Annotated in this window: 94 protein-coding genes, 1 tRNA gene and 1 pseudogene (1 of these 96 only partly in view); 44 read left to right on the plus strand and 52 right to left on the minus strand. The window is 67.6% G+C overall.

What is annotated here, in order from left to right:
• Both EV147_RS26125 and EV147_RS16365 read left to right on the plus strand, forming a co-directional pair.
• Positions 1-10 carry the end of a hypothetical protein gene (locus EV147_RS26125; RefSeq protein ID WP_198680273.1) on the plus strand. 128 nt of this gene lie to the left of the window's left edge, so 10 of the gene's 138 nt are visible here — the last part of the coding sequence; the start codon falls outside the window, past its left edge; the stop codon is at positions 8-10.
• A 179-nt stretch (positions 11-189) separates the two neighbouring features.
• The gene (locus EV147_RS16365; RefSeq protein ID WP_130392283.1) at positions 190-501 is read left to right on the plus strand and encodes a hypothetical protein; all 312 of its coding nucleotides are present in this window, start codon (positions 190-192) and stop codon (positions 499-501) included.
• A gap of 49 nt (positions 502-550) precedes the next feature.
• Here EV147_RS16365 and EV147_RS16370 read toward each other — a convergent pair whose 3' ends face one another.
• Positions 551-1,600, minus strand: coding sequence for a phytoene/squalene synthase family protein (locus EV147_RS16370; RefSeq protein WP_130392284.1), 1,050 nt, complete (start codon positions 1,598-1,600; stop codon positions 551-553).
• Between the two features lie 73 nt (positions 1,601-1,673).
• Complete coding sequence (locus EV147_RS16375; protein ID WP_130392285.1) at positions 1,674-2,375, minus strand: DUF899 family protein; 702 nt, start codon at positions 2,373-2,375, stop codon at positions 1,674-1,676.
• Positions 2,376-2,580: 205 nt separating this feature from the next.
• Here EV147_RS16375 and EV147_RS16380 point away from each other — a divergent pair, with 205 nt between their 5' ends.
• The 5 genes from EV147_RS16380 (at position 2,581) to EV147_RS16400 (ending at position 8,263) form a co-directional block, all read left to right on the plus strand.
• Positions 2,581-2,814 carry a CDP-diacylglycerol pyrophosphatase gene (locus EV147_RS16380; RefSeq protein ID WP_130392286.1) on the plus strand — a complete coding sequence of 78 codons (234 nt, stop codon included), beginning with the start codon at positions 2,581-2,583 and terminating at the stop codon, positions 2,812-2,814.
• 30 nt (positions 2,815-2,844) lie between these two features.
• Positions 2,845-3,627 carry a CDP-diacylglycerol diphosphatase gene (locus tag EV147_RS16385; RefSeq protein WP_130392287.1) on the plus strand — a complete coding sequence of 261 codons (783 nt, stop codon included), beginning with the start codon at positions 2,845-2,847 and terminating at the stop codon, positions 3,625-3,627.
• A gap of 145 nt (positions 3,628-3,772) precedes the next feature.
• Positions 3,773-5,041 (plus strand): MFS transporter, encoded by a 1,269-nt coding sequence (locus EV147_RS16390; RefSeq protein WP_130392288.1) that lies wholly within the window; start codon positions 3,773-3,775, stop codon positions 5,039-5,041.
• Positions 5,042-5,352: 311 nt separating this feature from the next.
• Positions 5,353-6,450 (plus strand): hypothetical protein, encoded by a 1,098-nt coding sequence (locus tag EV147_RS16395; protein ID WP_130392289.1) that lies wholly within the window; start codon positions 5,353-5,355, stop codon positions 6,448-6,450.
• 271 nt (positions 6,451-6,721) lie between these two features.
• A complete protein-coding gene (locus EV147_RS16400) occupies positions 6,722-8,263 on the plus strand; it encodes a methyl-accepting chemotaxis protein (RefSeq protein WP_130392290.1) in 1,542 nt (513 codons plus the stop codon).
• Positions 8,264-8,323: 60 nt separating this feature from the next.
• Here the strand turns inward: EV147_RS16400 and cyoD are convergent, their stop codons facing one another.
• The 4 genes from cyoD to cyoA form a co-directional block, all read right to left on the minus strand.
• Complete coding sequence (gene cyoD / locus EV147_RS16405) at positions 8,324-8,767, minus strand: cytochrome o ubiquinol oxidase subunit IV (RefSeq protein WP_130392291.1); 444 nt, start codon at positions 8,765-8,767, stop codon at positions 8,324-8,326.
• On the minus strand, positions 8,764-9,450 hold the full coding sequence (gene cyoC, locus EV147_RS16410) for a cytochrome o ubiquinol oxidase subunit III (RefSeq protein ID WP_198680274.1): 687 nt from the start codon (positions 9,448-9,450) through the stop codon (positions 8,764-8,766). The genes cyoD and cyoC overlap by 4 nt, the downstream gene beginning before the upstream one ends.
• On the minus strand, positions 9,443-11,449 hold the full coding sequence (gene cyoB / locus EV147_RS16415) for a cytochrome o ubiquinol oxidase subunit I (RefSeq protein ID WP_130392292.1): 2,007 nt from the start codon (positions 11,447-11,449) through the stop codon (positions 9,443-9,445). Before cyoB ends, cyoC begins: the two co-directional genes overlap by 8 nt.
• A 124-nt stretch (positions 11,450-11,573) precedes the next feature.
• Positions 11,574-12,623, minus strand: coding sequence for a ubiquinol oxidase subunit II (cyoA, locus tag EV147_RS16420; protein ID WP_130392293.1), 1,050 nt, complete (start codon positions 12,621-12,623; stop codon positions 11,574-11,576).
• 148 nt (positions 12,624-12,771) lie between these two features.
• Between cyoA and EV147_RS16425 the strand changes: the two genes are divergently transcribed.
• The gene (locus EV147_RS16425) at positions 12,772-14,091 is read left to right on the plus strand and encodes an MFS transporter (protein ID WP_130392294.1); all 1,320 of its coding nucleotides are present in this window, start codon (positions 12,772-12,774) and stop codon (positions 14,089-14,091) included.
• Positions 14,092-14,147: 56 nt separating this feature from the next.
• Here EV147_RS16425 and EV147_RS16430 read toward each other — a convergent pair whose 3' ends face one another.
• Complete coding sequence (locus EV147_RS16430; RefSeq protein WP_130392295.1) at positions 14,148-15,596, minus strand: HDOD domain-containing protein; 1,449 nt, start codon at positions 15,594-15,596, stop codon at positions 14,148-14,150.
• Positions 15,596-17,365 carry a putative bifunctional diguanylate cyclase/phosphodiesterase gene (locus EV147_RS16435; RefSeq protein ID WP_130392296.1) on the minus strand — a complete coding sequence of 590 codons (1,770 nt, stop codon included), beginning with the start codon at positions 17,363-17,365 and terminating at the stop codon, positions 15,596-15,598. Before EV147_RS16435 ends, EV147_RS16430 begins: the two co-directional genes overlap by 1 nt.
• Before the next feature lie 545 nt (positions 17,366-17,910).
• On the opposite strand from EV147_RS16435, the pseudogene ilvA reads away from it, so the two are divergent.
• Positions 17,911-18,894 (plus strand): annotated as a pseudogene (gene ilvA, locus EV147_RS16440) (threonine ammonia-lyase, biosynthetic); the annotation flags it as partial.
• Between the two features lie 83 nt (positions 18,895-18,977).
• Here ilvA and EV147_RS16445 read toward each other — a convergent pair.
• Positions 18,978-20,453 (minus strand): MFS transporter, encoded by a 1,476-nt coding sequence (locus EV147_RS16445; protein ID WP_130392298.1) that lies wholly within the window; start codon positions 20,451-20,453, stop codon positions 18,978-18,980.
• Between the two features lie 233 nt (positions 20,454-20,686).
• On the opposite strand from EV147_RS16445, the gene EV147_RS16450 reads away from it, so the two are divergent.
• Positions 20,687-21,445 carry an SDR family oxidoreductase gene (locus EV147_RS16450; protein ID WP_130392299.1) on the plus strand — a complete coding sequence of 253 codons (759 nt, stop codon included), beginning with the start codon at positions 20,687-20,689 and terminating at the stop codon, positions 21,443-21,445.
• A 64-nt stretch (positions 21,446-21,509) separates the two neighbouring features.
• On the opposite strand, the gene EV147_RS16455 is transcribed toward EV147_RS16450, so the two are convergent.
• The 3 genes from EV147_RS16455 to EV147_RS16465 all read right to left on the minus strand — a co-directional run bounded on the left by EV147_RS16455 (position 21,510) and on the right by EV147_RS16465 (position 24,978).
• The gene (locus EV147_RS16455) at positions 21,510-21,986 is read right to left on the minus strand and encodes an ankyrin repeat domain-containing protein (RefSeq protein WP_130392522.1); all 477 of its coding nucleotides are present in this window, start codon (positions 21,984-21,986) and stop codon (positions 21,510-21,512) included.
• A 94-nt stretch (positions 21,987-22,080) separates the two neighbouring features.
• Entirely contained in the window at positions 22,081-23,526 is a 1,446-nt protein-coding gene (locus EV147_RS16460) for a catalase (protein ID WP_130392300.1), read from the minus strand.
• 279 nt (positions 23,527-23,805) lie between these two features.
• Complete coding sequence (locus EV147_RS16465; RefSeq protein ID WP_235844776.1) at positions 23,806-24,978, minus strand: GGDEF domain-containing protein; 1,173 nt, start codon at positions 24,976-24,978, stop codon at positions 23,806-23,808.
• Between the two features lie 370 nt (positions 24,979-25,348).
• Between EV147_RS16465 and EV147_RS16470 the strand changes: the two genes are divergently transcribed.
• The 3 genes from EV147_RS16470 (at position 25,349) to EV147_RS16480 (ending at position 30,235) form a co-directional block, all read left to right on the plus strand.
• Complete coding sequence (locus EV147_RS16470; protein ID WP_235844777.1) at positions 25,349-29,038, plus strand: autotransporter outer membrane beta-barrel domain-containing protein; 3,690 nt, start codon at positions 25,349-25,351, stop codon at positions 29,036-29,038.
• A 92-nt stretch (positions 29,039-29,130) separates the two neighbouring features.
• The gene (locus EV147_RS16475; protein WP_130392301.1) at positions 29,131-29,442 is read left to right on the plus strand and encodes a hypothetical protein; all 312 of its coding nucleotides are present in this window, start codon (positions 29,131-29,133) and stop codon (positions 29,440-29,442) included.
• A gap of 109 nt (positions 29,443-29,551) precedes the next feature.
• On the plus strand, positions 29,552-30,235 hold the full coding sequence (locus EV147_RS16480; protein ID WP_268907444.1) for an alpha/beta hydrolase: 684 nt from the start codon (positions 29,552-29,554) through the stop codon (positions 30,233-30,235).
• A 24-nt stretch (positions 30,236-30,259) separates the two neighbouring features.
• On the opposite strand, the gene EV147_RS16485 is transcribed toward EV147_RS16480, so the two are convergent.
• Both EV147_RS16485 and EV147_RS16490 read right to left on the minus strand, forming a co-directional pair.
• Positions 30,260-31,084 (minus strand): MipA/OmpV family protein, encoded by an 825-nt coding sequence (locus EV147_RS16485; protein WP_130392525.1) that lies wholly within the window; start codon positions 31,082-31,084, stop codon positions 30,260-30,262.
• A 303-nt stretch (positions 31,085-31,387) separates the two neighbouring features.
• Positions 31,388-31,852, minus strand: coding sequence for an ion channel (locus EV147_RS16490; protein ID WP_130392303.1), 465 nt, complete (start codon positions 31,850-31,852; stop codon positions 31,388-31,390).
• A 190-nt stretch (positions 31,853-32,042) separates the two neighbouring features.
• Here EV147_RS16490 and EV147_RS16495 point away from each other — a divergent pair, with 190 nt between their 5' ends.
• The 6 genes from EV147_RS16495 (at position 32,043) to EV147_RS16520 (ending at position 47,871) form a co-directional block, all read left to right on the plus strand.
• The gene (locus tag EV147_RS16495; RefSeq protein WP_235844778.1) at positions 32,043-36,332 is read left to right on the plus strand and encodes a response regulator; all 4,290 of its coding nucleotides are present in this window, start codon (positions 32,043-32,045) and stop codon (positions 36,330-36,332) included.
• Positions 36,333-36,494: 162 nt separating this feature from the next.
• Entirely contained in the window at positions 36,495-44,450 is a 7,956-nt protein-coding gene (locus EV147_RS16500; protein ID WP_130392304.1) for a two-partner secretion domain-containing protein, read from the plus strand.
• A 29-nt stretch (positions 44,451-44,479) separates the two neighbouring features.
• Positions 44,480-44,779: a hypothetical protein gene (locus EV147_RS16505; RefSeq protein WP_130392305.1), complete on the plus strand. Its 300-nt coding sequence runs from the start codon at positions 44,480-44,482 to the stop codon at positions 44,777-44,779.
• A 100-nt stretch (positions 44,780-44,879) separates the two neighbouring features.
• A complete protein-coding gene (locus EV147_RS16510; RefSeq protein ID WP_130392306.1) occupies positions 44,880-45,353 on the plus strand; it encodes a hypothetical protein in 474 nt (157 codons plus the stop codon).
• Between the two features lie 46 nt (positions 45,354-45,399).
• Positions 45,400-45,933, plus strand: coding sequence for a hypothetical protein (locus EV147_RS16515; protein WP_130392307.1), 534 nt, complete (start codon positions 45,400-45,402; stop codon positions 45,931-45,933).
• A 165-nt stretch (positions 45,934-46,098) separates the two neighbouring features.
• Positions 46,099-47,871: a ShlB/FhaC/HecB family hemolysin secretion/activation protein gene (locus EV147_RS16520; protein WP_130392308.1), complete on the plus strand. Its 1,773-nt coding sequence runs from the start codon at positions 46,099-46,101 to the stop codon at positions 47,869-47,871.
• Between the two features lie 279 nt (positions 47,872-48,150).
• Here the strand turns inward: EV147_RS16520 and EV147_RS16525 are convergent, their stop codons facing one another.
• Both EV147_RS16525 and EV147_RS16530 read right to left on the minus strand, forming a co-directional pair.
• On the minus strand, positions 48,151-48,564 hold the full coding sequence (locus tag EV147_RS16525; RefSeq protein ID WP_130392309.1) for a hypothetical protein: 414 nt from the start codon (positions 48,562-48,564) through the stop codon (positions 48,151-48,153).
• A gap of 408 nt (positions 48,565-48,972) precedes the next feature.
• Positions 48,973-49,689 carry a CerR family C-terminal domain-containing protein gene (locus tag EV147_RS16530; RefSeq protein WP_130392310.1) on the minus strand — a complete coding sequence of 239 codons (717 nt, stop codon included), beginning with the start codon at positions 49,687-49,689 and terminating at the stop codon, positions 48,973-48,975.
• A gap of 130 nt (positions 49,690-49,819) precedes the next feature.
• Between EV147_RS16530 and EV147_RS16535 the strand changes: the two genes are divergently transcribed.
• Genes EV147_RS16535 through EV147_RS16545 form a run of 3 tightly spaced genes read left to right on the plus strand, consistent with a single transcriptional unit; the run spans position 49,820 to position 54,028 of the window.
• Positions 49,820-50,986 (plus strand): HlyD family secretion protein, encoded by a 1,167-nt coding sequence (locus EV147_RS16535; protein WP_130392311.1) that lies wholly within the window; start codon positions 49,820-49,822, stop codon positions 50,984-50,986.
• Positions 50,979-52,580: an MDR family MFS transporter gene (locus tag EV147_RS16540; protein WP_130392312.1), complete on the plus strand. Its 1,602-nt coding sequence runs from the start codon at positions 50,979-50,981 to the stop codon at positions 52,578-52,580. The genes EV147_RS16535 and EV147_RS16540 overlap by 8 nt, the downstream gene beginning before the upstream one ends.
• 2 nt (positions 52,581-52,582) lie before the next feature.
• Positions 52,583-54,028 (plus strand): efflux transporter outer membrane subunit, encoded by a 1,446-nt coding sequence (locus tag EV147_RS16545; RefSeq protein WP_130392313.1) that lies wholly within the window; start codon positions 52,583-52,585, stop codon positions 54,026-54,028.
• A gap of 74 nt (positions 54,029-54,102) precedes the next feature.
• On the opposite strand, the gene EV147_RS16550 is transcribed toward EV147_RS16545, so the two are convergent.
• A complete protein-coding gene (locus EV147_RS16550) occupies positions 54,103-55,518 on the minus strand; it encodes a DUF1254 domain-containing protein (protein ID WP_130392314.1) in 1,416 nt (471 codons plus the stop codon).
• Positions 55,519-55,909: 391 nt separating this feature from the next.
• On the opposite strand from EV147_RS16550, the gene EV147_RS16555 reads away from it, so the two are divergent.
• Complete coding sequence (locus EV147_RS16555) at positions 55,910-57,472, plus strand: phospholipase D family protein (RefSeq protein WP_130392527.1); 1,563 nt, start codon at positions 55,910-55,912, stop codon at positions 57,470-57,472.
• Here the strand turns inward: EV147_RS16555 and EV147_RS16560 are convergent.
• Positions 57,469-57,855, minus strand: coding sequence for a hypothetical protein (locus tag EV147_RS16560; RefSeq protein ID WP_130392315.1), 387 nt, complete (start codon positions 57,853-57,855; stop codon positions 57,469-57,471). The two genes, EV147_RS16555 and EV147_RS16560, sit on opposite strands and share 4 nt — an antisense overlap.
• A gap of 193 nt (positions 57,856-58,048) precedes the next feature.
• Between EV147_RS16560 and EV147_RS16565 the strand changes: the two genes are divergently transcribed.
• The gene (locus EV147_RS16565) at positions 58,049-58,315 is read left to right on the plus strand and encodes a DUF2917 domain-containing protein (RefSeq protein WP_157994696.1); all 267 of its coding nucleotides are present in this window, start codon (positions 58,049-58,051) and stop codon (positions 58,313-58,315) included.
• On the opposite strand, the gene EV147_RS16570 is transcribed toward EV147_RS16565, so the two are convergent.
• Positions 58,272-59,213, minus strand: coding sequence for a LysR substrate-binding domain-containing protein (locus EV147_RS16570; RefSeq protein WP_130392317.1), 942 nt, complete (start codon positions 59,211-59,213; stop codon positions 58,272-58,274). The two genes, EV147_RS16565 and EV147_RS16570, sit on opposite strands and share 44 nt — an antisense overlap.
• Positions 59,214-59,380: 167 nt before the next feature.
• Between EV147_RS16570 and EV147_RS16575 the strand changes: the two genes are divergently transcribed.
• From EV147_RS16575 to EV147_RS16590, 4 genes are all read left to right on the plus strand, one after another.
• On the plus strand, positions 59,381-60,646 hold the full coding sequence (locus EV147_RS16575) for an MFS transporter (RefSeq protein WP_130392318.1): 1,266 nt from the start codon (positions 59,381-59,383) through the stop codon (positions 60,644-60,646).
• Between the two features lie 94 nt (positions 60,647-60,740).
• Complete coding sequence (locus EV147_RS16580; protein WP_130392319.1) at positions 60,741-61,268, plus strand: hypothetical protein; 528 nt, start codon at positions 60,741-60,743, stop codon at positions 61,266-61,268.
• A gap of 124 nt (positions 61,269-61,392) precedes the next feature.
• A complete protein-coding gene (locus EV147_RS16585; RefSeq protein ID WP_130392320.1) occupies positions 61,393-62,970 on the plus strand; it encodes a diguanylate cyclase domain-containing protein in 1,578 nt (525 codons plus the stop codon).
• Between the two features lie 90 nt (positions 62,971-63,060).
• A tRNA-Leu gene (locus EV147_RS16590) sits at positions 63,061-63,147 on the plus strand.
• Between the two features lie 224 nt (positions 63,148-63,371).
• Here the strand turns inward: EV147_RS16590 and EV147_RS16595 are convergent.
• Positions 63,372-63,932: a cytochrome b/b6 domain-containing protein gene (locus EV147_RS16595; protein WP_130392321.1), complete on the minus strand. Its 561-nt coding sequence runs from the start codon at positions 63,930-63,932 to the stop codon at positions 63,372-63,374.
• Positions 63,933-63,935: 3 nt separating this feature from the next.
• Positions 63,936-64,202, minus strand: a complete 267-nt coding sequence (locus EV147_RS16600) for a PepSY domain-containing protein (protein ID WP_130392322.1) — start codon at positions 64,200-64,202, stop codon at positions 63,936-63,938.
• A 256-nt stretch (positions 64,203-64,458) separates the two neighbouring features.
• Here EV147_RS16600 and EV147_RS16605 point away from each other — a divergent pair, with 256 nt between their 5' ends.
• Complete coding sequence (locus tag EV147_RS16605; RefSeq protein WP_235844780.1) at positions 64,459-65,451, plus strand: LysR family transcriptional regulator; 993 nt, start codon at positions 64,459-64,461, stop codon at positions 65,449-65,451.
• A gap of 17 nt (positions 65,452-65,468) precedes the next feature.
• Here the strand turns inward: EV147_RS16605 and EV147_RS16610 are convergent, their stop codons facing one another.
• From EV147_RS16610 to EV147_RS16620, 3 genes are all read right to left on the minus strand, one after another.
• Positions 65,469-65,975: a DUF6630 family protein gene (locus tag EV147_RS16610; RefSeq protein ID WP_130392323.1), complete on the minus strand. Its 507-nt coding sequence runs from the start codon at positions 65,973-65,975 to the stop codon at positions 65,469-65,471.
• Between the two features lie 38 nt (positions 65,976-66,013).
• A complete protein-coding gene (locus tag EV147_RS16615; RefSeq protein WP_130392324.1) occupies positions 66,014-66,709 on the minus strand; it encodes an ArsR/SmtB family transcription factor in 696 nt (231 codons plus the stop codon).
• Positions 66,710-66,841: 132 nt separating this feature from the next.
• Positions 66,842-67,750 carry a manganese catalase family protein gene (locus EV147_RS16620; RefSeq protein ID WP_130392325.1) on the minus strand — a complete coding sequence of 303 codons (909 nt, stop codon included), beginning with the start codon at positions 67,748-67,750 and terminating at the stop codon, positions 66,842-66,844.
• 216 nt (positions 67,751-67,966) lie between these two features.
• Here EV147_RS16620 and EV147_RS16625 point away from each other — a divergent pair, with 216 nt between their 5' ends.
• On the plus strand, positions 67,967-70,069 hold the full coding sequence (locus tag EV147_RS16625; RefSeq protein ID WP_157994697.1) for an FUSC family protein: 2,103 nt from the start codon (positions 67,967-67,969) through the stop codon (positions 70,067-70,069).
• A gap of 24 nt (positions 70,070-70,093) precedes the next feature.
• Here the strand turns inward: EV147_RS16625 and EV147_RS16630 are convergent, their stop codons facing one another.
• Positions 70,094-70,771, minus strand: a complete 678-nt coding sequence (locus tag EV147_RS16630; RefSeq protein WP_130392327.1) for a type 1 glutamine amidotransferase domain-containing protein — start codon at positions 70,769-70,771, stop codon at positions 70,094-70,096.
• A gap of 25 nt (positions 70,772-70,796) precedes the next feature.
• Positions 70,797-71,132 (minus strand): hypothetical protein, encoded by a 336-nt coding sequence (locus EV147_RS16635; protein WP_235844781.1) that lies wholly within the window; start codon positions 71,130-71,132, stop codon positions 70,797-70,799.
• A 340-nt stretch (positions 71,133-71,472) separates the two neighbouring features.
• On the opposite strand from EV147_RS16635, the gene EV147_RS16640 reads away from it, so the two are divergent.
• The 3 genes from EV147_RS16640 to EV147_RS26265 all read left to right on the plus strand — a co-directional run bounded on the left by EV147_RS16640 (position 71,473) and on the right by EV147_RS26265 (position 74,577).
• Entirely contained in the window at positions 71,473-73,185 is a 1,713-nt protein-coding gene (locus tag EV147_RS16640; protein ID WP_130392328.1) for an FAD-dependent oxidoreductase, read from the plus strand.
• Between the two features lie 137 nt (positions 73,186-73,322).
• The gene (locus EV147_RS16645) at positions 73,323-74,333 is read left to right on the plus strand and encodes an aldo/keto reductase (RefSeq protein WP_130392329.1); all 1,011 of its coding nucleotides are present in this window, start codon (positions 73,323-73,325) and stop codon (positions 74,331-74,333) included.
• A 28-nt stretch (positions 74,334-74,361) separates the two neighbouring features.
• Positions 74,362-74,577 (plus strand): hypothetical protein, encoded by a 216-nt coding sequence (locus tag EV147_RS26265; protein ID WP_235844804.1) that lies wholly within the window; start codon positions 74,362-74,364, stop codon positions 74,575-74,577.
• Between the two features lie 18 nt (positions 74,578-74,595).
• Here EV147_RS26265 and EV147_RS16655 read toward each other — a convergent pair whose 3' ends face one another.
• From EV147_RS16655 to EV147_RS16690, 8 genes are all read right to left on the minus strand, one after another.
• The gene (locus tag EV147_RS16655) at positions 74,596-74,799 is read right to left on the minus strand and encodes a cold-shock protein (protein WP_130392330.1); all 204 of its coding nucleotides are present in this window, start codon (positions 74,797-74,799) and stop codon (positions 74,596-74,598) included.
• A gap of 269 nt (positions 74,800-75,068) precedes the next feature.
• Positions 75,069-76,010 (minus strand): Bug family tripartite tricarboxylate transporter substrate binding protein, encoded by a 942-nt coding sequence (locus EV147_RS16660; RefSeq protein ID WP_130392529.1) that lies wholly within the window; start codon positions 76,008-76,010, stop codon positions 75,069-75,071.
• 166 nt (positions 76,011-76,176) lie between these two features.
• Positions 76,177-77,010 carry a GntR family transcriptional regulator gene (locus EV147_RS16665; protein ID WP_198680275.1) on the minus strand — a complete coding sequence of 278 codons (834 nt, stop codon included), beginning with the start codon at positions 77,008-77,010 and terminating at the stop codon, positions 76,177-76,179.
• Between the two features lie 62 nt (positions 77,011-77,072).
• The gene (locus tag EV147_RS16670) at positions 77,073-78,293 is read right to left on the minus strand and encodes an MFS transporter (RefSeq protein WP_130392332.1); all 1,221 of its coding nucleotides are present in this window, start codon (positions 78,291-78,293) and stop codon (positions 77,073-77,075) included.
• A complete protein-coding gene (locus EV147_RS16675; protein WP_407923257.1) occupies positions 78,290-79,081 on the minus strand; it encodes an isocitrate lyase/PEP mutase family protein in 792 nt (263 codons plus the stop codon). Before EV147_RS16675 ends, EV147_RS16670 begins: the two co-directional genes overlap by 4 nt.
• Before the next feature lie 83 nt (positions 79,082-79,164).
• The gene (locus tag EV147_RS16680) at positions 79,165-80,295 is read right to left on the minus strand and encodes a TauD/TfdA family dioxygenase (protein WP_130392334.1); all 1,131 of its coding nucleotides are present in this window, start codon (positions 80,293-80,295) and stop codon (positions 79,165-79,167) included.
• Positions 80,296-80,314: 19 nt separating this feature from the next.
• Positions 80,315-81,280: a tripartite tricarboxylate transporter substrate binding protein gene (locus tag EV147_RS16685; RefSeq protein ID WP_130392335.1), complete on the minus strand. Its 966-nt coding sequence runs from the start codon at positions 81,278-81,280 to the stop codon at positions 80,315-80,317.
• A 280-nt stretch (positions 81,281-81,560) separates the two neighbouring features.
• Positions 81,561-83,735, minus strand: coding sequence for a beta-propeller fold lactonase family protein (locus EV147_RS16690; protein WP_130392336.1), 2,175 nt, complete (start codon positions 83,733-83,735; stop codon positions 81,561-81,563).
• A 249-nt stretch (positions 83,736-83,984) separates the two neighbouring features.
• Here EV147_RS16690 and EV147_RS16695 point away from each other — a divergent pair, with 249 nt between their 5' ends.
• Complete coding sequence (locus EV147_RS16695; protein ID WP_130392337.1) at positions 83,985-84,224, plus strand: hypothetical protein; 240 nt, start codon at positions 83,985-83,987, stop codon at positions 84,222-84,224.
• Positions 84,225-84,442: 218 nt separating this feature from the next.
• Entirely contained in the window at positions 84,443-85,174 is a 732-nt protein-coding gene (locus tag EV147_RS16700; RefSeq protein ID WP_407923247.1) for a response regulator transcription factor, read from the plus strand.
• 17 nt (positions 85,175-85,191) lie between these two features.
• On the opposite strand, the gene EV147_RS16705 is transcribed toward EV147_RS16700, so the two are convergent.
• The 3 genes from EV147_RS16705 to EV147_RS16715 are packed head-to-tail and all read right to left on the minus strand — an operon-like array spanning position 85,192 to position 89,230.
• A complete protein-coding gene (locus EV147_RS16705) occupies positions 85,192-87,480 on the minus strand; it encodes a xanthine dehydrogenase family protein molybdopterin-binding subunit (protein WP_235844782.1) in 2,289 nt (762 codons plus the stop codon).
• Complete coding sequence (locus EV147_RS16710) at positions 87,477-87,947, minus strand: (2Fe-2S)-binding protein (protein ID WP_130392338.1); 471 nt, start codon at positions 87,945-87,947, stop codon at positions 87,477-87,479. The genes EV147_RS16705 and EV147_RS16710 overlap by 4 nt, the downstream gene beginning before the upstream one ends.
• A complete protein-coding gene (locus tag EV147_RS16715) occupies positions 87,944-89,230 on the minus strand; it encodes a c-type cytochrome (protein ID WP_130392339.1) in 1,287 nt (428 codons plus the stop codon). Before EV147_RS16715 ends, EV147_RS16710 begins: the two co-directional genes overlap by 4 nt.
• Before the next feature lie 256 nt (positions 89,231-89,486).
• On the opposite strand from EV147_RS16715, the gene EV147_RS16720 reads away from it, so the two are divergent.
• Entirely contained in the window at positions 89,487-90,716 is a 1,230-nt protein-coding gene (locus EV147_RS16720; RefSeq protein ID WP_130392340.1) for an MFS transporter, read from the plus strand.
• A gap of 39 nt (positions 90,717-90,755) precedes the next feature.
• Here EV147_RS16720 and EV147_RS16725 read toward each other — a convergent pair whose 3' ends face one another.
• The 8 genes from EV147_RS16725 to EV147_RS16760 form a co-directional block, all read right to left on the minus strand.
• Entirely contained in the window at positions 90,756-91,136 is a 381-nt protein-coding gene (locus EV147_RS16725) for a response regulator (protein WP_198680276.1), read from the minus strand.
• Between the two features lie 243 nt (positions 91,137-91,379).
• Positions 91,380-92,477, minus strand: coding sequence for a porin (locus tag EV147_RS16730; protein ID WP_130392341.1), 1,098 nt, complete (start codon positions 92,475-92,477; stop codon positions 91,380-91,382).
• Complete coding sequence (locus EV147_RS16735) at positions 92,464-92,739, minus strand: XapX domain-containing protein (protein WP_130392342.1); 276 nt, start codon at positions 92,737-92,739, stop codon at positions 92,464-92,466. Before EV147_RS16735 ends, EV147_RS16730 begins: the two co-directional genes overlap by 14 nt.
• Before the next feature lie 26 nt (positions 92,740-92,765).
• Complete coding sequence (locus tag EV147_RS16740; RefSeq protein ID WP_130392343.1) at positions 92,766-94,379, minus strand: MFS transporter; 1,614 nt, start codon at positions 94,377-94,379, stop codon at positions 92,766-92,768.
• Positions 94,376-94,810 carry a DoxX family protein gene (locus tag EV147_RS16745; protein WP_130392344.1) on the minus strand — a complete coding sequence of 145 codons (435 nt, stop codon included), beginning with the start codon at positions 94,808-94,810 and terminating at the stop codon, positions 94,376-94,378. The genes EV147_RS16740 and EV147_RS16745 overlap by 4 nt, the downstream gene beginning before the upstream one ends.
• A 197-nt stretch (positions 94,811-95,007) precedes the next feature.
• Entirely contained in the window at positions 95,008-96,951 is a 1,944-nt protein-coding gene (locus EV147_RS16750; RefSeq protein WP_130392345.1) for an amidohydrolase, read from the minus strand.
• 12 nt (positions 96,952-96,963) lie between these two features.
• Entirely contained in the window at positions 96,964-97,785 is an 822-nt protein-coding gene (locus EV147_RS16755) for an alpha/beta fold hydrolase (RefSeq protein ID WP_130392533.1), read from the minus strand.
• 232 nt (positions 97,786-98,017) lie between these two features.
• On the minus strand, positions 98,018-98,704 hold the full coding sequence (locus EV147_RS16760; protein ID WP_130392346.1) for a hydrolase: 687 nt from the start codon (positions 98,702-98,704) through the stop codon (positions 98,018-98,020).
• 519 nt (positions 98,705-99,223) lie between these two features.
• On the opposite strand from EV147_RS16760, the gene EV147_RS16765 reads away from it, so the two are divergent.
• Positions 99,224-99,883 carry a response regulator transcription factor gene (locus EV147_RS16765; RefSeq protein WP_130392534.1) on the plus strand — a complete coding sequence of 220 codons (660 nt, stop codon included), beginning with the start codon at positions 99,224-99,226 and terminating at the stop codon, positions 99,881-99,883.
• 27 nt (positions 99,884-99,910) lie between these two features.
• Here EV147_RS16765 and EV147_RS16770 read toward each other — a convergent pair whose 3' ends face one another.
• Positions 99,911-101,164, minus strand: coding sequence for an Hsp70 family protein (locus EV147_RS16770; RefSeq protein ID WP_130392347.1), 1,254 nt, complete (start codon positions 101,162-101,164; stop codon positions 99,911-99,913).
• A gap of 429 nt (positions 101,165-101,593) precedes the next feature.
• Between EV147_RS16770 and panE the strand changes: the two genes are divergently transcribed.
• Positions 101,594-102,517 (plus strand): 2-dehydropantoate 2-reductase, encoded by a 924-nt coding sequence (panE, locus tag EV147_RS16775; protein ID WP_130392348.1) that lies wholly within the window; start codon positions 101,594-101,596, stop codon positions 102,515-102,517.
• Here the strand turns inward: panE and EV147_RS16780 are convergent.
• The 3 genes from EV147_RS16780 to EV147_RS26270 all read right to left on the minus strand — a co-directional run bounded on the left by EV147_RS16780 (position 102,514) and on the right by EV147_RS26270 (position 106,965).
• Positions 102,514-104,541, minus strand: a complete 2,028-nt coding sequence (locus EV147_RS16780) for a putative bifunctional diguanylate cyclase/phosphodiesterase (RefSeq protein WP_198680278.1) — start codon at positions 104,539-104,541, stop codon at positions 102,514-102,516. The two genes, panE and EV147_RS16780, sit on opposite strands and share 4 nt — an antisense overlap.
• A gap of 336 nt (positions 104,542-104,877) precedes the next feature.
• A complete protein-coding gene (locus EV147_RS16785; protein WP_130392350.1) occupies positions 104,878-106,473 on the minus strand; it encodes an EAL domain-containing protein in 1,596 nt (531 codons plus the stop codon).
• A 108-nt stretch (positions 106,474-106,581) separates the two neighbouring features.
• Positions 106,582-106,965 (minus strand): hypothetical protein, encoded by a 384-nt coding sequence (locus EV147_RS26270; protein ID WP_235844783.1) that lies wholly within the window; start codon positions 106,963-106,965, stop codon positions 106,582-106,584.
• 277 nt (positions 106,966-107,242) lie between these two features.
• Between EV147_RS26270 and EV147_RS16795 the strand changes: the two genes are divergently transcribed.
• From EV147_RS16795 to EV147_RS16805, 3 genes are all read left to right on the plus strand, one after another.
• On the plus strand, positions 107,243-107,599 hold the full coding sequence (locus EV147_RS16795) for an antibiotic biosynthesis monooxygenase family protein (protein WP_130392351.1): 357 nt from the start codon (positions 107,243-107,245) through the stop codon (positions 107,597-107,599).
• 18 nt (positions 107,600-107,617) lie between these two features.
• Positions 107,618-108,373 carry a sulfite exporter TauE/SafE family protein gene (locus tag EV147_RS16800; protein WP_130392352.1) on the plus strand — a complete coding sequence of 252 codons (756 nt, stop codon included), beginning with the start codon at positions 107,618-107,620 and terminating at the stop codon, positions 108,371-108,373.
• Positions 108,374-108,468: 95 nt separating this feature from the next.
• Complete coding sequence (locus tag EV147_RS16805) at positions 108,469-109,587, plus strand: extracellular catalytic domain type 1 short-chain-length polyhydroxyalkanoate depolymerase (protein WP_130392353.1); 1,119 nt, start codon at positions 108,469-108,471, stop codon at positions 109,585-109,587.
• A gap of 3 nt (positions 109,588-109,590) precedes the next feature.
• On the opposite strand, the gene EV147_RS16810 is transcribed toward EV147_RS16805, so the two are convergent.
• Entirely contained in the window at positions 109,591-109,890 is a 300-nt protein-coding gene (locus tag EV147_RS16810; protein WP_130392354.1) for a 2Fe-2S iron-sulfur cluster-binding protein, read from the minus strand.
• A gap of 10 nt (positions 109,891-109,900) precedes the next feature.
• Positions 109,901-110,506 (minus strand): IMPACT family protein, encoded by a 606-nt coding sequence (locus tag EV147_RS16815; protein WP_130392355.1) that lies wholly within the window; start codon positions 110,504-110,506, stop codon positions 109,901-109,903.
• 164 nt (positions 110,507-110,670) lie between these two features.
• Between EV147_RS16815 and EV147_RS16820 the strand changes: the two genes are divergently transcribed.
• The 3 genes from EV147_RS16820 to EV147_RS16830 all read left to right on the plus strand — a co-directional run bounded on the left by EV147_RS16820 (position 110,671) and on the right by EV147_RS16830 (position 113,638).
• The gene (locus EV147_RS16820) at positions 110,671-111,294 is read left to right on the plus strand and encodes a DUF938 domain-containing protein (protein ID WP_130392356.1); all 624 of its coding nucleotides are present in this window, start codon (positions 110,671-110,673) and stop codon (positions 111,292-111,294) included.
• Between the two features lie 179 nt (positions 111,295-111,473).
• Positions 111,474-112,451: a tripartite tricarboxylate transporter substrate-binding protein gene (locus EV147_RS16825; RefSeq protein ID WP_235844784.1), complete on the plus strand. Its 978-nt coding sequence runs from the start codon at positions 111,474-111,476 to the stop codon at positions 112,449-112,451.
• A gap of 224 nt (positions 112,452-112,675) precedes the next feature.
• Entirely contained in the window at positions 112,676-113,638 is a 963-nt protein-coding gene (locus EV147_RS16830) for a Bug family tripartite tricarboxylate transporter substrate binding protein (RefSeq protein WP_130392358.1), read from the plus strand.
• Between the two features lie 14 nt (positions 113,639-113,652).
• Here the strand turns inward: EV147_RS16830 and EV147_RS16835 are convergent, their stop codons facing one another.
• Positions 113,653-114,579 carry a LysR family transcriptional regulator gene (locus tag EV147_RS16835; protein ID WP_130392359.1) on the minus strand — a complete coding sequence of 309 codons (927 nt, stop codon included), beginning with the start codon at positions 114,577-114,579 and terminating at the stop codon, positions 113,653-113,655.
• Positions 114,580-114,608 lie beyond the last annotated feature (29 nt).

Consider the following 114,608-nt stretch of genomic DNA (forward strand, 5'->3'; position numbering starts at 1 on the left):
GCGTCCCTGACCCTCCGGCATTCCAGCTTTCCCGTGTTCCTTTCGAATTCGCACGGTGTTGCATGCCGCACCTGCGCGCCGGTATGGCGATTCGGGGAACGAACGCCTACGCTTACGAATGGTTCGCGTGCGTTTTCCCTGCCAGGACACCGTGCGCGTGGTTATCAATTGTTTGCACGGAGGCTTCCCATGAAGGCGTTCACGATGGCATTGGCGGTGGCAGTGTTTGTTCCGGGACTGGCATTCGCGGCCGGCCCGGCCAACCCCGCCGACCGCTACGACTACAACATGCGCACCACCAACAAGGACGGCTATGTGCCCGACCCGGCGCGCGTGTCGAACAAGGACGGCTACACCCCCGACACCGCCCGCGCCGGCGACAAGTTCGACCCCTACACCCAGGGCGCGAACCAGGGCACCGCATCGGCGCTGACCGACACCAAGAACACGAAGAAGAAGTCCACGCAGAAATCGCAGAAGAAGGCGCCGGCTGCGCAGTGAGTGGATGCAGCAGGTGATCCGGGGCCGCCTTGCGCGGCCCTTTTTCGTTTCAGCCCAGCCGCTTCTCCACCCGCCCGATCAGCCCCTCGATCCAGCCCCGCAGCATCCCGTCCCACATCACCAGTCCCGCGCTGCGTCCCAGGATGCGGTAGACCTGCTGGCGATCCACCTTGCTCGCGCGCGCCGGGTTGAGCCAGGCGTCGTTTTCGGCCAGCAGTGCCAGCGTTTCGAGGCCGATCAGGATGGGCCAGAGACAGGCCAGCCGCAGGCGGATGGCGGTGCGGGGCAGGGCGAAGGTGTAGGCGGCGGCTTCGCGGAAATGGTCCAGGGCGATGCGCATCAGTTCGTCGCGCAGCGGCACGGCGCGGACCGAGTTCGCGGGATCGAGCAGTGCCTGCGGCGTGAGCCCGTGGCGGTCGAGGCAATCGACGGGCAGGTAGCAGCGGCCGATGCGCAGGTCCTTGCCGCAGTCGCGCAACACATTGACCAGTTGCAGCGCCTTGCCGAAGCGCACGCCCCGGCGCAGCATCGTGTCGAGCGGGGCCTGCATCGCGCCCGGTACGTGGGCGTCGGTCATCGTGGTCCAGAACTCGCCGACGCAGCCGGCCACGAGGTAGGTATAGCGGTCGAGATCGGCTAGGGTGGCCAATGCGACGACGTCGCCCGAGCGTTCGTCGGGGAAGGTCCGCAGGTCGAACTCCATGCCTTCGGTCAGCGTGGTGACGATGCCCTGCACCGCGCTGCGGTCGCGCGGCGCCAACTGAGCCAGCACGTCGAGCGCGGGCCCGATCGATTCCAGCAGTACTTTTTCGTTGGAGTCGGTCTGTTGGCCGGCCACTTCCACGGCCAGGCGCCGTGCCAGCGTGCCGCCGTCATCGCTGCCATTGACACGCTGGCGCAGCGCCAGCAGCAGTTCCAGCCGGCGGGCGGGCGGAATCAGCGCGGTATCGGCGATCGTATCGGCGGCGCGGGCCAGCAGATAGCCCAGGCCGACAGGGTCGCGCATGCCCGCCGGCAGGATGCGCAGCGTCAGGTAGAACGAGCGGGACACTCCCTTGAGCAACGGGCCCAGCAGGTGGGCCCGGTTTGGCGTCGGCATGGCGTGGTGATGGCGTCGAGGAACGGCGCATTGTAGCGGCATGCCGTGCCGGCGGCGTCACCGGGCGCCGGGCTCAGTCATAGGAGAGCTTCGGATACCAGTCGGCGCCCCGGCCTTCGGGCGTGGTGTCGAGCAGCGTCCAGAGCGGATCGGGGTCGGGCGCGCCACGCGGGTCCTGGCCAGGGTCCGACATGTCGAAAGACAGTTCCGCGCTGTAGAAGAGCCGGATCTTGCCGTCGCGCCGGCTGAACACGTTGTAGGCCGGCATGTCCTCGTCCTCGGGGCTGACGTAGTCGCGGGTGTACTCGCCGTCGGTGTCGGCGTAGACCTTGAGCTGCGTCCAGCCACGCGCCGCCTTGGCGGCCTTGAGCCGTTCGATCGGCGAGCGCGCCACCATGGCCAGCGCCACGCGCTGCTCGATGTCGGGCACCTTGCCTTCCCAGCCGGCCATCAGCGAGGTGCACATCGGGCACGGCTTCTCGCGCTGCGGACCGAACATGTAGCTGTAGACCACGAGCGTGTCCTTGTCGCCGAACAGGTCCGCCAGCGTGGCCGGGCCCTGCTCGCCGGTAAAGCGGTAGGTCTTGCTGACTTCTCCGCCCGGAGGCAGCCCGCGCCGCATGGCCGCCACGCGTTCGATATGGCGGCGCAGCTCGATTTCCTCGGCCAGCAGCGCGTTGCGGGCCTGGCGGTAGGCCGGCGATTCGTTCGGAAAGTGGATGCGGTTGCGGCCGGCAAGCTCGGTCGCCGGGGTGAGCGTGGACGATTGCGTCATCGGCTGGCCTCCTGGAAGGGCAAAGCGTGGCGTGCGCGCCACGTTGGGAGAAACCCGATCCGTCCGGAGAGCCCGGCCCGGCGCGGGTATCTGACCAGCATAGGCAAATAGGTGTCCACATGCGCGGGGCGGCATGTGACAGTCATTCCCATGTCACGCGCGGGAATGCATAATCTCTTGCATCTGGGCTTCAAGGAATGACCTGATGCGCGTGACGATTCGTACCTCGACGATTCCAGGAACCCTTGACCGCGGCCCATTGCACCGGGCGGCCGTCTACCTCAATACCGAGGATGAGGTTCCGCCGCTGATGATCAGTGCATGGAGTCAACGTGAACCGGAAGTCTTCCTTGCCGCCCAGCGTTGGGCGCGCAGCCACGACTACATGGTTTCGAATCCCCGCAACGGCACCTACTACGGCGGACGCACGGCGCGCTGAGGCGCCCGAAGCAACTGGAGATCTGCCGAAGTGAGACGTTTGCTGTTGTGTTGCCTGGCGCTGGCTGCGTCGGGGCATGCCTTTGCCGATGCCGGCCTGCTGGAGCGCCTGGTCGGCGCCTTCTCCCGCGATTCGCTCTGGAAGCATGTGCAGGAACGGTGTCTTGTTCCGGCCGCTCCGACCCATTCCGATTGCGTCATCGTCGACCGTCCGCGCGGCTTCGTGCTGTACAAGGACGCGATCGGCGCGTCCCATTACCTCGTGATCCCCGACCTGCCCGTAGGTGGCGTGGAAGACCCGCGCGTCTGGCAGGATGGTACGCAGGGCGGCCGCCACAGCGCCTGGGTGTTCGGCTGGCAGGCGCGCGAGATCGTCGGCAAGGCGGTGGGCCGCCCGCTGCCCGATACGCTGCTCGGCCTGGCGATCAATGCGCGGGCGTCGCGCAGCCAGGACCAGTTGCATATCCACCTCGACTGCATCAGCGAGCGGGCCCGCGACTTCCTGGCCGCCAGCGACATCGGCCCGCAATGGCGCGACCTGCGCTTCAACGGCAAGCCGGTGCGCGCGATGCTGGTGCCGGCCGTGCAGCCCGCGCTGACGGTTGACCCGTTCGAACTGGTCCGGCAGGCGGCGGGCGGCAGCCCCGTGGCGGATCGTGGCGTGTTCGTGGGCTATGTCGCGCCGCCCGGCGGCGTGGCCGGGTTTGTCGTGGTCGACGAACCGGTGGACAAGGCCGACGGCGCGAACGGCCATGCCAGCGATTTTCTCGATCGTGGCTGCAAGCTGGGGCGGGCGTTGCCGGCGGACGGCTGAGCGGCCGGGCGCGTCTCGCCAGGTGGAACAAAGGTCGGTCACCGCGCGGTGATCGACCTTTTTCTCGTGGAAGCCACGGTGGCGCGGGCCGTGCCCGGCGCCGCGCCGCGTAGAATATGGCGCGAGCCCTCCGAGACGTATTCCCATGCATACCCCGGCGCCAGAACCGGAACATCCGTCGCAGCATCCCCCCGTCCTTCCCGATGAGAGCACCGTGGCACGTGGCATCACGCTGCTGACGTTCGCCTTCATCCTGAGCCAGTTCTACCGCAGTTGCCTGGCGGTGATCGCACCCGAGATCCAGCATGACTTTGCGTTGTCGCCGGCCGGCTTTGGCGCGATGTCGTCCTGCTTCTTCCTGGCGTTCGCGTTGGCGCAGATCCCGGTTGGCATCGCGTTCGACCGCTATGGCGTGGGCCGGCCCACCGCATGGCTGCTCGCCATCGGCGGCTTCTCGGCCGTGGGCTTTGTCCTGGCGCCGAACTGGGCCGTGGCGATGCTCGCGCAAATGGGGCTCGGGCTGGCCTGCGCGCCGGTCTTCATGGGGCTGCTCCACTACGCGTCGGAAAACCTCTCCGAACGGCAGTACATGCGCGTGGTCAGCCGCTCCAACGCGTTGGGCATGATTGGCGCGCTGTGCGCCACGGCGCCGCTGGGCTGGATTTCGCAGCATGCGGGCTGGCGCCCGGCGCTGGCGGTGTCTGCGCTCGGCATGGTGGGCGCCTGCTACGGCGTCTGGCGCCATGTGCGCGACACCGGCCACGCCGACGCCCGACGCGCGCCGATGGGCGCCATGCTGGCCGAGAGCGGCAAGCTGCTGGCGTTCTGGCCGCTCTGGACGCTGATTCCGATGTGCGTGGCGATGGCAGCCGGTACGGGCTTTCGCAATGCCTGGAGCGGCCCGTATCTGGCCGACGTGTTCGGCATGCAGGCCGGCGCGCGGGGCGTGGCGTTGACGCTGCTGAGCCTGACGGGTTTCCTGACCGCGTTCCTGTTGCCGGTGCTGGTACGGCGGGGCACGCTCAAGTCGACGGTCCTCGGCTGGGCGGGGCTTTCGATGCTGGGCGGAATCGCGCTGACGGTCTGGCCGGATGCCGGCGTGGTGTCCGGCGTGGCGCTGATGGCGCTGCTGTCCACCATCGGCATGCTGCATCCGCTGGTGATGGCGCAGGGCCGCGCACTGATTCCGGCGCCAGCGCGCGGCCGGGGGCTGGGCGTGCTGAACACGTTCGTGTTCCTCGGTTCCGCGCTGACGTCCTGGGGGTTCGGACTGATCGCCAACGCAGGCCACGACTGGGGCTGGGCCGATGCAAGGATCTACGCCGCCATCTTCCTGTCGGCAGTGCTTTCGGTGGCGCTGTCACTGGTGATCTACTGGTTCAGCCCGACCTCGGCCCCCGCTGCCAGGAGCTAATCCATCGGGCGCATACGATTCCCCTCCAATGGTGGAGTCATTCGGCGTGGCATTGGAATATGCCAATGCCACTTCAGAACAAATATGTCGTCGCGTTACGTAACGCCGTAACGCTGAATTGGCGGAATAACGATATCCAACCCCAGCAATGGCGAAAAGGCGATGTCCCGGAACGCCGCTTCCATGGCGGCTTTCCGCAAATAATCCGAAAGATTAAGTTTCACTGGCACACCGATTGCTGAAGCAGGCCCGCGCCCAAATCCCGCGCGATAAAAATTCCATCAAGCCTGCTTCTGGAGGAAATACGAGCCATGAAAAAAATAATCCCCGTGTCGCTTTCGCTGTCGGTGTTGTCTGCGTTGCTGCTTGCCGCCTGCGGTGGCGGCGGCGGCGAAGGACCCACCCAATCGGTGGCAGAGGCCAATGCCAGCGGCACGGTGACCATGACCATCCCGCTCAAGAGCGTGGACAGGACACGCACGCCGGCTGCTGCGGACGCGGGCACGACGAAGAAGCCGACGTTCATCGATGGCGACAGCAATGGGTTGCTGAAGGTGTTTTTCGATGGGCAGGAGGTGTTCTCGTTCCGTACCACGGGTGAGCCGGCCGTGACAGGGGGGCCGAGCGGGACGGCGACAATGGACAACGGCGGAACGTTCAACTATTCCACGACGATCAGCCTCGTCAACAACCAGCCCGTTGCCAAGGTGGTGGGCACCTACAAGACGACGCCGGGGAATCATACGATTGGCGCAGTGCAGGTCAACGGACCCTGCACGGTGGCGCATTGCATTGCCGACAACGAGGGCTACGTGCTGTCGCAGGGACAGGCCACGGTACGGCTGCAACCGGGCGATAACGGCGCCGCCACGATGTACATGCGCGGCGTGATGCAGTCCGTCTATATCTGCAACGACAACTGCAATGGACAGACAGGTCCGATCCAGTCGGACGGTCTGTATCACCTCTACGTTGTCGTGGCTGACGAGAATGGCACGGCGATCCCGTATCAGGAGTCGAGCCCCGGCCATCCTGTGCCGTACGACAACGGCGCATATCAAATCGTGGAGGTTCCGACCAATACGCCTAAGCTGCTGGAAATCACGGATCCCGAAGGCGACCGGATTACCGAGAACACCTGGTTCTCGTCTCCTGGCCTGTTTCGCAAGTTCGGCACCGAGGGTTACGGTATCGGCGTAAGGCTGCGATGCGTTGGCGTGGGCACGACCAGGCTGATCGCGCGCCTGGGTGCGCAGGGCGGTACGCCGGTCGTCAAGGTGGACAAGGCGATGGAGGCGCGCCACTACCCCACCGCCAACATGGAGCTGGGCCCGGTCGGTGCCAACCAGCAGTTCGGCAACCAGTTGACGGTCAACTGCGAGGCCAGTGGCGCGGTAACCGTCCTGTAATGGCGTCGTAGTTTCGACGAAGTCACGCCAGCGGCGGGCTGCTCCCATCACGGGCGGTCCGCCGCTTCCACATTACAAATAGCTTTCAGTCTGCCGTTGCCTCCGCAATAAGCGTTTTCCCTGATTTCTGGCTCAAGTTTCGGCTACGTCGAACCGTTAGGTCATCCAATGTCTGTCCTTCCGTACATTGCGGTGCGGAGGACGCAGGAGGAGCGGCCGTGTGCAACGGGTGACCACGGCCTGCCACGAACCAATCAATCAGGTAGAAGACATGAAGAATCTTGGTATTGGTGTACGCCTTGGCATCGGCTTTGGCGTGGTGTTGCTGTTGAGCACGTTGATGACGGTGCTCGGGGTGTACCGGTTGCAGGAGGTTGCCGGCCGCACGCACGAGATGATGCAGGAGCCGCTGGCCAAGGAACGGCTGGTCAGCGACTGGTATCGGCTGATGTATGCCAGCGTGCGCCGTACCACGGCCGTGGCCCGCAGCAGCGATCCGACGCTCGGGGCGTTCTTCGCCAAGGAGACGGCCTACTCGGTCAAGGCCATCGCCGAATTGCGCGACAAGATCGAGCCGACCCTGAAGACCGACGAAGAGAAGGCGGCCTTCAAGAAAATCCAGGTGGTGCGCAATCCGTACAACGACTCGCGCGACAAGATCACCAAGCTCAAGGCCGAGGGCCTGACCGACGAGGCCAACAAGGTTCTGGACAACGAGTTCGTGCCGGCCGGCGACGCCTACCTGGGCGAGATCCAGAAGCTGCTCGACATCCAGCGCGCATCGATCGACAAGACCGCGGGCGAGATCAATGGCATCTACGAGAGCGCCCGCAACGGCCTGATCACGCTGGGTGTGATTGCGCTGGCCATTGGCGTGGTGTTTGCCTGGTGGCTGACCGTGGGCATCACGCGCCCGCTGCACCGTGCCGTGGCCTTCGCGCGTACCGTGGCGGCCGGCGACCTGAGTACCCGCATCCACGTGGACAGCACCGACGAGACCGGCCAGCTGCTCGAGGCGCTGCGCGAGATGAACGACAACATCCTGGGAATCGTCAAGGAAGTGCGTAACGGCACCGAGGCGATTGCCACGGGCACGAGCCAGATCGCGGCCGGCAACACCGACCTCTCGCAGCGCACCGAGGAACAGGCTTCGTCGCTGCAGGAAACCGCGTCGAGCATGGAGGAACTGACCAGCATCGTGCGCCAGAACGCCGACAGCGCCAAGCAGGCCAGCTCGCTGGCCGTCAATGCGTCGGAAGTGGCGACCCAGGGTGGCGAGGTGGTGGGCCAGGTGGTCAACACGATGGACGAGATCAACACCTCGTCGCGCAAGGTGGTCGACATCATCTCGGTGATCGAGGGTATCGCCTTCCAGACCAACATCCTGGCGCTGAACGCCGCCGTGGAAGCGGCCCGTGCCGGCGAGCAGGGGCGCGGCTTTGCCGTGGTGGCGGGCGAGGTGCGCAGCCTGGCGCAGCGCTCGGCCACGGCCGCCAAGGAGATCAAGTCGCTGATCGGCGACTCCGCCGACCGCGTCGAGCGCGGCTCGCAACTGGTGGCGCAGGCCGGCGAGACGATGGAGCAGATCGTCAGCGCCGTAAAGCGCGTGACCGACATCATGGGCGAGATCAGCGCGGCGTCGGCCGAGCAGAGCGCCGGCATCGAGCAGGTGAACCAGGCGGTGACGCAGATGGATACCGTCACGCAGCAGAACGCCGCGCTGGTAGAGCAGGCCGCCGCGGCGGCCGGTTCGCTCGAGGAACAGGCCCAGCGTCTCAAGGAAGCCGTGGCGACGTTCCGCCTGGCCGCCTGAGCGCAGCCAGCCTTGCAGTACCGCACCGCCAGGGCCTGGCCCCGGCGGTGCCGGCCCAATCTACTTGGTGCGCGGCGGCACGATCGTGCCGCCCGACTGGGCCGCGTCCTGGTTGTGCTGCATGTGCGGCATCATGTTGCTGTTCAGGTGGAACATCACCCAGAGCGACCCGGACAACGTAATCACCACCAGGGTCAGCGTGAACATCAGCGACAGCATGTTCCAGCCGCCCTCGGACTTGGCGTTCATGTGCAGGAAGTAGATCATGTGCACGACGATCTGCACCGCGCCAATCAGCAGGATCACGATCGCCGTGGTCTGCGACTTGTCGAAGACATCCCCCATCACGAGCCAGAACGGCACCGCCGTCAGGAATACCGACAGCACGAAGCCCGTCAGGTAGCCGCCCAGCGTGGCGTGCGGCCCCATTTCCTCGTCATGGTGATCGTGGCCGTGTCCGTGATCGTGCCCGTGGCCATCCAGGGCGTGGTCTTGCGCGCTCATGGCAGCGTTCCCATCAGGTAGACAAAGGTAAAGACGCCGATCCAGACGACGTCCAGGAAGTGCCAGAACATCGACAGGCACATCAGGCGGCGCTTGTTGGCGGTGATCAGGCCATGCCTGCCCACCTGCAGCATCAGCACGATCAGCCACAGCATGCCAAACGTGACGTGCAGCCCGTGGGTGCCCACCAGCGCGAAGAACGAGGTCAGGAACGCGCTGCGCGTGGGGCCGGCACCCTCGTGGATCAGATGCATGAACTCGTACATTTCCACGGCCAGGAACGCGGCGCCGAACACGCCGGTGATGGCCAGCCAGATCTGCGTGCCGGCCACGCGGTTCTGCTGCATCTGCAGCATCGCAAAGCCGTACGTGATCGACGAGAGCAGCAGGAACGCGGTGTTCATCGCCACCAGCGGCAGCTCGAACAGCTCGGCACCGGTGGGCCCGCCCGCATACTCGCGGCCCAGCACGCCGTAGGCGGCGAACAGGCACGCGAAGATCAGGCAGTCGCTCATCAGGTAGATCCAGAACCCGAGCAGCGTGCCGTTCTGCGGATGGTGTTCCTCCGTCAGGTAGAACTGGTAGCCGCCCGGCGGAACGTCGTCGGCCGCGGCGGTGCCTGGAGGCACGGGCGCGTGGGCCGGCGTGCCGTTGGGGTGCAGGGGGAGCGTTGTATCAACCATGGCCGGTCATCAGTTGTTGGGTGCGCAGGGCTTCGGTCCGGACCACGTCGTCGGTCGGAATGTAGTAGTCGCGCTTGTAGTTGAAGGTATGGATGATTGCGGCGATGACGATGGACGCGAACGAGGCAATCACCAGCCACCAGATGTGCCAGATCAGCGCGAAGCCCATCAGCGTGGACAGCCCCGCCAGCACGATCCCGGCCGCCGTGTTCTTCGGCATGTGGATCGGGATGAACCCGTCCAGCGGGCGCCGGTAGCCAAGCTGCTTCATCTGCCACCAGGCGTCGGTGTCATGCACCACGGGCGTGAACGCGAAGTTGTACTGCGGCGGCGGCGACGACGTGGACCATTCCAGCGTGCGGCCATCCCACGGGTCGCCGGTCACGTCGCGCAGCTGGTCGCGGCGCCGGAAGCTGACCACCAGCTGGATGATGAAGCAGGCAATGCCCAGCGCGATCAGGAAGGCGCCGAACGCGGCGATCTGGAACCAGATCTGCAGCGACGGATCGTCGAAATGGTTCATCCGGCGCGTGACGCCGAGCAGGCCCAGCCAGTACAGCGGCATGAACGCGAAGTAGAAGCCCACGAGCCAGAACCAGAACGAGGCCTTGCCCCACGAGTTCACGAGCCGGTAGCCGAACGCCTTCGGGAACCAGTACGAGATGGCCGCCATCAGCCCGAACAGCACGCCGCCGATGATCACGTTGTGGAAGTGGGCGATCAGGAACAGGCTGTTGTGCAGCGAGAAGTCCGCCGGCGGTACCGCCAGCAGCACGCCCGTCATGCCGCCGATCACGAAGGTGACCATGAAGCCCACGGTCCACAGCATCGGTGGCTCGTAGCGGATCTTGCCGTGGTACATCGTGAACAGCCAGTTGAATATCTTGGCCCCGGTCGGGATCGATATGATCATCGTCGTGATCCCGAAGAACGAGTTCACGCTGGCGCCGGACCCCATCGTGAAGAAGTGGTGCAGCCACACCAGGTACGACAGCACCGTGATCACCACCGTGGCGTACACCATCGACGCGTAGCCGAACAGCCGCTTGCGCGAGTAGGTGGCCGTGACCTCGGAGAACACGCCGAACACGGGCAGCACGAGGATGTAGACCTCGGGGTGGCCCCAGATCCAGATCAGGTTCACGTAGAGCATGGCGCTGCCGCCCTGGTCCGCCGTGAAGAAGTTGGTGCCGACGTAGCGGTCCAGCGACAGCAGCGCCAGTGCGGCCGTCAGCACCGGGAACGCGGCCACGATCAGCACGTTGGAGCACAGCGCCGTCCAGGTGAAGATTGGCATGCGCATCAGCGTCATGCCTGGCGCGCGCATCTTGACGATGGTCACCAGCAGGTTGATCCCTGATAGCAGTGTCCCCACGCCCGCCACCTGCAGCGCCCATATGTAGTAGTCGACCCCCACGTCCGGACTGTGCAGGATGCCCGACAACGGTGGATACGCCAGCCAGCCGGTGCGCGCGAACTCGCCGACGAACAGCGACATCATCACCAGGATGGCGCCGCCCGTGGTCATCCAGAAGCTGAAGTTGTTGAGGAACGGGAAGGCCACGTCGCGCGCGCCGATCTGCAGTGGCACGACGAAGTTCATCAGCCCGGTAATCAGCGGCATGGCCACGAAGAAGATCATGATCACGCCATGCGCCGTGAAGATCTGGTCGTAGTGGTGCGGGGGCAGGTAGCCGAGGTTGTCGCCGAAGGCCACGGCCTGCTGGATCCGCATCATGATGGCGTCGGCAAAGCCGCGCAGCAGCATCACGATGCCAAGGATCACGTACATGATCCCGATCTTCTTGTGGTCGATGCTCGTGAACCACTCGCGCCAGAGGTAGCCCCAGACGCGGTAGTACGTCAGCAGCCCCAACAGCGCGATGCCGCCCAGCGCCACCACCGCGAAGGTGGCGATCAGGATCGGTTCATGCAGCGGGATGGAATCCCACGTGAGGCGGCCAAAAATGAAGTTGGCGAGTTCGGAACGCTCGGGCATGTTTGTCACCTGGGCCTGTCTTGACCAATTCTGGCCGATGAGTGATAGGGAAAACGGATGTCAGCCTGGCTCGGACGGAGGGCGCCGGCGGCTGGCGGTTGCGGGCCGCCGCCGGGGGGCTCCGTCAGCGCAGCAATCGCCCGCCGCTTGCCGGGGTATCCGGCGCGAACGCCGGCGACACGGCCACCGTGTTGCTCGCGGTGCAGATTTCGGCGGATGGGTCGAACTTGCCGCGGCTGCGGTCCAGCGCCATGGTGTCGGCCATGCAGGCGCCGCCGTCCACGCACCGGTTCAGGATCTGCTGGTAGAGGTCGGGCGCCACGCTGGCGTAGCGCCGCACGGGCTCGCGTTCGCTGGGCTTGGCCAGTTGCTGGTAGTTGTCTTTCGACAGCGGAGTGCCCGAGGCCTTGACCTGCTCGACCCACTTGTCGAAATCACCCTCGGCCAGGCCGTGGAACTTGAAGTACATGTGCGAGAAGCCCGCGCCGCTGTAGTTGGCGGACAGGCCCTCGTAAACGCCCGGCTTGTTGATCACCGCGTGGAGCTTGCTCTCCATGCCGGGCATGGCGTAGACCATGCCGGCCAGCGAGGGCACGAAGAACGCGTTCATGACCGACGTGGCCGTGATCTTGAAGGCGATCGGCCGATCCACCGGCGCCGCCAGTTCGTTGACGGTGGCAATGCCCTGCTCGGGATAGAGGAACAGCCACTTCCAGTCCATCGCCACCACCTCCACGACCAGCGGTTTGGCTTCGGCTGGCACCGGCCGTTTCTCGTCGATCCGCGTGATCGGGCGGTAGGGGTCAAGTTGGTGAGTACTGACCCACGTCACGGCGCCCAGCGCGATGATGATCAGCAGCGGCGCGGCCCAGATGGCCAGTTCCAGGACGGTGGAATGGTCCCACTCGGGGTTGTAGGGGGCGTCCTTGTTGCTCTCGCGATACTTCCACGCAAACAGCAGCGTCATGGCGATGACCGGGACGATGATGAGCAGCATCAGCAACGTGGCGATGATGATCAGGTCACGGTTACGCACGGCGAGATCGCCTGACGGTGACAGCAGCACGGCATTGCTGCACCCCGCGAGAGTCAGGAACAAGGCGATTGCTACACTTTTCAGAAGCAATCTATTCGTCACACCAAATGTTGGCACTGCAGCATCGAAGCGTGGCATGGTTCTCGGAAGTGGCGTTTGAGTAACGTCGCTCGCGCTGCGACGTAGCAATCTTTCGATTTCCAATGGCAGTTTAGGCGCTATTCTTGTTACTGCGGGACTTTAAGTGCAGTACGACATTCCTTCCGCTCTCGATGGAGACCCCACGATGGCCAGTTTGACCCACCAGCATCGCGCGTCGCCGACTGCACCTCCGGCGCCCGGCCACCACGAGGTGGCACCTGCCGAAATCGCCACAGGCGTGGTGATCGGGAGGGCCTCGGAGTATTTCGATTTCTTCGTCTACGGCATTGCCTCGGTACTGGTTTTCCCGAGCGTGTTCTTTCCGTTCGCCAGCGAACTGGGCGCGCTGCTGTTCAGCTTCGCCATCTTCTCGTTCGCGTTTATCGGACGCCCGTTTGGCACGGCGCTGTTCATGCGCATCCAGCGGCGCTGGGGGCGTGGCGTAAAACTGACAGCCTCGCTGTTCTTGCTCGGCACGGCCACGGTGGGCATCGCCTTCCTGCCCGCCTACGCGTCGATCGGCAGCGCGGCGATCTATCTTCTGGCGTTTTTCCGATTCGCGCAGGGCATCGCGTTCGGGGGCTCGTGGGATGGGCTGCCGTCGCTGCTGGCGCTCAACGCGCCCCAGGACAAGCGCGGCTGGTACGCGATGCTGGGCCAGCTTGGCGCGCCGGTGGGCTTCATCATCGCCGGCGGGCTGTTCCTGTTCCTCCATGCGAGCCTCACGCCGGCCGAGTTCATCGACTGGGGCTGGCGCTACCCGTTCTTCGTGGCGTTCGCCATCAACGTCGTGGCGCTGTTCGCGCGGCTGCGGCTGGTGGTCACGCACGAGTACACCCGGCTGCTCGAAGAGGATGAACTGGAGCCGATCAGCACGCTGCAGATGGTCAACGCCCAGGGGTTCAACATCTTCCTTGGCGCCTTTGCCGCGCTGGCCAGCTACGCGCTGTTCCACCTCGTCACGGTGTTTCCGCTGGGCTGGGTGATCCTGCACAAGACGCAGGACATCACCGATGTGCTGGCGATCCAGATCGTGGGCGGCTTCATCGCGGTGATCGGTACCGTCATCTCGGGCTGGATCGCCGACCGCATCGGCCGGCGCACCACGCTGGCGGTCATGGCCGTGCTGATCGGCATCTTCAGCCTGGCCACGCCGTGGCTGCTCGGCGGCGGGCCGACCGGGCAGGACATCTTCATCCTGGTGGGCTTCGGGCTGCTGGGGCTGTCGTACGGGCAGGCGGCTGGCGTGGTGACCTCGAACTTCGCCACCAAGTACCGCTACACCGGCGCCGCGCTGACCACGGACTTCGGCTGGCTGTTCGGCGCCGCCTTCGCGCCGCTCGTGGCGCTGGGACTCTCGTCGTTGTTCGGGCTGGCGGCGGTGAGCCTGTACCTGCTGTCAGGCGTGCTGGGCACGCTGGTGGCGCTGCGGGTCAACCGCGCGCTGGGCACGCCGGACGAATAAGGCGGGAAGCAACACGCGGCAAGCAGCGGGCCGGCCCCGGGCGGCCGGCCTTGCCGTCAGCGTGGACGCGCGACGCCGCGGTCTGGCGCGGCGCGCATGACGCCGGCGGCAATTTCCTGCATCAGCGCGTCGATGGCGTCGATCTCGGCATCGCCGAGCGCGGCCGGCATCCGCGCCGAGCCCCAGTCACCATAGATCAGCGCGATACAGCGGTTGCGCATCTTCACCGGCGCCAGCAGCACCGAACGGGCGTCGGGCAGTGCATCGCGGTACCAGCGCGGCATGCGCGGCGCCACGTCGGGCTCGAAGGTGTCCTCGATCAGCAGCGGACGCGCCGACAGCCCGGCAAAGTGGAACACGTCGGGCACGAACCCTTCCTCGAATGACAGGGCCGGCAGCGCCTCGCGCATGCCGTCGCCGAAGCCCAGCCGCGCATGGAAACGCCGCGTGGCCGGATTCAGCATCATCAGGAAGCAGCGCGAGAAATCCAGCGCGCGCATGCTCGTCTCCAGCACCATCGGCGCGAGTTGTGACACCGACAGCCCCGCGCCTTCGCGGCGCACCTCTTCCAGCCCCTGGCGCAGCCGTTCCAGCACGTTCACGGGCCGCCCGCCGTTTGCGGCAGCGCCATCGGCGGGTGCCGCCGTCTCCGATTCGATGATCGTGCTGTTGAGGCTCTCGGCCTGGCTCACGGCCACGCTGACATCGCCCGGATTCAGCCCGAGCATCTTGGCGTGCGAGTTCAGCAGCGCCTCGACCGACGCCTGCGTGCCCTCGCGCACCATCGTCACGGCGGCCTCGGACGAGACATGCGCGATGGCGGCCAGCCAGTCGGCATGGGTCTCCAGGCGGCTGTCCGCAGCCAGCGTGCGCGGCTTCATGGCGTTGGCGATCAGGCCCGGCAGGCGCCATTTCTGGGCGGCCGCCTCGGCGATATCCTCGAGCGAGACACCCAGCACCTCCAGCGCGGCCTCGTTCTCGGTCATCGGATGCGCGGCGCACATGGCCTCGATGCGCTCCCACTCCTCGGGGAAGTAGAACACCAGCAGCAGCCGGCTCATGTGGTACATCAGCGTGCAGACGACGGCTTCCTCGCCCTCGTTGATGCCGCGTGCCTGGCTCAGGGCGCGCGTGATCTCGCCGGCCACCAGCACGCGCTGCAGCGCCTTGGCCGCCTGCGGGCGCTTGGGCGCCACGCCGTGGAAGTAGTCGAGCAGCTGGATGCCGAGCGTCAGGTGGCTGATGGCCTCGACGCCGAGCACCAGGATGGCGCGCGAGACCGTGGTGACCTCGCCGCCGAACGAGCGGTACATGGCCGAGTTGGCCAGCCGGATCACCTTCTGCGACAGGCTGAAATCCGACAGCACGCTGGTGGCCATCTCGCCCACGCTGAGATCGGCGTTGAGCGTCTTGAAGATGTTGTCGACGCAGTACTGCAGCGTGGGGAAATCCCCCTGCTGTGCCATGCGCGCCCAGAGCGTCTCGAAGAAGGCGGACTTGGACATCAGGACGCCACCCGCTGCGTGAAGACCTCGCCCTGGCCCATGACCAGCTTGCCGTCGAGCACCGCCGACTCGAAATCGGCCGGGCTCAGCGCGCGCGCATAGCGCCAGCCCTGTACCAGATCGCAGCCCTGGGCGGCCAGCAGGTTGCCCTGGGCCTCGGTCTCGACGCCCTCGGCAATGGCCACCAGGCCCAGCTCGCGCGCCAGCGACAGCACCGCCGAAACGATGGTGCGCGCGTGCGGGGAATCGATCATGTCGGCCACGAAGCTGCGGTCCACCTTGAGCGCGGACAGCGGGAAGCGGCGCAGGTACGACAGGCTGGAATAGCCGGTGCCGAAATCGTCCACCGCGAAGCGGATGCCCAGCGCGCGCAGCGACAGCAGCAGTTGCTCGGCCGCCTTGGGGTCGGTCATCAGCACGCTTTCGGTGATTTCCAGCACCAGGCGGTCGGCGCCGATGCCGGCGTCCTGGATGGCGGCGCGCACGCTGTCGTAGAAGTTCGGATGCAGGAACTGCACGGCCGAGACGTTGACCGACATGTGGCCCACGTGGATGCCCTGCGCATCCCAGGCCGCCAGTTGCGCGCAGGCGCAGCGCAGCGCCCAGGCGCCCAGATGCTTGATCAGCCCGTTCTTCTCGGCCACGGGGATGAAGATGTCGGGGCGGATCTCCTTGCCGGCATGCTCCCAGCGCATCAGCGCCTCCACGGCGCAGATCTTGCCCGTGCCGGGCCAGACGATCGGCTGGTAGTGCAGCAGGAATTCGCCGTTCTGCACGGCCTCGAACATGCTCTGCTCGATGCGGAACTGCTCGTCGAGCCGGCGGTCGAGTTCGGGCGTGTAGACACAATAGCGGTTCTTGCCCAGCGCCTTGGCCTCGTACATCGCCAGGTCGGCGCGGCGCAGCCATTGCGACTCGCTCTGCGGCGCGCCGGCCGAATGGGCCAGCCCGATGCTGGTGGTGATGCGCACATGGCAGCCACCCAGCAGGAACGGCTGGCGGATGACGTGGATCACGCGTTCCAGGATGCGTACGGCGTCGGCCTCGGTGGGCATGCCGTCGAGCAGCAGCACGAATTCGTCGCCGCCCAGGCGGGCCACGCTCTGCCGCGTGCGCACGGTGTCCTGCAGCCGGGCGCCCACTTCCTTGAGCAGCGCGTCGCCGAACTCGTGGCCCAGCGAATCGTTGACGTTCTTGAAGCCGTCCAGGTCCATCAGGGCCAGCGCAAAGCCCTGGCCGGCCCGGCCGGACGCGCATTCCTCGATCCGCTTGCGGATATAGGCGCGGTTGCCCACGCCGGTCAGCGGATCCAGGAAGGCACGCTCGGACAGTTCGCGCTGCGACTCCATCCAGTCGCTGATGTCGTAGCCGAACAGCAGCAGCGCCGTGCTGCCATCGGCGGCGGCATGGTGGCTGGCGCGCAGGTCGATCCAATCGGGGCCGCCGATGCCGCCGGCCATGCGCACGCGCTCGCGGCGCGCGGCACGGTCATGGGCGCAGCCGTGCAGCATCTGGGCCACGCGCTCGCGCGATTCCAGCGCCACGAGGTCCAGCAGCGAGGCGCGGCGCAGATAGTCGAGCGGATAGACCAGCAGGTCAGCCGTGGTCTCCGTGGCATCGAGAATGCGTCCCTGGACGTCCACCCACATGGCCAGCGCGCCGGAAGCTTCCAGCAACGCCCAGGCCTCGTCCCCGGCAGGGGTGGCAGCGGGCAGCCGGCGGTCGGCAGGCTCGGGTGCCAGGGCAACATCGTATGCAAGCGCGGTCATGTACTTTTTATGCCCGAAGTCCTGTGGACGCAGGAAGGATATCGGATGGAGTTTTCTGAAACTGAATTACCCGTGCGGCCTGACGCAGAACCAGTCCAAGGCTAACCCGTGCCCGGAACATGACCACTGGCCCTGCAGGCCGTCTGGCGCGACAGCGCCGATTCTAATACGACCTGCCATCCGCCTGAAGGCCGCGCGCCACAACGGATTGCGGGAAGCGGCGCGGATACGACACGCGGCCGCGCCGCCACGGTGCAAGACTGCGCCGGGATTGACACAGTGTGGTGAAATCCGTGACACTCGCTGCCATGACCTCTTTCGGCCTGCGCGCCTTCGCCATCGCGATTATTCGCACCATTCCTCGAATGGTGGGTTAGCGCGCGTCCGGAACAGACAAACAAACCCGCCCAGCCAGGCGGGTTTTTTGTTGCCGCCTCCTGGGTCCAACGCCCAAGCCAGGAGTGCCCATGCCGTCGACCGCCCCCGTTTCCCTTCCGTCCCGCGCCGCCACGCCGCCCGCGCTGTTGCATGCCGATGCCGGCGCGATCGATGCCGATGACTACCTGCGGCGCATCCTGACCGCCCGCGTCTATGACGTGGCCCGCGAGACCGCGCTGGAGCCGGCCGCGAGCCTGTCGGCCCGGCTGGGCCATACCGTCCTGCTCAAGCGCGAGGACCACCAGCCGGTGTTCTCGTTCAAGGTGCGCGGCGCCTACAACAAGATGGCCAACCTGCCGCCCGATGCGCTGGCGCGCGGCGTGATCACGGCATCGGCCGGCAACCATGCCCAGGGCGTGGCGCTGGCCGCCGCCCGGCTTGGCGTGCGCGCAATCATCGTGGTGCCCCAGACCGCCCCGCAGGTCAAGGTGGACGCCGTGCGCACCCATGGCGGCGCGATGGTGGAGGTGGTGCTGGCCGGCGAGTCGTATTCCGATGCCTACGACCACGCGATGGCGCTGCAACGTGAGCGAGCGCTAACCTTCATCCCGGCGTTCGACGATCCCGACGTGATCGCCGGGCAGGGCACGGTGGGCATGGAGATCCTGCGCCAGCACCGGGGCGCGCTCGACGCCGTGTTCGTGCCCATCGGCGGCGGCAGCCTGGCGGCCGGCGTGGCGTCGTACATCAAGGCCGTGCGGCCCGAGGTGAAGGTCATCGGCGTGCAGACCGACGATTCGTGCGCGATGGCCCGCTCGCTGGCGGCCGGTGAGCGCGTGACGCTGGAAACAGTGGGTTTGTTCTCGGATGGCACGGCCGTCAAGCGCGTGGGCGCCGAGACATTCCGCCTGTGCCGGCATCTGCTGGACGGTGTGCTGACGGTGGACACCGACGCGCTCTGCGCCGCCATCAGGGACGTATTCCAGGACACCCGCAGCCTGGTGGAGCCGGCCGGCGCACTGGCCGTGGCGGGGCTGAAGCAGTATGCGGAGGGGTTGCCCGCAGGCGCGGCGCAAGCGCTGGTGGCGATCACGTCGGGCGCCAACATGAACTTCGACCGGCTGAGGATCGTGGCGGAGCGGGCGGAGATGGTGGGTTGAAGCTGGTTCACCCCGGTTTGCGCCCCTCTCCCCCAAGCCCTCTCCCACTGCATGGGAGAGGGGAGCAAGAACCTTCAGACCTTGCTTGTCACGAAATCCTCCGCATCCACATCGTAGTTCGCCGGTTCCCAGCGGATGGCCAGCAGCGCCAGCAGCCCGGCCAGCGGGGCCAGGGCGATGACCCAGAAGACCTTGGTCGACAGCGCGGCGGCCAGCACCGGGAACAGGAACAGCGAGGCCGTGGAGCTGGCGCGCATCAGCGTCTGGTTGAAGCCCACGCCCACGCCGCGCAGCGAGGTGGGGTAGCTCAGCGAGGCGTAGGTCATGGTGTGCGCGCCCGGACCGAAGCCCTGGCCCAGCAGGAACAGCGCCAGGAACGAGATGGCGATCGCCACCTCGGCGGTGCCGGCCGGCTTGCCGATCACGGCCAGGCCGACGAGGGCTGCCAGCTGGAACGCGTAGCCGGTGACGGTCAGCTTCCACGCGCCGGTCTTGGGCACCAGGTGCACGCCGATCAGGCCGCCCACGAATGCGAACAGCAGGTTCAGCGCCAGCGAGATCAGGATCGTGTTCAGCATGGTCTGCGCCAGGAAGCTGGCGATGATGACCGGCAGGCCGAACGCCACCGCGTTATAGGCAAACGACGATGCGATCGACATGATCGTGGCCAGCGTGGTACGGCGCGCGTACACGCCCTTGAGCAGCAGGCCGTAATTTCGCCAGGAAGCGGGGCGCTTCTGGGGCTCGACCACGGCGTCGGGCGCCACGGTGGCGTCGATGCCGTAGGACTTGCGCAAGATCCTGGCCGCGCCTTCGAGGTCGCCCTGGTTGGCGGCCCAGATCGGCGATTCGCTCATGTAGCGGCTGCGCACGGCGATGATGACCAGCGCGGGCACCGCGCCAAAGCCCAGGATGATGCGCCACAGCAGGCCGCTCTGCGATGCCGGCAGGATGGCGTAGCAGCCGAGCACGAGCAGGTACGAGACGCAGATCGCCGCGTACCACGTGGGGCACCACATGGCCACCCGCGCGGCCTTGTTGCCGTGTCCCTTCAGTTTCGAGAATTCGGCCAGGAAGGCCATGGCCACGGGCAGGTCGATGCCGACGCCCAGGCCCATCACGAAGCGGGCGCCGGCCAGCACGTATTCGTTCGGGGCCAGCGCGCAGGCGATGGCGGCCACCACGAAGCAGAGCATGTCGGCCATGAACACGCGGTAGCGGCCGATGCGGTCGGTCAGGTAGCCGCCCAGGAAGGCACCGACGATCGCGCCGAACGTGATGGCCGAGGCCACCATGCCCGTGCCGGCCGGCGTCAGGTTGAATTCGCGGGTGACGTCCTTGAGGCCGAAGGCGAGCGCGCCCAGGTCATAGGCATCGAGGAAGATGCCGCCGAGCGCGATGGCAACCACCACGCGCGCATTGCTGACGGCGGCGCCGCCCTCATTGACGAGGCGGGTGACATCGGCGGCGGAACGGATGACCGCCTTCGACGGGGCGGCCTGGCTGGCGGCCGTGGCGCCGGCGGGCGACAGGGCGAGATCGACTGACATTTTTAGTAGTTCTGAGGGCGTGGATGGAATGGGCGAGAGCCTCCCTGCCCTCGCCCGGTCAGCGGCGCATCGTACGACAACCACCCCGCCCGGCCAAATGCATTGTTGTTATATCTTTAGAACTGCACACCACGCGCGGTATTGACCCGCCTCACGCTGCAAGCTTTCTGAAAGCTGGCGTGCAATGCCGTGATGTACGATGACCGCCACCCCAATCCGAGGAGACAGCGGGCATGACAACGCAGAACAAGGTGGCACTGGTCACGGGCGCGGCCCGGGGCATTGGCAAGGCTGTGGCGCAGGCGATGCTGGCGGACGGCTATCAGGTGGTGCTGGCCGGCCGGACGGCCGCGACGCTGGAGGCGCTGGCCGCCGACGCCAGCGCGGCAGGCCAGACGGCGCTGGCCGTGCAGTGCGATGTGAGCGACCCGGCCTCGGTGGATGCGCTCTACGCGAAGATCCGCGAGCGCTTCGGCCGGCTCGATGTGCTGTTCAACAATGCCGGGGTCAACGCCCCGGCGATGCCGATCGACGAACTGTCGGTGGAGCAGTGGAAGGCCGTGCTCGACGTCAACCTGACCGGCGCCTTCCTGTGCGCGCGCGGCGCCTTTGCGCTGATGCGGTCGCAGGACCCGCAGGGCGGCCGCATCATCAACAACGGCTCGATCTCGGCGCACGCGCCCCGGCCCAACACCGTGCCCTACACCGCCACCAAGCACGCCATTACCGGCCTGACGAAGAGTCTTTCGCTGGACGGACGCGCCTACGACATCGCCTGCGGCCAGATCGACATCGGCAACGCGGGCACCGACATGGCCAACCGCATGGCGCGCGGCGTACCGCAGGCCAACGGCGAGATCCGCCCGGAGCCGCTGATGGATGTGGCGCACATCGCCAGTTCGGTGCTGCACATGGCCAACTTGCCGCTGTCGGCCAATGTCCAGTTCATGACGGTGATGGCCACGAAGATGCCGTTTGTGGGGCGAGGGTGAGGGGTAGGTTTGCTCCCCTCTCCCGCGTTGCGGGAGAGGGGAGCAAAACGCGAGGCCGAGAAGCCTAGCGCCGCCCCGCCATGAACGCCGCGGCATCCGCCGCAGTCATCCCGCGTTCATCCTTCGCGTCCGGGTCTGCCCCGTGCGCCTTGAGCAGTTCCACGATCTCGGCCCGTTGGAACATCGCGGCCGTCATCAGCGCGGTGCGGCCGTCGGGCGAGGCGCCTTCCACGTCCGCGCCGTGTTCCAGCAGGATCTCGATGACTTCCTTGTAGCCCTTGTAGGCCGCGCCGGCGATCGGCGTCTGGCCCATGGCATTGCGGATGTCGGGCGAGGCGCCTGCGGCCAGCAGCGTGCGCAGCGCCTCGGTCTGGCCGTGGTAGGCGGCCAGCATGACCAGCGTGTCGCCCTTCTCGTTGCGCAGGTTGGGCGGCATGCCGCGTTCGATCAGTGCCGCCAGGGCCGGCGCGTCGCCGCCGCGTGCCAGGTCGAATACCTGGCCCAGCGCGGCGATCATGCGGGCCTCGTCCTCGGCGGTCATCGTGGGAGTCTGGGGCGTTTCCATATTGTCTTGTCCTGCCGGGAGGCCCCCGCAGCGGGGGCCTCCCTGGCCATTTGCTTCGGCTTGCGCCCGATTACTTCGCTTCGATCTTCTCGATGGCGGCGGCCACGCCTGCGCCGTAGGCCGGATCGGCCTTCGTGCAGTGGTCGATGTGGCGCTGCTGGATATGCCGCGACACGCCCTTGATGGCGCGTGCCGTGTTGTCGAACAGCACCTGCTGCTGGGCCGGCGACATCAGGCGGAACAGCGCGCCCGGCTGCGAGAAGTAGTCATCGTCCACCCGGTGGTTCCAGTGGTCGGCAGCGCCTTCGAGCGTCAGCGGCGGCTCGCGGAAGTCCGGCTGCTCGGCCCACTCGCCCTTGGTGTTCGGCTCGTAGGCGATGGTGCTGCCGCCATTGCTGTCGGTGCGGCCGCGGCCGTCGCGGTGGTAGCTGTTGACGTACTTCGCGGCCTTCGGCGCGTTGACCGGGATCAGGTGGTGGTTCACGCCCAGGCGGTAGCGCGCGGCGTCACCGTACGAGAACAGCCGGCCCTGGAGCATCTTGTCTGGCGAAAATCCTACGCCCGGCACGATGGTCGAGGGCGCGAACGACGACTGCTCGACTTCGGCGAAGTGGTTGTCGGCATTGCGGTTCAGTTCCAGCACGCCCACTTCGATCAGCGGGTAGTCCTTGTGCGGCCAGACCTTGGTCAGGTCGAACGGGTTGTACCGGTACTTGCCGGCCTCGGCCTCGGGCATGATCTGCACGCAGAGCTTCCAGCGCGGGAATTCCTTGCGCTCGATGGCGTCGTACAGGTCGCGCATATGGACTTCGCGGTCCTGGCCGGTCACTTCGGCGGCCTCGGCGTCGGTCAGGTTCTGGATGCCCTGCTGGGTCACGAAGTGGAACTTGACCCAGTAGCGCTCCATGTTCTTGTTGATGAAGCTGTAGGTGTGGCTGCCGAAGCCGTGCATATGGCGCCACGAGCGTGGAATACCGCGGTCGCTCATGACGATGGTTACCTGGTGCAGCGCCTCGGGCAGGCCGGTCCAGAAATCCCAGTTGTTCTCGCCGCTGCGCATGCCGGTGCGCGGGTCGCGCTTCACGGCGTGGTTCAGGTCGGGGAACTTGAGCGGGTCGCGCAGGAAGAAGACCGGGGTGTTGTTGCCCACCAGGTCCCAGTTGCCTTCCTCGGTATAGAACTTGATGGCGAAGCCGCGAATGTCGCGTTCGGCGTCAGCGGCGCCACGCTCGCCGGCCACCGACGAGAAGCGCATGAACAGCTCCGTCTTCTTGCCGATTTCCGAGAACAGGTTGGCGCGCGTGTATTTGGTGATGTCGTGCGTGACCGTGAAGGTGCCGTAGGCGCCCGAGCCCTTGGCGTGCATGCGGCGCTCGGGGATGACCTCGCGGTCGAAGTGGGCCAGTTTTTCCAGGAACCAGACATCCTGCAGCAGCGCGGGACCACGCGGGCCAGCGGTCTGGATGTTCTGATTGTCGACGACAGGCGCGCCGAAAGCGGTCGTGAGCTTATTCATGGATGGTTCCTTCTTGTTGGCGCAGCCTCGGGGGCCGCGCCTGGACGTTTGTGGGTCTGGCAATTTGCAGGGATTGCCGGCCGGCTACGGGTGGCTCCCGATCGCCTCACGATGCCGATTCACTGACTTGACGACAGGAGTCCGGCCAACTATCGCAGATGAAATGCGACAAGTCATATCGTATTGATCAATGGCCGTCATAGGCCATCAGACTTTTTGGTTATCGAAGTAAATGTTTTCGAGTTCGCACGGCGTCGTGCAACCGGGCAGGCACGCCGTTCAGTCGTCGGCGGTGGCGAACTGGAATTGCCCCTTGCCCTGCGCCTTGGCGCGGTACAGCGCCTGGTCGGCCAGGTGGAGGATGTCGTCGGCGGTCAGGCCGGCGGGACGCACGTGGGCGATACCGATGCTGACCCCGAGCCGGGCCTGATGCCCGGTGGTTAGTACATAGGGCGTACTGACCTCGCGCAGCAGGTCGCCGGCCAGCGCCTGCACGCTTTGCTCGCTTTCGTTGCGTAGCACAATGACGAATTCGTCGCCCCCGATCCGGTAGACCAGCCCCCGGCCCGGCACGGCGCCGCGCAGGCGCTCGCCCACGCGGATCAGCAGTTCGTCGCCGCTGCCGTGGCCGTAGGAGTCGTTGATCGGCTTGAAACCGTCCAGATCCATATAGAGCAGCGTCAGAAACCGACCCGCCGCCATGCGCTGGGCGCTGGCCTCGCGGATGTCTGACAGCAGGCTGGCGCGGTTCAGCAGGCCGGTCAGCGAGTCATGGCGGGCGCGGTGCGCGTTCTCGCGCTCCGAGCGCATGGTGGCCACCACCATCGCATTCATCCGGAATGACGCGCTTGTCATGCTGAAGACATAGAGCGGCAACTGCAGCAGCGTCAGCAGGAACAACGGTTCGTGGGCCTGCAGCGCGCCGACGCAGATAGGGCCCAGCGTCAGCAGGATCATGGTTGCCGTCATGCGCGGCGCGCCGTAATTGCGGAAACAGATGCCGCCACACATGGCCGCGGCGGACAGGCAGGCCATGGCTGCGCTGAGCCAGTCGCCGCCGGTCACGCTGAGATAGGCGCCAACGCCGACGCTGGCCGCCCAGGCCAGGGTCAGCACGATATGCCAGTCAGTCGGCGTGGGACGCTGCTCGCGCGCCGCGCGGCGGGCCGAGAACAACACCACGATACGCAGCACGCAGATGGCGGCTTCGAAGCCCAGCCAGACCATGAACTCGGGCCGGCGCAGGTGGAGCGTGATCACGGTAGCCACCATCAGCGTGTTCAGGATGCCGCCGAAGAAGATCGACAGCGTGCCGAACAGGCTACCCACCAGGGCCGCGCGGATCTCGGCGGGCACGTCGCGGCCCGGCTCCGCCAGCCAGCGCGTGTAGCGCCAGCGCGGCGCGCTGTAGGCCAGGCCCTGCAGGAACATGGGGGAGTAGCGATGACTCATCGACACGCATTCTGCCAGAGCCACGTTACGCCGCGTGCACCGGAAAGGGGGGTGTTTGCCCGGACGCGTCGGCGCCGCCAGGCACACCGCCAAGGCGCGGGAATCTGTCTGGCGATTATCTGCGGTATTTGGGATTCGATAAACAAAGTGCGGTTTGGATAATCCTGCCCGTTGATATAGAAATAACGGTATCACCATTCCGTTTCCGCTTCATCGCCGATTAAACCGGCGGGGCGTGATTATTTTCATTCCGATTATCTGATTATCCCGAGGCCGGCGGCCGGAAAATCCCATGACAAGCAGACCACCGAAATGCCGGAGTACGGGCCCGCGTGCGTGGCGGCGCAGCCGGATATATGGAGCGGTGCTGATGATGTGCTCGCCGGCGGCGCCTGCGGCGACAGTGATTGCATCGTCCTCCACGCAGCAGACTTTCTCGAACGACACGGCCTATACGGTGCCGGCCGGCACCACGGTGGCATCGGAGAAAGGCGACGGGGTGCGGATCGAGGGGGTGGAGGGCGCCACGCTCACCAACGCGGGCACGCTGAACTCGTCGGGTGATAGTTCGGGGGCCGGCGTGCGGTTCATGGTTAAGGGCACCTTTGTGAACCAGGCGGGCGGCATGGTGGATGGCAAGACATTTGGCGTCACGATGGAGGGCCAGGGTGCCGACAGCACCGTCGTCAATTACGGCGATATCAGCGTGCGGGCCAGCCACGCGATTCATTTCGGCAGCGGTGCATCGGGCCGGATCGAAAACTACGGCACGCTGAACCAGGGCCCCGAGGGCAGCGTGACCAGCAGCGCCGACGGCATTTATCTTGATACCGTGGGTGTGGTGTTCATTATCAATCACGAAAACGCCTTGATTGGCTCGGGCACCGGGCATCCCACCTATGGGCAGGGCATCCGGCTGGTGGCGGGTGTCACCGCCATCGAGAACCTGGGCACGATCTACGGGTATCAGGGCGGCATCCAGAGCACCACGGGCAGCGCCATCAGCATCGTCAATGGGCCAACCGGCGTGATAGAGGGCGAACAACGCGCCGGCATCGAGCTGTTGCGCAACGGGCTGGTCACGAACCGGGGCCGCATCATCGGCCACGAGGCGCCGGCCATCCTGCTGGCCGGGGGCAACAATACGGTGGTGCTGGAGGGGGGATCCTCGCTGGACGGCGCCGGCAACGTGGCAATCGCGAGCGAGGGGCCGGGCAACGCCATCGCGCTGGCCGGCAGCGGTAGCGAGGATGGCGATTTCACGGCGACCGAAGGCAACGGCTTTGCCTCGTTGACCGCGCAATCGGACAGCGACTGGCGGCTGGCGGGCAACGTGGCGCTGGGCGGCGCCGGCGCCGACGCGCTGCATGTGCTCGGCAACCTGACGCTGGCCGGCACGGCGAGCCAGGACGGGGCCGGCGGCACCACCATCGGCAGTGGCGGGCAACTGACGCTCGGCGAGGGTGGGGCGTCCGGCATGGTGACGGGCAGCATCCGGAACGATGGCGCGCTGGTGTTCCGGCGCACCGACCGCGTGGTGATGCCATCGGCGCTGAGCGGCGCCGGTCTGCTGCGGCAGGCCGGCCCCGGGACGGTGGTCCTGGGCGGGGAGGGATCGGCGCAGGGCAACGTGGCGGTCGAGGCGGGCGTGCTGAGCTTCGAGCGCACGGGCAACTTTGCGGTGGGCAACGATGTCATTACTGCGGCGGGCGGCACGCTGGCGGTGGGCCGGCAGGCCGCGCTGCAGGTGGGAAACCGGTTCAGCGTGGCGGGTGGGTTCGATGTGGTGGCGCGCGCCGACATGGCATCGGTGACGGCGGCCACGGCCGTGATCGAACCGGAAGCGCGCTTCAACCTGGTTGGCTTTTCGGCTTCGTCAGAGGCCTCGGTGCACGAGCTGGCCTCGACGGCGATGACAGTGATCCACGCCAGCACGCCGGACGGGCTTTCCGGCACCTTCGGCAGTATCTATATAGGCGGCCATACCGAGGAGCCCGATTACCTGACCGTCACGTCCACCTACGGGCCGCAGAAATTCGTGGTTGGCGTGGGTCTGGTCTGGTATGCCGCGCACAGCACCGATCCCGACACGGCGAACGGCCTGTTCACGCTCGACAACGCCCGCGGTGCGTTCGATATCGACGCGCGGCTGGTGGACCAGCCGGCCAACGCCGCCACGGGCTGGGACGGGCGGACGCTGACCAAGGCCGGCCCCGGCACGCTGCGGTTGTCGAAGCCGAACGGCTATACCGGTGCCACGCTGGTCAACGCCGGCACGCTGCAGACCGGCGCCGCCAACGTGATCGCGTCGAGCCCGCAACTGGTGATCGCCGAGGGCGCCGCGTTCGATCTCGACGGTTTCGACCAGCAGGTCAACCAGCTGACGGGCGCGGGCACCGTGGCGCTGGGCGGCGGCACGCTGACTGCCAGCCACACCGTCGATGGCTCGTATGCCGGCGTCATCACGGGCAGCGGCGGGCTGGCCAAGACCGGGCCGGCCATCCTGACGCTGACGGCCGACAGCCCCTACACCGGTCCGACCTCGGTCGCCACCGGCGCGCTGCTGCTCGACGGCAACGGGCGGCTGTCCGGCACCTCGCAGGTCACCGTGGCGCCCGGCGCGACTTTCGGGGGCTATGGCGGCGTGGCCGGCGCGGTGGTCAACCAGGGGCTGCTGGCCGTGGCCGATGCCGCGCCGGGGTTCGCAAGCCGCCCGGCCGGGGCGTTCGAGATTGGCGGGTCGCTGGTCAACCAGGGCGAGGTCCGCATGGGATCGCCGGTCCCGGCCAGCACGCTGACGGTCAACGGCGACTACACCGGCCACAACGGGCGGCTCACGCTGTACACCGCGCTGGGCGACGATGGCTCCGCCACGGACCGCCTGATCGTGCGCGGCAACACGGCCGGGCAGACGCTGGTCAACGTCCGCAACGCGGGGGGCGCCGGCGCCCCGACCCAGGCCGGCATCCGCGTGGTGCAGGTCGATGGCCAGTCAAACGGCCTGTTCACGCTCGATGGCCGCGTCGTGGCGGGTGCCTACGAGTACCGGCTGTACCAGGGCAGCGACGGCGCGCCCGGTGATGGCAACTGGTATCTGCGTGCGTCCGATGGACGCGGACCCCCGGTGCCGCGCCCCGAGCCCGGCGTCTGGCTGGCCAACCAGGTCGTGGCGCAGGGCATGTTCGTCCATACGCTGCACGACCGGGCGGGGATGCCCGATCCGCGCGGACCGGGCGCGTCGCTCGGGTGGGCGCGGGTCACCGGCGGCCATGCCGATGCCGACGCGGTACACGGCCTGCTCGGCACCAGCGCGGACAGCGCGATGGCGCAGGCCGGTATCGACCTGTTCCGGCATGACGCTTCCCACGGCCAGGTACAGGCCGGGGTGATGGCCGGCTACGGCACGGCGACCACCCATGCCACGGCCCGCGACAACCCCGCCGACGCACGCGGCACGGTCAATGGCGGCGGCGCGGGCGTTTACGGCACGTGGCGCCGGCATGCGGCGGGCGGCGGCCCCTATGCCGATGCGTGGTTCCAGTACAGCCATTTCGACAACATCGTGCGGGGCAGCGGCATCGGCAGCGAGCACTACGGCAGCCGGGTCTGGCAGGCTTCGGTCGAGGGCGGCTGGGCGTTTGCGCTGGGGTACACCAGCCTCGGTACGGTGCAGCTGGAGCCGCAACTGCAGGTGGTCTACACCGACTACGCGTCTGACACCCATGTCGAGGGCAATGGCACCCGCGTGGAGAGCCGGAGCAGCGGCGGCTGGGCGACGCGGGCCGGCGCGCGGCTGTTCCACGTGCCGGCGGACGGCGCCTCACCCTCCTGGCAGCCGTTCCTCGAACTGAACTGGTGGCACGACACGCGCGGCAACGCCATCGCCTTCAACGGCTTCGGGCTGAGCCAGGACGGCCCGGGCGACCGCGTGGAGGTCAAGGCCGGCGCCCAGGTGCCGCTTTCGGCGCGCTGGCGCATGTGGGGACATCTGGGGTACCAGTATGGCAACGGTGGCTACGAAAGCGTGGCCGGGCTGCTCGGCGTGCGCTACCAGTGGTGAGCGGCGGCGCCGTGGCCTGGCGGAAGGTTTACCGTGCCTTTTCTGACCGCCCCTATATGCTTGTCTGGAAAGACAACGCGCAGGAGAGGACGATGCAGGCGAGGTTCGCGCGCGGCATTGCGCAGACGCCGCTCACGGTGGCGGCCCGGGAATTTCCGACGGCGGACCCGGCCGCCGTGCCCGAAGTCGGTGACCTGGTCACCGTGCACAGCCAGGACCTGGAAACCGAATTCAGCGTGCGGCTCAACGCCGTGGCCGGCCCGGACCTCTGGTACGGCGTGATCTACGCGATCAGCCGGGGCGCCGAGATGCTGGTGGTGGCCGAGGGGCTGGAACTGGACGATGTGGTCAGCGTCCGCCGCCAGGAGATCGCGGCCGTCATCAAGTCCGACCACCATCACTGACTGACTGCGCAGGGAACGGACGTTGCCGGGGGTGCCCCGGTGGGGGTATGCTGCACCTGCACACGACGATCCATCGTCGTTTTACTAATTCCAGCAGCCATCCCGGCCGGTGCCGGCAGTAGTCCTCATGTCTTCGACGTTCACGACCTCCGCTTCCTCCCGCCAGTTCATTGCCGGCCCCGCCGGCCAGATCGAGATGCTCGCCGACCTGCCCGAGGGCGTGCCGCGCGGCATCGCCGTGGTGGCGCACCCGCATCCGAGCCAGGGCGGCAGCGCCGAACACAAGATTCCGCAGTTGCTGGCCCGTACGCTGCAGGCGCACGGGTTTGCCACGCTGCGGCCGAACTACCGCGGCGTGGGCCAGAGCGAAGGCACTTACGACGATGGCAATGGCGAGACCGACGATGTGCTGGCGGTGATCCGCCATCTGCAGGCCGAGCGGCCCGGCTTGCCGCTGGCGCTGGCCGGCTTCTCGTTTGGCGCGTTCATCCAGACACGCGCCGTGCAGCAACTGGCGCAGGCGGGCGAGCCGGTGGCGCATCTGATCCTGTCCGGCATGCCGGCCGGCGTGCTGTCGGCCTCGCTGTCGTACGACACCCCCCCGGTGCCGGACAATGCACTGGTGGTGCATGGCGAGCAGGACGAGCGCGTGCCGCTGGCCAACGTGCTGAACTGGGCGCGGCCGCAGGAGCTTCCGGTGGTGGTGCTGCCCGGTGCCGGGCATTTCTTCACGGGCAAGCTGCCCGGGCTGAAGCGGGTGGTGGAAGGCTATCTGCGCCGCCCGGCCGAGTGATTGCCGGGCGGGCCTGGCGCGGGCTCAGAACTGGTAGTTGATCGAGATATCGCCGGTCCAGCTGGTGGAACGCGAGGTGACCGGGCTGCTGCGGGCGTCGCCCACCAGCGCGGACATGCCCACGTCGGCCGTGGTGAACCAGTGCTTGTTGAAGAACCACATCGCCGAGATGCCGCCGCCGTACGACTTGATGCCGCCGCTGGCGCGATGCTGGGGCAGGCCCGAGCGCGCCGACTGCTCGGCGGTCACGCCATACCAGCGGCCCATGTAGGCCGAATCGGCAAAGGTCACGGTGGGGCCGGCAAACCAGAAGAACTTCTCGCTGCTGCCCGGCAGCGGCAGGTAGGCGCCGATGTCGCCGATCACGCCGTTGGCGCCGCCGAACTGGCGCCGCACGTTGGCGCGGATCACCATCGGAAATTCCTTGGAAATCACGTACTCGGCGAAGACCTTGGTTTCGAACGCCATGCCGATGTTGCCCAGGCCGCCCAGGTGGTTGTGGTCCTTCTTCTCGCGCCGGCCCAGGTCGTAGGTCAGCGCCACGCCGGCGCGCAGGTTGCCAGTATGGATGATGTTCCAGCCCAGGCCCTCGCCGGTGGACAGGAAGTACTTGTCGCCGTAGCGGACGTCGATGACCGGGCCGCCGAGGATGTAATAGTTGGTCGTGCCTTCGTAGCGCGGCCGCACGCTGACGGCGGCGCCCACGCGCACATCCCAGCCCTGCTGCTCGCCCTCGAACATCTTTTCCAGCGGCACGCCCACCGAATACTGCCACTCGGCCAGCGGCGCCGGGGTCTGCGCCTGGGCGCGCGGCGCCGTCAGCATGGCCACCACGGCCAGCACGGCCATGGCCAGCGCCTGCAGCGTGACGATGCGGCGGATCAGGGCAACCCAGGCCGGCGGCGGTCCGGCGGCGGGGGTGCGGTCGGCGCAAGGGCGGGTGGTGAGCTGGGTGGTGGGGTGTTCCGGGGTGGTCGGCACGGTGCTTCTCCGGTCGTCTTCGTCTTCTTGTTTCCCGGCCCGGACTGGTGGGGCGGCGGCAACTTATCTTTTCACCGAAGCCGGAGGGCGACAACTTCCCGTATTCCCACATCCGTGTAGGAAGGACGCCGATTCCGCCACCCGCGCGCCTTGCCTACCATCTGATCCGGATCATCGGGGGATTGTGCCTTCCTCGTCGCCGCGCCAGTCGCGCCGCATGATCAGGAACGTGAACGAGGTGGACCAGCCGATCAGGATCAGCCCCACCAGCGGCTGCACCGATGCCAGCAGGCGCACGGGCCCGACCGGGATGATGTCGCCGATGCTCTGGGTGGTGAAGGTTTCCAGCGAGAAATAGATATAGGCGATGGCGCCGTGCTCGCGCATGCCGGCCAGGTGCCCGATGGGCAGGATGCCGGTGCCGAACCAGTAGCCGGCGCTGAACACCACGGCCTCGATGCAATGGGTCACGATGATCAGCAGGATCACCGCGCCGATATTGAGGTTGCCGCTGAGCCGCCGGGGGTGGAAGGACGAGATGAGCTTGAGGGCTTCGTAGTGGATGCCGACGCAGAGCACCGTCAGCGCGGCGGTGAGCAATGCGGAGATCAGGTAGTGGAACGGGGTATCGACCATGTGCGGAAAGCCGACGTGCGGGGATGCCAGAACTATACGGCGGAAATGCGCCAGCCGGCGCGCCGGATTGTGAGCGGGCCGATACAGGCCAGATACGGGCCCGCTGCATGACAAAGCGCTTGATGGCCGGCAGCGTGCCATGGAAAATCGTGATCGCCGGCCCAGGCGTGTGCGGCGGGGAGACATTGTCATGACAGAAGCGGACGGCAGCCAGCCGTCGGACCAACACCACCCGGCCCCCCCGTTTCTCGCCGGTGGCGGCGAGATGGGTGCCCTGATCCGGACCTTCGACTGGCGCGGCACGCCGCTGGGCGCGCCGGAAGGCTGGCCGCAAAGCCTCAAGACCGCCATCCGCATCATGCTGACCTCGCGCCAGCCGATCTGGATCGGCTGGGGGCAGGACCTGCGCTTCTTCTACAACGACCCGTACAAGGCCATCATCGGCGGCAAGCACCCGCAGGCGCTGGGCCAGCCCACGGCGCAGGTCTGGAGCGAGATCTGGAGCGAGATCGCGCCGCTGCTGGAGACCGCCATGGCTGGCGTGGAAGGCACGTTCGTCGAGCAGAAGCTGCTGATCATGGAGCGCAACGGCTACCCCGAGGAGACGTACTACACGTTCTCGTACAGCCCGGTGCCCGACGACCACGGTGGCACGGGCGGCATGATCTGCGCCAATAGCGACGACACCGAGCGCGTGGTGGCCGAACGCCAGCTGAACCTGCTGCGCGAGGTGGCCACCTCGGCGGTCAACGCCCGCACGTGGTCCGAGGCGTGCCGGCTCAGCGTGGGCGCGCTGCGCACCAACCCGTACGACCTGCCGTTCGCGCTGCTGTATCTGGCCGAGCGCGGCACTGACACCTTGTCGCTATGCGGCAGCGTCGGCATCGAGGGTGGCCATCCGGCCGCACCGCAGACGCTCGGCATGCACGCCGCCGCGCCCTGGCCGGCCGGCGCCGCGCTGCGCGATGGCGTGACGCTGCATCTGACCGACCTGGCCGGACGCTTCGCGGCGCCATTGCCGGGCGGGGCCTGGCAGTTTGCGCCGCGCGAGGCGGCCATCCTGCCGGTGCTGACGTCGGGCGAGACGTCGCGCAACGGCGTGCTGGTGGTCGGCCTGAATCCGTGCCGGCTGTTCGGCGACCGCTACCGGGCGTTCCTCGACCTCGTGGCCGGGCAGATCGGGCAGGCGGTCAGCTACGCCCATGCCTACGAGGAAGAGCGCCGCCGCGCCGAGGCGCTGGCCGAGATCGACCGCGCCAAGACCACGTTTTTCTCGAACATCAGCCATGAGTTCCGCACGCCGCTGACGCTGATGCTGGGGCCGCTCGAAGAAATGCTGGCCCGCACCGGCCCGCAGCCGGACCGCGCGCTCGTGGAGGTCACCCACCGCAACGGGCTGCGGCTGCTGAAGCTGGTCAATGCGCTGCTCGACTTCTCGCGCATCGAGGCCGGACGGGTGCAGATGCATCCGCAGGCCACCGACCTGCCGGCGTTCACGGCCGAGCTGGCGTCGCTGTTCCGCTCGTCGATCGAATCGGCCGGCATGCGGCTGGAGGTCGATTGCGGGCCGCTGCCCGATGCCGTGTCGGTGGACCGCGACATGTGGGAGACCATCGTCCTGAACCTGCTCTCGAACGCGTTCAAGTTCACGTATGCGGGCGCCATTGCCGTGTCGCTGCGCGCCGGGGCCGAGGGCGACGTGGTGCTGGAGGTCAGCGACACCGGCATCGGCATCCCGGCCGACGAACTGCCGCGCCTGTTCGAGCGGTTCCACCGGGTGGCCGGCGCGGTGGGGCGCTCCATCGAAGGCAGCGGCATCGGCCTGGCGATGGTGCAGGAACTGGTGCGGCTGCATGGCGGCACGATCGCGGTGGACAGCGAAACCGCGCGGGGCACGCGCTTTTGCGTGACGCTGCCGCGCTCGGCGCGCCGGCCGGCCGCGCTGGCGCCGTCGAAGCCGGCTTCGACCAGCGCCCAGGCGCTGGCCTACGTCGAGGAAGCCATGCGCTGGACGCCCGAGGCCGAGGCGTCGATTGCACAGGACGTCGAAGGAGCCGGGCTGGACGGCGCCGCCGATGGCGTGACCGGGCGCCTGCTGGTGGCCGATGACAACGCCGACCTGCGCGAGTACATGTTCCGCATCCTGCGCGCGGCCGGGCATACGGTGCTGACCGCCGCCGACGGCGAGGAGGCGCTGGTGCTGGCGCGCGCCCAGCGGCCGGACCTGATCGTCTCGGACGTGATGATGCCGCGCCTGGACGGCTTCGGCCTGCTGCGCGAGGTGCGCGCCGATGCCGGGCTGCGCCAGACGCCGGTGCTGCTGCTGTCGGCCCGCGCCGGTGAAGAGGCGCGCGTGGACGGGCTGGCGTCGGGCGCCGACGACTATCTGGTCAAGCCGTTCAGCGCCCGGGAGTTGGTGGCGCGCGTGGCCAGCAACCTGCGCCTGTCGCAGTTGCGCAACCGCGTGCAGCAGGAACTGCGCGAACTCAACGACTCGCTGGAGCGGCGCGTGGCCGAGACCGTGGCCGACCGCGACCGGCTCTGGGACGTCAGCGAGGACCTGCTGATGGTGACCAGCATGGACGGCATGCTCGAACGCGTGAGCCCGTCATGGAAGCGCACGCTGGGCCATCCGCTGGACGGGCTGCTGGGCCGGACCTGCATGGCTTTCGTGCATCCCGAAGACCTGGTCCACGTGACCGAGCAGATGATCGCGCTGCGCCGCGACGGCGCGCCGGTGCGCCACGAGTGCCGCATGCTGTGCGCCGACGGTGCGATCCGGTGGATGGCGTGGACGCTTTCGATCGATCCGGTGACCGGCCGCATCCACGGCGTGGGCCGCGACGTGACCGGCGACAAGGACGCTGCCGAGGCGTTGCGCCATGCCGACGAGGCGCTGCGCATGGCGCAGAAGATGGAAGCCATCGGCAAGCTGACGGGCGGCGTGGCCCATGATTTCAACAACCTGCTGCAGGTGATCGGCGGCAACCTGCAACTGCTGGCGCGCGACGTGGCCGGCGACGACCGCTCGGAGTCGCGCGTGCGCAATGCGCTGGCCGGGGTGGCGCGCGGGGCCAAGCTGGCGTCGCAACTGCTGGCCTTCGGCCGGCGCCAGCCGCTGGCGCCCAAGGTGGTGAACCTGGGCCGCTTCGTGCGCGGGCTCGACGACATGCTGCGCCGCGCGCTTGGCGACGAGGTGGAGATCGAGACGCTGATCGCGGGCGGTCTCTGGAACACGCTGGTCGATCCGTTCCAGGTGGAGAACGCGCTGCTGAACCTGGCGATCAACGCGCGCGACGCGATGAACGGCAACGGCAAGCTGACCATCGAGGCCGGCAACGCCGTGCTCGACGACGCCTACGCGCGCCGCAACGCCGACGTGTCGCCCGGCCAGTACGTGATGGTGGCGGTGACCGATACGGGCTCGGGCATGCCGCCCGAGATCCAGGAACAGGTGTTCGAGCCGTTCTTCACGACCAAGCGCGAGGGGCAGGGCACCGGGCTGGGGCTGAGCATGGTCTACGGCTTCGTGCGGCAGTCGGGCGGGCACGTGAAGATCCACAGCGAGGTGGGGCGTGGCACCACGGTGCGGCTCTACCTGCCGCGCGCCCACGAGGCCGAGGACGAGGAAACCGAGATCGACACGAGCCCGGTGGGCGGCGGCAGCGAAACCGTGCTGGTGGTGGAGGATGACGACGAGGTGCGCGCCACGGTGGTGGAGATGCTGGGGAGCCTGGGCTACCGGGTGCTCAAGGCGCGTGACGCGGTGAGCGCGCTGGCCATCGTCGAGAGCGGCGTGGCCGTGGACCTGCTGTTCAGCGACGTGGTCATGCCCGGGCCGATGCGCAGCACGGAAATGGCGCGCAAGGTGCGCGAGCGCCTGCCCGGCATTGCGGTGCTGTTCACGTCCGGTTATACCGATACGGTCATCGTGCACACCGGCCGGCTCGACGCCGGCATCGAACTGCTCAGCAAGCCCTACACGCACGAGGCGCTGGCGCGCAAGGTCCGGCAGATGCTGGTCAGCGGCGGCGCCACGCTGCCGCCGGCCCCGGCCGAACCGCCCGCAGCCGCGCCGCCCGCGCCGCCCCTTGCAGGCTCGCCCGTGCCCGATCCGGCGCCGGTGAGCCAGCGCATCGTGTTCGTCGAGGATGACGAACTGGTGCGCGCCAGCACCGCGGAACTGATGCGGATGTTCGGCATGGAAGTGATCGAGGCCAGCAGCGAGGCCGAGGCGCTGGCCGCGCTGCAGGCCGATGGCATCGACGTGCTGCTGACCGATGTCGGACTGGCCGGCACCTCGGGCGTGGACCTGGCGCTGGAGGCCAGCCAGCTGCGGCCGGCGCTGCGCGTGATCTTCCTGAGCGGCTACGACGTGGTACTGACACCGGCCCAGCGCATGGTCCTGCCCGATGCGCTGACGCTGCGCAAGCCGTTCGCGCTGGCTGACCTGCTCAACGTGCTGCAGGTGCCCGGCTGATCAGGCAGGAACGCAGGCGGGTCAGTCCTCATCAAGTCCCTGATGTACATAGTAAAAACGCCATTTCGATCGATTCGCCCGGCATTGATTTGCGTTAAGGTCTGACCAGGTATTCGGCGGTTACAGTCCGCGCCATCCCGCAATCCGCGCTTTGGCCGAACCATGAATCGCCGTTGTTACCGCCTCGTCTTCAACCCGCATCGCCGCATGCTCATGGCCGTGGAGGAAACCGCCACGGGCCGGGGCAAGGGCCGGGAGGCAGGTAGCCGGGCTGGCACGCGCGGCACCCCCACCACCCCCACCACCGCCGTGCGGTTTGCCGTGCCAACGCTGGTCCTCTCGGCCTGGATCGCGGCGGGCCTGCCCGTGGATGGCTGGGCGCAGGTCGTGGCGGACCCGAACGCGGGCGCGCACCGCCCCACCATCGGCCAGACCGCGAACGGCCTGCCGCAGGTCGATATCACGCGGCCCTCGGGCGCGGGCGTTTCCATCAACGACTACAGCCGCTTCGACGTGCCGAAGTCTGGCGTCATCCTCAACAACTCGCCGACCGCCATCGCCACGCGGCAGGCCGGCTTCATCAACGGCAACGCCAACCTGCTGCCGGGCGGCTCGGCCCGGATCATCGTCAATCAGGTGACCAGCGCCAACCCGAGCCAGCTACGGGGTTACCTCGAAGTGGCCGGGCCGCGCAGCGAGGTGATCGTGGCCAATCCCAACGGGATCCTGGTCGATGGTGCCGGCTTCATCAACACCAGCCGTGCCACGCTGACCACTGGCGCGCCGGTCTACGGCGGCAGCGGCAGCCTTGATGCCTTCCGCGTGACGGCCGGGCAGATTTCAGTGAACGGCGATGGACTGAACGCCGCGAACGTCGATCAGGTCGATCTGATCGCCCGCGCGGTGCAGGTCAACGCCGCGCTGTACGCGAACCAGCTGGGCGTGGTGGCCGGCGCCAACGACGTCAGGCGCGATACGCTGGCCGCCACGCCAGTCACCGGTGCCGGCCCTGCCCCGTCCGCCGGCATCGATGTCGCCGAACTGGGCGGCATGTACGCCAACAAGATCCTGCTGGCGTCCACCGAGCACGGCGTGGGCGTGTCGCTGCGCGGCGTGGCGGCGGCACAGGCCGGCGACCTGAGGCTGACTTCCGCGGGCCGTCTGGTGCTGGCCGGGCAGGCGTCGGCGAGCGCAAACGTTGTCGCCCGCGCCCGCGACGGGATTGACCACACCGGCACCACCTATGGCATGCAGGATGTCTCGATCGAAACCGGCGGCGCGTTGTCGAACAGCGGCACGCTGGCCGCGCAAGGCGGGATGTCGATCGCCGGCAGCAGTGTGGCGTCAACGGGCACGCTGGCGGCGGGCGTGAGCCGGGATGGCACGGCCGGCGCCCCGGCGGACCTCAGCGTGGTGGCCACCGCCGGGACGTTGTCCGCGACCGGCCAGAACCAGGCCAGCGGCAACGTGACACTGCAAGGCGCGGGGCTCGATCTGGCCGGCAGCCAGACCGTACCGGGCGGCAATCTCGACCTGCGGGCCGGCCCTGGCGATCTCGACCTGTCCGGCGCCACCGCGACGGCGGGCGGCAAGCTCTCCGCCAACGCTGCGGGCGCCCTGAGCAACGACCGGGGCCAGATGGCCAGCCATGGCGACATGTCCCTCGCGGCGGGCAGCGTGTCGAACCGGGGCGGACAGATCGGCACGCAAGGCAGCGCCTCGATGGCAGCGGCCCGCTTCGACAATCGGGACGGCGCGGTACAGGCGGCAGGCGCCCTGTCGTTGGTGGGGCCGGTGGCGCTCGACAACCGCAAGGGCCTGCTCTACGGCGGCAAGCGCTTCACGCTCGATCACGCCGGCGCCACGCTTGCCAATGCCGGCGGCCAGGTGCTCGGCGGCACCGATGTCACGATTCGCGTCGCCTCGCTCGACAACCTCAAGGGCGCCATCAAGGCCAACCGGGACGTGACCGTGGCGGGCGCCGTCTCGGGCAGCGGCGAGATGGCGGCGGGCAGCAACCTGTCGCTCGATGTCGCCGGCGACTACGAGAACGATGCCGACAACAGGCTGCGCGCCGACGGGGACATGCGCGTCTTGGCCAGCGGCAAGCTGACCAATACCGGCACGCTCGCGGCGGTGGGCGGCTTGACCGTGCAAGGCGCCGAGGTGGTCAATGCCGGGGGTGCCGGCATGGTTGGCAGTTCGACTACCGTCGAGGCCACGCAATCCCTCGCCAACGCCGGCCGCATCGAGGGCGATACGGTCCGCACGCACGCCGCCACGACTACCAACACCGGCACGATCATCGGCAATGACGTCACCGTGCAAGGCGGGAGCGTGGTCAACCATGGCCCGGCGGCACTGGTCGCGGCGGTAAGAAACCTGCACGTCTACGCCACCGATTCGGTCCGGAATCTCGACGGCGCCACGCTCTACAGTGCGGGCGACCTGCAGATCGCCCGCGACGGCGAACGGGATGCGCAGACGGGCCTGCTCGTCAACCAGATGGCCGAACTGGTCAACCGGTCGGCCACGATCGAGGCCGAGGGCGATATCGACATCGCGGCCACCGAGGTCAGCAACACGCGCACGAGCATCGTGACCGAGGCTGGCACGCCGACAACGACCACGAAGAAGCTGAAGCTGTGGCAGGCGGGGCTGACAGGCCGGGACCTGCAGTACTACGCAAGCATCACCTTCCCGGCCTGGCGCTGGGGCACGGAGAACGCAAGCGTCAGCACGCCGCAGACCGATGCGCTGCGCACGCCGATCACGGTCACCGTGGACAAACGCACTGTGGCGAACCTCGACACCGGCAAGCGCAGCCTGTCATTCCTCGAAGCTCCCATCGAACTGTTCCACGGGCAGGATCCGGAAAAGGGCTGCAACATGGAGACCTACGTCTGCTCGCGCGCGCTTACCACCCTTCCCACCCAGTACTTCGAGGCAATCCGGGACAACGGCGATACCTACAGCATCACCTTCTGGCCCGACTTTGACCCGGAAGTCCATATCCGGCCCGACGAAGTCCGCCAGAAGCACATTGGCACGGACCACAACGAGATTCTCCGGACCATCACCACCACCACGGCGACCGACCGGCTCGTCAGCGCCTCGGATCCGGCCCGGATACAGGCCGGCGGTGCGATCCGGATGCAGAGCCGGGGCGGCAAGATCCTGAACCACGCCTCGATCATGGCGGCCGGCGGCGATCTGGTCCGGGTGGCCGACGCCGGGGCGGTGCAGGACATCGGGACGGCCCTGCAACGGACCGTGACGACGACCGAGACGTCCACGCTCTACTGGCACCAGCGCACGGGGCGCAGCGAGAGCTTCCACGACATCGCCTATCCCACCACACCGCAGGCGCCGACGACCGTCGCCAGCCTGCCCGCCATCGCCACGGCCAACCAGGCCGTCAAGACCTCCGGGCAGGCCATCGACATCACCACCGTGAACCGCGCGGGCGAGACCGTCACGGGCGGTGACGGCGGCGGCACCGGCCGGCAGGAGGGCATGCCGGACCTGCGATTGCCGGCCAACGGCCTGTACCGCCACCAGACCGCGCCGGGCGACACCTACCTGATCGCCACCGACCCGCGCTTCACGCAGTACTCACAGTTCATTTCGAGCGACTACATGCTCGGCCAGCTCGGGCTCGACCCGATGCAGACGCAGAAGCGGCTCGGCGACGGCTACTACGAGGCCAGGCTGATCCGGGATCAGGTCACGCAACTGACGGGCCGCACGTTCCTCGGCGCGCATGGCGACAACCTGGCGCAGTACCAGGCGCTGATGGACAGCGGCGTGGCCCATGCCGGCGCGCTGAACCTGACCCCCGGCGTTGGCCTGAGCGCCGACCAGATGTCGCAGCTCACCTCGGACATGGTGTGGATGGTCAGCCAGGATGTGACCCTGCCCGATGGCACGCAGCAGAGCGTGCTGGTGCCCAAGGTCTACCTGGCGCAAGCCAGCACCGTCGACCTGCAAGGCGCGGGCGCGCTGGTCAGCGGCAAGCAGGTGAGCCTGCAGGCCGCCGGGGCCGTGGCGAACAGCGGCCGGATCGTCGGCGACCTCGCCACGCAGGTGGTGGGTACGAACGTGGTCAACCAGGGCACCATCGGTGCGGTGGGCACGACGCTGGTGGCAGCACAGGAAGACGTCCGCAATGTGGGCGGCCGGATCGCCGGCACCGATACGCTGGTGACGGCCGGACGAGACGTGATCAACGCAGCACACACGATCACGAACACCACGACCCTCGCCAACGGCAACAGCGCGAGCGCCACGGGCGTGGGGGCGGCGGGATCCATTTCGGCCACGAACAGCGTGGGCGTGCTGGCCGGGCGCGACATCGACATGGCCGGCGGCAGCGTCAACGCGGGCCAGGACGCCCTGCTCGGCGCCGGGCGAGACCTGTCGCTCGGCACGGCGACCACCGGCACCACGCAGGATGCCAGCGCGAACGGTGGCAGCGACTTCCTGCGCGAGCGGACCAGTACGGGCGTCGGCAGCCACGTGCAGGCCGGCGGCAGCGTGACGGCCGTGGCCGGACGCGACGCGTCGCTGATTGGCTCGGCCATCGGGGCCGGCGGCAACGCCACCCTGCTCGCCGGGCGCGACGCCACGGTGACCGCGTCGCTGGATACGCAGTCGCGCGAGTCCGCCTCGTTCAGCAACAAGCGGTCGCAATCCACGGCATCGTCGTTCGACGAAACTGCGCGCGGCAGTGCGATCCAGGCGGGCAGCAATGCCACGTTGGGGGCCGGGCAAACCGCCGCCGTGGGCGAGTTCCTGCAGGCCAACGGCATCGCCCCGGTGGACGCCGGCCCGCAGCGGGCCGGCAACGTCGCCATCCTCGGCTCGTCGGTCAGCACGGGCACCGCTGACAGCCCCGGCGGCGCCGTGGCGCTGGTGGCCACCGGCGACATCGGCATTGGCACGGTGACCGAACGGCACGCATCGCAAAGCTGGTCGCAATCGAAGACATCGGGCTTCATGTCGAAATCCGAGACGACCAAAACCGCCAGCTCGCGCGAGACCGTGGCCGTGGGCTCGGTGGTGTCCGGCGACGCCATCCTCGGCACCGCGGGCCGCGATCTCGCCATCAGCGGCTCGACCGTGGCGGCCACGCAGGACCTGGGGCTCGAAGCGGGCCGCAATCTGAGCATCGCCGCCGCCGAGAGCACGAGCGAGAGCAGCAGCTACTCGCGCACCCGGGCCTCAGGTTTTGGCGCGACGGGCGGCGGCCTTTCCTATGGCTCGCGCGACCAGAAGGACACCTACAACGACAGCGCAGTGACGCAGACGGGCAGCCTGGTCGGCAGCACCGATGGCAATGTCAGCCTGCGGGCCGGCACCACGCTGCGGGTGACTGGCAGCCAGTTGATCGCCGCCAAAGACCTCAAAGGGGTGGGCGCGGACGTGGTCATCGAAGCCGCCAAGGGCAAGGCGCACCACGACGAAACCCACGAGATCAAGCAGACTGGCCTGACGCTCGGCGTCAGCGGCGGCGCCCTGGGCTCGGCCATCAACGCGGGGCAGAAGGTCGGTTCCGCATCGAAGAGCCAGGATGGCCGGGCCTCGGCGCTGTGGGGCATCGCCGCGGGCCGCGATGCGTACGACGCGGCCAGGGGCGCCGGCGACGCGGTCAACAGCCTGGCCGGCGGCGGTCTGGCGGGTACCGCGATCACGCTCTCGCTGGGCACCAGCAAGAGCAAGACCACCCTCACGCAGGACAGCACCACGCATACCGGATCGAACGTGCAGGCCGGCGGCAAGGCTGTCTTCATCGCCACGGGCACCGACGCCGACGGCAACCAGACGGCCGGCAACCTCGACATCATCGGCTCCGGCGTCTCGGGCACACATGTGGGGCTGGCGGCCAGGGGCCAGGTCAACGTGGTCTCCGCCACGGACACCTACGAGAGCCACAGCACGAACAAATCGAGCAGCGGCAGCATCGGGGTGTCGTACGGGGCACAGGGATTTGGCGTGTCGGTGTCGGGCTCCAAGAGCAAAGGTAACAGCGACACCACCGGCACCACGCAGGTCAACAGCCGCGTCACCGGCAGTGAATCGGTCTCGATCGTGTCCGGCGGCGACACCAACATCCTCGGCGGCGTGGTCAGCGGCGGCAAGGTGGCGGCCGACATCGGCGGCAATCTGAACCTCGCCAGCCGGCAGGACACCGAAGAAACCAAAGCCCGGCAACAGAGCATGGGCGGCGGCCTCAGCTTCAGCCAGGGCGGCGGGCTGAGCGGCTCGTTCTCGGCCTCGAAGGGCAAGGCTGACGGCAGCTACGCCAACGTGGCCGAACAGTCCGGCATCCGGGCCGGCGACGGCGGCTTCGACATCCGGGTCAAGGGCAACACCGATCTCAAGGGCGCCGTCATCGCCAGCAGGGCCGACAGGGAAAAGAACAAGCTGACCACCGGCACCGTGAGCTGGAGCGATATCGAGAACAAGTCGGACTTCAAGGGCACCTCGTTCGGGGTGGCCGGCGGCCTCACCTTCGGACCGAAGGTCAAGGACGAAACATCCGGCCAGACCTCGGGCAAGAACACCGGCGGCGTTAGCCCGATGATCCCCCAGAGCGAAAGCGGCAGCCAGCGCGGCATCGCGCAATCCGGTATTGCGCAAGGCTCGATCGACATCACCGACGCGGCTAACCAGCAGCAGGACGTGGCAACCCTCAACCGAGATACGACCGATACCAACTCGGGCGTGGGCAAAGGCCCCAACCTCGAAGACCTGCTGAACAAGCAGGCCGACATGATGTCCGCCGCCCAGGCGGCTGGCGAGGCCGTGGCCAAGTCAGTGGGCGACATCGCCGGGAGCAAGCTCAAGGACGCGGCCGCGGAGCAAAAGAAAGCACAGCAAGCCTTCGACGCCGACCCCAGCGAGGAAAACCGCGCCGGACTGGCCAAGGCCACCGCCGATGTCGAAGGCTGGAAGGAAGGCGGTGATTACCGCGCCGCACTCCACGCCGCCGGCGGGGCGATGATTGCCGGGTTGGGAGGTGGGAATGCGCTGGCCGGGGCGGTCGGCGCAGGGGCTTCCTCGCTCGCGGCCGGGAAGCTGGCTTCGCTCGGGCAGTCGGTGGCGGATGGGGTTGGCAGCGGAAATGCCAATTTGGACGAGGCAATCGGCAATCTGGCGGCGAATGTGCTGGCTGGAGGGATTGGGGCTGCGGTTGGCGGTGGGTCCGGGGCGGCGACTGGGGCGAATGCGGATCGGTTTAATCGGCAGTTGCATCAGACTGAATATGACTTGGCCGCGAAGAATGCAAAGGTAGTGGCCGAAAAGCTTGGCATCTCGTTAGAGGAGGCCGAAGGCCGTATCGTGGCTGAAATTCTTCGGAACTCGGATGAACGCACGGCCAACGCCGCGGGCGGCAAGCATGATTATGACGTCCGTAAAATCGTGGGATGCCAAAATCTGAATTGCAACGGCTCAACCGAAGCTGAATATGTAAATCACGATTTCAATCGTGAGCTTATACCTGTCAATCGGGCTGGTTACGATCTCGGGCAGTCGCAGGTGGGAGCCGGGCAGACGTATAACGAGCTTGTCGAAGCCAATATGAAGAAGGATCCGGTTGGGCCGGCGGTGCTAGGTCTTGGTTTGGTTGGGATGGGATATCTCACCGGAGGAAGTGGAACTGCGGCTGGCATAAAGTTATTTGGCGCAGGCATTAGTGGTGGCGCAAATTATCTAGCGCAACCGGAAAATAAGAGCTGGATGGACATCGGAATTAGTACAGCCATCGGATTCATTACCACAGGGTCGGGACTTGGATCCTCATTGGGAACTAGCGCAGGCGGCGCGCTTTTTGGAGCCACTCAGAAAGGCGAAAATCCAAATGCTGCCGTTGCAGGCGCCGTAGGGGGTGCGGTAGCGGGATATGGCATGGGGAAAGCCATTGTAACTCCTGTGGCGAGCACAATCGATCCAAGAGGATGGTGGACACCAGATTGGATCGACGTGGGCCACGGGATACTCAAGTGGAACTCTCCCAGCGCAATCCCAGGTATCGCGGCTGGTACAGGAGCGGGATTCTTTCAAGAGCCAATCGGCAATTGGATTAAAAATAAGGCCGAGAATCTTCAGAAATGAAAATTCACTACAGATTGACGATGCGTCAGATGGCAGTGATCATCCTAACCTTCACCACTTTAGTAACCACAATATTTTTTGTGGGTGATTTTGTCGTACCGCCCTTACTGAATGAGCTATTCGGAAATTCTGTCGGCGTGAGATGGTGTGGAATAATTTATGATTGCACCGATTCTGGCAATCCAACTTTGCTTCAGTATTTGGCAAGTGGTACACCATGGCATGACATCGACATTGATTGCGCATTGACTCGACTTAAGAAAGGTGTTGGTCTTGGCATAATTGCGGGTTTTGCTTGGATTCTTCTAGTTACATTCTCCCGCAAGTAATGTCAGCCACCCAGGCGGCTGGCGAGACCATGGCCAAGTCAATGGGCGGCATCGCCGGCAGCAAGCTCAAGGACGCGGCCGCGGAGCAGTAGGGAGACAAATGAAAAGTAATAAAAATATGATTTTTTCGCTCGCTTTTACTCTTGTAGTCGCAAGCGGAATGATTTACTCATGCGTCACAGGGCCAACATTAGGCGACGTTCGGAATTTTCGCAAAATGATGAGAGCGGATATGAGTATCCTTATTAAGGAGGTACGTGAAATAGTAGATTACGACGACGATCGTAAGAAAAAAACGATGAGCGTAATCCTATCATTGAAGACCGCACCGGAATTTTGGAAAACGGATCACTCGTCGAACTATATTTCTCTACTAGGTTCCATAGGATGGATTCCCTCGATCCAATCCAATGGAATTGTGTTCATGTGCAAAAATGGTGTGTCAGCTTCAATTATCAATCCCGATGGAAAAGAAAATTACAACGGATTTATCAGCATGAGCTATCCACCAGACCGACGCGCCCGGTGCCACATGAAAGAAATGCACATAATCGTGGAAAACCCGGCCTCTTGACATTTTTTTAAAGCATTCGTATTTATGACCCGAACGGAAATTGCAAATGAGTTGGCACGACGAAGAGTCGAAATCCAAAATGCGGCGCGAAAAGATTATTAGCTCAATCTTTGCCTCCGCCTTCTTTTCGTATCTGATTGTAGATCACAGTCGAACAAAACTTGGCTTGGGAAGCATCGAATTATCCTTGATTGGCCTGGCGACATTTCTCACGTTACTATTCGTACTGGTGAGAGTTGTAACTCGACCCTCACGTAACGAGGGCCACAGCAAAGATCCCGACGACTCATTTTCCGACTTTTCGTCCACTCTGGACGAGCCAGTTGCTCGATATACCGCCGCCAAGAAGAAGTTACTGGAGGAGGTTCTGCTTTCTTACGCCGTAATTGCTATCATTATCTTCGCGTGGCTGATAATCTCCCACTTATCGGGATACGACTGGCGCTCCGTTTCCCGTGGAACTCCCTTTTTCTTGATGATATTTACGACATCCAGCTTTCGTTTTATCAAGGGATGGAGAAAAATCCGCCGGGAGGAGCGAGGCGAACCACCGAAAAAAAGCTACTGGGAGCAAGACTGAGTGAACCACAACGGCGCACGCAGCTCGGCGACGACTGAGTGCCGGAATGCTTAACGACCCGCCAGAGCGCTTAAATAACGAGACCTCCAGCGCTACGTAATCCGCCCCCTGACCAACTTAATCCTTCGACCGGCCCGGACGCCCCCTCTGGCCTCTCCAACGCCGATGTTTCCAAAACCTTCCCAAATCGCCACCGCCGCCGCGCTTGCGGTCGGCTTTTTGAGCGTGCCATCCGTCTCGATGGCGCAGACACCTCCAACTCCCCGCCAGGCCGCAGCCCTGAATAACTCGGAGCAGGAGCAGCGCAATCGCCAGCAGCAGGAAGCGCGGGAGCGTAGTGCCGCCGTGGAAGCCCCGGCAGTGCTGGCCCCTGCAGCCGAGCAGGCGGAGTTTCCACCGCTTCCCAAGGAAGCCCCCTGTTTTCCCATCCAGCGTTTCGTTCTTGAAGTGCCGGCCGACCTCCCGGCTGACCTGCAGGCCAGCGGTGCCTCGGCCTTGCCGATGGACCCATTCGCCTTCGCGCGGAGCTGGCTTGACCATTACCGGGGCGAATGCGTTGGCAGTCAGGGCGTCGGGACGCTGGTCAAGGGGCTATCCCAGGCGATTCTTTCGCGCGGTTATGTGACCACGCGGGTGCTGGTGCCCGAGCAGGATCTGACGTCTGGTACGTTGAAGCTGGCCCTGATCCCCGGCGTGATTGGTGAAATCCGATTCAGTGAGGCCGATGTCTGGGGGACGTGGAAGGCTGCGTTTCCGGCTTCGGCCGGGGAACTGTTGAATCTGCGCGATCTGGAACAGGGGTTGGAGCAGATGAAACGCGTCGCCAGTCAGGACGTTGACATGCAGATCATGCCGACGCCGGTCCCGGGTATCAGCGACGTGGTCATCACGGTCAAGCGCGGCAAGCCGTGGACGTTAGTGGCGTCGGTCGATAATTCGGGGTCGCGTTCCACGGGAAAATGGCAGGGAAATCTGAGTCTGGGTATCGATAACCCGCTGGGCCTGAGCGATATTTTCAATGTCGGCTTCAGCCAGGATGTGATGGTCGATGACAAGGAATATGGCACCCGAGGCTGGAATACGTTCTACGCGATTCCATGGGGTTACTGGACCGCGACCCTTTCCGCATCGAGCAGCAACTATTTCCAGCAAATCGCCGGCGTCAACCAGACGTTCGTTTCCAGCGGGAAATCGGAAAACGTTGACCTGAAACTGCATCGGGTTCTGCGCCGCAGCCAGAACGATGTGCTCGGGATGCAGATGCGCCTGACGCGCCGGTTCGGCCGGAGCTTTATCGCGGATTCCGAGCTACCCAATCAGCGCCGGAACAATACGATCCTGGAACTCGGCATCACGGACAGGCATTACTTCGGTCGGTCCCAGCTCGACGCCACGGTTTCATACCGCCAGGGCCTGGGGGCTTTCGGCGCGCAGGATGACCGGCTGGCCGCGGAAGGCGGGGCGACGTGGCGCTACCGGATGATGGTGGTCGACGCGAACCTCTCCGTGCCATTCAAGCTGGCCGACCAGCCCTTCCGCTTCGTCACGACAGTGCGCGGCCAGTACACCAACGACCGCCTGTATTACGTCGACGATCTGACCATTGGCAGCCGATATACCGTGCGGGGGTTCGACGGGGAAAGCATGCTGGCGGGCGAACGCGGATTCTATTGGCGCAATGAACTGCAGGTTCCACTGGGGGCGACGGGGCAATCGCTATACGCTGGGCTGGATTATGGCCGGGTTGCCGGGCCAGCCACTAAAAATCAGGTTGGAAAACAATTGGCGGGCGCCGTCCTCGGCCTGCGCGGCGGGTTGGGCGGATCGAGACTGGGCAGTCTGTCGTATGACATGTTTGTTGGTACGCCGGTTTACAAGCCAGAACACCTGCATACCGCCGGGCTGACTGCGGGATTACAGGTGGCGTATCAATATTGAAAGCATCCGCCGGCAGACAAGCGAGAAAGGCCAGCATAGGCTGGCCCGGGCGGTACTGAGGAATTGCGGTACGGCGGTCTCGCGCCGGCATTGCCGGTCAGGCCGGCAATGCCGTGGCGACGAGCGCGGCGGCTGCGCCGCTGGCGGCGGTGAGCGCCAGCCAGCCGCTGACGATCAGGGCGCTGTTCTTGAAGCTCATGATGGACTCCGGGGGAGAGGGTTGCCGGAGACCTCATGGACTCCGGCTACTGCTGTTCGGCCGCCTGCATCAGGCGATGCTCAGACGCGGGCGCCGTCGGTGTACACGTCGCGGGTGCGGGCACCGTCGTAGTACGGGCTGCGCGGTTCGTTCACGCCACGGGCGCCGTCCAGGTACGGATCGACCTTGCGGGCCGGGCTGGCCGAGACGCCAACCGTGTCCAGGCCAGCAACGATGCGCGCGCCGTCGGTGTACGGGTCAGCCTTGCCGACCTTGGCGCCGTCCGTGAACGGGTCGGCCTTGCCAACGCGGGCGCCTTCCGAGAACGTGTCGAACTTGCCCTGGCGTGCGCCATCGGTGAACGCGCTGCGCTGGTCCTGCACGCGGTGGGTGTAGCCGTAGACGCTGTCTTGCGAGGCGGGGGCGGCTTGCACAGCGCCGGTTACGAAAGCGGCGGCGAGGGCGGCGGCGGTGAGGATGGTCTTGGCGGTCATGATGCTCTCCTTGCGTAAGGCCGGGCGATCTCGTCTGTGTCGGTCGCGGGGCCAGTCACTATCTGTCAGGTCCGGTGGTCTGTCCGGCGTTGCTATCTACTGGTAGGTAGGTTCGCGGCGCTGAAAAAAGACCGTTGCCGGTTCGGATGCTGCTGCACTGTCCTTTGTTGCTTGGCCCGCCGCGTCTGCTTCAGTACTGCTGTCTGCTGCGCTGCGTCGTTCCATGGACCGAATAGTATCTACTACTAGATAGGTAAGCAAGGAGTTTCTGCAAACACAATCGTAAAGTTCCTAAATTTCATGGGCGCTGGCGGAGGGCGATAAGGCGCGTCCGTCTAGTAAGTCGTTGAATTTAATGGACTTTATGATAAATCTATCGCCAATCCAACTTCAATTAGAGCTGTTGCTCTAGTTTGCCTTGCGCTGTTGTTCGCGCCGGGCGATCAGCCCCAACAGCAGGAGCCGCGTGTGCTCCTGCAGCACTTCCTGGACCTTCTGTGTTTCGGCTTCGCCAAAACCTTCCCACTGCAGCGCGCGCAGGATGTGGCGTCGCATGACCTTGAATGCCGCGATCTGGCTGTCGATGGCGACGGCGCGGATGCGCGTGTTCTCGTCGCTGGCCGGTTGTCCGATCAGGCGGCCGATCAGTGCCGAGGTCAGCGCGAACAGCCGGCGGTTGATGCCGGCGTCGATGCGCTCGAACGCACCTGGCGGCCCCAGTCCGGCCCGCTCGCGCGCCATGAACTGGCGCCAGTGGTCGGTTTCCGGGCACTCGTAGAGAAACATCGCGAAGCGCGCCTGCAGGGCCAGGTAGGTCTCGACCAGTTCCTCGTCGCTCACATCGTCGCTGGCCAGTTGGGCCTCGGCGGCCACCACCACGTCCTGCACCAGCGCGAAGGCGCGCTCGACAAAATAGTCGATGCAGGCCAGGTACACGCCTTCCTTGTTGTCGAAGTAGTACTGCAGTGCCGGGGCGTTGACGTTGGCCGCCTTGGCGATGTCGCGCGTGGACGCGCCGTCGAAGCCGTGGGCAGCGAACAGCCGCAGGGCCGCATCGATGATCCGTGCGCGGGTTTCCTCGCCGCGCTGGTAGCCGCCTTCGGCGGTTGGCCGGTGTCGCGCCATGGTGTCCTGGTGTCCTGGTGTCGGTGGTGCTGGTGGGGAACAGGCCGCAATACTAACAGGGCGAAAATATATCAGTTGACATAAATCTTCCAAGTGGAATAATTGCGCGTCACTTTCGCCCCCGAATCCCATGTCCGCCCCCACTTCCGTGGCCTCGGCCACTGCCGCGCCGTCGGCGCCCGCTGCGTCCCCATCTACCCGTACCTCCCGCCGCCGCTCGCTGCTGATCGGCGGCGGCGCCGTGGCCCTGGCCGTGGCGCTGGCCTTTGGCGTGCGCTGGTGGGTGCACGGGCGGTTCATCGAATCGACCGACGACGCTTATATCCAGGCAGACAGCGTGACCGTGGCGCCCAAGGTCAGCGGCTACGTGGCCGAGGTCTATGTGCGAGACAACCAGCAGGTCAAGGCCGGGCAGGAACTGGTGCGGCTCGACAACCGCCAGTACCAGGCGGCCTATGACGAGTCGGCCGCCAATGTGGCGTCGCGCCAGGCCGACGTGGCGCGCGCCGACGCCGACCTGCAGCAGCAGAAGGCCCGGATCGCGCAGGCCGCCGCCGAGGTGGACGGCGCCCGCGCCAACGCGCGCTATGCCGCGTCGCAGGTCGAGCGCTATGCGCCGCTGGTGAGGACCGGCGCCGAAACCGAGGAACGCACCGCCGAACTGCGCAACGCCCAGACCCGTGCCGGCACCACGCTGGCCGCCAACGAGGCCGCGCTGCGCGTGGAGCAGAGCCAGACCGTCACGCTGCAGACCCGCCTGCAACAGGCCCGCGCCCAGCTGGAAGTGGCCGAGGCCAGCGCCCGCAAGGCAAAGCTCGACCTCGAAGACACGGTGGTGCGCGCCACCCAGGCCGGACGCGTGGCCGACAAGGGCGTGCGCGTGGGCCAGTTCGCCCAGCCCGGCACGCGGCTGCTGACCGTGGTGCCGGTGCAGGACCTGTACCTGACCGCCAATTTCAAGGAAACGCAGGTGGGCCGCATGCGGCCCGGCCAGTCGGTGACGCTGCACGTCGATGCGCTGTCCGGCGAGGCGCTGCACGGCGTGGTCGACAGCCTGTCGCCGGGCACCGGCTCCCAGTTCGCACTGCTGCCGGCGCAGAACGCCACCGGCAACTTCACCAAGATCGTGCAGCGCGTGCCCGTGCGCATCCACGTGGATGTGCCGAACGAGGCGCGTCCGGTGCTGGTGCCGGGCCTCTCGGTGGTAGTCGATGTCGATACGCGCGACCTGCATCCGGCCAGCGCCCGGGTGCCCGGCGCCGCGCCGGCCGCCGCCAACGGGGCCGCCCATGGCTGACGCCGGCGCCGCCCGCCTTCCGGCGGCAGCGGCAGCGACGGCACCTCCCGCGAACGCCACGGCGGCCGACTGGATCGCCGTGGCCGCAGGCTCGCTGGGCGCGCTGCTGGCCACGCTCGACATCTCGATCACCAACTCGGCACTGCCGCAAATACAGGGCCAGATCGGCGCGGCCGGCACCGAAGGCACGTGGGTTTCCACCGGCTACCTGATGGCCGAGATCGTGATCATTCCGCTGACGGCCTGGCTCACGCGCGTGTTCGGGCTGCGCCGCTTCCTAATGTGGAACGCGCTGCTGTTCACGGCGTTTTCGATGATGTGCGGCATGGCGCACAGCCTGCCCGAGATGGTCATCGGCCGGATCGGGCAGGGGTTTGCCGGCGGCGCGATGATTCCCACCGCGCAGACCATCGTGCGCACGCGGCTGCCGCGCCACCAGATGCCGATCGGCATGTCGATGTTCGGACTGATCGTGCTGCTCGGTCCGCTGCTGGGCCCCGTGGTGGGCGGCTGGCTGGCCGAGAATATCAACTGGCGCTGGTGCTTCTTCCTGAACCTGCCGATCACCGCGGTACTTGTGCCGCTGCTGTACTTCGGGCTCAAGCCGGAGCGCGCCGATATCGACGCGTTCTTCAAGGCCGACTGGCTCGGCATCGTCGGGCTGGCCATCGGCCTCAGTTCGCTGACCGTGGTGCTGGAGGAAGGGCAGCGCGAGCAGTGGTTCGAGTCCCAGGGCATCGTCTACCTGTCGCTGCTGTCGGCCATCGGACTGTCGATGATGCTGGTCAGCCAGTTCACGGCCCGGCAGCCGATCGTGCGGTTGCGGCTGCTGCTCAACAAGAGCTACGCGAGCGTGATCCTGATCGTGTCGGTGGTCGGGGCCGGGCTCTATGGCGTGTCGTACCTGCTGCCGCAGTTTCTGTCGACCATTGCCGGCTATAACGCCGAGCAGGCCGGCGGCATCATGCTGATCTCGGGCATTCCCGCTTTCCTGCTGATGCCGGTGCTGCCGCGCATCCTCGGCAAGTTCGACAGCCGGTGGCTCGTGATTGCCGGGCTGGTGTGCTTCTTCGGCAGTTGCATGCTCGATATCGGGCTGACCGCCGACAGCGTGGGGCACGATTTCACGGTGTCGCAGGTACTGCGCGGTTTTGGCCAGATCCTGGCGATGATGCCGCTGAACCAGGCGTCGATGGCGGCCGTGGCCGTGCACGAGGCCGGCGACGCGGCCGGGCTCTACAACATGGCGCGCAACCTTGGCGGGTCGATCGGCCTGGCGCTGCTTGGCACGCTGATCGACCGCCGCAACGCGTACCACGACTCGGTGATCCGCGAATCGGTGACCGCCAATAGCGCCATCGGGCAGGATCACATGGCGTCGAGTATCGCCAGCTTCGTGGCCCAGGGTGGCGACTACGCCCACGCCCAGTTGCAGGCCGTGGCCCAGCTCAGCGGCGAGATCGCGCGCCAGGCCGCCGTGATGACGTTTTCGGAAACCTTCTATGCCCTTGGCATCGCGCTGCTGTGCTGCGTGCCGCTGGCCCTGTTGCTCAAGCCGCCCCGTCCGGGCGCGCCCATCTCCGCCGGACATTGACCATGCCTGCCTTCTCTCACGCCAGGTTGCTGGCCCTGGCCGCCACGCTGCTGGCGGCCGGCTGCACCGTCGGCCCTGACTACCGGACTGCGCCCGAGGTGGCGGCCAACGCCATCGGCACGGGCAAATTCCCGCACGCGCCCGCCGTGGCCGATGCCAGCGCCCCGCGTGCGGCCGACTGGTGGCACGCGCTTGGCGATACCCAACTCGACGCGCTGATCGCCGACGCGCTGAAACAGAGTCCCGATATCGACGCCGCCCGCGCCCGTGTGCGGCAGGCGCGAGCCGGATTGAATAGTAATAAAGCCAATCTGCTGCCCAAGGTCGGGCTGGATGCCGCAATGCTGCGCACCCGGTCGCCCGATCTGTCGGCGCTGTCGGGCGAGGGATCGTCGGGTGGTGGACGCGGGCCGATGTCTCTCTATATAGCGGGGTTCGACGCGAGCTGGGAGATCGACCTGTTCGGCGGTACGCGCCGCTCGATCGAGGCAGCTTCCGCCGAGGCCGATGCCGCGTCCGCGCAGTTGGCCGACGCCCACGTGCAACTGGCCGCCGAGGTGGCGCAGGCGTATGTCACGCTGCGCGAGCAGCAGGCGAGCCTGGCCCATCTGCAGGCGTCGGAGAAACTGGAAGCCGACATGCTCGACCTGACCGAGCAGCGCCGGGCGCGCGGCGTGGCGTCGCAACTCGAAGTGGAGCGGCTGTTGACGCAGCTCGACAACACGCGCGCCCAGATGTCGCCGGTGCAGGCCGGCATCGCCGAATCGTTGGATCAGATAGCGTGGCTGACCGGCCGGGCGCCGGGCGCGCTCGATGCGATGCTCTCGACGCCCCAACCGCTGCCCGCCGTGCCCGAGACCGTGGCAGTCGGTGACCCCGCTGCGCTGCTCAAGGCGCGGCCCGACATTCGCGCGGCGGAGCGCCGGCTGGCGTCGAGCACGGCCCAGATTGGCGTGCGCAAGGCTGACTGGTTCCCCAAGCTCTCGCTGCTCGGCTCGCTTGGATTCAGCGCGATGGACCCCGGCCACCTCGCCCGCAAGGACAATGGCACGTGGCTGACGCTGCCGCGCCTGCAGTGGAACATCCTCGATTTCGGCCGGGTGGCGGCCGGCGTGGATAGCGCCGAAGGCGGCCGCGACGAGGCCGAGGCCAACTACCGGGGCACCGTGCTCAAGGCGCTGCGCGATGCCGACGTGGCGCTGTCACGCTACGGCCATCAGCGCGAACACGTGGTGGTGCTGCGCCGCGTGGAAGCCTCGGCCGAGCGGGCCTCGACGCTCCAGCAGCAACGCTACCGCGCCGGCACCGCCAGCATGCTCGAATGGCTCGACGTGGAACGCACGCGCGTGGTGGCGCAACAGGACCGGATCTCGGGCGATGCCAACCTGCTGAAGGACTTTGTCTCGCTGCAGAAAGCGCTCGGGCTTGGGTGGCAGATGGGGTCTTGAAGCGTTTCTTCCCCCCCTTTGGTTTTCACCCCCCTCCCATTTCATGGGCGAGGGGAGCAAGACCGGCAACGGGGCTACTTCGCCGCCTTCACCATCGGCGGCTTCTTCCATTGCCCGTTCACCGCTTCCGGCTTCGGCATATAGAGCCGCAGCACCGCGTAGAACGGGCCATCGGGCGCGGGCAGCCAGTTCTGGTTGCCGCCGGCCGGGGCCGCGTGCCGGAACTGCAGCGTCACGCCGCCGTCGGCGTCGCGCTGCAGGCCCTTCAGCATCCGTGAGTTGATCAGGTAACGGTTGATCGGGTTCTCGACCAGCAACTGCGTGCGGGCGTCATACATCGTGATCGACCAGAACGCGTTGGCCGGCGGCAGCGCGTCCCTGGCGAAGCGCAGCGTGTAGTGCGCGCCCTGGCTGGCGTCGAGGGGCCGGCCGCTCGCGTCGGTGTAGTAGTTGAGGTAGAACGCCTCGTCCGCCGTGTTGCCGTAGATGCCGAACGCGGCCCCGGCGTAGCGGTACATGTAGTTGTTCCGCAACTGCTCGCGCGACCCGAACAACTGCGCGGAGGTTACCTTGCCGCCCCGGATATCGGTGGTCTGGAACGTCTTCAGGTCGGCCTTGGCATCGGCAATGCCCGCCTCCATGGCCTGGCGGATCTCGGGCTTCAGCGTCTTCTCGTCGAACGACTTGCCGGGCCCCACGCCGATGGCCGCCAGCCGCTGCATCAGCGCCGCCTCGCTGGGATGCGCGGGCGCCAGGCCGAGCAGGAAGTCCAGGTAGCGGAACAGCGCCACGCCCTGCGTGGTGTCTGCCTGCGGGCGCGGCCAGGCGATGGCCGGCGGCGCGGCAGGCGGCTTGGTCCGGAGGAAGGCCGACAGCGGCTGGACCGTGTAGCCCTTCTGGATCTCGGCCACGCGCGCCAGGTCGGCGTCGTCGAATAGTTGGGTGCGATACAGCGCGTAGGCGATCTGCGATTCGCTGCGCAGCACGCCATCAATGCCCTTGGGCACCTGGCCCTTCCAGTCCGGCCCGGCCACCATGAAGCGGCCGCCCTTGCTACCGTTCTCGCGCGAACCGAAGTAGCCGAAGATATGGGTGTAGATGTCGAGCAACTGCACCGAATAGTAGCGGTCTGCTTCCACGGCCGGCAGGGTCAGCACCATCGGCTCGGCGCGCAGGTCGAGCCAGGCGAACGAGTAGGGCGTATCGGCGTTTGGCGTGATGATCGCGGTGTCGCGCGGCGAGAACGTGCCGGTGGCGTGGCCAATCGCGTTCAGCGGCGCCTTGAAATTGGCATCGCCGCGGTCCACGGCCTGCGAGTACAGCGTGGTGTACGACGCCACCGCCGGGTAGCCGTAGATATAGGCCTCGCGAGCCAGCGCACGGGCCTGCTCAGGGGTGGCGATTACGTCACTGGCGGCGTGGCTGGGCTGGATCAGCGCGGCCATGCCAGCCGCTGCCAGCAGCCAGAGCCGGGTGTTCTTCCACAACATTGTCATCTCCTTCGTCATACCTGTCTTCCAAGACCGAAACGGTTGCGCCGCAACATGGCGCGAACCGATTCTGGACCGGTCCGGCGATTCGGTTTTTGATCTGTGGCCCATTTGCGTGAAACGCGGTGCAGGAGAAACGCCGACAACGGAACCGGACGGCACCTGCTGTGCCACGCCCCGGCGGCCCGGCAAACTGCCCAGTGGCAGGATTGCCGTGGGCTGCGGCCCACGCGGCCTGCAGGGCTGCATACACTGATTCACCGGGGAAACGAACGTCTGGGAGACGATCATGGCGAGGATGCTGAGCGGATGGGGACGCGCCGGGGCGCCGTCCGGACTTCCGCGCGCGCCCCGCAACCCGCTGTGGCGGCGCGGCGTGCAGGGCCTGGCGATGCTGCTGTGCGTCACGATGTGGTGCGGCCTGCTGGCCGGCTGCGCGAGCCTGCCCGCCAACGCCGGCCGCACGCCGAGCCAGGCCGTCGCCGATACATCCGACACCACGCTGGCGCGCGCCCTGCTGCCGCGGCTGGCCAAGTATCCGGGACAGTCGATCTTCTACCCGCTTGGCGCCGGGCCGGACGCGCTGACCGCGCGCATCGCGCTGGCGCGCGCCGCGCAGAAGACGCTGGACATGCAGTACTACATCTATGACGTCGATACTACCGGCAGCGTCCTGCTGGCCGAGGTCATCGACGCAGCGGACCGGGGCGTGCGGGTACGCATCCTGATGGACGACATCCATACGGCCAAGCAGGACAAGACCTGGGCCGCGCTCGACTCGCATCCGAACATCGAGGTACGGCTGTTCAACCCGTTCGCCAACCGCAAGGTGCGCTGGGCCGAGATGGTGTACGACTTCGGCCGGATCAATCGCCGCATGCACAACAAGCAGATGACGATCGACAACCTCGTGACGATCGTGGGCGGGCGCAATATCGGTGACGCGTACTTCTCGGCCAAGCCCGACATGAGCTTCAGCGACCTCGACGTGATGGTGGGCGGCCCCGCCGTTCCTGCCGCCAGCAAGGTGTTCGACGAATACTGGAACAGCCAGAACGCCTACCCGGTCAGCACGCTGCTCAAGGAGAGCCAGGACGCCGCGCCGGGCGAACTCAAGGCGTTCCGCAAGCAGATCGAGGCCAAGGGCGACATGGCCAAGGCCAGCCCGCTGGTGCAGGAACTGGTGGATGCCGGCCTGGCGCGCGGCATCGAGATGGGCCACCTGCCCGGCTACATTGGCGGCGCGCGCGTGATCTCGGACAAGGCCGACAAGATCGAGGACCATCCCGACGACCCCTCCACCCACGCCATCCCCCAGCTACGCGCGATGATGGAAAAGGCCGAGCGCGAACTGGTGCTGGTCTCGCCGTACTTCGTCCCCGACGAGGAGAACCGCCAGTGGCTTGCCGGCATCGCCAAACGGGGGGTCATCGTCAAGGTGCTGACCAACTCGTTCGCCGCCACTGACGTGGCGGCCGTGCACGCGGGCTATGCGCCAACCCGCGAGCCGATGCTGCGGGCCGGTGTGGAACTCTACGAGTTGAAGCCCACGGCCGCCAACGCCGATCTGGCGAAGAGCCGCACGCGCAAGAGCCGGATGTTCGCGTCGAGCCGCGCCAGCCTGCACGCCAAGGCTTACGTGGTGGACCGCCACCTGCTGTTCATCGGCTCGCTGAACCTCGATCCGCGCTCGATCAAGCTCAATACCGAGATGGGCGTGGTACTCGACAGCGTGCCGATGGCCACGCGCCTGGTGGAGGACATGGAAAAGAACCTGATGCAGATTGCCTGGCGGGTGCAGTTGAAGAAAGACGACAGCGGCAAGGAATCGCTGACCTGGACCACGATCGAGGACGGCAAGGAAGTGGTGCTCACCAGCGAGCCCGATATGAGCATCTGGCAGCACATGGGGATTGGCGTGCTGCGGATGCTGCCGGTAGAAGACCAGCTCTAGTCCGCGGCCGCGCCCGCTTGCCGCAGCGTCAGCAGGTATTCCTGCAGCCGCGTCAGCTCCGTGGCCACGCCGGCCGGAAACCCCTGCCGGCCCCCGCGCCGGTCGATCAGCAGTTCGGACAGCAGCGCGGACACCGCCGCCCCGTTGCCGAGCGCGGCCATCTGGTTGGCGATGCGCGGGTAGGCATGGAACAGTTCGAGCGGCCGCACCTCGCGCGGCAGGTAGGCCAGCCACTTCAGCGCGGCCGGGCTCAGCGCCAGCCTGGCGGCGTCGGGCGGCTCGCGCAGCGCGCTCCAATCTACCTGGGCCGAGGCGGGCGGCTCGCCATCGAGGACCTTTTTGGCCTCTTCCACACTCACGAATTCGAACGACAGGGGATCCATGGCAAGTCTCGGTTGCAGGGGCGGCCGTGGGGGTCAGATTGCGCGCCGACGCCGATATTAACGGACGCCCTGAGCCAATCCTGAGGATTATTTTCCACGGCACCGTGCGCGAATCTCATGGGCGGCCGCGCCATTGCTCATGGCAGCGGGGCCACCGGCAGGCCAGACTGCAAACGTGGAAACGGAGCCTGCCATGACCTGGAACCTGCTGATCGAATCGGACTGCATCCCCGTGGCGCTGCGCGCCGGGGCGCGTATCACCTGCCGCGCGGGGAGCCTGTGGGTGACCGTGGAGCACGCGCAGGCGCGACGCTCCGAGGACATCGTGCTGCTGGCCGGGCAAAGCCACCCCGTGAGCGAGAGCACCACGTACTTCCTCAGTGCGCTGCGCGGCGCCGGGGCGGCGCAATGCCAGATCAGCGGCCCCCTGGAGGGCCGGCTGGCGCTGCGCCTGGCCTGACCCGGGCCGCCTCCTCGCGAATCCAGGCGGCCACGTGCCGCACATCGTCGCGTGGCTGTTCGGTGGCATGGATCAGCCAATAGGCATTGGGGCTCGGCATGGCGGCGCCGGCCGTGGTCAGCACGTGCAGTTGGCCGCCCGCCAGCAGGGGCTCGATCAGTTCGAGCCGCCCCAGCGCCACGCCCTGGCCGGCCAGCGCCGCGTGGATGACCTGATCGTACTGGTTGAAGCGCAGGATGCCGCGCCGCGCGGCCTGCCGGTAGCCGTGGGCGCTGAGCCAGTTGCGCCAGCCCAGCCAGGGGCGCGGATCGTCCAGTTCGAGCAGCGGCAGCCCGGCCAGCGCCTCGGCCGACGCCACCGCCTGCGCGCCCAGCGACGGATTGGCGACCGGCGCGATGGTTTCGTCGAACAGCCGCTCGGCGTGCGGCGGGGCGGCCGAGGCCGGGCAGTAGCGGATGGCCAGGTCGATGCCGTCGGCGCGCAGGTCGCTGATCGCGTTGCTGGCCGAGAGCCGCACGTCGAGCCGCGGAAACTGGCGCTGCAGGCTGCCCAGCCTCGGCAGCAGCCACAGGCCCGCCACGCCGATGCTGGCCGTCACGGTGACGGGCCGGCGCCCGTCGCGCTTGCGGATCTCGCCGGCCACGTCCTGCAACTGCTGCACGGCGCCATCGGCGCTGCGAAACAGCCGCTCGCCCTCGGGCGTGAAGGCGACCCCGCGATGCTGGCGCACGAACAGGCGCACCCGCAGATGATCTTCGAGCGCGCGGATCTGGCGGCTGACCGCCGATTGCGTCAGGCACAGGTCGTCGGCGGCCTGCGTGATGCTCATGCGGCGCCCCACGGCGACAAAGCCCTTCAGCAGGTCGAGCGGAAACAGTTGGGCGAGCGGCACGGTCATGGGGATGCGGGGTGGAGCGTGGCAGGACGAGGCGTTCATTACAGCACGGAACCGGGCGGCCAGCCATGCGCAGCGGGAATGTCAGAAGGCTCCAAATGTCGGTTGAGCAAGGCACCCCGATCACCTGAAATAGTCCCATCCCGACTCTTCCCCCCGGAGCGCCCGCCATGTCCGTCGAGACTGTCAGCCCCCCTTCCGTCGCCGCCGCCGCGCCATGGTGGCGCGCTACCGCATTCCTGCTGCTGGCCGCCGGCCTGATGCTGGGCCTGGCGCTGGGCGTGCGCCATGTGCAGGGGCTGTTCCTGCTGCCGATTGCCGCCGAGCGTGGCTGGACGCGCGACACGGTGGCCTTCGCCATGGCCGTGCAGAACCTGATCTGGGGCATCGCCCAGCCGTTCATGGGGATGGTGGCCGACCGGCTGGGCTCGTGGAAGGCGATGCTGGCCGGCGTGGTGCTATACGCGGCGGGGCTGGCCGGCATGGCGCTGGCGTCGTCGCACCTCGGCTTCGTGGCGATGGCCGGGGTCTGCATCGGCATCGCCCAGTCAGGCACCACGTTCGGCGTGGTCTATGGCGCGCTCAGCCGCATGGTGCCGCCGGCGCAACGCAGCCGGATCCTGGGGATGGCCGGTGCGCTGGGCGGTGTCGGCCAGTTCCTGATGGTGCCGGCCGCGCAGGCGCTGCTCTCGGGCGTGGGCTGGCAACAGGCGCTGCTGGTGTTCGCGGCGGCCATGGCGGTGCTGCTGCCGTTTGCGCTGCCGTTCCGCGACCTGGCCCCGGCAGGGGCGGGCGGGACAGTGGCGGCCGCCGACGGCCAGCCGCTCGGTGCCGCCATCCGCGAGGCGTTCGCCCATCGGGGCTTCTGGCTGCTGAACTTCGGCTTCCTGGCGTGCGGCTTCCAACTGGCGTTCATCGCCAACCACCTGCCGGCCTATCTGCGCGACAAGGGCCTGGCGCCCCGGGACGCGATGGTGGCGCTGGCCGTGATCGCGCTGGCCAACATTGCCGGCACCTACGTGTTTGGCTGGCTCGGCGGGCGGCATCCGCGCAAGTACCTGCTGGCCGGCATCTACCTGGCGCGCACCTCGGCCATGGCGCTGTTCGTGCTGCTGCCGCTGGGCGCGCCCACGCTGTACGGGTTTGCCGCCGTGATGGGCTTCCTGTGGCTCGGCACGGTGCCGCTGACCAGCGGCATCGTCTCGCAGGTGTTTGGCGTGCGGTACATCACCACGCTGTTCGGCTTCGTGTTCTTCGGCCATCAGCTCGGCTCGTTCCTGGGCGTCTGGCTGGGCGGGCTGGTATTCGAACTGACACGTTCCTATGATCCGGTGTGGATGGGTGCGATGGCGCTGGGCGTGGTGGCCGCGGCGCTGCACTGGCCCATCGACGACCGCGAAGTCGTGCGCGGCCCGTGGCGGGCGGCGCGCGGCTGAGGCGGGCCGCCGGCTGGCAGGGTGCCGCGAGTGGTGTAAGCTCCCCGCGAAGGCGTCGCGCCCGCGCGGCGCGAACCATTACGGAGGCCCAGCCATGTCAATCCGCTTTCCCACCTGGATACCCACCTGGACCGGCGCCGTCGCCCTTGCCCTCGCACTCGGCGGCTGCGCCTCGCTGCTGCCCGAGGACACCGCCCGCAAGCTGATGGGCAGTCCGCAGGCCACGGTGCGCGACACGTTCGGCGCCCCCACCGAGACCTACCAGCTTGCCGATGGCACGCAGCGCTGGATCTACTCGAAGCAGCCCTATGGCTTCGAGGTCTACGCGGCCGATTTCGACGCCAGCGGCCGGCTCACCAACTACCGCCAGATGCTGACCGAGAGCGAGATCTACACCGCCCGGCCCGGCGTCTGGACCAAGCAGGACGTGCTGCAGCGCTGGGGCGCGCCGCGCGAACCGATCCAGTATTACTCGCTGATGAAGCGCGAGGCGTGGTCGTACCGGATGTACCTGCCCGGCTACGTGCCGGCGCATTTCAGCATCTATTTCGACGATAACGGCGTGCTCGACCGCACCATGATCATCCAGGACATGCGCGGCGCCGACCGCAGCCGGCGCTGACACGCCGCGCCCGCGCCGGGGCCTTCGCCACGGGGGCCTATAATGGGTCGCCCTGCCAGGCCGCCGTCCGCGCATCTGCGCCAGGAGGCCGGGCGCGCCTGCATCCGTCCCGGCCTTCTTCGTCATGCCCTCGTATCCTCTCGTCCTTTGCCTGACCATTGCAGTCGTCTGCAGTGTGGGCATGGCCATCGCCGCGTGGCCGCGGCGCGACGATCCCACCGTCCGGGCCTTCCTGGTGCTCGCGGGCGGCGTGGCCATCTGGAGCGGCGGCCGGCTGCTGGAGATCAGCGAGACCGGGCTCGAAGGGCGCATCTTCTGGGCCAAGTTCCAGTACGCGGGTATCGTGGCCGTGCCGATCGGCTGGCTCGTGGCGATGATCCACCTGAGCCGCCCGCGCTTCGTGGTGCCGTGGTCGGCGCTCTCGGTGCCCGTGTTCGCGGCGGTGGCCACGCTGGTGCTGGTCTTCACCAACGAGCGGCACCACCTGATCTGGACCTCGATCGAACTGATGCCGCCCGGCGTCTCGCCCGGTGCGGTGTTCCATCACGGCGTGGGCTACACGGCCGTGGCGGCGTGGACCTACGCGCTGCTGGCGCTGAGCATGTACTTCCTGGCCACCGCGCAGGTGCCCAACGCCGCGTTGTCGGCGCGCGGGCGCGCGGTGCTGATGGGCGGCCTGTTCCTGCCGCTGCTGACGCATATTGCCTACCTGTACCGCTGGACCGGCCCGCTGGGCGGCGATCTCACGCCCGCCACGTTCTCGCTGATGACCGTGCTGGTCTGGTTCTGCGCGCTGCGCACGCATCTGGAGGACATCGGCCATTACGCCCGGCTGCGCGTGTTCGACACCATCCGCGAGGGCTGCGTGATCATCGGCGCCGAGGGGCGCGTGGTGGAGTTCAACCCGGCCGCGATCCGGCTGCTGCCGGACCTGCGCCGGGGCCAGTTGCCCCCGCCCCAATGGAACGCGGCGCTGGATGCCCCCGGCGCGACGCCGCACTACATTCCCGACGGCGCCCAGTACGAGCTTGCCGTGGAGCCGGTCAGCCGCATGGACGGCAAGCCGATCGGGCTGCTGGTCTTCCTGCGCGACGTGAGCCGCTACCAGTCGCGCGAGCTGGCGCTGACCGCCCAGCTTGGCGAGACGGCGCAGCAACTCTCGCGGGTGCAGGCCGACCTCGACATCGACGCGCTGACCGGCATCCCGAACCGGCGCTATTTCCAGCGCGAGTCGCAGGCGGCGGTCACGCGGGCCCATGAACGCGGCGAGGAACTGGGCCTGCTGATCCTCGACGTGGACCTGTTCAAGCAGTTCAACGACCTGTACGGCCACCCCGTGGGCGACGAATGCCTGCGCCAGGTGGCAGGCGCGCTGCGTGCGGTGTTGCGCGGGCCCCAGTTCTGCGCCCGGCTGGGCGGCGAGGAATTCGCCGTGGTGCTGCCCGATTCGAGCATGGAGCAGACACGCGGCATCGCCCGCGAGATGGTGGCGGCGGTGCGCGACCTGGCCATCGTGCACAACGGCACGCCGGTGCAGCCCTACGTGACGATCAGCGTCGGCGCGGTCTGCGCGCTGCCCGAGGCGCCCCGGCTGGAACCGCTGCTGCACCGGGCCGACAGTGCGATGTACCGCGCCAAACGCGCCGGCCGCAACCGCTACGTGCTCGACGGCAGCCTGTACCTCGGCGTGCAGAACAGTTGATTGCAACAATCGTGTGAAAAGGGCTTGCAAATTGCCAAGGCTTCTGTAGAATTCGCGGCTCGCGTCGCAGCAGCAATGCAGCGAAACGAAGCCCAGATGGCGGAATTGGTAGACGCACTAGGTTCAGGTCCTAGCGGTGGCAACACTGTGGAGGTTCGAGTCCTCTTCTGGGCACCAATTCGAAGGCCCCGCTCGCAAGAGCGGGGCCTTTTCATTTGTACGCCCAGAAAGGGCAGTCCCTGCGGACTGCCCGGGGGACTCGAACGGATTGCGCTTGCCAGCGCAATCCCGGGGTCGCGCATGGGTGACCGAGTCCTCTTCTGGGCACCAATTCGAAGGCCCCGCTCGCAAGAGCGGGGCCTTTTCATTTGTACGCCGAGAAAGGGGATGCGCTGGCCCTGTCAAACGCCGTCGCGCCCCCGTCTGCGCTTCCGCCCGCTGACCATCGCCCCCACCAGGTTCTCCCGCAGCTTGACGCTCATCACAACGGCTGCGATCACATGCACGATGACCAGCCCGAGCAGCGTGTTGGACATCCAGCGGTGGATGTCGATGGGCCAGTCCTCACCCCAGAACGGGTCGAGCCGCGACATCCAGCCGGTCACGGCCAGCCCCAGGATCAGCGCCCACATCGCCAGCATCATCACGGCGCCGAGCGGCGTGTGGCTGAGGTGGCGCGGCGCGCGTCCCCGCAGCAGCGTGCGGGCGTACAGCAGCACGCCGGCCGGGCGCGGCAACCATGCGCCGAACCGCGCGTGCTCGGTGCCGATGAATCCCCAGAGAATCCGGAACAGCACGAGCCCGGCGGCCACATAGCCCACCACCCGGTGCACCCGGTCACCCGAATCGTCGACGATGTCGTAGCAGACCATGGCCGCCACGCTCCAGTGCGTGAGGCGGACGGCCAGGTCCCAGACCAGCGTCGAGTCGGACGCCTCGACCCGGTCAGCGGGCGTGGCCACGGCTTACTTCTCGATTTCCGACTTGACGATGTCCAGCGTCTTGGTATCGAAGTAGATCTCGGCCTTCTTGCCGTCCTTGGTGGTGCCGTAGATCTCGTAGCAATTGCCGTCGACCTTGAACTTCTTGATGTTGTAGCCCTGCGCGGCGATCTTCGCCTTGGCGTCGGCTTCCGGCATCCATTCGGACTTCGGATGTTTGTCGCAATTGGCCCCTGCGAAGGCGGCGGTCGAGAACAGGCTGGCAATGGCGAAGGCGGCAACGCGGTACATGGGGCTCTCCTTCCAGAAATACCCTTTCGGGTGATGTTAGGCATCGTAGGACGCGTGATGCCTTATTTCCCATGATCGATTCCCCCGATGCCTCGGGCGGGTCGGAAGCGCCACTTCGTATCGGGGATGTCACCCGTTTGTCATGCTCTTGTAATGTCCCTACGTTGAGCGTGGACTTCAGCATTGTTCGTAGTGTGGGACAATCGCCCGCCGGGTACGGGTTTTCCCGGAGAAGATTTCGAAAAAAGGGTGTCAGATGAAGACGATCGACTGGAAGGACTGGGAAATCTTCTGCCGCGTGGTGGAAGGCGGCGGCTTCACGCAGGGGGCGGAGCTGGCGGAAGTCCCGAAGTCGTCGGCCAGCGCCGCCGTGGCGCGGCTCGAAGGGCAGTTGGGCGCACGTCTGTTCGAGCGCACCACGCGCCGCGTGCGCGTGACGCAGCGCGGCCAGCAACTTTATGAACGTGTGGCGCCGCTGTTCGGCGCGCTGCGCGAGGTCAGCGCCGAGGCCGCTTCGTTCAGCGACGAGGTGGGCGGCACGATCAAGATCGCCACGCCCTACGAGGTGGGCTCACAGCATCTGTCGCCCACGCTGAATCGTCTGCTCAAGCAGCATCCGTCCCTGCGCGTGCAGCTCGATGTCAGCTGGGACCAGCCCGACCTGATCCGCCATGGCTACGACCTGGCCTTCGTGATGACGGACACTAACCTGAGCGACAGCTCGTTCGCCAGCAAGCGCGTGGTGCTGATCGAGCGCGCATTCTATGCCGCGCCGTCGCTGATCCGCGAACGCGGCCTGCCGCGTACACCGCAGGACCTGCAGGGCTGGCCGACGGTCGGCAATCTCGACGACACGCACTGGGAGTTCCTGCGCGACCGCGTGGAGACGTTTTCGATGGATGTGGAGCCGCGCATCTGCACCCACAATGCCGAGGTGCGGCTCAAGGCGGCGGTGGACGGCCTGGGCGTGACGCGCCTCTCGCCGCGCTTCGTTCACGAGCAACTGCTCCAGGGGCAACTGGTGCGCGTGCTGCCCGGCTACGCGTCGTCGCCGTTGAAGGTCTACGTGCTGATGCCGGCGCGCAAGCTGATGCCGGCCAGCGTCCGGGCGTTCCTCAACGCGCTGGAAGAGACGCTGGGCGTGCCGGAATCGGCCCGCCACCCGGGCTTGCGCCCCGCCGGCGCCGGCGCGGAACCGGCCCTGCTGGCCGACGCCGATGCCGAGCCGGCCGTGCTCACGCTCAACTAGCGCCGGCGCGCCGGGCTTCAGTAAGGCTGGTCGCCGGAGCGCACGTCCAGCGCGAGGGTTTCGGCGATTTCGAGCAGCTCGTCGTCGTCCTCGCTGCGCGTGATCCAGCCTGCGTAGGCGTCGCCGCCGGTGTCCCAGTTCCATAGCGTGTAGCCGGCCACGCGCAGCTGGTCCGTGACTTTCTCCATCAGCTCGGGCACGCTGGTCCCCTCGACGAAATCCTCGTCCTCGGTATCGTCGGTGCCCCAGTCGAGCTCGATGTCGATGCGCTCGCAGAGCTGGTTCAGGCAGCCGATGAACGACTCCACATCCTTCCAGTCGACATAGAAGCCGGCTTCCCAGTCGATGACCTCCTTGATCTGGTAGAGCAGGGCGTCGCCGTCGGCCTCGTCTTCCTCGGCATCCTCCAGCGCTTCCTCGAACAAGGCGAGGTGGCGGCTGGTCTGCTGCGTATCGCCGAGATTGATCAGCGCGAACAGGCGGCTTACTGCGTCCTGCGCGTCGTCTTCCAGTTCAATTGCCATGGGCTTTCTCCTTCGTGGCGCGTGTTTCGGATGCCATTTTATGCTGACATCGCCACTTTTTCGATCTCACGTTGTCCGTGCGGCGTGACCCTCAGCGCGCGTGAGGTGGACGTAGGCTCCATCCACCCGCGTGTCAGCATGGCGTCGAGCAGCGCCGCCCCGAGCGCGCCGCCCAGATGCGGCTTGCGCTCGCTCCAGTCCGGGCAAGTGCACGCAAACTGCCGCCGCTTGCGCCGCGCCGCGTCGAGGTCGATGCCAAGCTGTGCCATCGCCTGCGCGCCATCGGGCGTCAGGTCCACGTGCGAACCGGCCACGGCAAACCACCCCGCCTGCGACATTCGTTCGAAAAGCCCCACGGCAAGTTCCCCGGCCAGATGGTCGTAACAGGTGCGCGCCTGCCGCAGAGCGGGCGGCGCGGTGCGCGACACCGGCACAGCCCGCATCCGCGGCGGCTGGCTGGCCAGCGACGCCGTGGCCAGCGCCTCGATCGCCACCCCGATCTCCGGCGCGGCCAGCCGGTAGTACCGGTTACGCCCGCGAGTCTCCACCGCCAGCAGACCCCCCTCCGACAACCGCGCCAGATGGCCACTCGTGGACGACGCCGACAGCCCGGCAATCAGCGCCAACTCCCCCGCCGGCCGCGCACTGCCATCCATCAAGGCCCACAACATGGCCGCCCGACCGGGGTCGGAAAGCAGTCCGGCTAGTTGGCTGATGCCTGGCGCGAATTCCATGGTTCATTGGAGGGTGAAGTGTGGGAGGAGTATAGACCGGGCGGCGGCGGGGGTGACACCCGAACGCCGCGCCAAAGTGGAACCGCCCTCAAAGGGGCGGTTCCACCGTGGCGAAGATAGACTGCAGTCTGTTCACGCCTTGTCGGCAACCGGTGTGCCCACCCCGTCCGGATCGTTTTCGGCGCTGCCCAGGTCGACGCCGGTCACGGGATCACTCTCGACATCGGATTGCCCGCGCAATGCGAAGGCCTCGACGGTTTCTTCCTGCTCGGCGGGCAACGTCACGGTGGCGGTGCCGTCCCCACCGTCAACAGCGGGGGGCGGATCTTCAACGAAAGCGAACGTGGTGTCGGCATTCCAGGGCCCGCGCAATGCCTCCTCGCCCTGCGACATCTTGAAGTACACGCTTGCAAATTTGGGATCCACCGGTGCCTTTCCGGGAGGGAAGTTGGGGTTGATGGAGTACAGCGCCTTCTCGAACGACTTCTGGTGCGACACCTCGCGCGTCATCAGGAAGCCCAGGGCCTCGCGCACGTCCGGATCATCTGTCACGTTCATCAGGCGCTCGTAGACGATCTTGGCGCGCGCCTCGGCCGCGATGTTGGAGCGCAGATCGGCAGTCGGCTCGCCGATGGAATCGACATAGGCCGCCGTCCACGGTACGCCAGCGGAGTTCACGAGTGCCGGACCGCCTCCGTACAGGATCTGCGTCACGTGGCTGTCGTTCCCGGCGCCCTGCAGCGAACGATAGAGATCCGCTTCTGCCTGGACGCCCTCGGCCAGGTCGCCCTTGGCGCCGCGATTGAGCATGGCGATCAATGACCCGATCACTTCAAGGTGGCTGAGTTCTTCCGTGGCGATGTCGAGCAGCATGTCCTTGCGGCCGGGATCTTCCTCCGCGATTGCCTGAGTGAAGTATCGGCACGCTGCCGCAAGCTCGCCTTGCGGTCCACCAAATTGTTCGAGCAGCAGGTTGGCGAGACCTGGATTCGGCGCAGCCACCCGCACCGTGTATTGCAGACGCTTGTTGTGGACGAACATGACTTACCCTCCGGAAATTGGATAGTGGATATGTCCTTGGGGACATCGGCGGGGTTTGCAATCGCCATGCCACGTGATGCGAACAGGAGCGTCGCGCGGTGCACGCCTGCCATAGGCGCGGGAACGCAGCAAAGCTGCAAAGCCTCCTCGCGCGAATTGCAAATGCGCGGCCAGGGCCAGCCGGTGTTCACGCGTTCCGCTCGCGCCGGGACGGGGATGACAACGTCGCCAGATGCACTAGGCTTCAATCCACTCACCGAAGTGGAGCGTGCCATGCGCCTGATGGGCAAGCTGGTATCCCTGGTCAACCGGCGGGCGCTGCGGGCCGAAGGGCATGTGTTCGCGGTCACGCCGGAGCGCATTGCCATTGCCGAAGGCCTTCAGGCGCTGGTGGCGATGGCGCCGATGCTGTGCGCGGCCGTGCTGCTGGGCCGCCCCGAGATGGCGTTCGGTGCCGTGGCGGCCTTCTGGACATGCCTGTCCGATCCACAGGGTCCGACAGCCGGTCGCCTCAGGGCGATGGGCCTGTTCATCGCACTCGGCGTGGTCGTCCTGCCGATCGCCGCGTATGCCGCGCATTTTGGATTCGTGCCGAGCGTAGCGGCGCTGCTCGTTCTGGTGTTTCTCTGCGGCCTGACACGCTCCTACGGACCCGTGCTCGGCCCGATGCCGGCACAGGCGGGGCTGATCGCCTCGCTGGCGGTCGTCATCGGCATGGCATCGCCGGCGCCGCTGCCGGGTGCGCTGCTGCAGGCCGGGTATTTTCTGCTCGGTTCGCTGTGGACCGTGCTGTTCTGCGTGGTCCTGTGGCCCGTGCCGTTCTCGCAAGGCGCCTGCCTGACGCTGGCGTCGGTGTTCGGCAGGCTGGCCGACATGGCCGGTGTCCTCCGGGATCTCGATCCTCGCCCCGGCCATGACGAACCGGGATGGCTTGACTTCGATACGGTCTACCGGCGCGGCGTGCGCCTGTCGATCGAGCGCGGCAGGGCGCTCGCGGCGCATGACCTGCGGACGGGGGCCATCCTCGGCCCGGGCGTTGATGCTGCCGGCAGGGTGCTTTCGGCGCTGATCGCCATCGGGCATTTCCGCCGGCAGTCCGGCGTGGCAATCGATCCGGCAGCGCAGTCGTTGCTCGACGCGTTGCAGCGGCTGCTGAGCGATGTGGCCGTGCAGGCGGAAGGCGGGTCACCCTTTGCGCCGGCGCTGGCCGTGCAGGTGGAGACGCTGCGGCAGCGCCTGGGCAGGCGTAACGATACGATGGCGCGCGCCGTGTCGTTCGCGGCAACGGCCGTCGGCCGCGTGGCGCGGCGGGAGCCGCGGCCAGCGCCGGCCGTTCCGCCTGCGGGGCCCCGGTTGTGGTTCTTTGGTGCTGACCCGATGGTGCGGCGCCACGCGCTCCGGGTTGCGGTGGCGTGCGGGCTCGCCTATGTGCTTGGCACGCTGCTCAGCGTCACCTTCGCCTACTGGGCGGCGATAGCCGCGATCGTGGTGACCCAGCCGCTTTCCGCCAACACGTGGCTGCGCATCGTGGAGCGCGCGCTCGGGACGATGGTGGGTGGCACGATGGCGGCGGTGCTGCTCGCATTGCTGTCCACGCCGGGCGCCATGGTCATGGCCATCCTGCCGCTGGCCGCCATCACCGTGTCGCTGCGGCTCGTGAATTATGGGCTGTTCGTGATCTTCCTGACGCCGATGTTCATGCTGCTGACCGACTTCATCCGACCGACCGGCGGATTGATCGTGGCGCGCCTGGCGAACGAGTTGCTCGGCGCCCTGGTTGGGGTTGCCGCAAGTTTCCTGTTCTGGCCCGAGAAGGAACGGGACGCGCTGCACGCCGCCATCCGCACCGCGATCTCGGCCAACATGGCATTCGCGTCGGCCGTCCTGCGCCTGAATTGCGATGACACCGAGACGCTCGACCAGATCCAGCGCGACGCCGGGCTCGCCAGCGTCCGGCTGGAAGTGGCGCGTGAGCGGATGTTGCTGGAGGGCTACTGGCGGTCGGACCAGCTCGGGCGGTTGCAGCCGGTCCTCGTCGCGCTGCGCTCGGTCTGCGGCGCGGCGGCCGTGGTCGAGGTGCTGCGCAGCGGCATGCCGGGCGAGGCCGACCGTCAGCGCGCGGCGCAATACGACGCGTTGACCGCCAGCCTGCTGGCGATGCTCGATGCCGGCGAGGTGGCGAGGCAGCCGGTCGAGGCCGCGTCACTGCCGGCCGGCGCATCGGCAGACGAACTCGACCTCGCGCTCCGGCACCTGACGGCGACGATGGCGACGTTTACTGCCGCCGCGGCGCCGGCCCGGCGGCGCAGCCTTGCCTGAACGCGTGTCGCGCCGACGCTGCCGTCAGCCTGCCTCCCGGAGTGCCGCCACGATCGCCTTGCCGACCGCCGCACCCGAGGCCGGATTCTGCCCAGTGATCAACCGGCCGTCGACCACGAGCTTCTCCTGCCATGGGGGCGCCGACGAGAAATCGGCGCCTTCCTCGCGCAGCGCATCCTCAAGCATGAACGGAACATCTTCCCTGGCGTAGCCGTTCTCCTCGTCGTTCGAGAATCCGGTCATGCGCTTGCCCCTGACCAGTGGCGCGCCGTCATCGAGCCTGACCCCCACGAGTGCCACGGGGCCATGGCAGACCGCGGCCACGATCTTGCCGCCGTTCCATGCCCGCAGCACCGCCTGCTTCACGTCGGGATCCTTCGCGATATCGACCATCGGCCCGAGGCCGCCGGGAAAGAAGATCGCGTCATAGTCGAGCACGTCGACCTCCGACAGCTTGCGGCTGTGCGCCATCCGGCGGATCGCCACGCTCTTGCTGAAGGCCACCTGCGTCGGATCTTTCTCGTCGTAGCCGTCGAACGGCGGATTGCCGCCCTTGGGCGATGCGTACTCGATGGCGATGCCGGCCTCGTCGAGCACCTCGTACGGATGCGCGACCTCGGGATAGAAGTAGCCGGTGCGTCGCTTGTTCGGCCCGATCTCGGCGGCATTGGTCAGAATGAACAGCACGTGCTTCACGGTCATCGTGGGCTCCCCTGATGGTCGGTGGCTAAGGCTTGCGGGCCCCGTCCGTGTACGGATCGCGCGGTTCGGTGCGGCCGCCGTCGAAGTACGGATTGCGTGGACGGTTCACCCGGCCGCCCTCGGCGTTCTGCGGCGGCGCCAGGTCGGTCCGGGTGGTCGACTGCCGCGCGCCATCGGTGTACGAGTCGAACTTGCCTGACTTCGCGCCGTCCGTATAAGGATCGCGTGCGCCGCTCCGGGCGCCCTGGGTGTAGGGATCGCGCTGGCCAGGCTGCACCTTCTGGTCCTGTGCCTGCGCCGCCGGCACCAGCAGCCAGCACCCCAGGCCCGCGAACAGCCAATGTTTCAGACGGTACGTCATGACTTCCTCCTGCGGTTGCGAGACGCACGGGCGAACCGTGCGCGAGTGTGCCGAAGCCGCCGCCATCCAGCGCGGCAAGGGCGTTCGATAACGGTAACTGCGGCGACAGACATTGAAGGATAGTCGGCGTGTCCGGCAAGGCCACCCCTGCGCACCGGTTTTTTGTAGCGACTGACGATTTCCCCGTCATGCGGCCCCGCCAGATGTCCTGCCCCGGCGCCTTGCGCTGCGTCCGTCCATGGGTTAACACAAGCTTTGACAGCTTCTCAGGCCCGCCAGCGGCTCGACCGCCGTTTGCGCGGCATACCCGGCCGACACGCAACCGGCACTGGAGCCCTCGATGACAAGCGACGCCCCCAGCACAATGACCTCGCGCCGCGAGCAGATGTATCCGCGCATCACCGAAGCGGAGATCGACCGCATGGTGCGGTTTGGCACGCCGCAGACCTACGAGACCGGCGTCCACCTGCAGACCACCGGTGTGCGTACGCCGGGCATGTTCCTGATCCTGAACGGCGTCGTGGCGATCATCCAGCGCGACGGCATGGGCAATACGCGGCCGATCGTCCAGTTCGGACGCGGCGACTTTGCCGCCGAGCTGGGGGCAATGTCGGGCAAGCCGTCGCTCGTCGACGCCGTGGCCATCGGACGCGTGGAAGCGCTGCTGATCGCGCCGCGCCAGTTGCGGGCGCTGATCGTGGCGGAAGCCGATCTCGGCGAGCGGCTGATCCGCGCGCTGATCCTGCGGCGCGTATCGCTGATCGAGTGGGCGGCCAGCGGGCCGGTGCTGATTGGCCGCCCGGGATCGGCCAACCTGCTGCGCCTGGAAGGCTTCCTGCGCAGCAACGGTGAGCCGTACCGGGTGCTCGACGCCCAGGTGGACGCCGGCGCGGCGGCCCTGATCGCCGAGTACGGCGCGGCGCCCGGCGAGGCCGTGGCCGTGTGTCCGGACGGTTCGGTGCTGGTCAATCCGAGCGAAGCGGCGCTGGCGCGCTGCATGGGCATGGTGGATACCGAGGAGCGCCACGAGATCTTCGACGTGGCCGTGATCGGCGCGGGGCCGGCGGGTCTGGCGACGGCGGTCTACGCGGCATCCGAGGGGCTGCACGTCGTGGTGCTCGACCGGCGCGCCTATGGCGGGCAGGCCGGCGCGAGTGCGCGGATCGAGAACTATCTGGGCTTCCCGACCGGCATCTCGGGCGCTGCGCTGACCGGCCGCGCACACGTCCAGGCCGAGAAGTTCGGGGCTGAAATCCTGATCCCGGCCGAAGTCCAGCGGCTGGACTGCTCGCGTACCGCAGCGGACGGGGCGGTACGGCTGCAACTGACCGATGGGCGCTGGCTGCGCGCACGCAGCATCGTGATCGCCAGCGGCGCGCGCTACCGCCGGCCGGCAGTGCCCACCCTGTCCGACTACGAGGGGCGCGGCGTCTGGTACTGGGCTTCGGCGATCGAGGCGCGCCAATGCGCCGAGGCGGAAGTGGCGCTGGTGGGGGGCGGCAATTCGGCGGGGCAGGCCGCCGTGTTCCTTTCGCAGCATGCGTCGCGCGTGCATGTGCTGGTGCGTGGACCCGGGCTTGCGGCCAGCATGTCGCGCTACCTGATCGACCGGATTGCCGCCGCGCGCAATATCGAGGTACGGCCCTACACCGAGATCGTCACCCTGCACCGCGGTGACTGCAATGGGCTTGTGGGCGTGACGTGGCAGGACCGCCGGTCCGGCGAGACGGAGACAAAGCCGCTGCGCAATATCTTCCTGTTCGTGGGCGCCGATCCCGAGACGCAGTGGCTGGGCGATTGCGGCGTGACCACCGATCGCTCCGGATTCGTGCTCACGGGGCCGCGTGCCGAGGTGCCGGGCAGCGAGCGCGAGCCCGGCGCGCTGGAAACCTGCGTGCCCGGCGTCTACGCGGTGGGCGATGTCCGGTCGGGGTCGATCAAGCGCGTTGGCGGGGCCATCGGCGAGGGCGCCGCCGTCGTCGCGCAGATTCACCAGTACCTCGCCCTGGACAGCCTGCCGGCCGATGGCGTCGCGGCGGCGGCGGTGCGCTGAAGTCCGGGGAATCGTTGCGCCGAGCCTCGCCAAGCGGCACGCCACCGCCTAAGCTTCATCCGTTGCGAAACCTGAACCGGCCCGCCGTGCTCGGCTCTTTCCGAGCGGGTCACCACCGATGACGAACGGAGAAGCGCATGACGATACGCAGCAGCCTGCCGAATGGACCGTTGGGATTTGGCACCGCGCCGCTTGGCAACATGTTCCGCGAGATTCCCGATGCCGAAGCCGAGGCCACCGTCGACGCCGCCTGGGAGCTTGGCACGCGCTTTTTCGATACGGCGCCCTTCTATGGTGCGGGGCTTTCGGAAATCCGGCTTGGCAAGGTGCTGCGCAAGCATCCGCGCGGCGAGTACGTCGTCAGTTCCAAGGTCGGCCGGCTGGTGCTCGATGAAGTGGAAACCGACACCCGGGACTTCGGCGAGAAGACCGGCCTGTTCGCGCACGGACGGCCGAACCGCGTGGTCTATGACTACACCGCCGAAGGGACGATGCGTTCCATCGGGGACAGTATCGAGCGGATGGGCATCGGGCATCTGGACTATGTCTGGGTGCACGACATCGCCCGGGATTTCCACGGCGACGGCTGGCTCGAACAGTTCGAGATCGCCCGCAAGGGTGCCTTCCGTACGCTGGCGCGGCTTCAGGAGGAGGGCGCCATCAAGGCGTGGGGCGTGGGGGTGAACCGCGTGGAAGCTTGCGAACTGGCGCTGGAACAGGAGCCGCGTCCCACCGCCATGCTGCTGGCGGGACGCTACACCCTGCTCGACCATGCCGAGGCCCTGCAGCGCCTGATGCCGGCGGCGGCCGCGCTGGGCGTGGAGGTGGTGGTCGGCGGCCCCTACAGTTCGGGCATTCTGGCGGGCGGCACGCATTTCGAGTACGGCAAGGCGCCGCCCGAGGTGGTGGCCCGCGTGGAGCGCATCAAGGCGCTCGCGGCGCGCTTCGGTATTCCGATCAAGGCCGCGGCGCTGCAGTTCTCGCTCGCCCATCCGGCCAGCGCGGCCGTGATTCCCGGCGCCAGCAAGCCGGACCGGATTCGCGAGGATCACGCCGCGCTGGCGGTGTCGATACCCGACGATTTCTGGCATGCGCTGCGTGCGGAGAATCTGGTATCGCCGGACGCGCCGCTACCCATCGATCGTTGAGATCCGCACGGCAGGTACGGGAGAAATCATGTCCAGACACCTCTTCTGGTGGCGCGCGCTGTGGGCGGTGGCGCTGACTGCCTTCGCAAGCGTGGCCGCGGCGCAGCAGGCGCCGGCAAAGACCGTGGTGCTGGTGCATGGCGCGTTCGCAGATGGCTCGTCATGGCAGAAGGTGATACCGGCTGTGGGGGCTGGCGACCGACAAAAAAAATCCCGGCATTGCCGGGATTTTTTCAAAGCGTAAAGCGGGTAAGGCTGGAACTCAGATCGGCTCGATCTTGGTCGCGGCCGGGCCCTTTTGGCCAACGCCGGCGACGTAGCGGACCTTCTGGCCTTCCTGGAGCGACTTGAAGCCGTTGCCCTGGATTTCCGAGAAGTGGGCGAACAGGTCATTGCCGCCTGCGTCCGGGGTGATGAAGCCGAAGCCCTTGGCGTCGTTGAACCACTTGACAGTACCGGTTTCCATGTGAGGATTCCCTAAAGAAAAGATTCTCGCCATCCGAAAATCCGTAGGCGAGGCATGACGATCAAGGAAGGAACATGGAGAAAAGTGGCGCCGCAACGGGCTGGCACCTTGTGACCTTGTGACCTTGTGCTTCGAGAAAACTGCTTGAAGATCTTGCGAGGGCAGTTATACCCGCGTGCGGAGGGGCTGTCAATTGGTGGTTCGGAAAGTGCCGGCTTCGCACCCGGCGCCGGCGGGCCGGCGGCCGGAGTGCTCCGCACGCGACTTCCTTACTCGACCTTGGCGCCGGACCGCTCGACGATCGACTTCCACTTGCGGTAGTCGCTGTCCACCAGGTCGGCGAACTGCTTCGGGCTCAGCAGCCTGGCCTCGGCGCCCTGCTCGTGGATGGCCTGGACCATTTCGGGGGTGGCCAGCACCTTGTTGACCTCGGCGCCGATCCGCTCGACCACGCTGGCCGGGGTTTTTGCCGGCGCGAAGATGCCGTACCAGGTGCTGACGTCCACGTCCTTGTAGCCGCTTTCGGCCACGGTCGGGACGCTGGGCAGCGACGTGCTGCGGGTAGCCGACGTCACGGCCAGCGCGCGGAGCTTGCCGGCCTTTACCTGGGCCAGGGCCGAGGGAACCGAGGCCACCATCAGGTCGACGTTGCCGGCCATGGCGTCCATCATCGCCGCGTTCGAGCCCTTGTACGGCACGTGGAGCAGCTTGATGCCGGCGGCCTGGCTGAAGATCTCGGCGGCCAGGTGGATGGTGGTGCCGTTGCCGGGCGAGCCGTACTTGATCGATTCGGGATGGGTCTTCGCGGCGGCCACCACGTCTGCCAGCGTCTTGTACTTCGAGCTGGCCGAGGTGACGATCACGATCGGGGTGAAGGCCACGTGGCTGATGGCGATCAGGTCGCGCGAGGGCACGTACGACACCGACTTGTACAGCCACGGCGCCACCACGAGATTGTCTTTCTGGCCCATCACCAGCTCGTAGCCGGTGGGCGCGGCACGTACGGCCTCGGCGATGCCGAGCGTGCCGCCGGCGCCGGGCTTGTTGTCGGGCACGAACGTCCATTTGGTGGACTGCGCCACCTGGTTGGCCACCAGGCGCGCCAGGATATCGGTGCCGCCGCCCGGCGGGAACGGGATCACGAGCCGGATCGGCTTGGCGGGGAACGTGGTGTCCGCCAGCGCCGGGGCGGCGCTCAGGCCGGCGGCCATTGCGGCGCCGGCCAGCGCGGCGTTCAGCAGGGTGCGTCCGGCTTCCCGGCGGGTGAGGGTTCGGGAGCGCATCGGCGGGCGCGAGGCGGCGGCACGGAATTGAGACATGACGGATCCAGACAGCGGGTTACGGACAGCAGCCGCGAATTATACCGGCCGCGCCGCCTCAGCCTGCGCGGCCGTTGCCATCGGCGCTGCGCCACGCGCGGTCCAGCACCATGCGGTACGAGAACCGGTCGGCCGGATGCACCGACAGCGCCATCTCGATCAGTTCGCCGCCGGCGCCGCGGTACTGGCGGTTGATCCATAGACCGGCGGTGCCGGCCGGCACCTTCAGCAGCGTGGCCACCGGGGCGGGCAGCGCGGCGGCGTGGATCACCTGCTCGATGCGCGATACCGCCACGTTGAACTGCTGCTCGATCAGGTGGAAGACCGATGCCTCGATGTCCTGTTCGGTGCCGCGCACGCCCCGGTAGTCGGGGTGCACCCAGACCTCGTTGTAGCAGATTGGCGTCGCCGCATCGTCGCCGGTACGCACGCCCCGGATCACCAGCCAGTGCTGGCCGAGATAGGGGGCAAGTACCGGATCGGCGTCGCCGTCCACCTCGCGCAGCTCGCGCGACAGCACATGCATGCGCGTGCTGGCCGCGTACTGGAGCAGGTCGCCCACCTGGCCCACGGCCAGTTCATAGCCGCGCCGGGCCTGCGTGGCGGTCACCACGGTGCCGATGCGCGGCGTGCGCTTGATCAGTTCGAGCCGGACCAGCCGTTCGATGGCCGCGCGCACCGTATGGCGGCTGGCGCCGAACTGCTTGCACAGTTCCATCTCGGTCGGCAGCTTGCTGCCCACGGCGTATTTGCCCGATTCGATCTCGGCGCGCAGGCTGCGGGCCAGCGCCAGGTAGCGCGGGCTGGCCTCGGCGCGCATGGCGGAGTCTGAAAAATCGTCGTGCAGGGGGCCACCTCGTTCCATGGTCTGCGGAGCTTCGTCAATGGGCATGTCGATCCGGAGCATAGCCGTGCGGTGTCATGGCGGGCAAGCGCTGTTGCATCTGGCGCGCCTCAGCGTGGGGCGCTGCCCGTGGGCGCCGGATGCGGAGACCGGGCGCCGCGCAGCAGCAGCGCCGCGCCGAGGATGGGCACCGCCGCCAGCGCCAGGTAGGCCAGGCTCAGGCTGTGCATCCGTTGCGCGAAGTACCCGAACGCGGCCGGGCCGGCCACCACGCCGAAATACGTACAGAACAGCGCGCCGCCCGTCACCGACGCCACGCGGCCGGGCGGCGCCAGCCGGGCCACCTCGCCCAGATAGATGCCGTTCCAGCCGATGGCCGTGGCGCCGAGCACCGCGCAGACCAGGCACAGCGGCACCAGCGCCCACTGTGCCGTGAACAGGCCGGTGGCCAGCGCGCTGCCGCTCATCAGGACGGCCAGGCAGACCAGCACCCCGCGCGGCGAGCCGGTCAGGTCGGCCAGATGGCCCCAGGCGATGCGGCCGGCGATGCCGGCGCCCTGCGTGATCGCGTAGATCATGCCGGCCTGCGTCAGGCCGATACCGACCTCGGTCGTCAGGTACACCATCAGGTATCCGCTCACGGAGAGCTGGCAGGCCGAGAACAGCAGCGATACGGCCGCCATCGAGCGCAGCCGGCTGTCGCCGAGCACATCGCCGAACATCTGCCGCAGCCTGGGCGCCAGCGCCAGCCTCGCGCCCTGCCCGGCGGGCCGCATGTCGAACTCGCGGCGCAAGGGCTGGCATGCCGCCGCCACGGTCACCGCCGCCAATGCCAGCCCGCCGAGTGCCGCCTGCCACGACCACGACGCGGCCAGTGCCGGCAGTGCGGCACCGGCCAGCAGGCCGCCCAGCGGCACGCCGGTCTGTTTCAGCGAGAAGATGAAGCCGATGCGCTCGGGGGCGGTGGTGCGCGCCAGCATCTGCGAGCTGGCCGGCGTGATCGGGCCATAGCCTAGCCCGCTGACCAGCGCGGCCAGCGGACGCAATTCCGCCAGCCCGGTGGCCAGCAGCGCAAGCGCCACGGCCTGCGCCGCGAGGCCCAGTTGCGATGCCCGCACCGGTCCGAGCGCGCCCACCAGCCCGGCACCGGCCACGCTGCCCACCATGCCGCCCAGATAGACCAGCGACAGGAATACACCCACGCTGGCCAGCGCCACGCCCGGAATGGCCGGCGCCAGCACCGCGAAGGCCAGCGTGCTGGCCGTGGCCAGCATCTGTACGGCCAGCGTGCCGCCCAGCGTAAGCGCGGCGCGTGCCGGGGGAGGGCTCATGAGGCGTGGCGCTTGTCGAAATTCCACACCGATTCGAAATCCATCAGCGTGTTGAACTTCGGGAAGTCATACAGCTGGTCGCCGATGCCCAGCGAGGTCCGGTTGGCCTGCAGATGCCCGTAGACGTTCTCCAGCGCCTTGCCCGCCGCCAGGAAGCCGATGGCCGGATAGATCGCGATGGCGAAGCCCATCTGTTCGAGCGTTTCAGCCGGCAGCACGGGGGTACGGCCGGTCTCCACCACGTTGACCAGCAGCGGCAGGTCGAAGGTGCGGCCGATGATCTCGAGTTCCTTCTCCGACTCCGGCGACTCGACGAACAGGATGTCGGCACCGGCCCGCGCATAGGCTTCGGCGCGCCGCAGGGCTTCGTCGAGGCCCAGCGAGGTGCGGGCGTCGGTGCGGGCCAGGATCAGGAAGTCGCGGCTCTCGCGGGCTTCCACGGCCACCTGGATCTTCTTCACCATGTCTTCCAGCGCAATGACGCGGCGCCCCGGCGTATGGCCGCATTTCTTCGGGAATTCCTGGTCTTCGAGCTGGATCACGCTGGCCCCGGCACGCTCGTAGCCGCGCACCGTGTGGGCCACGTTGAGCAGGCCGCCGTAGCCGGTGTCGCCGTCGCAGATCACCGGCACGGTGGCCGCCGAGCAGAACGAACCCACGCGGTTGACCATGTCGGTGTAGGTGGCCAGCCCGGCGTCGGGCAGGCCCAGGTACGACGCCACGGTGCCGTAGCCGGTCATGTAGAGGCAGTCGAAGCCCATGCGCGTGGCAATGCGCACCGAGATCATGTCGAACACGCCGGGGGCGGCGATCAGGCGCTTGCGCGCCAGCAGTTCGCGGATGGTGGGGCGTTGGGTGGGGGTCGGGCTCATCAGGCGGCTTCCTTGACGGGGTAGATGCGGAGTTTCATGCCATGGGCGTTGGCCAGGCGGGCCTCGAAGGCGCGGATCTCCGGGGTGATGTGGATGCCCCGGAATCCGCCGCGCACGCAGGCGGCGTCCACGTCCTTGTAGGCGTCGCGCCAGGCTTCGGGCAGCGGCTGGGCCTGCGGCAGCGACAGCCAGAGCCGGAACAGGTGCCGCTTGCGCTCGGGCTCGGGGTAATCCTCGTACTCGGTGCGCGAGTGCAGCACGATATGGTTGTTCAGCAGTTGGATATCGCCGGGCTGCAGGTCCATGTGGTAGCAGAGATCCTCGCGCGCCAGCAACTCGTCGAACAGGTCGAGTGCCTCGGTCTGCTGCGGCGTGAGCCGCGGCACGTCGGGGAAGGTCTGCTGCGCGCCCTTGATGTGGTTGCGGATGTGGCGGCAGGCAAAGTGCCCGTCGCGCACGCCGAAGACCGGCGCCAAATACCACGGCGCTTCCTCGGGCGCCTGCTCGCCCTGGCGGCTGAAGACCAGCGGCGCGTAGAGTTCGGCCACGAGGTCGGGACGCAGCCGCAGCATCTCGTTGTGGGCCGTGATCGAGCTGGAGACCAGGCTCGAACCGCCGCTCCTGGCCGTGCGCACGCAGAACAGGCCCACCATGTCGCTGCCGTCGGCGTGGAAGTCCAGGCCCGAGCGCGTGTTGTAGCCGCGTCCCGTGCTCGACCGGTAGGTGCCCCCGGCATCGCGCACGTCGGAGACGAACTGGCTCATCTTGCCTTGCGGGCGGGCCACTCCCAGCACCAGGCCGATGCCCCAGAACAGCTTGCGCAGCGCGTCGGTGTCCCAGCGCTCCACCGGGAAGCCGCGCAGCAGCTTCAGGCCGAAGCCGCCCTGCGTCTCGTCGATCAGCGCCACCAGGCGGCGCCGCACGCGGGCGTCGAGCGGGAAGTCTTCGATCGACATGTCGAGCAGGTCGCGCCCGGTGCCGAGCGTGTGGCGCAGCGCCTGCTCCAGCGCGTCGATCTCGCCGGGGCTCAGCACGTGGATCCAGCTGGTGTCGCGCTCCACGTCCTCGCGCTTCCAGCCGCCCGCTACCTCGCGGATGGCATTGCCGGCAGTTGTCGTCGTTGCTTGCATGGTGATATCTCCCGTTCCCTTATTCGGCTTGCAGGTTCACTTCCCGGGCCAGGCGCTGCCAGAACGCGAAGTCCTGCTTCACCTCGGCGTTGAACTGGTCCACCGGCTGGGCTACCGGCGTGGCGGCCTGCTCGGCGAGGATTTCCTTCATGTCGGGCGCCATGACGATGTCATGCACTTCCTTCTGCAGCCGCTCCAGCGCGGCCTTGGGCGTCTTGGCCGGCGCGTAGAGGCTGTACGAGGTGTAGACCTCGAAATCCTTCATGCCGGACTCGATCATGGTGGGCACGCCGGGCAGCGCGGCCGTGCGCTGGGCGCCGGTCACGGCCAGCGGGCGGAGCTTGCCCGAGGTGATGAAAGGCTTGGCGGTCAGCACGCTGGTCACGCCCACGGTGGTCACGCCGCCAATCACGTCGGTCATCAGCGGGGAGCCGCCCTTGTAGGCCACGTTGACCATGTCCAGGTGCTGGTACTTGTTGTACATGGCGCCCACCAGCCGGGTCATGTTCTCGGAACTGCCGTACGAATACTTGTCGGGCTTGGCCTTGACGTGCTTCGCGAAGTCCACCGCGTTGGTGGCCGGAAATTCGGACTGGGTGACGAAGACCAGTGGCGATTTGGCCACCATCGTCACGCCCACCAGGTCGGTGAACGTGTCGTACGGCATCTTCTTGTAGAGGATGGGGTTGAGCAGGTGCGTGTTGACCACCAGCACCACGGTATGGCCGTCCGGTGCGGACTTGGCCACGAAATCGGTGCCGATGATGCCGTTGGCGCCCGGCTTGTTGTCCACCACCACGGGCTGCTTGAGGCGCGGCGTCAGCCGTTCCGCCAGGCGGCGCGCCACGATGTCGGTGCCGCCGCCGGCCGAGTACGGCACCACGATCCGCACCGGCTTGTCGGGGAAGTCTGCGTGGGCGGGCAGGGCAAGCGCGGCAAGGCTCAGCGACAGGCCGAGCGCTGCAAGTCTGAAGGGGGCGGGCATGTGGGTTTGTCTCCTCTTTCGGCGAGGTGGTGAAGTCCGGCTGGTGCCGGATCGAAACCTTGCTGTCCGTATTTATTCTTTTGTCCGGACAAATCGTGAGACAAGCATAGGAGGGCCTGCCGCGACTTGCAAGGCCGGCGGACTCCGTGTTTTTACCGAGGGGAGCAGGACGCACGGAAATGTGCGGCCGGAGGCAGGAGGGGAAGAGGCGCCCGGCGCATCACGTGCCGGGCGGGGAGGCGGGGGAAGGTGGTGGAAGGTGGCGGAGAGCGGCGAACGATCAGTCGATGCGGCTTGCCACCGCCAGCCCGCCGATGGCGGACAGGGCCGCGACCGGCGAGCGCAACGTGGTCAACGCGCCCGACGCGCCCACGCCAAACGCCGAGATCTGGTTCGGACCGTCGTGGCTCACGTAGAGTTGCCGGCCGTCGGCGCTCAGTGCCAGCGCCAGGGGCCGGGCCGGCACCGCGTAGTAGATGGGCACCGACAGCGCGTTGCCGGTGCGCGTGAACACCGCGATGCGGTTGGCCGCCGTTTCCGCGACGAAGACGTAGCGGCCGGCGGGGTCCGCAGCCACGCCGCTGGCCGACATGGACGCGACGGACAGCGCCGAGGTCGCGAGGCCGGTGACGAGGCTGATCCGGATCGCGTTCACGAAATTTGTCGTGGGCGTGGAGGCGTACAGCATGTCGCCGCCGGGTGAGACCGCCAGAGCTGCCACGGAGCCCCCCAACGTCCACAGCGACGTGGCGCTGGCCGGTAGCCCCGATGCGGGATCGAGCGGGAGCGCCAGCACGCTCATGGTCAACTGGTTCGCCGCGTACAGCGTGGTGCCCGAGGGGGCCATCGCGAGCGGACCCGGAATGCCGCCGAACGGGAACCGCCCGAGCCGGGTCAGCGCGCCGGTGGCGGGGTTGACGGCCAGCGTGTCGATGGCCTGGTCCACGACATTCGACGCATGGAGATAGCTGCCGTTCGGGTCTGCCGCCAGCGCCCGGCAGCCGCCGCCGGGTATCGCTTCGAGCAGCGTCAGCGCCCGCGTCACGGCGTCCACGCGGAAGCGCAGCACCGATTGGGTGGCGTCGTCGCAGCCATACGCGAAGGTGCCGGACGGCGACATCGCCATCGCGCTGCCGGTCATCGCCACGGTGCCGGTCTGCGCCGTCAGGCTGCCGTCGGCCGCCTCGATGCCAAAGCTCGCGTACGCCGCGCCCGCGGCCAGCAGGGCCGGTGCCGAGACGGTCACCGGCGTGGCGCCGTGGACCATCGCCAGACCGGACGGCCGCGCCCGCGTGGCGGCCGGGCCGGAGTCCAGCGCGGTCAGGGTGCCGGTGGCGGCATCGATCGAGAACGCGCTTACGGTGTTGCCGGCGGCGTCGGCGGTGTAGACATGCGTGCCGTCCGCATCGACGGCGATGGAAAGCGGCTGGGCGCCTGTGGGCACGACGCCAAGCGCGGTCAGGCCGCCGGCGCCGTCGAAGCGATAGGCCGACACCGAATTGCCATCGCGGTTGGCCACGTAGACGCCCCGGCCATCGGGCGTCAGCGCCACCGCGGAGGGTCCGACCCCGGTGGCGATCCCGATCACCCGCGACAACGCGCCGTTGGTGTCGATCGCGTACAGATCCAGGCTGTTCGAACCGTAGAGCGGCACGAAGGCAAAGCGTCCGTCAGGCGAGACCTTGACGTCATAGGGCCGGATGCCGGTCGTCAGCGTGCCGGCAAGCGTCAGGCTGCCAGTGGTCGGGTCGATCGCAAAGCTGCGCAGCCGGTTGGCACCGAAGTCCGGAACCAGGGCGAACTGGCCGTCCGGCGTCAGCGCGAGGGCGATGGCGTTGATGCCGGCGCCCGTGCGGGTGGCTACGGGCGTCAGCGCGCCGGTGGCGGCATCGACCGTGAACGTCATCACGCTGCCGCTGCCGCCCGTAACCGCGAACAGGCGCCGGCCGGAGGCGTCCACCCGCAGCGTGACCGGGTCGGCCCCGATGGCGGCCGTGCTGGCCACCGTGGGGGCGCCGGTCTTCGCGTCGAGCGCCAACGTCGAGATACTGCCGTCCAGGGAATTGGCCACGAACGCAAAGCGCCCGTCAGCCGTGGTGGCGATACCACGCGGACCGTCGCCCACGCGCACCCATCCGCGCGACTGCCACTGGCCGGTCAGCGGATCGACGTGGTACGCCGAGACCGTGTCGTCGTCGAAGTTGGACGCGTAGGCCAGCCGCAGCCGGGTGCCGGCCGGGATGGCTGGGTCGACCGGGGTGGGTTCCGCCGGCGCCACCGGGTCCGGCGTGGTGCCCGGCGCGCCGGGCGTGTTGGCGGCCGGCGGCGTGGCGGCCACGGCGGGGGTATCGTCGCCGCCGCAACCGGCGAGCGTGGCCGCTACCAGCGAAGACAGGACCAGCAGCGCAAGCGCGCGCGGCCGCGCAGGCGCGCGGCGTGAGAGGAATGCGAACATCGGCGACCCCGGTATTTATAGTGTTTTGGAAAGCGGTGCGACTATCGCCCAATGGCGCGCAGGTGGCAATAGTCTTTTCGAGTGGCCCCGGGCGGGCAAGGAATGCGCGTCCGCAATCATCCCTTCGTATAACCCCGGCATGCGAGTGCGCTACCGTGGTTGTGCCATCGGGCAATGCACAGGCGGATGCCGGCTGCCTACTATTGGCTGACAGGGCGCGTTGGTGTGCGCCCAAGGGGGAAATAAGCCATGAATCAATCTGCCGGCCTCGAAGTGATCCGCCTGCGCGCCGCTGCGTCAGCCCTGACCCAGGACGCGCGGCTGTGGCGCTGGTTCTCCGACCAGATGGAAGAACACCGCCTGAACTGCGAGCGCAACCGCGACTTCTGGCGCATTACCGTGGCGGGCCGCGAACTGGCCTGCGACCGCTCGTTCGACGTGGCCGTGCGCGCCGCCTACACGCTGAGCCGCGCACTGGAGGCGCTGTAGCCGGTTGCAATTTCGGCAAAAGCACCGATAATTCCGCTTCGCGTAGGGCGGAACCACGTCGGCGGCAGGCCGCAAGCCTGCACCAGAACGCCGCGCCATTATGCAGTTCCGGCCAAGAGCCGGAGCCTGTCCGCCCGCCTGCGCCACGCGCTGCATGCCCCGGGACACCCCCGGGGGCCGGGCAGGATGTCATACCAGATGCATAGTGAGAGTCAGCAATGAACAACAGGTCCGCCATGCTGGGCGAAGGAACGGACGCCGGGGCCGAGGGGCCTGACGGCGTCGTGCTCGTCGTGGACGACGACCGCGACATGCGCAGCGCGTTGTCGAGCCTGTTCCGCTCCATCGGCCTGGCCACCGCGGCATTCGCCTCGGGCGAGGAACTGCTGGCCCACGGCATTCCGGACCAGCCCACCTGCATCGTGCTCGATGTGCGCCTGCGCGGCGCCAGCGGGCTGGATCTCCAGACTCACCTCAACGACGCCGGCAAGACGGCGTCGATCGTCTTCATCTCGGGCTACGGCGACGTGCCGATGACCGTGGCGGCGATGAAGGCCGGCGCGGTCAACTTCATCGCCAAGCCCTTCCGCGAACAGGACCTGCTCGACGCCGTCAACGAGGCGCTGCAGCGCGACCGCGACCGCCGCCAGGCCCTGTCGCAGACGCGGCAGCTGCGCGAGCGCTTTGCCGGACTGACCGGCCGCGAGCAGGAGGTCATGCAACTGCTGGTGCGCGGGCTCATGAACAAGCAGGTGGCCGACAGCCTCGGCATCAGCCAGGCCACCGTCAAGATCTATCGCGGCCAGGCCATGCGCAAGATGCAGGCGCGCACGTTCGCCGAACTGGTCATCATGGCCCAGACGCTGGGGCTGGTGAAGGCCGGCGACGTGCCGCTCGCCGTCGCCGCGCCCGAGGCGCTGGACACGGCCAGCCAGGCGCGCGCCGCCTGAAGCCACGGCCTCCCGTTTCAGGGGGCAATCCGGTTTTTCAGCCGTTCGCCGGCCAGCGGCATGTCGCGCAGGCGCTGGCCCGTGGCGTCGAACAGCGCATTGCCGATGGCGCCCGCCGTCGGTCCCATTGCCGCCTCGGCCACGCCGAGGAATGGCAAGCCGGGCCGGTCGATCAGGTGGACGTTGACCTGCGCCGGCACGGCCGAGAAGCGCAGGATCGGGTAGGTGCCCCAGTCGTAGCTGCGGATGCCCTGCGGATCGAAGCGCAATTGCTCGTAGAGTGTCCAACTGGCCGACTGGATCACGCCGCCCTGGATCTGGTTGCGCACCCCGTCCGGGTTGACCACCTGCCCGCAATCCACGGCAACCTCGGCACGTTCCAGCCTGACCTGCCCCGTATCGCGCTCGACCGACACTTCCACCGCCATCGCCACATAGGCCATCAGGTTCTTGTACTTGCCGAAGGCAAAGCCCACGCCGTGCCCGGGCTTGCGCGCCGCGCGGGGCCAGCCGAAGCGCTGCGCGGCGAGCCGGATCACGTCGAGTGCGCGCGGATCGTCCATGTGCCGGATACGGAACTGCACGGGGTCGATGCCGGCCGCATGCGCGAGGTCGTCCATGAACGTCTCGATCGTGAAGAGGTTCATGTGCGCGCCCAGCGAGCGCATGGCCGAGGTGCGCAGCGGCATGGTCGGCGAGAAGTTGTTGACGATATGGCTGCTCGGCAGCCGGTAGAGTGGAATCGCGTTGCGGTCGCCACCGCCCTCGGGCTGCAGCATCGGCGTGGACGGCGCGGGAGTGAACGGCCTGGCCAGCAACGTGGCCGGCAGCAGCCGTCCGGCGTTGACGACGCGCTCGTTGTGCGAACTGCTCCAGAGCGCATAGTCCCAGTCGACGATGGTGCCGTCCGCCGACAGCGACGCCCTGACCTGCGTGACCATCGCCGGCGTGAAGTGGTCCCAGAGGTTTTCCTGGTCCCGCATCCACTGCACGCGCACCGGCTGGCCGGGCAGCGCGCGGGCCAGCAGCGCGGCGTGCGCCGCGGCATCGTCGGCGGGATTGTGGCCGTAGCAGCCCGAGCCTTCCACGTGGATGCAGCGGATCCTGTCCTTCGGCATCGACAGCATCTCGGCCAGCCCATCGCGCAGCGGATAGACCCCCTGCGAGTGCGTCCAGACCGTCAGCATGCCGTTGTCGAGGTGGCCCACCGCGCAGGACGGGCCGATCGAGCCGTGCATCAGGTAGCGCTTGGTATAGGTGGCCGACAGCGTTTTCACGCCCGGTGCCATCGCCGCGCGCTGGTTGGCGATCACGATCTGTTCGGTGCTGATTCGCTTGAGCTGGGCGTCGACCTGATCGGGCGCCGGCAGCGCGCGGCCCGGCCCCCAGCGGCAGCCGGCCGACAGCGCGCGCTGCGCCAGCACGGCCTGCCATTCGCGGCGTGCCACCACGGCCAGCATGTTGCCATCGCGGACGATGGCCACGAAGCCCGGCGTGGCCCGCGCCGCCGTCTCGTCCACCGACAGCAGTTGCGCGCCATAGGCAGCCGGCAGGACCACGCGCGCATGCACCATGCCCGGCAGCTTCATGTCCTGCACGTAGCTCGGGCCGCCGGTGACCTTGCCCGGTATGTCGACGCGCGGCAGCGGCTTGCCGATCACGGTGAACGTCGACGGATCGCGCAGTGGCGATGTGGGTGTGGCCACCACGTGCAGGTTCACGCGCGGCAGCAGTTCGGCGAATGTCAGCGTGCGGCCATCGGCGGCGACGATGCGCGCGTCGCGGGCCGTGAGCGCCGCGGGCGCGACGTTCCACGTGCGCGCGGCGGCATCGACCAGCAGCCCGCGCACCTGCGCTGCGGCGTTCAGCAGCGCGCTGCCGCTGTCGGCCATCGTGTGGCTGCCGGCGGTCAGGCCCTCGTCGGGCGAGCGGCCGGTATCGGCGGTCAGGAAGGTGATGCGGTGCGGCGCAATCTGCAACTCTTCGGCGGCCACCTGCAGCAAGGCGGTGCGCACGCCGGTGCCCAGTTCGACCTTGCCGGTGTAGACGGTGACGTGATTGTCCGGTGCCACCTTGATCCAGGCATCGAGATACGGATTGGTCCTGAGGCTGCCGGCAAGCTTCACGTAGTCGCGGCCCACGGTCACGGCGGCGCCTTCGTCGGCCAGCACCATCTGCGCCAGCGCCGCGCGTCCCGGCAGCAGCGAAAAGCCCACCACCAGCGCGCCCGACACCATGAAGGCGCGGCGGCCGGGGTTGTCGACCGGCTTGTCGAGCGGCTTGTCCATCAGGTCGTCACGGCTCATTGCGTGGCCTCCGCCGCGCGTCCGCTGGCCGCGCGGATCGCCGCCAGGATGCGCATGTGGGTGCCGCAGCGGCACAGGTTGGGTTCCATGTGGGTCAGGATTTCGGCGTCGGTGGGATGCGGGTTGCGGTCCAGCAGTGCCTGCGCGCGCATGATCATCCCGGCGATGCAGTAGCCGCACTGCGCGGCCTGGTGGTCGATGAATGCCTGCTGCAGCGGGCCCGGCTTCTGCGCGGTACCGAGGCTCTCGATGGTGCGCACCGGCCGCTTGCCGATGGCTGCTACCGGCGTCACGCAGGAAAACGTGGGTTTGCCCTCGACGATGACCGTGCACGCGCCGCACTGGCCCATGCCGCAGCCGAACTTGGCGCCGTGCAGGCCCAGGTCTTCGCGCAAGGCATAGAGCAGCGGCGTGGCCGGGTCGATGTCGAGGTCGTGGCTGACGCCGTTGACGGTGAGCTGGATCATCGCGTCGCATCTCCCTTGCGGATGGCTGCCACCGCCTGCGGCACGTCCTGCCAGGGCGACAGCGTGGAATAGGTGGCGCGCAGGTACATGGCCAGGTCGGCAAGCTGCGCGTCGTCGAAGGTGGCGCCGAAGGCCGGCATGTAGTGCATGGGCTGCTCGCCCTGCCACGGCACGCCGAGCAGCATCATCTGGATCACGTTGCGCGGCGTGGCGGCCTGCACCGCGCTGCTGGTGGCCAGGCCCGGGCGGCCGCCGACGCTCTGCATCGGCGCCTTCTCGCCGTGGCACGACGCGCAGGCGCCACGGAAAAGCACCGCCCCGCGGGCGATGGCCTGCCGGTCCACTTCGGCCGCATGTGAAGGCGCCGGGTCGCCCGCCGGCTGCTGCAGCGAGAACAGGTAGGTGGCCATCGCCTGCACGTCCTGCAGCGGCACGGTGGCCAGCTCCTGCGTCACGGGCAGCATCGGGCCGGCCGCCGCGCCATGGCGTGCCGACATGCCGGTGCGCAGGTAGGTCACGAGGTCGGCCTCGGTCCAGGGCACGCGTGCGCGGGACAGGCGCACCAGCGAGGGGGCTTCCCAACCATCGACCACGCCGCCGTGCAGCGCCTTGCCCCAGCTTTCGGCGCCGATGGGGTTCAGCGGGCTATGGCATGCGGCGCAGTGTCCAAGGCCGGTCACGAGTTCGCGCCCGCGATTCCATGCCACGCTCTGCGCGGGGTCCGGAGCGTCGGGGCCGGGGCGCAGGAACAGCACGTTCCAGAACGCCACGAGCTGCCGGAAGTTCAGCGGGAAGATCAGGTCGTTGTCCGGGGCCTTGGCCACGACCGGATCGCGCCGCATCAGGAAGGCGTAAGCCGCCGCAATGTCGTCATCGGACATGCGCGTGTAGTGGACATACGGGAACGCCGGATAGAGCTGGTGGCCGTCGCGGGCGATGCCACGGCGCAGCGCGCGGCGGAACGCATCGAGCGACCAGCTGCCAATGCCGGTCTGCGCGTCGGGTGTGATGTTGGTGGTGTAGAGCGTGCCGAACGGCGTGGACAGCGGCAGCCCGCCCGCATAGGGCTTGCCGCCGGGCGCGGTGTGGCACACCGCGCAATCGCCCAGCGCCACCACGCGTGCGCCGCGCAGCGCCAGCTCACGGTCGATGGAGGCAGGCGCGGGTGGCTGGATTGGCGCAATGGCCGGCTCGTACATCAGGCAGGCCGCCACGGCGGCGCCCACGGCGGCGAGGGCCGCGGCGGCGATCAGGATGGGCTTCCATCGGTTTCGGGACAGCATGTGGTGGACTCCCTGCGTCTTGTTGGCTGGCTCTGGCAGTGCATGGCTGGCTGCAGGGAATCGTAGAAAACCATGGCGCCGCGAACAATCGGAGGGTGGTCGTTGCTGGCTGACACCATGGTATTGGCCCCGATATACCGCCAGATGGCGACGCCGGCGCGCGCCGTGCGAACAGGCAAGGATTCCCCGCGCCGCGAACACGGTGGCGCCGCCGCTGCACCTACGCTGCAGCGCATCTACCTCACCAGGCATGCCCATGTCCTCCACTCATACCTCCGCGCATCCTCCGGCTGCGCATTCCCAACCCGCCACGCTGCCGCTGCGCACCGTGCTGTTGCTGGCGGCCGCTGCCGGGCTCTCGGTGGCATCGCTCTACTACAGCCAGCCGATGCTCGGCGTGCTGGCCGACAGCATCGGCGCCTCGAACCACGACGTGGGCCTGCTGCCGACGCTGACGCAGCTCGGCTATGCGCTCGGCATCCTGTTTCTGGCGCCGCTGGGCGACCGCTACGACCGGCGCCGCATCATCGTGATCAAGGCGGCGATCCTTGCCACGGCGCTGCTGCTGGGTGCGTCGTCGTCGGGGATTGGCCTGCTGCTGGTGTCGAGCGCGCTGATCGGCATTACCGCGACGATGGCGCAGGACGTGGTGCCCGCCGCGGCCACGCTGGCACCGGAGGCGCACCGCGGCAAGATCGTTGGCACCGTGATGACGGGGCTGCTGCTCGGCATCCTGCTGTCACGTGTGGTCAGTGGCTTCGTGGCCGAGCATTTCGGCTGGCGCGCGATGTTCGTCAGCGCGGCCGCCAGCGTGGCGCTGATTGGCGCGGCGTGCTGGCGCGGCCTGCCGCGCTTCCACCCGACTTCGCATCTGCCGTATGGGGCGTTGCTCGGCTCGCTGGTCAAGCTGTGGCGCCAGCACGGTGCGCTGCGCCGCGCGATGCTGGCGCAGGGGTTGCTGTCGGTGGGCTTCAGCGCCTTCTGGTCGACGCTGGCGATCATGCTGCACGAGGCGCCGTTTCACCTCGGCAGCGCCTCGGCCGGTGCCTTCGGGTTGGCCGGCGCGGCTGGCGCGCTGGCGGCGCCGCTGGCCGGCCGCATTGCGGACAAGCGCGGACCGGAAGTGGTCACGCGGCTCGGCGCGGCGGTAGCGGCGGTATCGTTCGGTGCGATGCTGCTGTCGCCCTGGCTGATGCCCGATGCCCGGCTGGCGCTGATCGTGGTCTGTGCGCTGGGCTTCGACCTGGGCGTGCAGGTCACGCTGGTGGCGCACCAGACCATCATCTACAGCATCGATCCGGGTGCGCGCAGCCGCCTCAACGCGGTGCTGTTCGTCGGCATGTTCGCCGGCATGGCGGCGGGTTCGGCGCTCGGCAACGTGGTATTGCTGCGCTGGGGCTGGGAGGGTGTCTCAGTGCTCGCGCTGGCCAGTTCGCTGGGCGCGCTTGCCGTACGCTGCTGGCCCGGTGCGCGCCAGGCGCATTGAGAAAGCGCCCGGCGTCCGCCCGGGGCGCCGGGCGCGGCGCTAGCCTTCGCCGCGCAGCTTCAGGGCATTCTCGATGCAGTGGATGATATCGGTGTCCTGGAACGGCTTGTTGAGGAAGCACGCGGCGCCGGCGTTGCGCGCCCGCTGCTCGTAGCCCTCGTGGGCGAAGGCGGTCATGAAGATCACCGGCATCTGGTGGCCGGCTTCGCGCAGTGCCTCGCACAGCGCGAAGCCGTTCATGACCGGCATCTGCACATCGGTGATCACCAGGTCGATGCCGCCGATCGTTGCGGACTGCAGCAGTTCGGGCCCGCCGCCATACAACTCCACCGACATGTCGAGGGAGCGCACCAGTCGTCCCATGGCATGCCTGACTGAAGCGTCGTCGTCGACAATGGCAATCACGGGGGTGGCATTCACACGAAATCCTTGAATAGTCTTGGGCGCCGACAAGGGTCAACGCTTGCTCACAGCATAATCGCGCCGGGCCGTGGCCCATATCATACGGTGGTATTGCCGGCGGTCCGCCGACACCCGCCGAACGTGCCACGGACCACGTCCGCGCGAAAAACTGCACAAGGATAGGCGCTCCGGACCAACTCCGCCACGGATCGGAGCGAATTCATACCATGGTATTAGTTCCCGATGAAGCGTGCCCCGCACCTAGAAGTAGTGCCGCATCCCAAGCGCGAACGTCTGCGGATCCGCGCCGGCGCTGACGCCCAGCTCGTTGATCGCGAAGTCGTAGACCGCATTGCGCTGGTTGTTGATGCGGCTGTAGAACGCGAACAGCGCGGTGCGCTTTGACAACGGGTAGTCGTAGCCGACCGTGATCTGCGTGGCACCGGTCTGGGAGCCGCTGCGGAAGAAGCCCACGGTGTCGGTGGAGGAACCGGTGCCGTTGGACGCCAGCCCGAAGCCCAGCCGCACGCTGCCCGGACCGAGTTTCTGCACCAGCGACGCATAGTAGGCATTGCGTTGCAGGTCGCCGGTGTCGGTGCGGTAGTGCAGGTGCTCGTAGACGGCCGAGATGCGGGTGCCGGCAAACAACTGGTACGCGATGCCGACCTTGAGCGCATCGTCATTGCGGCCGGCGGCCTGGTAGTGCTGGTGGATCTCGTAGGCCACGGTGGCGTTCAGCGGACCCTTGTCGTAGACCAGCGCCGCCGAGTACAGCGCCGGATTGCGCGGGACGGTGGTCTTTTCCTCGGGCAGTCCCCAGCCCAGCCAGAGACTGGCGCCGCCAAACTGCGGCGAGCGGTACTGCACGATGTTCTTCTGGCGGCGGTCGAAGGAACTGGTGTCCTGCACATTGTCCGAGCTGGAAGTGGAGCCGTTGCCGATCAGTGCCATGTACCCCGCCGTGGTGGGGTAGTACGGATCGTAGGCCATCGTGGACTCGGTATAGGGCGTATGCCAGTGCCCCATGAAGAACAGGCCATAGTCGCCCTGCAGCCCGATACGCGAGTTGCGCGTGGCAATGCCGCCCTGGCCGTTGTCGATCGACAGGTTGCTCTCGATCTGCCAGAGCGCCTTCAGCGAGCCGCCCAGCTCTTCCTCGCCGCGCAGGCCCCATACCGAACGGTAGTTGGTCTGGCGCACGACGCTGCCCAGCGAGGTGCCATCGGTCGCCGTGCTCGCACGCGAGTACTCGATGGCGGTGTTGAGGCGGCCGTAGAGCGTGACGGTGCCGGCGAGGGCGGGGGCGGGGAGCGCTGACAGAGCCGCCAGCAGCAGGGGCAGCCGTTCAATGCGCCGCATCGCCGTCCTTCTTCTCGTTGGCGGCTACCAGCGGCCCCGGCGTACCGGTGATCTTCGGCACGCATTCGGCGTGGAACCACGCGGCGGTGACCGGCTCGCCGGCGATCATGCGCTTGATCGGCGGCACGACCTGCTCGCCGATCAGCATGCCGAGCAGGCCCAGCAGCGCCACGGCGGGCGGGGCCGGCGAGCGGACCTGCATCAGGGCGTAGATGATGCCGACCAGCACGCCGGCGCCAAGGGATACGAGGTAGATCTTCATGATGTGTCTCGATACAGGGTTGGAGGTCAGCGCGCGCCAGGCGGCAGGCCCACGCCAAGCAGGTGGCGCACGCGCGGCGGTTCGGTGCCGACATGGAAGCCGGCCACGCCGCGCTGCAGATCCGCATCGGCATTCGGCACGCGGCGGTGCTGGCGCATGTGCTCGGCCCAGGATTCCACGAGGAACCATTCGGTCAGCAGCTCGGGGTTGGCCGGGTCTTCCATGACGCCCCAGTTGAACGCGCCGTCGCGCAGCCGCTCCTCGGACAGCCCGTGCACGGCGCGCAGGAAGTCGTCGCGGCTGGCGGCCGGGATGCAGTACTCGATCAGGATCATGACCGGGCCGCGATCGTGCGCGATCTCGTCGGCCATTTCGGGCTCGGCCCAGTGGCGCGCCGGCGCAAGATCTTCCTCGCCACGCGGCAGGCGGATGCGGTGCAGCAGCAGGGCGGCCACCACCAGCCCGATGCCGGCGATCAGCAGCGCGTGAGGCGTGCCCAGGGCCTGGGCGACAAAGCCCCACAGCAGGCTCCCGCCCGCCAGCGCACCGTTGAAGACCATCTGGTAGACGGCCAGCGCACGGCCCCGCACCCAGTTCGGCAGGATGGCCTGGGCGGCGCCGCCGAGCGTGGTCAGCGCCATGATCCAGGCCGCGCCGAGCACCAGCAGCAGCGGCAGCGCGAGCCAGACCGGCGGGGCGAAGGACAGGCCCGCCATCACGGCGGCCGTGGCGATGGCCGAGGCCAGCACCACGCCGTCGCTGTCGAGCTTCTTCTGCAGCGACGGCATGGTCAGCGCGCCCAGGATGGCGCCCGCGCCCACCGCGCCGAGCAGCACGCCGTACAGGCCGGCGCCACCATGCAGCAGTTGCTTGGCCACCAGCGGCAGCAGGGCCCAGACGCTGCTGCCGAATGCGAAATGCACCGCCGCGCGCAGCAGCACGATATGGAGCTTGCTGTGGGCGCGCGTGAAGCGCAGGCCCGCGCGGAACGCGCTGAAGAAGTGTTCGCGCAGCGGATCGGTGGGTTGTTGCGGCCGCTTCCACCAGATCAGCGCACCGATCACGAAGATGTAGCTGACGAGGTCGGCGCCGTAGGTAGCGGCGGCGCCGAAGCCGGCCAGCAGCAGGCCACCGGTGGCGGGACCGATGGCCCGCGCGATGTTGACGCCGAGCGCGTTGAGCGCCACGGCCTGGCGCAGCGTGCTCGGCGGTACCAGCTCCGGCACGATCGACTGCCAGGTCGGCCCCATCATCGCGGCGCCGATGCCGCCGACGAAGGCCAGCCCGATCAGCAACTCGATGGTCAGGCCCTGTTGCCATGACAGCAGCGCCAGCGTGCCGCTGACGGCGGCCAGCAGGAACTGGATCACGATCAGGAAGCGCCGGCGGTCGAGGATGTCGGACAGCACGCCGGCGGGGATGGCCAGCAGGAACACCGGCAGCGTCGCGGCGGCCTGGATCGTGGCCACGGCGGCGGGCGACGTCGACAGGTCGGTGGCCAGCCATGCGCTGGCCACGTCGCGCATGAAGCTGCCGACGTTGCCGAGCACCGTGGCCACCCACAGCACGGCAAAGGTGGGCTGCGCCAGCGGCGCGAACGAGCCGGCGGGCTTGGCGGCGGATGCGGTGGCCTGCGTCATGCGCGGCCCCGCTGGTTCAGGTCATGCCAGGCCACCAGGATGAAGCCGCCGACCAGGCCCAGATGCTCGAAGAACGCGTTGGCCATCATGAATTGCGCCTCGGGCGGGGCGTCCCAGAAGCGGTTGGCCAGGAACATGGCGCCCAGCGTGAAGGCGGCCAGCGCCAGCGCGCCGAGCCAGCGGAACACGCCGAGCAGGATCATGGCCGGTGCGGCCAGTTCGAGCGCGATCGTGGCGGCGGCCAGCGGCACGGCCGGCGACAGCCCGAAATGCTGCATCTCGGCGACCGCGCCGGAGAAATCGAACAGCTTGACGAGCCCGCCTTGCAGGTATGCCGCGCAGAGCAGCAGCAGGGCGAGCCAGTGGAGCCAGCGGGGGAGGCGGGTCGTGCCGGAGCCGGCTGCCGCCAGGGGGGATGAGGAGGGATGCATGGCGAGTCTCCGGGGGAATCGGGAATGCGGAATACGGGGGGTTGCCTGCTCCCCTCTCCCGCATGGCGGGAGAGGGGCTGGGGGTGAGGGCATGGCGGTGCAATCTGCCTGCGTCGCGTCTTGAGAGGCTGGCCCTCACCCCCAACCCCTCTCCCACGTTGGGGGAGAGGGGAGCAATACAGCGGAGTGGTGACGTATCAGAACGCCCAGCAAGAACATCCCAGCGCGCCCCAGAACGTGCTTTCGTCCGAGGTCGGGGCGCTGGTGGTCCAGGCCTTGGCATGGGCGTGGCCGTGTACGCCGCACGAGCTGGCGCAGCCGCAGGCCGTGTTCATCGCCAGCTTGGTCTGGGCCGTGGGACGCGGCTGGTACTTGCTGCCGTGACGCGCCGGCGACCAGTCGGGCATGGCCGGCGGAATCTGGGGCGAGAGCTTGTCGAACTCGTTGTCGCCATAGACCACCTTGCCGCCGAGCACGGTCATCACCGAGGTGATGTCCTGGATATCGTCGCCCGGCACGGCGAAGTAGTCGGCCGAGAGCACGGCCAGGTCGGCCAGCTGGCCGGGCTTGATCTGGCCTTTCTTGCCTTCCTCGGACGAGAACCAGGTGTTGGCCTCGGTCCACAGGCGCAGCGCGGTCTCGCGGTCGAGCAGGTTGGCCTGCGGGTACATCGCCATGCCGCCCACGGTCTTGCCGGTGGTCAGCCAGTACAGCGAAACCCACGGGTTGTACGACGCCACGCGCGTGGCGTCGGTACCGGCGCCTACCTTCACGCCCTTTTCCAGCATCTTCTTGATCGGCGGCGTGGCTTCGGCGGCCTTGGCGCCGTAGCGCTCGACGAAATACTCGCCCTGGTAGGCCATGCGGTGCTGCACCGCGATACCGCCGCCCAGTGCGGCGATCCGGTCGATATTGCGGTCGGTGATCGTCTCGGCGTGGTCGAAGAACCAGTTCAGGCCGTTGAACGGCACGTCCTTGGCCACCTTCTCGTAGACATCCAGCGCACGCGAGATGGTCTCGTCATAGGTGGCGTGCAGGCGCCACGGCCAGCGCTTCTCGGCCAGCAGGCGGATCACCGGCTCCAGGTCGCCTTCCATCGACGGCGGCATGTCCGGGCGCTCGACGCGGAAATCCTCGAAGTCGGCGGCCGTGTAGACCAGCATTTCGCCCGCGCCGTTGTGGCGGTACAGGTCATCGCCCTGGCCCGGCTTGACCGTGGACGTCCAGGTCTTGAAGTCGGCCAGTTCTTCCTTGGGCTTCTGCGTGAACAGGTTGTAGGCCAGGCGCACCGTGAGCTGGCCGTCGCGGTGCAGCTCCTCGATGATGTTGTAGTCCTCGGGGTAGTTCTGGTAGCCGCCGCCTGCGTCGATCACGCCGGTCACGCCAAGCCGGTTCACCTCGCGCATGAAGTGGCGCGTCGAGTTCTTCTGGTACTCGGCCGGCAGCTTCGGGCCCTTGGCCAGCGTGGCGTAGAGGATGGTCGCGTTCGGCTTGGCCAGCAGCAGGCCGGTGGGGTTGCCGGCCTTGTCGCGGATGATCTCGCCGCCCGGCGGGTTCGGCGTGTCCTTGTTGTAGCCCACGGCGCGCAGCGCGGCGCCGTTCAGGATGGCGCGGTCGTACAGGTGCAGGATGAACACGGGCGTATCGGGCGCCACGGCGTTCAGTTCCTCGATGGTCGGCAGGCGCTTCTCGGCGAACTGGTGCTCGGTGAAGCCGCCCACCACGCGCACCCACTGGGGCGCCGGGGTGCGGGCGACCTGGTCCTTCAGCATGCGCATGGCGTCGGCCAGCGAGCGCACGCCGTCCCAACGCAGTTCCATGTTGTAGTTCAGGCCACCGCGGATGATGTGCATGTGGCTGTCGATCAGCCCGGGAATGGCCCGCCGGCCGTTCAGGTCCACGATCTTCGTCGTCGCTGCCGCGAGCTTCATGACCTCGTCGCGCGTGCCCACGCTGACGAAACGGCCATCCTGGATGGCTACGGCGTCGGCCTGCGGGTTGGACTTGTCAAGGGTGGTGAACTTGCCGTTGACGAGGATGAGGTCGGGGGTCGGGGTCGGTGACATTGCAAAAAGCTCCGAAGAGGCTGCCGCGCCCAGGGCGGCAGCCGAGGCAATGAATTGCCGGCGGGATACAGACATGAAGCGTGGACCTTAGCTGTTGATGAAGGCCAGCAGGTCGGCGTTGACCTGGTCGGCGTGGGTCACGCACATGCCGTGCGGGGCGCCCGGGTAGATCTTCAGCGTGGCGTTCTTGACGATCTTGGCCGACAGCTTGCCAGCGTTGTCGATCGGCACGATCTGGTCGTCATCGCCATGCAGCACCAGCGTGGGCACGTCGATCTTCTTGAGGTCCTCGGTGTAGTCCACTTCCGAGAACTCCTTGACGCACAGGTACTGGCCCAGGATGCCGCCGGCCATGCCCTGCGCCCAGAAGGCGTCGATGGTGCCCTGCGAAACCTTGGCATTCGGACGGTTGAAGCCGAAGAACGGCATCGCCAGGTCCTTGTAGAACTGCGACCGGTTATCGGCCACGCCCTTGCGGATGCCGTCGAACACTTCCAGCGGCAGGCCGTTCGGGTAGGCGGCGCTCTTGGCCATGGTCGGCGGCACGGCGCCGATCAGCACGGCCTTGGCCACGCGCTTCGTGCCGTGGCGGCCGATGTAGTGCGACACCTCGCCGCCGCCGGTGGAGTGGCCCACGAGCACGGCTTCCTTGATGTCGAGCGTGTCGAGCACGGCGGCCAGGTCATCGGCATAGGTATCCATGTCGTTGCCGCGGGCCGGCTGGTCCGAGCGGCCATGGCCGCGGCGGTCATGGGCGATCACGCGGAAGCCCTTCTGCACCAGGAACAGCATCTGGGCGTCCCACGCATCGGCGTCGAGCGGCCAGCCGTGCGAGAACACGACCGGGCGGCCACTGCCCCAGTCCTTGTAAAAGATGCGCGTACCGTCTTTGGTGGTGATGTAGCTCATGTCTTTCGATCCTGAGGAGAGATGGGAAGAGGCGCCTTTCTTCGTGGCCGCGTCGGCCATGGCAGGGGCGCCCAGCGTGACCGCGGTCACGGCGGCAGCGCCGACCGTCCCCGCACCCGACAACAGCACCTTGCGCCGTGACGACGAGTGTCCGGCGGCTTGTGTCTCGTTCTGCTTGCTCATTAAAGGATATGGACGAATGAAAGTCTGGTGAAAGTGATGGCCGGGCGTTTCAGCGGGCGGCGACGGGGGCCACCGACTCGTGCGGCGTGGCGGTACGCTGCCCGGCCTTGTGCACCATCGTGTAGGCGTAGTCCACGCCCATGCCATAGGCGCCCGAGTGCTCCTTGACCAGCTTCATCACGGCGTCGTAGGTGTCGCGGTGGGCCCAGTCGCGCTGCCACTCCAGCAGCACCTGCTGCCAGGTCACGGGCACCACGCCGGCCTGCACCATGCGCTGCATGGCGTAGTCGTGGGCTTCCTTGGTGGTGCCGCCGGAGGCGTCGGCCACCATGTAGATCTCGTAGTCGCCTTCGAGCATGGCGCACAGCGCGAACGTGGTATTGCAGACTTCGGTCCACAGCCCGGCCACGACCACTTTCTTGCGGCCGTTCGCGGCCAGCGCGTCGCGTACCTTCTGGTCGTCCCACGAGTTCATCGAGGTGCGCTCCAGCGTCTTCTGGCCCGGGAACACGTCGAGGATCTCCGGGAAGGTGTAGCCCGAGAACGAATCGCTCTCCACCGTGGTGATCGTGGTCGGCACGTTGAAGATCTTCGCGGCCTTGGCCAGGCCGACCACGTTGTTCTTCAGCGTCTGGCGGTCCATCGACTGCACGCCGAAGGCCATCTGCGGCTGTTGGTCGATGATGATCAGCTGGCTGTTCTGCGGCGTCAGCACTTCGAGCTTCGGGTTGGACATGATGTTGCTCCTTGATACGAAGGTTGGGGGCGACGTGCGGCGGTACGGCGATGGCCGGCCCTCCGCACGGGTCGGATCGCACAGGGGACATCCCCGGGGGTGGTGCGATGCAACCCGACGTAAAGCCTAGATGGCCGGCGCGCAGGGGGCCATTGGCCGATCGTATTAGCCGGCGCGGCCTCGGTGTTACCGATGCGCCGCAACGCGCTTCCGGCCATACCGATGGCGTAGCGGCGGGCAACACCCGGTTGGCAGCCTGCGCAGGGTAGGGCTACGCGCGCGGGCGCGCCATAGACACTTCGTATGGGTTGGACACCGCGGTGCGAGGGGGGGGCGGCGGCGGAATGCGGCGGGCCGGCGCCGTGCCGGAGGGCGCCGGCCTCACACATTGGTATAGGTGGCAGCCCGGCGCGCGGTGTGTTGAAATGCGGGCTTCCAGGGGAAGTGCGCCGGGCCGCGGGGTCATGGCCACTGGCATCAGGCCGCCCCACCACCCAGCGAAACGGAGAGAAGAGCGTGATGGCGCAGAGTGGCGAGCCCACCGGCAGCGACGCCGGGGACGACGATGCCATGGTGATCGTCGTCGACGACGACACCATGCTGCGCAATGCGCTGGGCAACCTTTTCCGGTCGGTGGGCATGCCGGCCGTGCTGTTCGGCTCGGCCGCCGAACTGCTCGACTACAAGATTCCGGATGTGCCGTGCTGCCTCGTGCTGGACGTGCGCCTGCGCGGCCCCAGCGGGCTGGACCTGCAGAGCCGGCTGGCCCAGATGGGCAACCATATCCCGATCATCTTCATGACCGGCTACGGCGACATCGCCATGACGGTGACGGCCATGAAGGCTGGCGCCGAGGATTTCATGGCCAAGCCGTTCCGCGACCAGGACCTGCTCGATGCGGTCTCGGCGGCCATCGCCAAGGACCGGCTGCGCCGCAAGGGGCTGCGCAAGGTCGAGGAAATCCGCGCCAACTACGCCACGCTGACGCCGCGCGAGGCCGAGGTAATGGGCATGGCCGTCTCGGGCCTGCTGAACAAGCAGATTGCCGGCGAGATCGGCATCAGCGAGGTCACCGTGAAGATCCACCGCGGCCAGGCCATGCGCAAGATGCGGGCGCGCACCTTTGCCGACCTGGTGCTGATGGCGCAGCAGATCGGCATCTGCAAGGCCGATCTGTAGCGCCGATCTGCAGCGTTCTCCGCGCTGTCAGGCGAACTTGCGGGCCGCGTCCAGCGCCAGGCCCGAGCCGATGCCGCCGAACAGGTCGCCCTCCACGCGGCGCGCGGCCGGCAGCAGCCGGGCCAGTTGCTCGCGCAGCAGCGGCACGCTGCTGGAACCCCCGGTGAACAGGATCGTATCGACCGCGTCGGCCGTCACGCCGGCGGTCTTCAGCATGCCCTGCACGGTGTCGGCCGTCTTTGCCACCAGTTTGGCGATCGATTCGTCGAAATCGGCGCGGGTGATCTCCAGCGTGGTGTCCGGGGCAATCCGGGCCAGGTCCACGATGGTGCTGGTCTCGCCCGACAATGCAATCTTGGCAGCCTCCACCTGGATCGCCAGCCAGTGCCCGGCGCGTTCGCGGATCAGCCGGATCAGGCGGTCGAGCTTATCGGTCTCGGCGGCGTCGCGGTAGTTGTCCATCACGATGGCCCAGGCGCGGCGCGTATAGACCAGGTTGATGGTGTGCCAGCTGGCCAGGTCGAAATACTGGCCCGACGGCATCGCCTTGCCGTTGCGCAACTGGCTGTTCAGGCCCAGCAGCGGCATCACGCTGGCCAGGCTCAGCGCGCGGTCGAAATCGGTGCCGCCGATGTGCACGCCGCCGTTGGCCAGGATGTCCTCGCGGCGATCGATCTTGCGCGCCCGCTCGGGCGACAGCCGCACCAGCGAAAAGTCCGACGTCCCGCCGCCGATATCGGCCACCAGAACCAGTTCCTCGCCGGTAATGCCGGCTTCGTAGTCGAACGCGGCGGCAATGGGCTCGAACTGGAAGGCAATGTCACGGAATCCGGCGTCTCGCGCGATTTCGGCCAGCGTGTCCTCGGCCAGCTGGTCGGCGGCGGCGTCCTCGTCGATGAAATGCACCGGACGGCCCAGCACCGCCGCGCTGAATTCGCGGCCGGCGGACCGTTCGGCGCGGCCCTTGAGTTCGCCGATGAAGTGCGCCAGCAGCTTGCGGAACGGCATGGCCTGGCCCATGACCTCGGTGCTGTCGTCCATCATGGACGTGCCCAGCAGGCTCTTGAGCGAACGCATCATGCGGCCTTCGTACCCGGCCAGGTAGTCGGCCAGCGCCGCGCGGCCATAGCTGACCAGTGGGTCCTCGGCATGGAAGAAGATCACCGACGGCAGCGTGGCCTTGCCGTCTTCAAGCGGCAGCAGCGTCGGCGCGCCCGGGCGCAGCCAGCCGACGGTGGAGTTGGACGTGCCGAAATCGACGCCGCAAGCGTGAGAAATCATGGGATTCAGGGGTTCAGGTGCAGCCAAAAGCAGACGGCGGCCAGGCGGCCGCCGTTGTACGGGGCGATATTGTAGGGGGTTTCCGTGTCGGGCACCCGGCGCGGCATCGGGAATCTCCCGATCCGGGTTTGTGCCAACTGTTCGTCACGCCGCGGCTGCAGTCTACTGAAGCCACAGGTTGCAGTCTTGGAAAACCAACGGGAGACAACCATGGTGACCACGCAGGACGATGCACGCATTTTCCGGAACCTGATGGCCCTGGCCGCCGTCGAGACCCTTGGTGGAGCGGTGGCGCTGGGGTTCGTGTTCAATCTGCTGACCTGATCTGCGCCCGGCACAGGCCCGGCACAGGCCCGGCACCAATCCCCGACCCCCACTACAATGCCCCATCGCCCGGCGCACGGCCGGGCCTGACCTGGGGAGTCGGAGATGCGTATTCTGGTGGTGGGGGCGGGTGCCATTGGCGGGTATTTCGGTGCGCGGCTGTTGCAGGCCGGGCGCGATGTCACCTTTCTGGTGCGGGCGCGCCGGGCCGCGCAACTGGCCGGGAATGGCCTGCGTGTCAGGAGCCCGCACGGCGACCTGCACATTCCCGATCCGCCGCGCGTCCTGACGGCCGGCATCGCCGCGCCCTATGACGTGGTACTGCTGAGCTGCAAGGCGTACGACCTCGGCAGCGCCATGGACGATATCGCGCCTGCCGTGGGCCCCGGTACTGCGATCGTGCCGATGCTCAACGGCATGGCCCACCTCGACCAGCTCGACGCCCGCTTCGGCGCGGAGCGCGTCATGGGCGGCCGCTGCATGATCTCCAGCACGCTCGACGACGACGGCACCATCGTGCAGCTCTCGCCGATGCACGTCCTGTCCTTCGGCGAGCGTCCTTCGGGCACCAGCGACCGCTCCAGGGCGCTGGCCGCGCTGTTCGGCAACGCAGGGTTCGACCTCCAGCACAGCGAATCGATGCTGCAGGACATGTGGGAGAAATGGTTCTTCCTGGCCACGCTGGCGTCGTCCACGTGCCTGATGCGGGCGGCCATCGGCGACATCCTGGCCGCGCCGCGCGGCCGCGAGACCATCACTGCGCTGCTCGACGAGTGCGCTGCCATTGCCGCCGCCAACGGCCATCCGATCCGCGAGCCGGCGCTGGCCCAGGCGCGCACCAACCTGCTCACCGATGGGTCGAAGATGACGGCATCGATGCTGCGCGACATCGAGCGCGGCGCCGCGATCGAGTCGGACCAGATCGTCGGCGACCTGCTGGCCCGCCGGCAGCAGGCCGGGGCGCCCACGCTGCAGTTGGCGCTGACACACCTGAAAGCGTACGAAGCGCGCCGCGCACGCGGCGGCTAGGCCGGGGTGGCGGCGCTGGCGAGGATGGTCACGCCGCACGGCTGCGCGCTGCGGGCGTCGAGCCAGGCCGGCAGGTCGGCCTCGGGCATCGGGCGCGCCAGCAGGTAGCCCTGCATCGCCTGGCAGCCGATGGCGATCAGGGTCTGCCGGTCGGCCTCGTATTCCACGCCCTCGGCCACCACCTCGAAGCCGAACGAGCGCCCCAGGCTCAGCACGGCGCGCATCAGGTCCTGGTTGCGCGGCGAGCCGGCAATGCCGGTGATGAAGCTGCGGTCCACCTTGACGCAGGCGGCACCCAACTGGCGCAGCGCCCCCAGGCCCGAGTACCCCACGCCGAAATCGTCGAGCGCGATGGCCACGCCGGCGCGGGCCAGGTTGCCGAGCTTGCCCTGCACCGCGTCCACGTCGAGCGCGATTTCCTCGGTGATTTCCACGGTCAGCAGCGCGGGCGGGATGCCGCATTCGGCCAGCGTGGACAGCAGCAGCCGGTCGATATCGACCTGCGCCATCTCGCGCGGCGACAGGTTGATCGCCACCGGGATCTGGCGGCCCTCCCGGGCGTGGATCACCTTCAGCAGCCGGCACACCTTGGCCAGCGTGGCGCGCAGCAGCGGCTCGGAGAGCCCCGAGGCGGCCGCCACTGACACCAGCTCGGGCGGCGGCACCCAGCCGTGGCGCCAGTGCTTCCAGCGGATCAGCGCTTCCAGGCTACGCACCCGCGTGCCGCCATCGGCAAAGATCGGCTGGAACCAGACTTCGAGCATGTCGTCGGACAGCGCACGCGGCAGGTCGCGCTCGATGTCGCGCTGCATCTTCATGTGGCGGCGCAGGTCCTCGTCGAACACGTAATGGCTGTTGCGGCCCAGGCGCTTGGCCGCGTAGAGCGCCGCGTCGGCAAAGAGCAGCATGTCGTCGAGGCTCAGGTCCGGACCCCGGCAGATGCCGATGCTGATGCCGACCGGGCAGTACTCGTAGCCGTCCAGCGGCTCGCCCACGGCGGCGATCAGCCGCGTGGCCAGGCTGGCCGGGCAGTCTGACGCCTCGAACGGATCGTAGAGGATCATGAATTCGTCGCCGCCCATGCGGCCCACCATCATGTCCGGGCCGGCCACGGCCGCGAGCCGCCGCGCCACCTCGCGCAGCACGCCGTCGCCGGCCTTGTGGCCGAACGCGTCATTGATGACCTTGAAACCGTCGAGGTCGAGCAGCAGCAGGCAGTGGCGTCCGCTGCTGCCATGGCTGAAGCGCCGGTTGGCGAGGTCGAAGAAGCCGCTGCGGCTCAGCAGGCCGGTCAGCGGGTCCTGGCTGGCGAGCGTCCACATCTCGTCGGCGCGGGTCAGCGCGTCCGCGTGGGCCACGCGCAGCGAATGCTGGATGGCCGTGGCTTCGTTCTTGAGCCGGATCGAATGGCGGATCTGCCGTTCGCTTTCGAGCGTGCACCGGATCAGGGCGGCAAGGTACAGCAGCGTGGTGAAGGCCAGCCAGTAGCGGTCGAAATCGCCGAAGACCACGAGGCAGGCAGCGGCGGAGAGCAGTGGCGGTGTGATGAAGCAGAGCGGGATGGGGGCGTAGGCGAAACCGTGTGTCACGGCGCCGGCGGTGATGCCGCAGACCACGGTCAGGTAGAACAGCGCCTGTGGCGAGGTATAGCCGTTGCACAGCATCGGGATGGCGGCCCAGGTGAGCCCGGACAGCAGTGCCAGCGTGCAGTGGGCGCGCAGGTGCAGCGCAACCGCGCGGTGCAGGCGTGGATCGTCGCCCCGCAGCGCGGCGCCTGCCTTGTTGACCGGGCGCTGGCACAGCCAGATGCGCAGCAGGTTGCAGAGCAATGAAACAACAAACCAGGCGCTCGCCGCCGGGCCGCGTCCGGCGTGCCATGCCACCGCCAGCACGCTGATGCCGAGCACGATGTTGATCGGGATCGAGATGCGTACCGTGCGGCAGACCGCCTGCAACTGGTCATGCCGGGTGAGGCGAGCCAGCGAGGCATCGATGGCCGTGCCGCCTCGCTGATCGGCGGGCACGGGTGCCAACGCCGCACTACGAATTGTCTTCATCGGTCCAAGCCCGTCGCCGGCCAGCGGCGGGCGGTTCTGACCTGCCCGCGCCGCCTTCCGGCGATTTCCTGCGCCCCAAAAATACCTTGTTCCTGCTTTTTATTGTGATATCTGCCGCTGCGTCCGCCTGTTGGCTGTCTGGCCGTGGCGTGCCGGCAGTTTCATGAACCTGGTGCCTGAACTCCACGCGGCCCGGAGGGTGCCCCGCCCTGGTGCCGCGCCACCCCGGTGGTCCGGATTGGAACGCGGAGTATAAGGCCGAAGTGTGAAAGCGGGACGGCGGTGTTGCTGTACCCCGACGGTTCAGGCGCGACTGTCTGCCACGGTCCGGCCCGCGATGGCGTGCCGGCGCCAGAAGTCGAGGAATGCCGGTGCCGGCATGGCCTTGCCGAACAGCCAGCCCTGGCCGTACTGCACGCCGCGCTGCTGCAGCGCCTCGCGTTGCGGGGCGGTCTCGATCCCCTCGGCCACCATGCGCATGTCGAGCGCCCGGGCCATGTCGATGATGTGCGGGCCGACGCTGCGCGTGGGACTGTCGGTGGTCATCGATTCCACGAAGGCCCGGTCGATCTTCAGGCCGTCCACGTCGAGGTCCTGCAGGTAGGCCAGGCTGGAATACCCGGTGCCGAAATCGTCGATCAGGATCAGGTGGCCGGCGCGGCGGAACGCGGCGATGGCATCGCGGCAGGCGGCATCGTTGGCGAAACCCCGCTCGGTGACCTCGATCCACACCTGCTCGGCACCCACGCCAGCCCGGGCCAGTTCGGCGGACAGGAACGGCAGCGTGTCGGCACGCCGGAAATCCTCGGCAGACAGGTTGATGGAGACATGCAGGCCAGGGTGCGCCGCCAGATGGGTGCCAAGGTCACGGACGAGGACTTCGATCATGCAGCGGGTGATCGCGTGGATCACGCCCACCGCCTCGGCCATGGGGATGAAGTTGTCGGGCATGGCGACCTGCCCGTCCGGCATCCGCCAGCGCACCAGCGCCTCGGCGCCGACGCAGCGGCCATCCTCCAGCGCCATCACCGGCTGGTACAGCACGAAGAACTCCTTGCGGCGGATGGCATCGCGCAGCGCGTGCTCGGGGCTGCGCAGGCGCCGGCCCCAGCGCAGCATCAGCCAGGTGGCCAGCATGCTGACCACCAGCGCCACGGGTACGCTGGCGTAGAGCAGGTTGGTCCAGGTACTGGCCAGCTCCACCGACGGTTCGTAGGCCACCACGGCGAAGGGCAGGCTGGCCGATTGCCTGACGTCGAGGTAGCGCCCGTCGCGCAACTGACCGTCGAGCTTCCCGACCCACGCCCGATGCAGCGTGGTGCCGTCGGTATCGTGCCAGGCCACCACGACGCGGCCCGTGCCGGTATCGATCATGCCGAGCCGGATATGCTCGTCGAACGGCACGATGTCGATGAAGAACTGGGCGTCGACCACGGCCACGTGGCGGCCAACGCGGAATTGCATGGTGCGCTGCGGTTCGTTGGTGGCGCCGGGCCGGTAGCTGGCGCCCAGCGCCGCCAGCGGTGTCCAGGTGCCCGTCTGGCCCTCGATGCTGCGCAGCGCGCCGGGCATCGACGACGACGCGCACAGCAGTTGTCCCTGGTCAAGGTAGGTGATCTGCCTGACGTAGCGGTGCTGGAGGTCCGCCTCGCGCATGGCATCGAGATGGGCGGCGCTGCAGTCGTGCCCGGCAAAGGCGTCGGCCGCGCCGGCGGCGGCGATGGCGTCGCGCGCCACGGCTTCCACGCGCTGCAGCGCCCGCTCGGTGAACTGGTCCACGCGTTGCCGGAACAGTTGCTCGGCGAATTCGTGCGACAGCCACGCGGTGAGTGCCACCGGCCCGCAGATCCCGAGCGCGACCACGCAGAACATGAAGAACCAGAGGCGCAGCCTGCTCATGATCGTTCGGGTCGGAAGGGATGCGTGGCAGGATACCAGACCGGTATCGCTGCACGATCTGATATGGCGCAGGCGACGATCAGATATGTGGGACGTTCGCGGCGGCCGTCAGCGCGTGGGGCGCCCGCGCAGCGCCCGGGCGGCGCCGATGTCCACGAGATGCTGCTTCCACGCCGAGAACACGGTGTCCAGGCATGCCGCCGAATCGCAGCGGTCGCGCCGGGCGCGGAAGCCGTCGATGTCGGCCTGCGAGATCACGCCGGCCTGCAGCAGCCGCTGCTGGTCGGTGTAGATGCGCTGGTAGCCCATCGAGAACAGCGCGTGTTCGCAGATGATCTGGCTGGCGCGGTTGGCTGGCGCGTCGCAGGCAATGTCGTTGGCCTGGGCGGCGCCGGCCAGGGCCAGCAGGACGGCGGCCAGGCCGGACTTGAGCAGGGGGATCACGGGAAAAGCGCGGATGAACGCGGAATCGTCGGCAAGGCGCACGATCATAGCGCAGGCGGGCCGCCCTAAAAAAAAGAGCGCCCGCCGGGGAGAGCGGGCGCAACGGAGGGAGGATGGTCCTCAAGAAGAGGTGATTCCATGGTAGGGCAGGGCCCGGCGTCGCACCATCGTGCGATGGTATGCCCGGCGCTATCCATGAGGATGCCCGACCGCAACGATCCGGCGCCGCCGCGCCCATTCGACATTTCACGACAAGCTGAAGCATCGGTCCCGGAATGCTGGGATCATGGGGCCATCCCGCCAGCAAGAACAACCAGGAGCCCCCATGATTGCCGTGATCTTCGAAGTCGAGCCCGCGCCGGGCCGGCAGGACGCCTACCTCGATATTGCCGCCCACCTGAAGCCGACGCTGGAGGCGATCGACGGCTTCATCTCGGTCGAGCGCTTCCAGAGCCTGACCACGCCCGGCAAGCTGTTGTCGCTGTCGTTCTTCCGCGACGAAGCGGCGGTGCTCGCGTGGCGCAATACGCTCGACCACCGCAAGGCGCAGGCGGCCGGGCGCGGTGGCGTGTTCGCCAACTACCGGTTGCGCGTGGCGCAGGTGCTGCGCGACTACGGGCTGGACCAGCGCGACGAGGCGCCGGCGGACAGCCGCGCCGCCCACGATGCCCACGAACACTGACGCCCGGGAGCCTTTGGCATGACGACGTTTCAACCCGGCTATGAGTTTGCGTTCATCGGCCTGACCTTCCTGCTGGCCGGCTTCGTCAAGGGCGTGGTGGGGCTGGGCCTGCCCACGGTGGCCGTGGGGCTGCTCGGGCTGGTCATGCCGCCCGCGCAGGCTGCCGCGCTGCTGGTGGCGCCATCGATGGTGACCAACGTGGTGCAGCTGTTCAGCGGGCCACGCTTCGGCCAACTGGTGCGGCGGCTCTGGACCATGCTCGTGGCGATCTGCGTGGGCACCTGGCTGTGCGCGGCGCTGGTGCCGGCCACGCTGATGGCGCACGCCACCAATGCCCTGGGCGTGGCGCTGATCTTCTATGCGATCCTGGGCCTGGCGGCGGTCCGGCTGACCGTGCCGGCGCGCGCCGAGCCGTGGCTGGGCCCGCTGGCCGGGCTGGTCACGGGCGCGATCACGGCGGTGACCGGGGTGTTCGTGATTCCGGCCGTGCCCTACCTGCAGGGGCTGGGGCTGGACAAGGAGAGCATGGTGCAGGCGCTCGGGCTGTCGTTCACGGTGTCGACGATCGCGCTGGCCGTGAGCCTGGCGCTGGGCGGGGCACTGTTGCACATGCCGGTGCTGGGTGCCTCGGCGCTGGCGCTGGTGCCGGCGCTCGGAGGCATGTTCCTCGGCCAGTGGCTGCGCCACCGGATCAGCGCCGAACGCTTCCGCAAGCTGTTCTTTTGCGGGCTGTTGCTGCTGGGTGCCGAACTGGCGCTGCGGGGTGCCTTCTGACAGGGCCGTCCGCGAGAAGCTGACACAATTCCGCTCCATACTCGTGCATCATCGCAATCTGGCTTGAGGCAGCACGGGACGAGAGGCGGAGCGGCATGAAGCGGCACACCGGTGGCTTGAAGTTGTGGACAACGCTGAGCAAGCAGGCGACGCGCAGTGCGCGCCAGCTTCAGCGCACCATGGCGCGTACCGTGACCGATCCGATGTTGCGCGCCGCCCAGAAGCAGGGGCAGGCCGCCAGCAAGGCCATGGGCGAAGCGATGGGCAAGGCCACCCGGCGCGCGCTGAGCGGCGTGGTCACGCCGGCGCGCGCGCCGGTGAGCCGTGGCGGCGGGTCCTGGGAAGAGGGCGACTGGGGTTTCGGCCTCGGCATCGGGCGCATGGCGCATCGCCACTACCGCGTCTTCGTGCCGCCCGGCGTGAGCGCCGCACGGCCTGCGCCGCTGCTGGTGCTGCTGCACGGCTGCGGCCAGGATGCCGCGAGCTTCGCGGCGTGTACGCGCGTGGCCACGGTGGCGCGCGACGCGCGCTGGATCGTGCTGATGCCCGAGCAGTCGGTACCCGCCAACGGTCAGCGCTGCTGGAACTGGTTCCGGCCGATGGCGCGTGGCGCCTCGGAAACGGCCCTGCTGATGGCAATGATCGACCATGTGGTGCGCCGCTACCCGGTGGTGGCCGAGCGCGTCTGCGCGTTCGGGCTGTCGGCGGGTGGCGCCATGGCGACCATGCTCGGCCTGAACTATCCGGACCGTTTCGCCGCCATCGGTTCCCACTCGGGCGCCGCGCCGTACAGCGCGCTGAATGCCACGCAGGCCACCAAGGCCATGCGCGGCGAGCGCTCCCCCGACATCACGGCGGCCCGGCTCGCGCTGGCCGGCCGCCGCGCGCCGCCCCTGCTGCTGCTCCATGGCGACGAGGACAGCGTGGTGACCTACGACAACGCCACCTCCACCGCCGCGCTGTGGCTCGAACTGACGCCGCCCGGCATGCCGAAGCCGGAAGCGCAGGCGCCCCGCCGCGTGCGGCGTGGCACGCGGCGCGCGGTGGATGTCTTCGACTGGCAGTCCGGGCCGCGTCCTTACCTGCGGCTGGTCAGGGTGGAGGGTTTGCGCCATGCGTGGAGCGGCGGCACGCCCGGGCAGGCGTTCTCGGACCCATCCGGGCCTGATGCGCTCAAGATCGCACTGCGGTTCTTCTCGGTCAACGGCCGCTAGCGCCTAGCTGGTGCCCACCGGCTCGAACGTGACATCGCTGGTGGGGCACGCCACGCACGGCAGGATGTAGCCGTCTTCCTTCTCGTCGACACTCAGGCCCGGCCAGTCGATCCGGTAGCGGACGCTGCCCGCATGGAGCCGGCTCAGGCAGGCCCGGCAGGTGCCGTTGCGGCAGGAACTGGGCAGCGGCCGGCCGTCGAGCAGCGCGGCTTCGAGCAGGCTCAGCGAGGCCGGTGCCGGAAAGCGGGCGCCGCCCGGCAGCACGCAGGCCGTGAATTCAGCGTCGTCGGTTGGCGCGGCCATGGCGTGGCACTCAGGCATCGGCTTGCGGAAATGCGGCCCGCCCATGGGTGGCATCGCGCAGGGCTGCCGTGGCGGGCTCGCGCAGCGCGGCGGGCAGGCGGATGGTGAGCGTGGCCAGCGCGCCATAGGCGGTATCGGCCAGCGAGCAGCCATCGGCGGCAGACTGGTCGATCCAGCGCCGCACGCGCGGCTCGTCGGCATAGTCCACCTCGACGGTCAGCGTGGCATAGGCAATGCGCTCGACACGCGGGGCATCCTTGAGCGCGCCGGCGATGGCGTCGGTATAGGCGCGCACCAGTCCGCCGGCCCCCAGCTTGATCCCGCCGTAGTAGCGCACCACGGCGGCCAGCACCCCGTCGAGATCATGGTGGCGCAACACTTCGAGGATGGGCCGTCCGGCGGTGCCCGAGGGCTCGCCGTCGTCGGACATGCCCGATTGCCCGCCCGCCAGCAGCGCCCAGCACACGTGCGTGGCGGTGGGATGCGTGGTGCGCAGGTCGTGGATCACGGCCATGGCCGCGTCACGGTCGGCCACCGGCACGGCCAGGGCGATGAAGCGGCTCTTGCGGATCTCGATCTCGGCGTGGACCGGGGCGGCAAGCGTGTACGTGGGCAAGGTCTGAAACGGGCAGGGTAGGCGGACAGAAGGCCGAGTGTAGCGCACGGGCGGCTCGTCGCTGCGCATTGGCTGACCCCGCAGACGCGCCGGGGCTGCTAACCTGTGGCCTGGCCGCCGGCCCAGACCGGAGAAACGCCCACCGCTACCCCGCAGGAGATGGCATGACAGAGCCCACCGCAGACATCACCGCGCGCCGCATGGCGCCCGCCACCGAGCGCAACCGCGCTCCCATCCTGGCCGTGTTGCGCCAGATACTGCCGGTATCCGGCACGCTGCTGGAAATTGCCAGCGGCACCGGCCAGCATGCCGTGCACTTTGCCGCCGCGCTGCCCGGACTGACCTGGCAGCCCAGCGACCCGGACGCGACCCACCGCGAGTCGATCGCCGCCTGGACGGCCCACGCCCAGCTTGCCAACGTACTGCCGCCGCTCGATATCGACGTGCGCCGCGAACCGTGGCCGGTTGACCGCGTGGACGCCATGGTCTGCATCAACATGGTCCACATCTCGCCCTGGGCCGCAACCGGGGCGCTGTTCGCGGGTGCCGGCCGGCGCCTGGCGCCCGGCGGCGTGCTCTATCTCTATGGCCCGTACCGCCGCCACGGCGCCCATACGGCGCCCAGCAACGAAGCCTTCGACCGGCAACTGCGCGTGGCCGACGCCGACTGGGGCGTGCGCGACATGGAGGACGTGGTGGCGCTCGGCGCGACCCATGGCCTGGCCTGCGACGAGCCAGTGCCGATGCCGGCCAACAACTTCAGCCTGGTGTTCCGCAAGCCGGCCTGACGGCGGGCGCCGCATGCCGGGCGCGTTCGGATTTGCCGTACGCACCATTCGGCTTTTCCGGATTGCCGTGACTGGCGGTTTTCCCGCAACCTTCCCCCCGACAGTAGAACAAGCCGTGCGGCGACAGGTCGCCCCGGCGCTATCGGAGACAGAAGATGGTTCGGAAACATGCGGTTTTGATGGCATCGTGCGTCCGCCTGGCGGTGGGTGCGCTGGGCGTGGCCTTGGGATCAGCGGCGGCGGCGTCGGACGCGTTCCCGTCCAAGCCGATCGTGCTGGTGGTGCCGTTCGCGGCCGGCGGCCCGACCGATGTCGTGGCCCGCGCACTCGGGCAGGCGATGTCGAAGGATCTTGGCCAGAGCGTGGTGGTAGAGAACCGCCTCGGGGCCGGCGGCACGGTGGCGGCGGCTTTCGTCGCCCGGGCGCAGCCGGACGGCTACACCATCCTGATCCATCACAACGGCATGGCCACGGCGCCGGCGCTCTACAAGAAGCTGTCGTACGACCCGCTCAAGGATTTCGACTACATCGGGCAGGTGGCCGACGTGCCGATGACCATGCTCGGCAAGAAGGACCTGCCACCGAACAACGCCGCGGAACTGGTCAAGTACGTCAAGGACAACAAGGACAAGGTCACGCTGGCCAACGCGGGCCTGGGCGCCGTGTCGCAACTTTGCGGCCTGCTGTTCGAAGAGGCCGTGGGCGTCAAGATGACGGCCATCCCCTACCAGGGCACCGGCCCCGCCATGACCGCCCTGCTGGGCGGGCAGGTGGACCTGCTCTGCGACCAGACCACATCCACGCTGCCGCAGATCGCCGCGCACCGCGTGAAGATGTACGGCGTGACCACTCCGGCCCGCATCAAGGCGCTGCCCAACAGCCCGACGCTCGACGAACAGGGCGTGAAGGGTTTCTCGATGAAGGTCTGGCACGGCGTCTACGCGCCAAAGGGCACCCCGCCCGCCGTCACGGCGCGGCTCACCAAGGCGCTGCAGCAGGGGCTCAAGGATCCGGTGGTGGCGAAACGGCTCGACGAACTCGGCGCCGAGATCGTCCCGGTCGAGAAACAGACGCCTGCCGGCCTGCAGACCTGGCTCAAGGCGGAAAGCGGGAAGTGGCAGCCGCTGCTGAAGACGATGAAGGTGGAGGCGCCGTAAGGGCTTTCCGCTGCCCCGATCCAAAGCGGGGTCCGTTCCCGGACCCGTTTCCGGCCCGCCACGTGCGGGCCGTTCCCATTGGACGATGGCCGCTTCAGGTATGCCATGTTGTGATGGCAGCGGCCAAATATTCTATTTCTCTATCGCTAGTTCCGTGGATAACATGGCTTTCACGGGGGCACGGCGGTTGCTGCCCCGGACAAGAACATCATCCCGGAAGAGACATGAAACAGTTCCTCATCAAGGTGGGGGTTGGTGCGCTCGTTGCCTGCAGCGCCCACGCCCAGCAAGCCTATCCGGACCGCCCCGTGCGGATGATCGTCGGCTTTGCGGCAGGCGGCAGTACCGATCTGGTGGCGCGGATCGTCGCCAGCAGGATGAGCGCGCTCCTTGGCCAGTCCGTCGTCGTGGAGAACCGTGCCGGCGCCGGCGGGACCATAGCGACCGACGCGGTGGCGAAATCGAAGGCGGATGGCTATACCGTGCTGTTTGGCACCAGTTCCCACGCCATCAATGCCTCGCTCTACAAAAAGCTGCCTTACGATTCCAACGATGTCGTGCCGATCTCGATTGTCGCGTCCGTGCCGATGGTGCTTGCCGTGAATCCGGCGGTGAAGACCAACACGGCAAAGGAGTTCATCGACGAGATCAGGAAGCATCCGGGCACCTATTCCTACGGGTCGGCCGGCAAGGGAAGTGCCCTGCATATGGCGGTCGAGCTGTTGGCTTATCAGGAGAAGCTGCAGGTCACCCATGTTCCGTTCCGGGGCGCCAGCCAGGCGATCCAGTCGGTGATTTCCGGAGATATCCCCTTCATCACCGATGCCGTATCGACGGCCGCGCCGATGATTCAGACAGGCAAGCTGAAGGCGCTTGCCGTCACCACTGCCACGCGGTCGTCAGTGCTGCCCAATGTGCCGACCATGAAGGAAGCGGGTTTCCCGTCCTATGACACGTCGATCTGGAACATGGTGATGGTGCCGAGGGGGACGCCGCCGGCTGTCATCGACAAGCTCGGCGCGACACTGCTGGCAACGATGAAGGACCCGGACGTGCAGCAGCGCATGCTGAAACTTGGCGTGGAGCCCGTGCAGGGCTCCACGCCGGAGAAGGCCGCCGCATTCGTGGGGGCGGAAACCCGCCGCTGGGCGGAGGTCATCAAGGCTGGGGCCATCCAGCAGGAATGAGCGCTCCCGCCGCGCTAGCTGCCGATCCAGCTGGCACCCGGCCAGGCTCCGTCGAGTACCAGCCGGCGCATCAGCGCGACCAGCTCGCCGGCGACGAAGCTGCTGGCCGGGGAGGGTCGGCGGCTGCTGGCATGCGCCAGGACGATGCGGCGTGACAGGTTCGGCGAGACGATAGGTGCCCCGTCCAGAGCACCTGTTTCGAGTTCCTCCGAGATTGCCGAACTCGGCAATACCGAGTAGCCGAAGCCCTGGGCCACGAGGGCCTTCTGTACGCTGAGCGCATTGGTCTCCATGGCCACCATCGGCGTGATGCCTGCCACCGCGCATGCATGCTCGACCACGCCGCGCAGGCCGTGGCGGACACTTGGCAGGACGAGGGGAATGTCCTTCAGGCTTTGCACCGTGGCCCCGGCGCCGGGCAGCGACCCCGGCGCGCCGATCAGGTAGAGCTGTTCATCGAGCAATGCCTCGGCGGCCAGGCTGGACGAGACCTTGGTGTCGTAGAGCAGGGCCACCTCGACGTCGCCCGCTTCCAGCCATTCCAGCACGTTCCCGGCATACCCGGCGTTGATCCGTACAACCAGTTGCGGGTGTTTTGCCTTGACTGCCGAGACCAGTTCCGTGGCAAGCAGCTCGCAGGTACTCGGCAGGAGGCCGATGGCTGCAGTGCCCGACAGCTCACGGCTGGCTGGCTTGATCTGCGCCTTGGCGCGGTCGAGTTCCTGGATCGCGCGTCGCGCGTACTCCGCCATCGTGCGGCCGGGCTCCGTGAGCACCATGCCGTGCCGTTCCCGCTCGAACAACTCCACCCCAAGCTCTTCTTCCAGCAGGCGCACGTGCCTGGAAACGGCTGGCTGGACGATGCGAAGCATGTCCGCAGCCTTGGTGGCGCTGCCCGTCTCGGCAATTGCCAGGAGGGCCCTGAGTTGCTTGATATCCATTGATGTCCCTCCCATTCAGAATCGTGATG

Origin of the sequence: Cupriavidus agavae, from assembly GCF_004217045.1 — a bacterium.
Classification (GTDB): Bacteria; Pseudomonadota; Gammaproteobacteria; order Burkholderiales; family Burkholderiaceae; genus Cupriavidus; species Cupriavidus agavae.

Excerpts from the sequence above, each read along its gene's own strand:
- EV147_RS16365 (WP_130392283.1), top strand. The coding sequence starts at position 190 with ATGAAGGCGTTCACGATGGCATTGGCGGTGGCAGTGTTTGTTCCGGGA.
- EV147_RS16370 (WP_130392284.1), bottom strand. The coding sequence starts at position 1,600 with ATGCCGACGCCAAACCGGGCCCACCTGCTGGGCCCGTTGCTCAAGGGA.
- EV147_RS16375 (WP_130392285.1), bottom strand. The coding sequence starts at position 2,375 with ATGACGCAATCGTCCACGCTCACCCCGGCGACCGAGCTTGCCGGCCGC.
- EV147_RS16380 (WP_130392286.1), top strand. The coding sequence starts at position 2,581 with ATGCGCGTGACGATTCGTACCTCGACGATTCCAGGAACCCTTGACCGC.
- EV147_RS16390 (WP_130392288.1), top strand. The coding sequence starts at position 3,773 with ATGCATACCCCGGCGCCAGAACCGGAACATCCGTCGCAGCATCCCCCC.
- EV147_RS16395 (WP_130392289.1), top strand. The coding sequence starts at position 5,353 with ATGAAAAAAATAATCCCCGTGTCGCTTTCGCTGTCGGTGTTGTCTGCG.
- EV147_RS16400 (WP_130392290.1), top strand. The coding sequence starts at position 6,722 with ATGAAGAATCTTGGTATTGGTGTACGCCTTGGCATCGGCTTTGGCGTG.
- cyoD (WP_130392291.1), bottom strand. The coding sequence starts at position 8,767 with ATGAGCGCGCAAGACCACGCCCTGGATGGCCACGGGCACGATCACGGA.
- cyoC (WP_198680274.1), bottom strand. The coding sequence starts at position 9,450 with ATGGTTGATACAACGCTCCCCCTGCACCCCAACGGCACGCCGGCCCAC.
- cyoB (WP_130392292.1), bottom strand. The coding sequence starts at position 11,449 with ATGCCCGAGCGTTCCGAACTCGCCAACTTCATTTTTGGCCGCCTCACG.
- cyoA (WP_130392293.1), bottom strand. The coding sequence starts at position 12,623 with ATGCCACGCTTCGATGCTGCAGTGCCAACATTTGGTGTGACGAATAGA.
- EV147_RS16425 (WP_130392294.1), top strand. The coding sequence starts at position 12,772 with ATGGCCAGTTTGACCCACCAGCATCGCGCGTCGCCGACTGCACCTCCG.
- EV147_RS16430 (WP_130392295.1), bottom strand. The coding sequence starts at position 15,596 with ATGTCCAAGTCCGCCTTCTTCGAGACGCTCTGGGCGCGCATGGCACAG.
- EV147_RS16435 (WP_130392296.1), bottom strand. The coding sequence starts at position 17,365 with ATGACCGCGCTTGCATACGATGTTGCCCTGGCACCCGAGCCTGCCGAC.
- EV147_RS16445 (WP_130392298.1), bottom strand. The coding sequence starts at position 20,453 with ATGTCAGTCGATCTCGCCCTGTCGCCCGCCGGCGCCACGGCCGCCAGC.
- EV147_RS16450 (WP_130392299.1), top strand. The coding sequence starts at position 20,687 with ATGACAACGCAGAACAAGGTGGCACTGGTCACGGGCGCGGCCCGGGGC.
- EV147_RS16455 (WP_130392522.1), bottom strand. The coding sequence starts at position 21,986 with ATGACCGCCGAGGACGAGGCCCGCATGATCGCCGCGCTGGGCCAGGTA.
- EV147_RS16460 (WP_130392300.1), bottom strand. The coding sequence starts at position 23,526 with ATGAATAAGCTCACGACCGCTTTCGGCGCGCCTGTCGTCGACAATCAG.
- EV147_RS16465 (WP_235844776.1), bottom strand. The coding sequence starts at position 24,978 with ATGAGTCATCGCTACTCCCCCATGTTCCTGCAGGGCCTGGCCTACAGC.
- EV147_RS16470 (WP_235844777.1), top strand. The coding sequence starts at position 25,349 with ATGATGTGCTCGCCGGCGGCGCCTGCGGCGACAGTGATTGCATCGTCC.
- EV147_RS16475 (WP_130392301.1), top strand. The coding sequence starts at position 29,131 with ATGCAGGCGAGGTTCGCGCGCGGCATTGCGCAGACGCCGCTCACGGTG.
- EV147_RS16485 (WP_130392525.1), bottom strand. The coding sequence starts at position 31,084 with ATGGCCGTGCTGGCCGTGGTGGCCATGCTGACGGCGCCGCGCGCCCAG.
- EV147_RS16490 (WP_130392303.1), bottom strand. The coding sequence starts at position 31,852 with ATGGTCGATACCCCGTTCCACTACCTGATCTCCGCATTGCTCACCGCC.
- EV147_RS16495 (WP_235844778.1), top strand. The coding sequence starts at position 32,043 with ATGACAGAAGCGGACGGCAGCCAGCCGTCGGACCAACACCACCCGGCC.
- EV147_RS16500 (WP_130392304.1), top strand. The coding sequence starts at position 36,495 with ATGAATCGCCGTTGTTACCGCCTCGTCTTCAACCCGCATCGCCGCATG.
- EV147_RS16505 (WP_130392305.1), top strand. The coding sequence starts at position 44,480 with ATGGCAGTGATCATCCTAACCTTCACCACTTTAGTAACCACAATATTT.
- EV147_RS16510 (WP_130392306.1), top strand. The coding sequence starts at position 44,880 with ATGAAAAGTAATAAAAATATGATTTTTTCGCTCGCTTTTACTCTTGTA.
- EV147_RS16515 (WP_130392307.1), top strand. The coding sequence starts at position 45,400 with ATGAGTTGGCACGACGAAGAGTCGAAATCCAAAATGCGGCGCGAAAAG.
- EV147_RS16520 (WP_130392308.1), top strand. The coding sequence starts at position 46,099 with ATGTTTCCAAAACCTTCCCAAATCGCCACCGCCGCCGCGCTTGCGGTC.
- EV147_RS16525 (WP_130392309.1), bottom strand. The coding sequence starts at position 48,564 with ATGACCGCCAAGACCATCCTCACCGCCGCCGCCCTCGCCGCCGCTTTC.
- EV147_RS16530 (WP_130392310.1), bottom strand. The coding sequence starts at position 49,689 with ATGGCGCGACACCGGCCAACCGCCGAAGGCGGCTACCAGCGCGGCGAG.
- EV147_RS16535 (WP_130392311.1), top strand. The coding sequence starts at position 49,820 with ATGTCCGCCCCCACTTCCGTGGCCTCGGCCACTGCCGCGCCGTCGGCG.
- EV147_RS16540 (WP_130392312.1), top strand. The coding sequence starts at position 50,979 with ATGGCTGACGCCGGCGCCGCCCGCCTTCCGGCGGCAGCGGCAGCGACG.
- EV147_RS16545 (WP_130392313.1), top strand. The coding sequence starts at position 52,583 with ATGCCTGCCTTCTCTCACGCCAGGTTGCTGGCCCTGGCCGCCACGCTG.
- EV147_RS16550 (WP_130392314.1), bottom strand. The coding sequence starts at position 55,518 with ATGTTGTGGAAGAACACCCGGCTCTGGCTGCTGGCAGCGGCTGGCATG.
- EV147_RS16555 (WP_130392527.1), top strand. The coding sequence starts at position 55,910 with ATGCTGCTGTGCGTCACGATGTGGTGCGGCCTGCTGGCCGGCTGCGCG.
- EV147_RS16560 (WP_130392315.1), bottom strand. The coding sequence starts at position 57,855 with ATGGATCCCCTGTCGTTCGAATTCGTGAGTGTGGAAGAGGCCAAAAAG.
- EV147_RS16565 (WP_157994696.1), top strand. The coding sequence starts at position 58,049 with ATGACCTGGAACCTGCTGATCGAATCGGACTGCATCCCCGTGGCGCTG.
- EV147_RS16570 (WP_130392317.1), bottom strand. The coding sequence starts at position 59,213 with ATGACCGTGCCGCTCGCCCAACTGTTTCCGCTCGACCTGCTGAAGGGC.
- EV147_RS16575 (WP_130392318.1), top strand. The coding sequence starts at position 59,381 with ATGTCCGTCGAGACTGTCAGCCCCCCTTCCGTCGCCGCCGCCGCGCCA.
- EV147_RS16580 (WP_130392319.1), top strand. The coding sequence starts at position 60,741 with ATGTCAATCCGCTTTCCCACCTGGATACCCACCTGGACCGGCGCCGTC.
- EV147_RS16585 (WP_130392320.1), top strand. The coding sequence starts at position 61,393 with ATGCCCTCGTATCCTCTCGTCCTTTGCCTGACCATTGCAGTCGTCTGC.
- EV147_RS16600 (WP_130392322.1), bottom strand. The coding sequence starts at position 64,202 with ATGTACCGCGTTGCCGCCTTCGCCATTGCCAGCCTGTTCTCGACCGCC.
- EV147_RS16605 (WP_235844780.1), top strand. The coding sequence starts at position 64,459 with ATGAAGACGATCGACTGGAAGGACTGGGAAATCTTCTGCCGCGTGGTG.
- EV147_RS16610 (WP_130392323.1), bottom strand. The coding sequence starts at position 65,975 with ATGGCAATTGAACTGGAAGACGACGCGCAGGACGCAGTAAGCCGCCTG.
- EV147_RS16615 (WP_130392324.1), bottom strand. The coding sequence starts at position 66,709 with ATGGAATTCGCGCCAGGCATCAGCCAACTAGCCGGACTGCTTTCCGAC.
- EV147_RS16620 (WP_130392325.1), bottom strand. The coding sequence starts at position 67,750 with ATGTTCGTCCACAACAAGCGTCTGCAATACACGGTGCGGGTGGCTGCG.
- EV147_RS16625 (WP_157994697.1), top strand. The coding sequence starts at position 67,967 with ATGACAACGTCGCCAGATGCACTAGGCTTCAATCCACTCACCGAAGTG.
- EV147_RS16630 (WP_130392327.1), bottom strand. The coding sequence starts at position 70,771 with ATGACCGTGAAGCACGTGCTGTTCATTCTGACCAATGCCGCCGAGATC.
- EV147_RS16635 (WP_235844781.1), bottom strand. The coding sequence starts at position 71,132 with ATGACGTACCGTCTGAAACATTGGCTGTTCGCGGGCCTGGGGTGCTGG.
- EV147_RS16640 (WP_130392328.1), top strand. The coding sequence starts at position 71,473 with ATGACAAGCGACGCCCCCAGCACAATGACCTCGCGCCGCGAGCAGATG.
- EV147_RS16645 (WP_130392329.1), top strand. The coding sequence starts at position 73,323 with ATGACGATACGCAGCAGCCTGCCGAATGGACCGTTGGGATTTGGCACC.
- EV147_RS26265 (WP_235844804.1), top strand. The coding sequence starts at position 74,362 with ATGTCCAGACACCTCTTCTGGTGGCGCGCGCTGTGGGCGGTGGCGCTG.
- EV147_RS16655 (WP_130392330.1), bottom strand. The coding sequence starts at position 74,799 with ATGGAAACCGGTACTGTCAAGTGGTTCAACGACGCCAAGGGCTTCGGC.
- EV147_RS16660 (WP_130392529.1), bottom strand. The coding sequence starts at position 76,010 with ATGGCCGCCGGCCTGAGCGCCGCCCCGGCGCTGGCGGACACCACGTTC.
- EV147_RS16665 (WP_198680275.1), bottom strand. The coding sequence starts at position 77,010 with ATGCCCATTGACGAAGCTCCGCAGACCATGGAACGAGGTGGCCCCCTG.
- EV147_RS16670 (WP_130392332.1), bottom strand. The coding sequence starts at position 78,293 with ATGAGCCCTCCCCCGGCACGCGCCGCGCTTACGCTGGGCGGCACGCTG.
- EV147_RS16675 (WP_407923257.1), bottom strand. The coding sequence starts at position 79,081 with ATGATCTCGGTGCGCATTGCCACGCGCATGGGCTTCGACTGCCTCTAC.
- EV147_RS16680 (WP_130392334.1), bottom strand. The coding sequence starts at position 80,295 with ATGCAAGCAACGACGACAACTGCCGGCAATGCCATCCGCGAGGTAGCG.
- EV147_RS16685 (WP_130392335.1), bottom strand. The coding sequence starts at position 81,280 with ATGCCCGCCCCCTTCAGACTTGCAGCGCTCGGCCTGTCGCTGAGCCTT.
- EV147_RS16690 (WP_130392336.1), bottom strand. The coding sequence starts at position 83,735 with ATGTTCGCATTCCTCTCACGCCGCGCGCCTGCGCGGCCGCGCGCGCTT.
- EV147_RS16695 (WP_130392337.1), top strand. The coding sequence starts at position 83,985 with ATGAATCAATCTGCCGGCCTCGAAGTGATCCGCCTGCGCGCCGCTGCG.
- EV147_RS16700 (WP_407923247.1), top strand. The coding sequence starts at position 84,443 with ATGAACAACAGGTCCGCCATGCTGGGCGAAGGAACGGACGCCGGGGCC.
- EV147_RS16705 (WP_235844782.1), bottom strand. The coding sequence starts at position 87,480 with ATGAGCCGTGACGACCTGATGGACAAGCCGCTCGACAAGCCGGTCGAC.
- EV147_RS16710 (WP_130392338.1), bottom strand. The coding sequence starts at position 87,947 with ATGATCCAGCTCACCGTCAACGGCGTCAGCCACGACCTCGACATCGAC.
- EV147_RS16715 (WP_130392339.1), bottom strand. The coding sequence starts at position 89,230 with ATGCTGTCCCGAAACCGATGGAAGCCCATCCTGATCGCCGCCGCGGCC.
- EV147_RS16720 (WP_130392340.1), top strand. The coding sequence starts at position 89,487 with ATGTCCTCCACTCATACCTCCGCGCATCCTCCGGCTGCGCATTCCCAA.
- EV147_RS16730 (WP_130392341.1), bottom strand. The coding sequence starts at position 92,477 with ATGCGGCGCATTGAACGGCTGCCCCTGCTGCTGGCGGCTCTGTCAGCG.
- EV147_RS16735 (WP_130392342.1), bottom strand. The coding sequence starts at position 92,739 with ATGAAGATCTACCTCGTATCCCTTGGCGCCGGCGTGCTGGTCGGCATC.
- EV147_RS16740 (WP_130392343.1), bottom strand. The coding sequence starts at position 94,379 with ATGACGCAGGCCACCGCATCCGCCGCCAAGCCCGCCGGCTCGTTCGCG.
- EV147_RS16745 (WP_130392344.1), bottom strand. The coding sequence starts at position 94,810 with ATGCATCCCTCCTCATCCCCCCTGGCGGCAGCCGGCTCCGGCACGACC.
- EV147_RS16750 (WP_130392345.1), bottom strand. The coding sequence starts at position 96,951 with ATGTCTGTATCCCGCCGGCAATTCATTGCCTCGGCTGCCGCCCTGGGC.
- EV147_RS16755 (WP_130392533.1), bottom strand. The coding sequence starts at position 97,785 with ATGAGCTACATCACCACCAAAGACGGTACGCGCATCTTTTACAAGGAC.
- EV147_RS16760 (WP_130392346.1), bottom strand. The coding sequence starts at position 98,704 with ATGTCCAACCCGAAGCTCGAAGTGCTGACGCCGCAGAACAGCCAGCTG.
- EV147_RS16765 (WP_130392534.1), top strand. The coding sequence starts at position 99,224 with ATGGCGCAGAGTGGCGAGCCCACCGGCAGCGACGCCGGGGACGACGAT.
- EV147_RS16770 (WP_130392347.1), bottom strand. The coding sequence starts at position 101,164 with ATGATTTCTCACGCTTGCGGCGTCGATTTCGGCACGTCCAACTCCACC.
- panE (WP_130392348.1), top strand. The coding sequence starts at position 101,594 with ATGCGTATTCTGGTGGTGGGGGCGGGTGCCATTGGCGGGTATTTCGGT.
- EV147_RS16785 (WP_130392350.1), bottom strand. The coding sequence starts at position 106,473 with ATGAGCAGGCTGCGCCTCTGGTTCTTCATGTTCTGCGTGGTCGCGCTC.
- EV147_RS26270 (WP_235844783.1), bottom strand. The coding sequence starts at position 106,965 with ATGATCGTGCGCCTTGCCGACGATTCCGCGTTCATCCGCGCTTTTCCC.
- EV147_RS16795 (WP_130392351.1), top strand. The coding sequence starts at position 107,243 with ATGATTGCCGTGATCTTCGAAGTCGAGCCCGCGCCGGGCCGGCAGGAC.
- EV147_RS16800 (WP_130392352.1), top strand. The coding sequence starts at position 107,618 with ATGACGACGTTTCAACCCGGCTATGAGTTTGCGTTCATCGGCCTGACC.
- EV147_RS16805 (WP_130392353.1), top strand. The coding sequence starts at position 108,469 with ATGAAGCGGCACACCGGTGGCTTGAAGTTGTGGACAACGCTGAGCAAG.
- EV147_RS16810 (WP_130392354.1), bottom strand. The coding sequence starts at position 109,890 with ATGGCCGCGCCAACCGACGACGCTGAATTCACGGCCTGCGTGCTGCCG.
- EV147_RS16820 (WP_130392356.1), top strand. The coding sequence starts at position 110,671 with ATGACAGAGCCCACCGCAGACATCACCGCGCGCCGCATGGCGCCCGCC.
- EV147_RS16825 (WP_235844784.1), top strand. The coding sequence starts at position 111,474 with ATGGCATCGTGCGTCCGCCTGGCGGTGGGTGCGCTGGGCGTGGCCTTG.
- EV147_RS16830 (WP_130392358.1), top strand. The coding sequence starts at position 112,676 with ATGAAACAGTTCCTCATCAAGGTGGGGGTTGGTGCGCTCGTTGCCTGC.
- EV147_RS16835 (WP_130392359.1), bottom strand. The coding sequence starts at position 114,579 with ATGGATATCAAGCAACTCAGGGCCCTCCTGGCAATTGCCGAGACGGGC.